Source organism: Streptomyces phaeolivaceus, assembly GCF_009184865.1.
Classification (GTDB): Bacteria; Actinomycetota; Actinomycetes; order Streptomycetales; family Streptomycetaceae; genus Streptomyces; species Streptomyces phaeolivaceus.
The window spans coordinates 228,688-341,209 of record NZ_CP045096.1 but is presented as its reverse complement, the minus strand read 5'-3'; the positions used below and the strand labels follow the sequence as shown (position 1 = coordinate 341,209).

The 112,522-nt window shown below is 72.3% G+C and carries 104 protein-coding genes and 3 pseudogenes (2 of these 107 running past the window's edge); 49 read left to right on the top strand and 58 right to left on the bottom strand.

The features are described from left to right. From F9278_RS01935 to F9278_RS01925, 3 genes are all read left to right on the top strand, one after another. A protein-coding gene (locus tag F9278_RS01935) for a MurR/RpiR family transcriptional regulator (protein ID WP_152166695.1) crosses the window boundary here: on the top strand, positions 1-784 show its 3' portion. The gene continues 140 nt to the left of window position 1, outside the view; only the last 784 of its 924 coding nucleotides appear in the window; the start codon falls outside the window, past its left edge; its stop codon occupies positions 782-784. A gap of 51 nt (positions 785-835) precedes the next feature. Beyond that, positions 836-1,429 (top strand): DinB family protein, encoded by a 594-nt coding sequence (locus F9278_RS01930; protein ID WP_226966592.1) that lies wholly within the window; start codon positions 836-838, stop codon positions 1,427-1,429. An 83-nt stretch (positions 1,430-1,512) separates the two neighbouring features. Then, positions 1,513-1,896: a helix-turn-helix domain-containing protein gene (locus F9278_RS01925; protein ID WP_152166693.1), complete on the top strand. Its 384-nt coding sequence runs from the start codon at positions 1,513-1,515 to the stop codon at positions 1,894-1,896. A gap of 13 nt (positions 1,897-1,909) precedes the next feature. Here F9278_RS01925 and F9278_RS01920 read toward each other — a convergent pair whose 3' ends face one another. Next, positions 1,910-2,512 carry a ClpP family protease gene (locus F9278_RS01920; RefSeq protein WP_152166692.1) on the bottom strand — a complete coding sequence of 201 codons (603 nt, stop codon included), beginning with the start codon at positions 2,510-2,512 and terminating at the stop codon, positions 1,910-1,912. Next, on the bottom strand, positions 2,512-3,168 hold the full coding sequence (locus F9278_RS01915; RefSeq protein WP_152166691.1) for an ATP-dependent Clp protease proteolytic subunit: 657 nt from the start codon (positions 3,166-3,168) through the stop codon (positions 2,512-2,514). The genes F9278_RS01920 and F9278_RS01915 overlap by 1 nt, the downstream gene beginning before the upstream one ends. Positions 3,169-3,407: 239 nt before the next feature. Between F9278_RS01915 and F9278_RS01910 the strand changes: the two genes are divergently transcribed. Together F9278_RS01910 and F9278_RS01905 are read left to right on the top strand one after the other, a co-directional pair. Next, a complete protein-coding gene (locus F9278_RS01910; RefSeq protein WP_152166690.1) occupies positions 3,408-3,887 on the top strand; it encodes a VOC family protein in 480 nt (159 codons plus the stop codon). A 161-nt stretch (positions 3,888-4,048) separates the two neighbouring features. After that, entirely contained in the window at positions 4,049-5,083 is a 1,035-nt protein-coding gene (locus F9278_RS01905) for a TerC family protein (protein WP_152166689.1), read from the top strand. Here F9278_RS01905 and F9278_RS01900 read toward each other — a convergent pair. The 3 genes from F9278_RS01900 to F9278_RS01890 all read right to left on the bottom strand — a co-directional run bounded on the left by F9278_RS01900 (position 5,080) and on the right by F9278_RS01890 (position 7,342). Then, positions 5,080-6,009, bottom strand: coding sequence for an SGNH/GDSL hydrolase family protein (locus F9278_RS01900; protein ID WP_152166688.1), 930 nt, complete (start codon positions 6,007-6,009; stop codon positions 5,080-5,082). The genes F9278_RS01905 and F9278_RS01900 overlap by 4 nt on opposite strands. Before the next feature lie 139 nt (positions 6,010-6,148). Further along, complete coding sequence (locus tag F9278_RS01895; RefSeq protein ID WP_152166687.1) at positions 6,149-6,826, bottom strand: DUF3105 domain-containing protein; 678 nt, start codon at positions 6,824-6,826, stop codon at positions 6,149-6,151. A 93-nt stretch (positions 6,827-6,919) separates the two neighbouring features. Further along, complete coding sequence (locus F9278_RS01890) at positions 6,920-7,342, bottom strand: DUF6153 family protein (protein ID WP_152166686.1); 423 nt, start codon at positions 7,340-7,342, stop codon at positions 6,920-6,922. A 224-nt stretch (positions 7,343-7,566) separates the two neighbouring features. Between F9278_RS01890 and F9278_RS01885 the strand changes: the two genes are divergently transcribed. Continuing rightward, complete coding sequence (locus F9278_RS01885; RefSeq protein WP_152166685.1) at positions 7,567-8,376, top strand: VOC family protein; 810 nt, start codon at positions 7,567-7,569, stop codon at positions 8,374-8,376. 45 nt (positions 8,377-8,421) lie between these two features. Then, entirely contained in the window at positions 8,422-9,165 is a 744-nt protein-coding gene (locus F9278_RS01880) for a ribonuclease H family protein (protein ID WP_152166684.1), read from the top strand. Between the two features lie 7 nt (positions 9,166-9,172). Here F9278_RS01880 and melC2 read toward each other — a convergent pair whose 3' ends face one another. Together melC2 and melC1 are read right to left on the bottom strand one after the other, a co-directional pair. Next, the gene (melC2, locus tag F9278_RS01875; RefSeq protein WP_152166683.1) at positions 9,173-9,997 is read right to left on the bottom strand and encodes a tyrosinase MelC2; all 825 of its coding nucleotides are present in this window, start codon (positions 9,995-9,997) and stop codon (positions 9,173-9,175) included. A gap of 62 nt (positions 9,998-10,059) precedes the next feature. Further along, positions 10,060-10,470 carry an apotyrosinase chaperone MelC1 gene (gene melC1 / locus F9278_RS01870; protein ID WP_152166682.1) on the bottom strand — a complete coding sequence of 137 codons (411 nt, stop codon included), beginning with the start codon at positions 10,468-10,470 and terminating at the stop codon, positions 10,060-10,062. 338 nt (positions 10,471-10,808) lie between these two features. Between melC1 and F9278_RS01865 the strand changes: the two genes are divergently transcribed. Next, entirely contained in the window at positions 10,809-12,020 is a 1,212-nt protein-coding gene (locus tag F9278_RS01865; RefSeq protein WP_193241338.1) for an FAD-dependent monooxygenase, read from the top strand. A 16-nt stretch (positions 12,021-12,036) separates the two neighbouring features. Here the strand turns inward: F9278_RS01865 and F9278_RS01860 are convergent, their stop codons facing one another. Both F9278_RS01860 and F9278_RS01855 read right to left on the bottom strand, forming a co-directional pair. Further along, positions 12,037-12,663, bottom strand: a complete 627-nt coding sequence (locus F9278_RS01860) for an alpha-ketoglutarate-dependent dioxygenase AlkB (RefSeq protein ID WP_152166680.1) — start codon at positions 12,661-12,663, stop codon at positions 12,037-12,039. A gap of 95 nt (positions 12,664-12,758) precedes the next feature. Then, positions 12,759-13,436, bottom strand: coding sequence for an AIM24 family protein (locus F9278_RS01855; protein WP_152166679.1), 678 nt, complete (start codon positions 13,434-13,436; stop codon positions 12,759-12,761). A gap of 103 nt (positions 13,437-13,539) precedes the next feature. Here F9278_RS01855 and F9278_RS01850 point away from each other — a divergent pair, with 103 nt between their 5' ends. Then, a complete protein-coding gene (locus tag F9278_RS01850; RefSeq protein WP_152166678.1) occupies positions 13,540-14,232 on the top strand; it encodes an NUDIX domain-containing protein in 693 nt (230 codons plus the stop codon). Positions 14,233-14,271: 39 nt separating this feature from the next. On the opposite strand, the gene F9278_RS01845 is transcribed toward F9278_RS01850, so the two are convergent. Continuing rightward, complete coding sequence (locus F9278_RS01845) at positions 14,272-15,186, bottom strand: LysR family transcriptional regulator ArgP (protein ID WP_152166677.1); 915 nt, start codon at positions 15,184-15,186, stop codon at positions 14,272-14,274. 78 nt (positions 15,187-15,264) lie between these two features. Between F9278_RS01845 and F9278_RS01840 the strand changes: the two genes are divergently transcribed. The 3 genes from F9278_RS01840 (at position 15,265) to F9278_RS01830 (ending at position 18,374) form a co-directional block, all read left to right on the top strand. Next, positions 15,265-15,870, top strand: coding sequence for a LysE/ArgO family amino acid transporter (locus F9278_RS01840; RefSeq protein WP_404818999.1), 606 nt, complete (start codon positions 15,265-15,267; stop codon positions 15,868-15,870). Positions 15,871-15,986: 116 nt separating this feature from the next. Beyond that, positions 15,987-17,315, top strand: a complete 1,329-nt coding sequence (locus F9278_RS01835; RefSeq protein WP_152166675.1) for an MFS transporter — start codon at positions 15,987-15,989, stop codon at positions 17,313-17,315. Between the two features lie 90 nt (positions 17,316-17,405). After that, a complete protein-coding gene (locus F9278_RS01830; protein ID WP_152166674.1) occupies positions 17,406-18,374 on the top strand; it encodes an aldo/keto reductase in 969 nt (322 codons plus the stop codon). A 29-nt stretch (positions 18,375-18,403) separates the two neighbouring features. Here F9278_RS01830 and F9278_RS01825 read toward each other — a convergent pair whose 3' ends face one another. Both F9278_RS01825 and F9278_RS01820 read right to left on the bottom strand, forming a co-directional pair. After that, the gene (locus F9278_RS01825) at positions 18,404-18,904 is read right to left on the bottom strand and encodes a hypothetical protein (protein ID WP_152166673.1); all 501 of its coding nucleotides are present in this window, start codon (positions 18,902-18,904) and stop codon (positions 18,404-18,406) included. Positions 18,905-19,009: 105 nt separating this feature from the next. After that, a complete protein-coding gene (locus F9278_RS01820; RefSeq protein ID WP_152166672.1) occupies positions 19,010-19,537 on the bottom strand; it encodes a MarR family winged helix-turn-helix transcriptional regulator in 528 nt (175 codons plus the stop codon). A 40-nt stretch (positions 19,538-19,577) separates the two neighbouring features. Here F9278_RS01820 and F9278_RS01815 point away from each other — a divergent pair, with 40 nt between their 5' ends. Further along, positions 19,578-20,624 carry a DMT family transporter gene (locus F9278_RS01815; RefSeq protein WP_152166671.1) on the top strand — a complete coding sequence of 349 codons (1,047 nt, stop codon included), beginning with the start codon at positions 19,578-19,580 and terminating at the stop codon, positions 20,622-20,624. 63 nt (positions 20,625-20,687) lie between these two features. Next, positions 20,688-21,755 (top strand): phospho-N-acetylmuramoyl-pentapeptide-transferase, encoded by a 1,068-nt coding sequence (mraY, locus tag F9278_RS01810; RefSeq protein ID WP_152166670.1) that lies wholly within the window; start codon positions 20,688-20,690, stop codon positions 21,753-21,755. Positions 21,756-21,827: 72 nt separating this feature from the next. Here mraY and F9278_RS01805 read toward each other — a convergent pair whose 3' ends face one another. From F9278_RS01805 to F9278_RS46045, 3 genes are read right to left on the bottom strand one after another with little or no spacing between them, the layout of a single operon-like run. Continuing rightward, positions 21,828-22,403 (bottom strand): DUF6624 domain-containing protein, encoded by a 576-nt coding sequence (locus F9278_RS01805; protein WP_404818846.1) that lies wholly within the window; start codon positions 22,401-22,403, stop codon positions 21,828-21,830. Between the two features lie 14 nt (positions 22,404-22,417). Then, positions 22,418-22,837, bottom strand: a complete 420-nt coding sequence (locus F9278_RS01800) for an ATP-binding protein (RefSeq protein ID WP_226966591.1) — start codon at positions 22,835-22,837, stop codon at positions 22,418-22,420. Continuing rightward, positions 22,834-22,989 carry a hypothetical protein gene (locus F9278_RS46045; protein WP_193241336.1) on the bottom strand — a complete coding sequence of 52 codons (156 nt, stop codon included), beginning with the start codon at positions 22,987-22,989 and terminating at the stop codon, positions 22,834-22,836. The genes F9278_RS01800 and F9278_RS46045 overlap by 4 nt, the downstream gene beginning before the upstream one ends. Before the next feature lie 128 nt (positions 22,990-23,117). Here F9278_RS46045 and F9278_RS01795 point away from each other — a divergent pair, with 128 nt between their 5' ends. Then, the gene (locus tag F9278_RS01795) at positions 23,118-23,924 is read left to right on the top strand and encodes an SDR family NAD(P)-dependent oxidoreductase (RefSeq protein ID WP_152166669.1); all 807 of its coding nucleotides are present in this window, start codon (positions 23,118-23,120) and stop codon (positions 23,922-23,924) included. 28 nt (positions 23,925-23,952) lie between these two features. Here the strand turns inward: F9278_RS01795 and F9278_RS01790 are convergent, their stop codons facing one another. Beyond that, on the bottom strand, positions 23,953-25,365 hold the full coding sequence (locus F9278_RS01790) for a tetratricopeptide repeat protein (RefSeq protein ID WP_152166668.1): 1,413 nt from the start codon (positions 25,363-25,365) through the stop codon (positions 23,953-23,955). Positions 25,366-25,668: 303 nt separating this feature from the next. On the opposite strand from F9278_RS01790, the gene F9278_RS01785 reads away from it, so the two are divergent. The 4 genes from F9278_RS01785 (at position 25,669) to F9278_RS01770 (ending at position 28,250) form a co-directional block, all read left to right on the top strand. After that, on the top strand, positions 25,669-26,490 hold the full coding sequence (locus F9278_RS01785; protein ID WP_152173637.1) for a helix-turn-helix domain-containing protein: 822 nt from the start codon (positions 25,669-25,671) through the stop codon (positions 26,488-26,490). Positions 26,491-26,493: 3 nt separating this feature from the next. Then, positions 26,494-26,745: a DUF397 domain-containing protein gene (locus tag F9278_RS01780; RefSeq protein ID WP_152166667.1), complete on the top strand. Its 252-nt coding sequence runs from the start codon at positions 26,494-26,496 to the stop codon at positions 26,743-26,745. A 160-nt stretch (positions 26,746-26,905) separates the two neighbouring features. Next, complete coding sequence (locus tag F9278_RS01775; protein WP_152166666.1) at positions 26,906-27,406, top strand: hypothetical protein; 501 nt, start codon at positions 26,906-26,908, stop codon at positions 27,404-27,406. A 34-nt stretch (positions 27,407-27,440) separates the two neighbouring features. Then, positions 27,441-28,250, top strand: coding sequence for an SAM-dependent methyltransferase (locus tag F9278_RS01770; RefSeq protein ID WP_152166665.1), 810 nt, complete (start codon positions 27,441-27,443; stop codon positions 28,248-28,250). 141 nt (positions 28,251-28,391) lie between these two features. Here F9278_RS01770 and F9278_RS01765 read toward each other — a convergent pair. Both F9278_RS01765 and F9278_RS01760 read right to left on the bottom strand, forming a co-directional pair. Then, positions 28,392-29,201 (bottom strand): annotated as a pseudogene (locus F9278_RS01765) (STAS domain-containing protein); the annotation flags it as partial. A 91-nt stretch (positions 29,202-29,292) separates the two neighbouring features. Continuing rightward, positions 29,293-30,465, bottom strand: a complete 1,173-nt coding sequence (locus F9278_RS01760) for a PP2C family protein-serine/threonine phosphatase (protein ID WP_226966590.1) — start codon at positions 30,463-30,465, stop codon at positions 29,293-29,295. 117 nt (positions 30,466-30,582) lie between these two features. Here F9278_RS01760 and F9278_RS01755 point away from each other — a divergent pair, with 117 nt between their 5' ends. Then, on the top strand, positions 30,583-31,014 hold the full coding sequence (locus F9278_RS01755; protein ID WP_152166663.1) for a MarR family winged helix-turn-helix transcriptional regulator: 432 nt from the start codon (positions 30,583-30,585) through the stop codon (positions 31,012-31,014). A gap of 179 nt (positions 31,015-31,193) precedes the next feature. Here the strand turns inward: F9278_RS01755 and F9278_RS01750 are convergent, their stop codons facing one another. After that, a complete protein-coding gene (locus F9278_RS01750; protein ID WP_152166662.1) occupies positions 31,194-31,598 on the bottom strand; it encodes an STAS domain-containing protein in 405 nt (134 codons plus the stop codon). A gap of 120 nt (positions 31,599-31,718) precedes the next feature. Then, complete coding sequence (locus F9278_RS01745) at positions 31,719-32,546, bottom strand: RNA polymerase sigma factor SigF (RefSeq protein ID WP_152173636.1); 828 nt, start codon at positions 32,544-32,546, stop codon at positions 31,719-31,721. Positions 32,547-32,926: 380 nt separating this feature from the next. On the opposite strand from F9278_RS01745, the gene F9278_RS01740 reads away from it, so the two are divergent. Beyond that, positions 32,927-33,826, top strand: coding sequence for an RNA polymerase sigma factor SigF (locus F9278_RS01740; RefSeq protein ID WP_226966589.1), 900 nt, complete (start codon positions 32,927-32,929; stop codon positions 33,824-33,826). A gap of 90 nt (positions 33,827-33,916) precedes the next feature. After that, the gene (locus F9278_RS01735) at positions 33,917-34,372 is read left to right on the top strand and encodes an ATP-binding protein (protein WP_226966588.1); all 456 of its coding nucleotides are present in this window, start codon (positions 33,917-33,919) and stop codon (positions 34,370-34,372) included. Positions 34,373-34,404: 32 nt separating this feature from the next. Here the strand turns inward: F9278_RS01735 and F9278_RS01730 are convergent, their stop codons facing one another. The 3 genes from F9278_RS01730 to F9278_RS01720 all read right to left on the bottom strand — a co-directional run bounded on the left by F9278_RS01730 (position 34,405) and on the right by F9278_RS01720 (position 38,099). Then, positions 34,405-34,839, bottom strand: coding sequence for an ATP-binding protein (locus F9278_RS01730; RefSeq protein WP_152166661.1), 435 nt, complete (start codon positions 34,837-34,839; stop codon positions 34,405-34,407). Between the two features lie 182 nt (positions 34,840-35,021). Beyond that, entirely contained in the window at positions 35,022-36,749 is a 1,728-nt protein-coding gene (locus F9278_RS01725; RefSeq protein ID WP_152166660.1) for a SpoIIE family protein phosphatase, read from the bottom strand. 261 nt (positions 36,750-37,010) lie between these two features. Continuing rightward, entirely contained in the window at positions 37,011-38,099 is a 1,089-nt protein-coding gene (locus F9278_RS01720) for a glutamate--cysteine ligase 2 (RefSeq protein WP_152166659.1), read from the bottom strand. A gap of 400 nt (positions 38,100-38,499) precedes the next feature. On the opposite strand from F9278_RS01720, the gene rox reads away from it, so the two are divergent. Continuing rightward, complete coding sequence (rox, locus tag F9278_RS01715; RefSeq protein WP_152173634.1) at positions 38,500-39,927, top strand: rifampin monooxygenase; 1,428 nt, start codon at positions 38,500-38,502, stop codon at positions 39,925-39,927. A 67-nt stretch (positions 39,928-39,994) separates the two neighbouring features. Beyond that, a pseudogene (locus F9278_RS46750) lies at positions 39,995-40,357 on the top strand (GNAT family N-acetyltransferase); the annotation flags it as partial. 154 nt (positions 40,358-40,511) lie between these two features. Here F9278_RS46750 and F9278_RS01705 read toward each other — a convergent pair. The 9 genes from F9278_RS01705 to F9278_RS01665 all read right to left on the bottom strand — a co-directional run bounded on the left by F9278_RS01705 (position 40,512) and on the right by F9278_RS01665 (position 50,075). After that, a complete protein-coding gene (locus F9278_RS01705; protein WP_152166658.1) occupies positions 40,512-41,267 on the bottom strand; it encodes a class I SAM-dependent methyltransferase in 756 nt (251 codons plus the stop codon). A gap of 45 nt (positions 41,268-41,312) precedes the next feature. Beyond that, positions 41,313-42,494 (bottom strand): aminotransferase class V-fold PLP-dependent enzyme, encoded by a 1,182-nt coding sequence (locus F9278_RS01700; protein WP_152166657.1) that lies wholly within the window; start codon positions 42,492-42,494, stop codon positions 41,313-41,315. 1 nt (position 42,495) lies between these two features. Continuing rightward, entirely contained in the window at positions 42,496-43,815 is a 1,320-nt protein-coding gene (locus F9278_RS01695; protein ID WP_152166656.1) for a pyridoxal-phosphate dependent enzyme, read from the bottom strand. Next, positions 43,812-45,350, bottom strand: coding sequence for a type III PLP-dependent enzyme domain-containing protein (locus tag F9278_RS01690; protein WP_152166655.1), 1,539 nt, complete (start codon positions 45,348-45,350; stop codon positions 43,812-43,814). The genes F9278_RS01695 and F9278_RS01690 overlap by 4 nt, the downstream gene beginning before the upstream one ends. A gap of 218 nt (positions 45,351-45,568) precedes the next feature. Continuing rightward, positions 45,569-46,129, bottom strand: coding sequence for a GNAT family N-acetyltransferase (locus F9278_RS01685; protein ID WP_152166654.1), 561 nt, complete (start codon positions 46,127-46,129; stop codon positions 45,569-45,571). A gap of 47 nt (positions 46,130-46,176) precedes the next feature. Next, positions 46,177-46,845, bottom strand: coding sequence for a response regulator (locus F9278_RS01680; RefSeq protein WP_152166653.1), 669 nt, complete (start codon positions 46,843-46,845; stop codon positions 46,177-46,179). Beyond that, entirely contained in the window at positions 46,842-48,245 is a 1,404-nt protein-coding gene (locus tag F9278_RS01675; RefSeq protein WP_152166652.1) for a sensor histidine kinase, read from the bottom strand. Before F9278_RS01675 ends, F9278_RS01680 begins: the two co-directional genes overlap by 4 nt. 70 nt (positions 48,246-48,315) lie before the next feature. After that, entirely contained in the window at positions 48,316-49,146 is an 831-nt protein-coding gene (locus tag F9278_RS01670; protein WP_152166651.1) for an ABC transporter permease, read from the bottom strand. Beyond that, positions 49,146-50,075 (bottom strand): ABC transporter ATP-binding protein, encoded by a 930-nt coding sequence (locus F9278_RS01665; RefSeq protein ID WP_152166650.1) that lies wholly within the window; start codon positions 50,073-50,075, stop codon positions 49,146-49,148. The genes F9278_RS01670 and F9278_RS01665 overlap by 1 nt, the downstream gene beginning before the upstream one ends. A gap of 239 nt (positions 50,076-50,314) precedes the next feature. Between F9278_RS01665 and F9278_RS01660 the strand changes: the two are divergent. Continuing rightward, positions 50,315-50,728, top strand: a pseudogene (locus F9278_RS01660) (fumarylacetoacetate hydrolase family protein); the annotation flags it as partial. Here F9278_RS01660 and F9278_RS48600 read toward each other — a convergent pair. The 4 genes from F9278_RS48600 to F9278_RS01640 all read right to left on the bottom strand — a co-directional run bounded on the left by F9278_RS48600 (position 50,638) and on the right by F9278_RS01640 (position 53,024). Continuing rightward, complete coding sequence (locus F9278_RS48600; RefSeq protein ID WP_404818845.1) at positions 50,638-50,910, bottom strand: hypothetical protein; 273 nt, start codon at positions 50,908-50,910, stop codon at positions 50,638-50,640. The pseudogene F9278_RS01660 and the gene F9278_RS48600 overlap by 91 nt on opposite strands. A gap of 85 nt (positions 50,911-50,995) precedes the next feature. Then, positions 50,996-51,259: a hypothetical protein gene (locus tag F9278_RS01650; RefSeq protein ID WP_152166648.1), complete on the bottom strand. Its 264-nt coding sequence runs from the start codon at positions 51,257-51,259 to the stop codon at positions 50,996-50,998. Between the two features lie 14 nt (positions 51,260-51,273). Continuing rightward, a complete protein-coding gene (locus F9278_RS01645; RefSeq protein ID WP_226966587.1) occupies positions 51,274-52,545 on the bottom strand; it encodes a cation:proton antiporter in 1,272 nt (423 codons plus the stop codon). Between the two features lie 8 nt (positions 52,546-52,553). Further along, on the bottom strand, positions 52,554-53,024 hold the full coding sequence (locus tag F9278_RS01640; RefSeq protein ID WP_152166647.1) for a cation:proton antiporter regulatory subunit: 471 nt from the start codon (positions 53,022-53,024) through the stop codon (positions 52,554-52,556). A gap of 254 nt (positions 53,025-53,278) precedes the next feature. On the opposite strand from F9278_RS01640, the gene F9278_RS01635 reads away from it, so the two are divergent. The 3 genes from F9278_RS01635 to F9278_RS01625 all read left to right on the top strand — a co-directional run bounded on the left by F9278_RS01635 (position 53,279) and on the right by F9278_RS01625 (position 56,308). Beyond that, entirely contained in the window at positions 53,279-54,421 is a 1,143-nt protein-coding gene (locus F9278_RS01635; protein WP_152166646.1) for a HAMP domain-containing sensor histidine kinase, read from the top strand. Continuing rightward, complete coding sequence (locus F9278_RS01630) at positions 54,418-55,137, top strand: response regulator transcription factor (RefSeq protein WP_152166645.1); 720 nt, start codon at positions 54,418-54,420, stop codon at positions 55,135-55,137. The genes F9278_RS01635 and F9278_RS01630 overlap by 4 nt, the downstream gene beginning before the upstream one ends. Positions 55,138-55,264: 127 nt before the next feature. Then, entirely contained in the window at positions 55,265-56,308 is a 1,044-nt protein-coding gene (locus F9278_RS01625; protein WP_152166644.1) for a 2-oxoglutarate and iron-dependent oxygenase domain-containing protein, read from the top strand. 59 nt (positions 56,309-56,367) lie between these two features. Here the strand turns inward: F9278_RS01625 and F9278_RS01620 are convergent, their stop codons facing one another. The 9 genes from F9278_RS01620 to F9278_RS01580 all read right to left on the bottom strand — a co-directional run bounded on the left by F9278_RS01620 (position 56,368) and on the right by F9278_RS01580 (position 77,560). Continuing rightward, positions 56,368-57,216: a methyltransferase domain-containing protein gene (locus F9278_RS01620; RefSeq protein WP_152166643.1), complete on the bottom strand. Its 849-nt coding sequence runs from the start codon at positions 57,214-57,216 to the stop codon at positions 56,368-56,370. Between the two features lie 35 nt (positions 57,217-57,251). Further along, entirely contained in the window at positions 57,252-58,115 is an 864-nt protein-coding gene (locus F9278_RS01615; RefSeq protein ID WP_193241334.1) for a helix-turn-helix transcriptional regulator, read from the bottom strand. Between the two features lie 190 nt (positions 58,116-58,305). After that, a complete protein-coding gene (locus tag F9278_RS01610; RefSeq protein WP_152166642.1) occupies positions 58,306-59,658 on the bottom strand; it encodes a phenylacetate--CoA ligase family protein in 1,353 nt (450 codons plus the stop codon). A gap of 36 nt (positions 59,659-59,694) precedes the next feature. Beyond that, positions 59,695-66,624, bottom strand: a complete 6,930-nt coding sequence (locus F9278_RS01605; RefSeq protein WP_152166641.1) for a beta-ketoacyl synthase N-terminal-like domain-containing protein — start codon at positions 66,622-66,624, stop codon at positions 59,695-59,697. Between the two features lie 8 nt (positions 66,625-66,632). Then, complete coding sequence (locus F9278_RS01600; protein ID WP_152166640.1) at positions 66,633-72,914, bottom strand: type I polyketide synthase; 6,282 nt, start codon at positions 72,912-72,914, stop codon at positions 66,633-66,635. Positions 72,915-73,119: 205 nt separating this feature from the next. Then, positions 73,120-74,700, bottom strand: coding sequence for a PfaD family polyunsaturated fatty acid/polyketide biosynthesis protein (locus F9278_RS01595; protein WP_152166639.1), 1,581 nt, complete (start codon positions 74,698-74,700; stop codon positions 73,120-73,122). Between the two features lie 11 nt (positions 74,701-74,711). Next, complete coding sequence (locus F9278_RS01590) at positions 74,712-75,347, bottom strand: nuclear transport factor 2 family protein (protein ID WP_226966586.1); 636 nt, start codon at positions 75,345-75,347, stop codon at positions 74,712-74,714. A 48-nt stretch (positions 75,348-75,395) separates the two neighbouring features. Beyond that, positions 75,396-76,271, bottom strand: a complete 876-nt coding sequence (locus tag F9278_RS01585; RefSeq protein WP_152166638.1) for an SCO6745 family protein — start codon at positions 76,269-76,271, stop codon at positions 75,396-75,398. Then, positions 76,268-77,560, bottom strand: a complete 1,293-nt coding sequence (locus tag F9278_RS01580; protein WP_152166637.1) for an acyl-CoA dehydrogenase family protein — start codon at positions 77,558-77,560, stop codon at positions 76,268-76,270. The genes F9278_RS01585 and F9278_RS01580 overlap by 4 nt, the downstream gene beginning before the upstream one ends. 443 nt (positions 77,561-78,003) lie before the next feature. Here F9278_RS01580 and F9278_RS01575 point away from each other — a divergent pair, with 443 nt between their 5' ends. Further along, positions 78,004-78,870, top strand: a complete 867-nt coding sequence (locus F9278_RS01575; protein WP_152166636.1) for a helix-turn-helix transcriptional regulator — start codon at positions 78,004-78,006, stop codon at positions 78,868-78,870. 136 nt (positions 78,871-79,006) lie between these two features. Then, positions 79,007-79,306, top strand: coding sequence for a hypothetical protein (locus tag F9278_RS01570; protein WP_152166635.1), 300 nt, complete (start codon positions 79,007-79,009; stop codon positions 79,304-79,306). A 661-nt stretch (positions 79,307-79,967) separates the two neighbouring features. Here the strand turns inward: F9278_RS01570 and F9278_RS01565 are convergent. The 4 genes from F9278_RS01565 to F9278_RS01550 all read right to left on the bottom strand — a co-directional run bounded on the left by F9278_RS01565 (position 79,968) and on the right by F9278_RS01550 (position 84,024). Continuing rightward, positions 79,968-80,999: a glycoside hydrolase family 5 protein gene (locus tag F9278_RS01565; RefSeq protein ID WP_152166634.1), complete on the bottom strand. Its 1,032-nt coding sequence runs from the start codon at positions 80,997-80,999 to the stop codon at positions 79,968-79,970. A 182-nt stretch (positions 81,000-81,181) separates the two neighbouring features. Beyond that, entirely contained in the window at positions 81,182-82,453 is a 1,272-nt protein-coding gene (locus F9278_RS01560; RefSeq protein ID WP_152166633.1) for an LmeA family phospholipid-binding protein, read from the bottom strand. A gap of 75 nt (positions 82,454-82,528) precedes the next feature. Further along, on the bottom strand, positions 82,529-83,251 hold the full coding sequence (locus F9278_RS01555) for a DinB family protein (RefSeq protein ID WP_152173630.1): 723 nt from the start codon (positions 83,249-83,251) through the stop codon (positions 82,529-82,531). Between the two features lie 89 nt (positions 83,252-83,340). After that, positions 83,341-84,024: an FMN-binding negative transcriptional regulator gene (locus F9278_RS01550; protein ID WP_152166632.1), complete on the bottom strand. Its 684-nt coding sequence runs from the start codon at positions 84,022-84,024 to the stop codon at positions 83,341-83,343. Between the two features lie 138 nt (positions 84,025-84,162). Here F9278_RS01550 and F9278_RS01545 point away from each other — a divergent pair, with 138 nt between their 5' ends. Next, positions 84,163-84,747, top strand: coding sequence for a helix-turn-helix domain-containing protein (locus tag F9278_RS01545; RefSeq protein WP_152166631.1), 585 nt, complete (start codon positions 84,163-84,165; stop codon positions 84,745-84,747). A gap of 108 nt (positions 84,748-84,855) precedes the next feature. On the opposite strand, the gene F9278_RS01540 is transcribed toward F9278_RS01545, so the two are convergent. Next, positions 84,856-86,016 carry an alcohol dehydrogenase catalytic domain-containing protein gene (locus F9278_RS01540; RefSeq protein WP_152166630.1) on the bottom strand — a complete coding sequence of 387 codons (1,161 nt, stop codon included), beginning with the start codon at positions 86,014-86,016 and terminating at the stop codon, positions 84,856-84,858. Positions 86,017-86,133: 117 nt separating this feature from the next. On the opposite strand from F9278_RS01540, the gene F9278_RS01535 reads away from it, so the two are divergent. The 17 genes from F9278_RS01535 to F9278_RS01455 all read left to right on the top strand — a co-directional run bounded on the left by F9278_RS01535 (position 86,134) and on the right by F9278_RS01455 (position 101,227). Then, entirely contained in the window at positions 86,134-86,937 is an 804-nt protein-coding gene (locus F9278_RS01535; RefSeq protein WP_152166629.1) for an SDR family NAD(P)-dependent oxidoreductase, read from the top strand. Positions 86,938-87,142: 205 nt separating this feature from the next. Next, positions 87,143-88,327 carry an acyl-CoA dehydrogenase family protein gene (locus tag F9278_RS01530; RefSeq protein WP_152166628.1) on the top strand — a complete coding sequence of 395 codons (1,185 nt, stop codon included), beginning with the start codon at positions 87,143-87,145 and terminating at the stop codon, positions 88,325-88,327. A gap of 68 nt (positions 88,328-88,395) precedes the next feature. After that, complete coding sequence (locus F9278_RS01525; RefSeq protein WP_152166627.1) at positions 88,396-89,184, top strand: enoyl-CoA hydratase/isomerase family protein; 789 nt, start codon at positions 88,396-88,398, stop codon at positions 89,182-89,184. Positions 89,185-89,189: 5 nt separating this feature from the next. Beyond that, positions 89,190-89,594 (top strand): Zn-ribbon domain-containing OB-fold protein, encoded by a 405-nt coding sequence (locus tag F9278_RS01520; protein WP_226966585.1) that lies wholly within the window; start codon positions 89,190-89,192, stop codon positions 89,592-89,594. Further along, on the top strand, positions 89,591-90,745 hold the full coding sequence (locus F9278_RS01515; protein WP_152166625.1) for a thiolase family protein: 1,155 nt from the start codon (positions 89,591-89,593) through the stop codon (positions 90,743-90,745). Before F9278_RS01520 ends, F9278_RS01515 begins: the two co-directional genes overlap by 4 nt. A gap of 76 nt (positions 90,746-90,821) precedes the next feature. Next, positions 90,822-92,093, top strand: coding sequence for an acyl-CoA dehydrogenase family protein (locus F9278_RS01510; RefSeq protein ID WP_226966584.1), 1,272 nt, complete (start codon positions 90,822-90,824; stop codon positions 92,091-92,093). After that, positions 92,090-93,055 carry a phosphotransferase family protein gene (locus F9278_RS01505; protein ID WP_152166623.1) on the top strand — a complete coding sequence of 322 codons (966 nt, stop codon included), beginning with the start codon at positions 92,090-92,092 and terminating at the stop codon, positions 93,053-93,055. Before F9278_RS01510 ends, F9278_RS01505 begins: the two co-directional genes overlap by 4 nt. Positions 93,056-93,094: 39 nt before the next feature. Next, entirely contained in the window at positions 93,095-94,309 is a 1,215-nt protein-coding gene (locus tag F9278_RS01500; RefSeq protein WP_152166622.1) for an acyl-CoA dehydrogenase family protein, read from the top strand. After that, a complete protein-coding gene (locus F9278_RS01495; RefSeq protein ID WP_152166621.1) occupies positions 94,306-95,100 on the top strand; it encodes an SDR family oxidoreductase in 795 nt (264 codons plus the stop codon). The genes F9278_RS01500 and F9278_RS01495 overlap by 4 nt, the downstream gene beginning before the upstream one ends. Beyond that, positions 95,097-95,858 (top strand): SDR family NAD(P)-dependent oxidoreductase, encoded by a 762-nt coding sequence (locus tag F9278_RS01490; RefSeq protein ID WP_152166620.1) that lies wholly within the window; start codon positions 95,097-95,099, stop codon positions 95,856-95,858. The genes F9278_RS01495 and F9278_RS01490 overlap by 4 nt, the downstream gene beginning before the upstream one ends. After that, on the top strand, positions 95,855-96,652 hold the full coding sequence (locus F9278_RS01485) for an enoyl-CoA hydratase/isomerase family protein (RefSeq protein WP_226966583.1): 798 nt from the start codon (positions 95,855-95,857) through the stop codon (positions 96,650-96,652). The genes F9278_RS01490 and F9278_RS01485 overlap by 4 nt, the downstream gene beginning before the upstream one ends. Positions 96,653-96,733: 81 nt before the next feature. Further along, positions 96,734-97,363 (top strand): TetR/AcrR family transcriptional regulator, encoded by a 630-nt coding sequence (locus F9278_RS01480; protein ID WP_152166618.1) that lies wholly within the window; start codon positions 96,734-96,736, stop codon positions 97,361-97,363. 103 nt (positions 97,364-97,466) lie between these two features. Continuing rightward, on the top strand, positions 97,467-97,817 hold the full coding sequence (locus F9278_RS01475) for a nuclear transport factor 2 family protein (RefSeq protein WP_152166617.1): 351 nt from the start codon (positions 97,467-97,469) through the stop codon (positions 97,815-97,817). Positions 97,818-97,833: 16 nt separating this feature from the next. After that, positions 97,834-98,223: a hypothetical protein gene (locus tag F9278_RS01470; RefSeq protein ID WP_152166616.1), complete on the top strand. Its 390-nt coding sequence runs from the start codon at positions 97,834-97,836 to the stop codon at positions 98,221-98,223. Between the two features lie 40 nt (positions 98,224-98,263). Continuing rightward, positions 98,264-98,584: an EthD family reductase gene (locus tag F9278_RS01465; protein ID WP_152166615.1), complete on the top strand. Its 321-nt coding sequence runs from the start codon at positions 98,264-98,266 to the stop codon at positions 98,582-98,584. A gap of 31 nt (positions 98,585-98,615) precedes the next feature. Further along, positions 98,616-100,148 carry a class I adenylate-forming enzyme family protein gene (locus tag F9278_RS01460; RefSeq protein ID WP_152166614.1) on the top strand — a complete coding sequence of 511 codons (1,533 nt, stop codon included), beginning with the start codon at positions 98,616-98,618 and terminating at the stop codon, positions 100,146-100,148. Further along, complete coding sequence (locus tag F9278_RS01455) at positions 100,145-101,227, top strand: MBL fold metallo-hydrolase (RefSeq protein ID WP_152166613.1); 1,083 nt, start codon at positions 100,145-100,147, stop codon at positions 101,225-101,227. Before F9278_RS01460 ends, F9278_RS01455 begins: the two co-directional genes overlap by 4 nt. Before the next feature lie 51 nt (positions 101,228-101,278). On the opposite strand, the gene F9278_RS01450 is transcribed toward F9278_RS01455, so the two are convergent. The 8 genes from F9278_RS01450 to F9278_RS01415 all read right to left on the bottom strand — a co-directional run bounded on the left by F9278_RS01450 (position 101,279) and on the right by F9278_RS01415 (position 110,758). Then, on the bottom strand, positions 101,279-102,025 hold the full coding sequence (locus F9278_RS01450) for an SDR family NAD(P)-dependent oxidoreductase (protein ID WP_404818844.1): 747 nt from the start codon (positions 102,023-102,025) through the stop codon (positions 101,279-101,281). After that, positions 102,025-103,110 (bottom strand): phosphotransferase family protein, encoded by a 1,086-nt coding sequence (locus F9278_RS01445; RefSeq protein WP_152166611.1) that lies wholly within the window; start codon positions 103,108-103,110, stop codon positions 102,025-102,027. The genes F9278_RS01450 and F9278_RS01445 overlap by 1 nt, the downstream gene beginning before the upstream one ends. Continuing rightward, positions 103,107-104,348, bottom strand: coding sequence for an acyl-CoA dehydrogenase family protein (locus F9278_RS01440; RefSeq protein ID WP_152166610.1), 1,242 nt, complete (start codon positions 104,346-104,348; stop codon positions 103,107-103,109). The genes F9278_RS01445 and F9278_RS01440 overlap by 4 nt, the downstream gene beginning before the upstream one ends. Positions 104,349-104,373: 25 nt before the next feature. Further along, positions 104,374-105,201 carry an SDR family NAD(P)-dependent oxidoreductase gene (locus tag F9278_RS01435; protein ID WP_226966582.1) on the bottom strand — a complete coding sequence of 276 codons (828 nt, stop codon included), beginning with the start codon at positions 105,199-105,201 and terminating at the stop codon, positions 104,374-104,376. Further along, on the bottom strand, positions 105,198-106,937 hold the full coding sequence (locus tag F9278_RS01430; protein WP_152166608.1) for an ABC transporter permease: 1,740 nt from the start codon (positions 106,935-106,937) through the stop codon (positions 105,198-105,200). The genes F9278_RS01435 and F9278_RS01430 overlap by 4 nt, the downstream gene beginning before the upstream one ends. 4 nt (positions 106,938-106,941) lie before the next feature. Further along, entirely contained in the window at positions 106,942-108,117 is a 1,176-nt protein-coding gene (locus F9278_RS01425) for an ABC transporter ATP-binding protein (protein WP_152166607.1), read from the bottom strand. Between the two features lie 101 nt (positions 108,118-108,218). After that, positions 108,219-109,283, bottom strand: coding sequence for an ABC transporter substrate-binding protein (locus F9278_RS01420; RefSeq protein WP_152166606.1), 1,065 nt, complete (start codon positions 109,281-109,283; stop codon positions 108,219-108,221). A 356-nt stretch (positions 109,284-109,639) separates the two neighbouring features. Continuing rightward, positions 109,640-110,758 carry an NADP-dependent oxidoreductase gene (locus tag F9278_RS01415; RefSeq protein WP_152166605.1) on the bottom strand — a complete coding sequence of 373 codons (1,119 nt, stop codon included), beginning with the start codon at positions 110,756-110,758 and terminating at the stop codon, positions 109,640-109,642. A 421-nt stretch (positions 110,759-111,179) separates the two neighbouring features. Here F9278_RS01415 and F9278_RS01410 point away from each other — a divergent pair, with 421 nt between their 5' ends. Then, on the top strand, positions 111,180-112,522 hold the start of the coding sequence (locus F9278_RS01410; RefSeq protein ID WP_152166604.1) for a cation-translocating P-type ATPase. 1,474 nt of this gene lie beyond the right edge of the window; 1,343 of the gene's 2,817 nt are visible here — the first part of the coding sequence; the start codon lies at positions 111,180-111,182; its stop codon lies beyond the right edge, outside the window.

The following is a 112,522-nucleotide window of genomic DNA, read 5'->3' as shown; positions in this document are numbered from 1 at the left end:
CCCCGTCGAGCAGCTGCTCTTCGCCGGCGCCCAGGAACTCGGCACGGCCAGCGGGACCAGCAACGCCACCGTGGTCCGCGCGCTCCAGCGCCTCGGCTACGCCGGCTTGCCCGCCCTCAAGCGCGAGCTGGCCTCCGGCTTCACCACCGCCGTGGCCCCCGAGGTACGGCTCAAGCGGCGCATCGCCCATGTCGGCCCGGACCTCGACGGCATCTGGACCGATGTGATCGACGAGGCACAGGAACGCATCGACCAGACCCGGCGGCTGACCGCGCCGGACGCCCTGCGGGCCGCCGTGACCGCGCTCGCCGACGCCGTCGAGATCCACTGCTTCGGCATCGCCGCCTCGGAACCGGCCGCCCGCCATCTCTCCCTGGCCCTCGGCCGCATCGACCGCCGCTCCCGCTTCTGCGGCGCCACCGGTTTCGCGCTCGCCGACCACCTCCTCGCGCTCCGCCAGGGCGACGCCGTGGTGATCTTTCAACCGGGGCGCGCCCTGCACGAGTTGACCGTCCTCGTCGAACGGGCGCGGGCGGTCGGGGCCCGGGTCGTCCTCGTCACCGACGAACTCGGCGAGGAGTTCGGCGACCGCGTCGACGCCGTCCTGACCGCCCCGCACACCCCCACGGGCATCACCTCGGAGGCCCTCACCGCGCTCGTCGTCGCCGATGTCCTGCTCCTCGCCCTGACGACCCTGGACGAGAACCGTGCCGTCGACACCTCACACCAACTGACCGTTCTCCGTGAGCAGTTGATGACCACCAGGGGCAGCCGGAGGGGCTGACCGGCGGAATGCGGTGGCGGACCGGGGCGGTGACGGCCGATGATCCTCCGCATGAGTGACAGCTTGGAGACACGGCCCGACGACCAGCCCCTGCCGGAGCGGAAACCCGGCTGGGGCGACCGGTTCGTCGGCCCCGAAGGGGACCCGCGCGGCGAAGGCGGCTTCGAGGGCGAGCGGGCCACCCTGGTCGGCTTTCTGCGCAACCAGCGCCTCACCCTGGAGCTGAAGTGCGCGGGCCTCGACGCGCGGGCCCTGGCCCGCCGCTCGGTGCCGCCGTCGAACATGTCGCTGCTCGGGCTCGTACGCCATCTGGCCGGCGTGGAGCAGTACTGGTTCCGCGAGGCGTTGGCGGGCGAACCGGCCGCGCCGCGCCACTACCGGGCCGGCGACGACCCCGACGGGGACTTCAACGACGCCGTGGCCGACCCCGAGGCCGTCGCCGACGCCTGGCGGACCTGGCGCGCCGAGGTCGCCTTCGCCGAACGTTTCGTGGCCGCCGCCCCCGACCTCGCCGTCACCGGACGCCACGACGACGAGCCCATCGCCCTGCGCGAGGTCCTCGTCCACATGATCGAGGAGTACGCCCGGCACAACGGGCACGCCGACCTCCTGCGTGAACGCGTCGACGGCCGCATCGGCCAGTGAACCGCGGCGCGCGGAACCGGGATTTCCCTGAGGGCGGAACGCCGAACCCTTCCCGTGGCGCGACGAGTTCCTAGGCTGAGGGGGTGAGCCCACACGCGTCGAACGAAGCCCGAGTCGTCCCCCTGCGCCCGGCGACGGCCCGGACCCGCCCGGCCACGGCGCCTCCGGCCGCCCCACCGGCCCCGCCCGCCAGGGAACCCCTGTGGCGCGACCTCGTCGGCGACGTGCTCCGCCGCGAACGCCTGGCCCAGGAACGCACCCTGAAGGACGTCGCCGACGCGGCCCGCATCTCCATGCCGTACCTCTCCGAGGTGGAACGGGGCCGCAAGGAGGCCTCCTCGGAGGTTCTGGCGGCAGCCGCCCAGGCCCTCGGCCTGAGCCTGGGAGACCTCCTCTCCCTGGCCCAGACCGAACTGACCCGCAGCACACCCAAGGCCTCCTACAACGGCCTGTGCCTCGTGGCCTGACGGGGCGCGGAACTCAGACCTCCACCAGCCGTCGGCTCAGCACCTCGTCCGCCAGCCCGTACGCCACCGCCTCCTCGGCCGCGAACACCTTGTCCCGGTCCATGTCGGCCCGCAGTTCTGCCACCTCACGCCCGGTGTGCCGGGCGAGCACCCCCTCCACCTGCGCCCGGATCCGCACCATCTCCTTGGCCTGGAGCGCGAGATCGGACACCGTCCCCTGACGGCCCCCGCTGGCCGGCTGCCCCAGCAGCACCCGCGCGTGCTCCAGCACGTACCGCCGCCCGGGATCCCCGCCCGCCAGCAGCACCGCCGCCGTGGACGCCGCCTGCCCCACACAGAGCGTCGAGATCGGCGCCCGTACGAACGTCATCGTGTCGTAGATCGCCATCAGCGAAGTGAACGATCCCCCGGGCGAGTTGATGTACACCGAGATCTCGCGGTCCGGCATCGCAGCCTCCAGATGGAGGAGTTGCGCGATGACGACGTTGGCCACCCCGTCGTCGATCTCCGTGCCGAGGAAGATGATCCGCTCGGACAGCAGCCGGCTGAACACGTCGTACGACCGCTCGCCCTGCGCGGTCCGCTCGACCACGTTCGGAATGGTGTAGGTCCCCATCACTGCAGTCCCATCCGTCGCCGTGAAGAGGCCGGCCGTACGTCGTCGAGCGACTCGACCACCCGGTCGACCATCCCGTACTCCCTGGCCTGTTCGGCCGTGAACCAGCGGTCGCGGTCGCCGTCCCGGGAGATCGTCTCCTCGGACTGGCCGGTGTGCTCCGCGGTGATCCGCTCGATGGCCCGCTTGGTGAACTCCAGGTTCTGCGCCTGGATCTCGATGTCGGCCGTCGTGCCGCCGATCCCGGCCGACGGCTGGTGCATCATGATCCGCGCGTTGGGCAGCGCGAACCGCTTGCCCCGCGTGCCGACGCTCAGCAGGAACTGGCCCATGCTCGCCGCGAAACCCATCGCCAGCGTGGCGACGTCGTTCGGGATCAGCCGCATCGTGTCGTAGATGGCGAGACCCGCCGTCACCGAACCACCCGGGCTGTTGATGTACAGACTGATGTCGGTGCGCGGGTCCTCCGCCGACAGCACCAGCAACTGGGCGCAGACCCGGTTCGCGGAGACCTCGTCGACCTGGGTGCCGAGGAGGACGATCCGCTGTGCGAGGAGCTGCGTGGCGAGATGGTCGTCGAAGCGGGACGGCGCGGTGTCGCCCTCCTCGGCGCGCGGGGCGGGCGCGGGGGCCCGGCCGGTGATCAATGGAGTCACGGTTCCTCCCTGGGGGTGAACGCGACCGCGACGGCCGCTGTCTCCACCCTCCCCGGGAACCGCCCCTCACCTGGCCTTTCTCTGCCCACGGCAGATTCGCCGATAGCAGAGCGCCGATCGCCGCCCCCGCCCGGCGCATCTCGTCCCCGTGCCACCGATGAGTTTGTGGACCGGGGCCGGTCGATACAGATGACGACACACCCCAGGGGAGACGACACACCCCGCCCGAGGAGGCACCCATGTCCAGCGACGGATTCACCACCTGCCTGTGGTTCGACGGCCGGGCCGAGGAGGCGGCGGCCCACTACGTCTCGGTCTTCAAGAACTCCCGGCTCGGCCGCGTCACCCACTACGGCGAGGGCGCGCCCCGGCCGGCCGGCTCCGTGCTCACCGTGGAGTTCGAGGCGAACGGCCAGCGGTTCGTCGCGCTGAACGGCGGCCCCGAGTTCAAGTTCACCGAGGCCGTCTCCTTCCAGATCCTCTGCGCCGACCAGGACGAGATCGACTACTACTGGAACAGCCTCACCGAGGGCGGCGAGCCGGGCCCCTGCGGCTGGCTCAAGGACCGGTTCGGAGTGTCCTGGCAGGTCGTGCCCGCCGAACTCATCGACATGATCAGCGACTCCGACCCGCAGAAGGTGGCCCGCGCGACCGCCGCGTTCATGTCGATGGGCAAATTCGACCTCGCCGCCCTGCGGAAGGCGTACGCGGGCGAGTAGCCGGTGCCGGCAACACCTCTCACCCTGGTGGGCGGTCTCCGCGACAGGGCCGCCACCAGGGTGTGTACGGGGATTTCGGTCATTCTTTACCTGAGCCGGGTAGCGGATGCAAAGGATGCCGGTGAGGCTTTCCTGTGCACCACCTGTTACCCGGAGGAACCTTGAACGTCACCCTGACCACCTGGCTGCTCACCGTCGTCGCTCTGTGCGTGTTGGTGGGCGTCGACTTCTTCATCGGCCGCAAACCCCATGACGTGTCGATCAAGGAGGCCGGGATCTGGTCGGCCGTCTGGATCGCTCTGGCCATCGCGTTCGGTCTGGTGATACTCGCGGTCGGCGGGGGCAGGCCGGCGGGGGAGTTCTTCGCGGGCTTCATCACCGAGAAGTCGCTGAGCGTCGACAACCTGTTCGTGTTCGTGCTGATCATGGCGAAGTTCGCGGTGCCCTCGCAGTATCAGCAGCGGGTGCTGATGGTCGGGGTGCTGATGGCCCTGGTGCTGCGGGCGGTCTTCATCGCGGCCGGTGCGGCGATCATCTCCACGTTCTCCTGGGTGTTCTACCTCTTCGGCGCGTTCCTGATCTACACGGCGTGGAAGCTGGTGGAGGACGCCCGCAAGGGGAGCCACGAGGAGGAGTACGAGGAGAACAGGCTTCTCAAGGCGGTGGAGAAGCGTTTCGGGGTGGCCGACCGGTATCACGGCACCAAGCTGTGGATCGAGGAGAACGGCAGGCGGGTGATGACGCCGATGCTGGTCGTGATGCTCGCGATCGGCTCCACGGACGTCCTGTTCGCCCTGGACTCCATTCCCGCGATCTACGGCCTGACCGAGGACCCGTACATCGTCTTCACCGCCAACGCCTTCGCCCTGATGGGCCTGCGCCAGCTGTACTTCCTCATCGGCGGCCTGCTGAAGAAGCTCGTCCACCTCTCCTACGGCCTGTCGATCATCCTCGGCTTCATCGGCGTGAAGCTCGTCCTCCACGCCCTGCACGAGTCCGGTGTCCATGTCCCGGAGATCTCCATCCCGTTCTCCCTCGGGTTCATCGTCCTGGTCCTCGCGGTCACGACCGTGACGAGCCTGTGGGCGTCGAAGAAGCAGCAGGAGAAGGAGGCGGCGGAAGCCGCGGAAGCGGCCGGTGCGGCGGACACGGGTGGCGCGGGGGACGACGAGCCCACCACCTCGCAGCGGGTCTAGGCACCGCTCGCGTCGGCGATGGCCCGGGTGATCTCCCGGGCCATCCGCGTGATCCCCGGGGACGGCACCGGGCACGGCCGCGGCTTGGACGTCGTCGGCGCCAGACAGAAGTGCAGGAAGTCCTCGTCGTGATGGAGGGCGGTGCGGGCCCGGCCGGGCTGGGTGCAGTAGCCGTCGTGCGCGCGCTCGTACGCCGTGCACGGCAGGTACTGGGCCCAGGTGTAGCGGTCGGCGGCCGGGCTCACGGCCTTGCCGGCGTCGGCGACCAGATCACCGGAGGCCTTGGCCTGCTTCTGGTACAGGGCGTTCACCCGGCGGATCCGGTCCGGGGTCATCGGGTCCGGGCCCTGCAACACCCATACGATCCTCGGCCGGTGCGTGCCGCCCGCGTCCGCGATCTGCTCGGTGAGCAGATCGGCGGCGGCCGTGTACCGCCGGAAGTACTCGGCACGGTCCTCGCCGAAGGTGACACCGTCCATGCAGGGCGTGTAGTCCCAGGAGTTGCCCCAGAACTGCAGCACCACATAGTCCGGGCCCAGCCGCCGCACCAGCGCGGCGGCCTTGTCCTGCGGCGGCACCAGCGACCGGTCGGCGGTGCCCTCCAGGTAGTCGCACAGGGTGGTGCCCGAGTACGGGGCGCTGGTGTAGCGGGCGGCCAGATCGTCCTTCAGGAAGGAGCCCAGGACGTTCTGGTTCTCCGTCGCGAGCGAGTCACCGAGGTAGAGCACCTTCGGCGCCGGCTTCACCGGGTCGCCCTCTTCGGCGGGGGACGCCGTGGCGGCCCTTCGGCGGGTGGTCGACGACGGGTCCGGAGCCGCGGCCGACACCGGGGCCTCGTCCGGCCCGGACGCCGGATCCCCGCACCCGCCGAGCAGCAGCGCGGTGAGCACCGCCCCCACCACTCCCACGATCCACGGCTTGCGCATACGGCGACTCCCGCCCCGGCCATCGAAAAGGCTCCCCAGGCAAGCACAGCCCGGGGCGGGGCGGAAGACCCGTGTCGGCCACGAGGGCGCCCGGAACGGAAACGACCGGACGCCCTCTCCGCTCAGGAGGTGCCGCCGCTCACGGGGTCATCCCGCCGGAGCACGCGGCACCCGGCTCCGGCGTCTGCTCGCCCTGCACGTACTTGTCGAGGAACTTCTGCACCCGCGGGTCGGACGCCTTGTCCACCTTCAACTGGTGCTCCCAGGCACTCAGCACGATGGGCGAGGACTGGTCCTCGTAGGGGCTCATGAAGGTGTACGTCGTCTTGTTCACGAGATCGGTGAGCGACTCGACATCCGCCTTGGCCGCCTTGTCGCTGTACGTGATCCAGACGGCGCCGTGCTCCAGCGCGTGCACCGCGTTCTCGTTCGGCACGACCTTGGTGTACACCTGCTTGTCGCAGTTGACCCACACCTGGTTGTGGTCGCCGCCGACGGGCGGGCTCATCTTGTACTCGACGGGCTCGGCGACATGGTTCTGGGAGAGCTTCGACCAGCTCTTCACCCCGTCGACCGGCGCGGCCTTCGCCTCCTCCTTCTCCTGGGCGGAGTCGATCAGGAACCAGCCGCCGCCCACCAGCCCGGCGAGGATCACACCGGTGACGCCGAGCGTGAGCAGCCGCATGCGCCGCTCCCGGGACTGCTCGGCCTTGCGTATCTCCTCGACGCGGGCACGCCGCGCCGCCTCCCTGGCCTTGGGGCTGGAGTTCTTGCCCGTCGGTCCGCCGTTCTTGGCCTTCGACTTGGATGAAGCCATGGGGATCGTCCTTCTGCTCCCTGCCGTGCCCGCGCGGGCACGGCGGTCCTGCGATGCGAGTCGTATGTGCGCGTCGTACGGGCCGGGTCCGGCCTAGACGCGGAGCAACTGCAGTTCGTGGAGATCGGGAGGACGGGCCCGCCCCGGCTCCCCGGAGCCGAAGGACGCGACCGGTGCCGGTGCCGACGCGGGCTGCCAGGACGCGGCGGTGTGATCGGCGCCGGGCAGCGGCGCCTGGCCCAGCACCGCCGCCGGGTCGGCGGCATGACAGTCGTGCCCGCCGGGGCTGTGCTCACAGGGGTCGCGCTCCACCGCGCCCGCCCGCGCGCTGTCCGGCCGCTCCGCCGGGAGATCCGCCGACACCGAGTGCGGGCGCGGCGCCGGAGCCTCACCGGGCGGCGCACCCGCGCAGAACAACACGAACGTGGTGAGGACCAGCGAGACCACGAGCATCAGACGCGCCGACCGGCCCCGGGCGCACGGCGGCGCCGTACGTCTGAACGGCCGGCCGGACATGGTGGCACCTCACGAGTCGAGGCGAACGGGAGTGCGAGCGTCGCTGAAATTATCAGACGACGCACAGCCGTGGTCCCGAACGTGCCCCCGTCCTCTGGATCCCCTGCCGGTTTCACGCGGTCCGTCCCGTTCGGCGCGCGTCCGGGAGCGGTCCTGGCTAGCGTGAGACCGGGGAGGCCACCTGTCCGGGGGAACCACCAGTCGAACCGAGGAGAGTGGCAGTCATGGCCGCACATCCCGAGGGAACGCCCTGTTGGGCCGACGCGATGTTCAGCGATGTCGAGGCGGCGAAGAGTTTCTACGGCGACGTACTGGGCTGGACGTTCGGCGAGTCGTCCACCGAGTACGGCAACTACACCCAGGCGTACGTGGACGGCAAGGCGGTGGCCGCGGTCGTCCCGCCGATGCCCGGCCAGGAGGGACAGTCCGCCTGGTGCCTGTACTTCGCCTCGCCCGATGTGAACGCCACCGCCGCCAAGGTCCGCGACAACGGCGGCGAGGTGCTGATGGAGCCGATGCGGGTCGGCGAGTTCGGCTCCATGCTGCTCGCCCGCTCCCCGGACGGTGTCGTCTTCGGCGTCTGGCAGGCCGGAGTTCACGAGGGCTTCGAGGCCATGGGCGTGCCCGGTGCGTACATCTGGGCCGAGGTCTTCACCCGCGAGCCCGAGAAGTCGGACACGTTCTTCCCGGCCGTCTTCCCGTTCCGGGCCAAGCGGATGGAGGATCCCGACAGCCCGCACATGGACTTCCGGGTCTTCCACCTGGGGGCGGACCCGCTCCTCGGCCGGATGCGGATGACGGCGGAGGACTTCCCGCCCGAGGTGCCCTCGTTCATCAACGTGTACTTCACCGTCGCCGACTGCGACGACGCGGTCGCCAAGGCCACCAAGCTCGGCGGCATCCTGCGCTACGGCCCGATGGACACCCCCTTCGGCCGCTTCGCCGCGCTCAGCGACCCGCAGGGCGCCTCGTTCTCCGTCATCGACGTCACCAACGCCCAGGGCGAGATGCCGCCGATGACGGACGTGGACTGAGCGGGGTGTGTGACCCGTGGACGGTCCCACACCCCCGCGCATGGCATGATCGAGCGCATGCCGGAACGTGTTGTGGCCGCCTGTGACGGAGCGTCCAAGGGAAACCCGGGACCAGCGGGCTGGGCCTGGGTGGTCGCCGAGAACGACGAGATCCCCTCGCGCTGGGAGGCCGGCCCGCTGGGCAGAGCCACCAACAACATCGCCGAACTCACGGCGCTGGAGCGGCTGTTGGCGGCCACAGACCCGGCCGTCCCGATCGAGATCCGGATGGACTCCCAGTACGCGATGAAGGCGGTCACCACCTGGCTGCCCGGCTGGAAGCGCAACGGCTGGCGCACGGCCGCCGGCAAGCCGGTCGCCAACCAGGAACTCGTGGTCCGTATCGACGAGTTGCTCGCCGACCGCGCCGTGGAGTTCCGCTACGTCCCCGCCCACCAGGTCGACGGCGACCCGCTCAACGACTTCGCCGACCGCGCGGCCAGCCAGGCGGCCGTCGTCCAGGAACCCGCCGGCACCGAACTGGGCTCCCCGGAACCCCCGGCCGCCCCCGACACGGTCCCGTCCCGTTGGAGCGCGGCGAAGAAGTCCGCGAAGTCCGGGAAGCCCGGCAGGTCCGGCACCCGGAACGGCTCGTCCTCGTCGTCCTCGGCCTCGTCCCGCACCATCAAGGCGAAGTTTCCCGGCCGCTGCCTGTGCGGCCGTCCCTACGCCGCGGGCGAGCAGATCGCCAAGAACGACCAGGGCTGGGGGCACCCGGAGTGCCGCACGGCGACCGCCGGAACGGCGTGAGCGCGGGTCAGGCCGCGTCGAACGTGTAGTGCGCGGTGTGGTCCAGCAGCGCCGCCGGGGTCGAGTCGTTCCACGGCTTCATCGTCTCGTCGAGGTCGACCACGTTCGGTGTCCCGGCGCCCGGCAGATACGCCGAGCCCGGGTGCAGGCGCCGCCAGTCGGCCCACAGCCGGTCGACGAACGCGTGGTGCAGCCAGAAGACCGGGTCGTTGGGGGAGACCCCGGTGCCCATCTGACCGCCCACCCAGACATGCACCCTGTTGTGCAGGTTCACACCCCGCCAGCCCTCCAGATGATTGCGGAAACCGTCCGAGGCACTGTTCCAGGGCGCCATGTCGTACGTGGACATCGCGAGCACCGAGTCCACCTCGGCCCGGGTCGGCAACTGCCGTACCGCGCCCCCGAGGGAGCGCCGCAGATAGGTGCGGCCGTCGATGCGTACGTTGATCGGCCAGTCACCGGTGGACGCGGCGAACGGGCCGTCCATCACCTGCCCGTCGCGGCCGCGCCCGGTGCCGCCGAGGAAGTCCGGCGCCCACAGTGACGAGCGGGCCGTGCGGTCGGCCGTCCAGTCCCAGTAGGGGAGCGCGACGGTCGGGTCCACGGACTGCAGGGCCCGTTCGAACTCCAGCAGGAATCTGCGGTGCCAGGGCAGGAAGGACGGCGAACGGTGGCCCGTGCGTTCACCGTTGTCGGTGTCGCCGAGGATGAACGCGTTGTGGGTCGTGACGAACTCGTCGTAGCGGCCCGAGCGCTTGAGCGCGATCAGCGCGTCGACGAAGCGCCGTTTCTCGTCGGCGGTCAGGGTGGCCTGGTTCTTGCGTACGGTCATGGTGCTGCGGCTCCTCGCGGTCGTTCGGGTGGATCCGGTGGTGCGGGTGGTGCGGGTGGGGATCAGCCGAAGGGGACGAGACGGGCGCCCTGGAGTTCGTCGACCGCGGCGCGGGCGGCGGCGCGCGGGGTCGACACCGGGGCGTAGTGGCTGACGACGCTGATCCAGCTGCCGTCGGCGTTCCGCATCACATGCAGTTCGGCGCCGTCGACGAACACGGCGTACCCGGCGCCGTGATGGTGACCGCCGCCCTCGGTCGCGTGCCCCTGTATCCGACGGCCCCGGTAGACCTCGTCGAAGGCCCGGGGGGCCTGTCGGCCGCCATGACCGGCGTCGCCGTCGTGGTCTGCGTGGTCTGCGTGGTCTGCGTGGTCTGCGTGGTCGTCCGCGACCGCGGCGGTGAGCGGGGTGCCGACGGTCACGGCGAGGGCTGCCGCGGCGCCGAGCGCGTGGCGGCGGGTGAGGTCGGGCATGCGAAGGCCTCCTGGGAAAGGGTGGGTTGATGACCCGTCATGCCTATCGATCCATGGAGGAGCGGGGGAAATCCCAGGGAGTCGGTTGGCTCCGATCCGGACAATTAAGTAAATGTCGTGCAAGGTTGAATAAGGATGATCTTGCTGCCACGGCCTCCGGGGCGAGGGTGGAGGGAGATATTCCGCCCGGTGGCGGCGGTGGCGCCGATGATCTTGCGGTGTCGGCGCGGATCGCGTGGCCGGGATCACGCGGGCAAAGTGACGTGAATCCGGAGTGCGCGCGCACTGCTACTCTTCGTGGTCAATTGATCGCTTTGCGCAGCGAAATGGGAGTTCGCGTGAAGATCGCGTGCGTCGGTGGCGGACCGGCGAGCCTGTACTTCTCGATCCTGATGAAGCGGCAGGACCCGTCCCACGACATCACCGTCCATGAACGGAACCCGGCCGGATCGACCTACGGCTGGGGTGTCACCTACTGGTCCGAACTGCTGGACAAGCTCCGCGAGAAGGACCCCGAGACGGCCCTCGCCATCAGCGAGAACTCCGTCAACTGGAACAGCGGCGTGGCGTACGTCCGCGACCGTACGACCGTCCAGCCCGGCGACGACGGTTTCGGCATCGGCCGGCGTCGCATGCTGGAGCTGCTCGCCGAGCGGGCGCGGGCCCTCGGGGTCCGCGTGGAGTACGAGGACGAGATCACCGCCGACGACCTGCCCGAGGCCGATCTCGTCGTCGCGGGCGACGGCGTCCACAGCGCGGTGCGCGAGCGGCACGCCGACCGCTTCGGCAGCGACATCACCCTCGGCCGCAACGTCTACGGCTGGCTGGGCACCACCAAGGTCTACGACGCCTTCACCTTCTCCTTCCAGGAGACCGACCACGGCTGGATCTGGGCCTACGCCTACCCGTTCAGCGACGAGCAGAGCACCTGCGTCGTCGAGTGCTCCCCGAGGACGCTGAGCGGCCTGGGCCTGGACCGCATGGGCGAGGCGGACGGCCTGGCCCTGCTGGAGAAGCTGTTCGCCGACATCCTGGACGGCCACCCGCTCCTGGGTCGTGCCCAGGACGACGACACCGCCCAGTGGCTCACCTTCCGCACCCTGACCAACCGCTCCTGGCGGCACGGCAATCTGGTCCTGCTCGGCGACGCCGCCCACACCACGCACTACTCCATCGGCGCGGGCACCACCCTCGCCCTGGAGGACGCGATCTGCCTGGCCGAGGCCCTCGGCGCCCATCCGGACACGGAGACCGCGCTCGCCGCGTACGAGCGCCGGCGCAAGTCCGAGCTGCTGCGGCTGCAGAGCGCGGCCCGCCACAGCGCCCAGTGGTACGAGAACATCCACCGGTACATCGACCTGCCGCCCGAGCAGATGTTCGCGCTCCTCGGCCAGCGCCACTCCCCGCTGCTGCCCTATGTGCCGCCGCAGGTCTACTACCGCCTCGACCGCGCGGTCGGCCGTCTGGAGGCGCTGCGCCGCCTCAAGCGCTGGCTGGGCCCGAAGCTGGCCCGCTCGTCCCAGTCGCGCGCCCTCGCCGGCCGGAAGTAGCGGACCCCGGGCGCCGCTACCGCACGCCCCGTGGCCGGAACTGGATGCTGATGCGCGGCCCCACCGCCCGCGCCGACTTGGGAACCGCGTGGTCCCAGGTGCGCTGGCAGGAGCCGCCCATCACGATCAGGTCGCCGTGCCCCTGAGGGAACCGCAGTGTCCGCCCGCCGCCGTGCGGGCGCAGGGCCAGATCGCGGGGGTCGCCCACGGACAGGATCGCCACCATCGTGTCCTCCCGGGCGCCCCGCCCGATCCGGTCGCCGTGCCAGGCCACGCTGTCCCGGCCGTCGCGGTAGTGGCAGAGCCCCGCCGTGGCGAACGGCTCGCCCAGCTCGGCGCCGTAGTGCGCGGAGAGCGCCTGCCGGGCCTCGTCCAGGACGGGATCCGGCAGGGCGTCCTCGGCGCCGTAGAAGGCGAGCAGACGCGGTACGGACACCGTCCGCTCGTACATCTGCCGGCGCTCCGCCTTCCAGGGCACCTCTTCGGCGAGCCGGGTGAACAGCGTGTCGGCCCCGCCGAGCCACCCGGGCAGGACGTCGACCCAGGCCCCGGCGCCCAGCTCACGCCGACGCAGGCCGTCGAGGGGGCCGAGGCGGAGGTCGTCGGACTGGTCGAAGAGGGAGCCCTGGAGGTGCGTGGCCATACCCGCAGCGTACTCCGCGATTCGAAAATCTGTTCGTTAGTGGGTGGAGTCGCTCACCGGCGGTCGCCCACCGGGCCCCCTCGTCGCCCGGCGGCTCAGTGCTGCTGGGCCTTCTGCGGGGTCACCTCGCTCGGCCGGACCACCACGAAGCCCTCGCCCTCCAGCTTCAGCTGCACGGCCTCGCCGGAGCCGCCCCGGATCATCGAGCCGAAGGACTGGGAGCGGTGCAGCGAGGTGCTGAGGTGGGCCGTCCAGCCGACGACCGCGTCCGTGTCCACGAACACCGGCAGCTGCGGCGAGACCGGGATGACCAGCGGAGTGCCGTCACAGACGAGACCGAGCCTGCCCTGCCCGGTGAACACACTGTTGAACAGGCCGCCGCCGGTCATCCCGGCGCCCTTCACGGTCTTGATCTCGTACGCCAGCGAGGCGTCGAAACAGAGCACGTTGCGGCCGTTGACGGTGAACACATCACCCGGCTCGATGTCGACGATGAAGCAGTTCTGCGCCTCGTGCGCGAACCAGGCCTCGCCCTGGCCGCGCACCGCCATCAGCGGCAGCCCCTCCCCGGTGACCGCGCGCTTGAGCATGCCGCCCACGCCCTGGCCCTTGCGTTCGAACTGGAGGTTCCCCCGGAAGGCGATCATCGCGCCCTGCCGGGCGAGCATCTCGCCGTTGACCGCGTACTTGATCGACTTGGCGTTCTGGACGCTCATCCCCGGCGCGTACGCCGGCTGGACCATGTTCTCGTTGGAGAAAAGATCGCTCTTCATACGGGCATGCTGTCCCGGAGTGCCCGCTTCCGCCAAGCGACGCGCGCGGTGCGCCATTTGAGGCGCCTGACAACGCCATGATCGGAATGGTAGAAGCGGACACATGACCAACAAGACCGTCGGCACCGTCGGTGTCGACCTCCCGGACCGCCGGGGCCGTACCGGACTCGACCGCACCGGCCGGGAACTCACCGGCAACCCGCGCGTGAAGGTACGGGACGTCCAACTGCTGTCCAGCAACTGGTACGTGGAGCGCACCACCACCTTCGACTTCCAGCACGCCGACGGCACCTGGAGCACCCAGGAACGCGAGACGCACGACCGGGGCAACGGCGCCACCGTCCTCCTCTACGACACCGACCGCGAAACCGTGCTGCTCACCCGGCAGTTCCGCTACCCGGTGTACGTCAACGGCCACCCGGACGGGATGCTGATCGAGACGCCGGGCGGCCTGCTCGACGAGGAGGACGAGCACCCCGAGGTCGCCGTGCGGCGCGAGGTCGTCGAGGAGACCGGCCACACCATCGGCGAGATCCAGCACGTCTTCGACATCTATATGAGCCCCGGCTCGGTCACCGAACGCGTCAGCTTCTACGCCGCCCCCTACGGCCCGTCGACCCGCACCCACGAGGGCGGCGGCCTCGACGAGGAGGGCGAGGACATCGAACTCGTCGAACTGCCCTTCCGCCGGGCCCTGGAGATGATCCGCGGCGGGGAGATCGCCGACGCCAAGACCATCATGCTGCTCCAATGGGCCGCGCTGGAGGGGCCGTTCGCCGCCGGGGGAGGCGCCTGACGCGGGCGGCGGGGGAGGCGGGAGGCGCGGGCCTCGGCCTCAGGGGTCCAGCGCCTCGGCGGCCTCCGCCGCGACCGCCTCCGCCACGGCCGTCAGCGCGGGGGAGTCGAGCTTCCACTGCTGCCAGAACAGCGGGGCGTCCACACCCCGCTCCGGCGCCAGATCGACGAGCCGCCCGGCGTCCAGCAGCCGCTCGGCCTGCGCGGCGGGCACCATGCCCCAGCCCATCCCGGCGGCCACGGCCTCCACGAAGCCCTCCGAGGTCGGCACATGATGCCGTCGCACACCGGCCGGGCGGCCCCGCGTCAGCCGGCGGACGAACGCGTTCTGGAGGTCGTCCCGCCGGTCGAAGAACACGACCGGCGCGTCCGCGATCACGTCCTCCAGTGGCACACCCGAACCGGCGCCGAGCCACCGCTCGGCGAACGCGGGCGTCGCACAGGGCAGGTACCGCAGCCGCCCGAGCGGCCGGACCGAGCAGCCGGCCACGGCGTCCGGCGCCGAGGTGACCGCGGCCATCACCAGCCCCTCGCGCAGCAGCCGGGCCGTGTGCTGCTCGTCCTCGCGGAGCAGCTCGTAGCAGGGGCGCAGGTCCTCGGGCACCCGGGTCAGGGCGGGCAGGAACCAGGTGGCCAGCGAGTCCGCGTTCACCGCGATCGACACCCGCGTGGTCGGGGTCTGCCCGGCGCCGGTCAGGCCGAGCGCGGTGTGCGCGTCGCGTTCGAGACGGGCCAGCTGCCGCGCGAACCGCACGATCACCTCGCCGGACTCGGTCGCCCGCACCGGCTTCTCCCGGATCAGCAGCACCCGGCCGACCCGCTGCTCCAGCGCCTTGACCCGCTGGCTGACCGCCGACGGCGTCACATGCAGGGCACCGGCCGCCGCGTCGAACGTGCCCTCGTCCACCACCGCGAGCAGCGTGCGCACCAGATCCAACGGCAGCTCGGACATCATGAGCGCTAATGATACGTAAGAATCTTTAGCTGTACGCATGACGCCGCTTTTCCTAGCGTCGGGGGTGTGTTCAGCGAAATGACCGCCCTCGCCGCCGGATTCGGCACCGGCCTGTCCCTGATCGTCGCCATCGGCGCCCAGAACGCCTTCGTCCTGCGCCAGGGGCTGCACCGCGACGCCGTCCTCCCGGTCGTCGCGATCTGCGCCCTCTCCGACGCGCTGCTGATCGCCCTCGGCGTGGCCGGGGTCGGCGCGGTGGTCGTCGCCCGGCCCGGCGCGCTGAGGGCGGTCGCCCTGGTCGGCGGCGGCTTCCTCCTGGTCTACGGCGCCCTGGCCGCCCGCCGTGTCCTGCGGCCCGGCGACGGCGCGCTGCGCACGGAGAACGGGGCGGCGGGCTCCCGGCGCCGGGCCGTGCTCACCGGTCTGGCGCTGACCTGGCTCAACCCGCACGTCTACCTGGACACCGTGTTCCTGGTGGGCTCCCTCGCCTCCGACCACGGCCCCCTGCGCTGGACCTTCGGCCTGGGCGCCGGCCTCGCCAGCCTCTGCTGGTTCGCCGCCCTCGGCTTCGGCGCCCGGCTGCTCAGCCGCCATCTGGCCCGCCCCTCGGCCTGGCGCGTCCTCGACGGACTGGTCGCGGTGACGATGCTCGCGCTCGGCGGGATGCTCATCGCCGGAGCGTGAGCCGACGTGACGCGCGCACGCCGACACCATGTGAGACGACGGGGAAACCGTCTGTCCCGGCGGTGGTGATCTCCGCGATAGTGGTGTCCGTATCGAAAGATGTATTGAGCATCAGGATGCCCGTGGACACCACCAAGAGCAGCGCCGGCGACGACACCGCACCGGAGGGCGACGACACCGCACCCGAGGACGGCTCCCCGACGCCGCCCGGCCGGGGCTGGCGCCGCTGGGCGATGGACACCCGCCCACTGCGCCGTCCCGCCTACCGGCGGCTGTGGTCCTCGACCATCGTCACGGCCGTCGGCAGCCAGCTGACCGCCGTCGCCGTGCCCCAGCAGATCTACGACATCACCGGCTCCTCCGCCTGGGTCGGCTACGCGAGCCTCGCCGGACTGCTGCCCCTGGTGGTGTTCGCGCTGTGGGGCGGCGCCGTCGCCGACAGCGTGGACCGCCGCACTCTGCTGCTCGTCACCAACACCGGTATCGCCGTCACCTCGGTGCTGTTCTGGGTGCAGGCCGTCACCGGCCTCGAATCCGTCTGGGCGCTGATGGCCCTGCTCGCCCTCCAGCAGGCGTTCTTCGGCCTCAACGCACCCGCCCGCAACGCCTCCGTGGCCCGCCTCGTCCCCGCGGGCCAACTCGCCGCCGCCGCGGCCCTCGGCTCGACCGTGATGCAACTCGGCCTGGTGGCCGGCCCGTTGCTCGCCGGCGCCCTCATCCCGGTGATCGGCCTGGCCGAGCTGTACCTGATCGACGCGCTCGCCCTCTGCGTCACCCTCTGGGCGGTCTACAAGCTGCCGCCCCTGCCACCCCTCGACACGGCGACGACCAAGCGGGCGGGCTGGCGGGAGGTCCTCGCGGGCTTCCGCTACATCGCCCTGCACAAGGTGCTCCTGCTGTCCTTCCTCGCCGACATCATCGCGATGGTCCTCGGCATGCCGCGCGCCCTCTTCCCCCAGCTGGCCGACACCACGTACGCGCCCTACGGCGAGGGCCTCGCCCTCGGTCTGCTGTTCGCCGCGATCCCCATCGGCGCGGTCGTCGGCGGACTGATGTCGGGCACCTTCTCCCGCTCGAACCGGCACGGCCTCATGGTCATCGGCGCCGTACTGGCCTGGGGCGCCGCCATCACGGGCTTCGGGCTGAGCACCAGTCTCTGGTTCGCCGTGCTGTTCCTCGCCGCCGCCGGGGTCGCCGACATGGTGTCCATGGTCTTCCGCGGGGCCATCCTGCTGTCCGCCGCCACCGACGAGATGCGCGGCCGGATGCAGGGCGTCTTCACCGTGGTCGTGGCCGGCGGCCCCCGACTCGCCGATGTCCTGCACGGCACCGCCGGAGCGGCCTTCGGCGCCCGCGCGGCGGTCGTCGGCGGCGGCCTCCTCGTCATCGCCGCCGTACTGCTCCTGGCGACGGTGACCCCGGCCCTGCGCCGGTACCGGATCTGACCGCCCGGCGGTACCGGATCCGACCGCCCGGCACCCCCGCTCCTCCGTACGCTGTGTCGGCCGCACACCCCACAGGCAGGAGTCGCAACGATGCAGTACGTGAAGCTCGGCTCGACGGGTCTGGACGTGTCCCGGATCTGTGTCGGATGCATGAGTTTCGGCCTCCCCGACCGAGGCACGCACGTCTGGACGCTGGACGAGGAGGCCTCCCGCCCACTGATCCGGCAGGCGCTGGACGCGGGCGTCAACTTCTTCGACACGGCGAACGTGTACTCCGACGGCACCAGCGAGGAGATCGTCGGCCGCGCCCTCGCGGAGTTCGCGCCGCGCGCGGAGATCGTCCTCGCGACCAAGGTGAACGGCGCCATGCACCAGGGCCCCAACGCCTCGGGGCTCTCCCGCAAGGCGATCATGACGGAGATCGACAACAGCCTGCGGCGCCTCGGCACCGACCACGTCGACCTCTACCAGATCCACCGCTTCGACCCGAACACCCCGGTCGAGGAGACGATGGAGGCCCTGCACGACGTGGTGAAGGCGGGCAAGGCCCGCTATCTCGGGGCGAGTTCGATGTACGCCTGGCAGTTCGCCAAGATGCAGCACGCGGCGCGGGCGAACGGCTGGACGCGGTTCGTGTCCATGCAGAACCACTACAACCTCCTCTACCGCGAGGAGGAGCGCGAGATGCTCCCGCTGTGCGCGGACCAGAGCGTCGCCACCCTGCCCTGGAGCCCGCTGGCCCGGGGCCGCCTCACCCGGGACTCGGACACCGTCACCGCACGCACCGAGACCGACAACTTCGGCAAGACCCTGTACCAGGAGGGCGACCGCGAGATCGTCGACGCCGTCACCCGGATCGCCGCGGAACACGGGGTGCCCCGCGCCCGGATCGCCCTCGCCTGGCTGTCCGGCCGCCCCACGGTGTCCGCCCCCATCGTCGGCGCCACCAAGCCCCACCACCTCACCGACGCCGTGGCCTCACTCGACATCACCCTGACCGAGAAGGAGATCGAGGAACTGGAGCGGCCGTACACACCTCGGGGGATCAGCGGCCACTGAGCGCGACCGCCGTACGGGCGCCGAAGGTCTCACAGGCGCGAGTACTCCAGCCGTACCGTCGTCGCGAGGCGGGCCAGGGCCTCTTCGGCGCCCTCGCGGTCGGTCTTGTCGAGGAGGGCGAGGGCGTCGGCGGCGGCGACGCGGACACGTTGGGGGACCTCGTCCAGGGCTGCCATGCGGTAGGCGATGGTGCGGCGGGCCGCGCGCTCCTCGGCGCTGACGCCGTTCGGCCCGGTGCGGGGGAAGACGGCGGCCTCGTAGGCGGTCACATGGATGAGCACGCCGTGCGCGATGCCCTCGGCGTAGCCCCGCTGCCCGGCCTGCCGCTGGGCCGTGGCGAAGTGCGCCATGGCCCGCCGCCGCACGATGAGCGAGCCCACCATGCCGACGAGCCCGGCGCACACGGCCGCTCCCAGGGCGACGACACCGCCGCCGATCAGCGCGCCGATCAGGGCGCCGCCCGCCATCAGCAGACAGGTCAGCCCGGTGGTCAGCATCATCAGTGCGCGCGCGGGAGTGAAAGAGGCCATGACGTGCAGTGTCTCAGCCCGAGCCGGGTGACCGGGCGGTGGGCCGGTGGGGGAGGGCACGACACGGTCCGTATCCGGCGGTCGGTCGGTGGCCGGGCCGCCGCGTCACCCGTCGTCGGAGGGCCCCGGGCGGTCCAGCCGGGACAGCCATGTCGTGAGCACCGTTTCGAGTGACCCGGCCTCGGCCTCCGTCAGCAGATCCAGCAGTCGGCGCTCGTTGCGCATGTGCTCGGTGAACGCCGCGTCGATCAGCTCCCGCCCCGGCCGGGTGAGGGCGACGATCCGGCCGCGCTGGTCGTCCTCGGCGCGGCGGCGGGTGACGAGCCCCGCCCGCTCCAGTCGGTCGATCCGCTTCGTCATCGCGCCGGTGGTGACCATGGTGTGCGCGGCCAGTTCGCCGGGCGCCCGCTCGAAGGGCGCACCCGCCCGGCGCAGGGTGGCGAGCACGTCGAACTCGCCCTCGCTGAGCCCGTAGCGGCCGTAGACCAGACACAGTTCCTCGGTGAGCCGGTCCGCGAGGCGGTGCAGCCGGCCGATCACCGCCTGCGGGCCCACGTCGAGGTCGGGCCGCTCACGGCGCCAGTCGGCCTGGATACGGGCCACGCGGTCGGGTGGTGACGGACGTTCCTCCATGCCCACCATGATAGCTTCCGGGGAAGTTATATTGTCTTCCATGGAAGCCAATATGCGAGCGGTGGCCCTGACCGCGATCGCGCCGGTGGCCTGGGGCGCCAACTACTTCGTCACGCACGAGTACCTCCCGGCGGACAGCCCGCTGTACGGGGCGGCCCTGCGGGCGCTCCCCGCCGGGCTCGTCCTGCTGGCCCTGTGCCGGAGGCTGCCGCGCGGTGTCTGGTGGGGGCGGGCCGCGCTGCTGGGGCTGCTCAACGTGAGCGTGTTCTTCGTCCTCGTCTACGCCGCCTCCCAGCTGCTGCCGACGAGCGTCGCCTCGACCGTCATGGCCGCCGCCCCGCTGACGATGATGCTGGTCGCCTGGCCACTGGTCGCCGAACGGCCCGCCCGCGCGCATCTGTGCGGCGCCGTGATCGGGCTCGTCGGGGTCTGTCTGATGCTGCTCACGGGCGCGGTGGCCACCAGCGTGCCCGGCATCCTCGGCTCGGTCGCCGCCCTGCTCGTCTCGTCCTTCGGTCACATCCTGGCCAAACGCTGGAACGCCGGCACCGACGTCCTCGCCTCCACCGCCTGGCAGCTCACCGCCGGGGGCCTGCTCCTGCTCCCGGTCGCCGTCGCCGTGGAGGGCCCGCCGCCCACGCTCTCCCCGGGGGCCCTCCTCGCCTTCGCCCATGTCTCCCTGATCGCCACCGCGCTCGCCTTCGTCGCCTGGTTCACCGGGCTGCGCCGGCTGCCCGCCGGCACCGTGGGTCTGATCGGCCTCCTCAACCCCGTCACGGGCGTCCTCCTCGGCACGGCCGTCGCCGGGGAGTCACTGACGGGCCGACAGCTGTGCGGACTGCTTCTGGTCCTGGTCGGTGTGTTCCTGGGGCGACCCGGCCGGGTGGGGCGCCCCGGTGGGGACGGCCCACGACCGGTGCCCGCTCCGGTGCCCGCTCCGGCGGCCGATTCACGCGAGCGTCCGCCGAGTTCACCTCAGTCCCTTCGTCAACTACCCACCGCGATACGAAGATCAGGTCACTGCATAGGGTGGGGCCGTGAGAACCAGCGACACCTGCGACACCAGAGACACCTGCGTTACTGGTGACACCTGCGTTACCGGTGAGGCCGTCGCGTATCAGAGCGCGACCGAGGGGGAGACCGCCGTCCGATGAACCAGATCCTCTACGCCGGGGCCATCGGCCTGTTCCTGACGCTGATCGGCACACCGCTGCTGATCAAGCTGCTGGCCCGGAAGGGTTATGGGCAGTACATCCGGGACGACGGCCCACGCGGCCACGCCGGCAAGCGCGGTACGCCCACCATGGGGGGCATCGCCTTCATCCTGGCCACCCTCGTCGCCTACGCCGCGACCAAGGTCATCACCGGTGAGAGCCCGACGTATCCGGGGTTCCTGGTGCTGTTCCTGATGGCGGGCATGGGCGTGGTCGGCTTCCTGGACGACTACATCAAGATCGTGAAGCGGCGTTCGCTGGGGCTGCGGGCCGGCGCGAAGATGGCCGGTCAGCTGATCGTCGGCATCGTGTTCGCGCTGCTCGCCATCCGGTTCGCGGACGACCGGGGGCAGACGCCGGCCTCGCTGAAGCTGTCGTTCGTCACGGACTTCGGCTGGACCATCGGGCCGGTGCTGTTCGTCGTCTGGGCCCTGTTCATGATCCTGGCCATGTCGAACGGGGTGAACCTGACGGACGGTCTGGACGGTCTCGCCACCGGCGCGTCGGTCATGGTGTTCGGCGGCTACACCTTCATCGGGCTGTGGCAGTTCCAGAACTCGTGCGCCAACGCCATGGAACTCACCGACCCCGCCTCCTGCATAGAGGTACGCGATCCGCTCGACCTGGCGGTGGTCGCCGCCGCGCTGATGGGCGCCTGCTTCGGGTTCCTGTGGTGGAACACCTCGCCCGCCAAGATCTTCATGGGCGACACCGGGTCCCTGGCGCTCGGCGGCGCCCTGGCCGGGCTCGCGATCTGCTCCCGCACCGAGCTGCTGCTGGCCGTTCTCGGCGGGCTGTTCGTCCTGATCACCATGTCGGTGGTCATCCAGGTCGGCTCGTTCAAGCTGACCGGCAAGCGTGTCTTCCGCATGGCCCCGCTCCAGCACCACTTCGAACTCAAGGGCTGGTCCGAGGTCCTCGTCGTGGTCCGCTTCTGGACCATCCAGGGCATCTGCGTGATCGCCGGCCTCGGCCTGTTCTACGCGGGGTGGGCGGCGGGCTGAGGATGAGGCGGGGGCCGGGCCGCACTCGCCACCGGCCCACGCCGACTGCCTCCCCGGAGCAGGCCGGTTGTTTCACAGTCCGCCGCTCGCGCCCAACCCGCGCCGCACCGCCCGGAGATGCTCGGTGAGCGGGCCGAGGCCCACGTCGCGGCGGCGTTCGTCGACCGTCTCGGGGTGGCGGATGGGGTACGGGAAGAGCGTGCCGGGGTTGATACGGGTGCCGTAGAACTGGGGCCGGCCGAGGGCCACCGCGCAGTGGTCGGCGATGTAGGCGTGGTGCACGGCGGGACAGCGGCCGTCGGCGGCGGCCTCGGCGATCAGATCGCGGCAGGTGAGCTGGAAGCCGAGGTCGGGGGAGTGCAGCAGGATCAGCAGGGCCGCCGTGGAGGCGGGTTCGCCGACCGACTCGGCGGTGGGCCAGCCGTGGCGGGCGACGATCGCGCGCAGGGCGTCCCCGTTGCCCGCGTGGCACGCGGCGATACGGTCGCGGGCCCGCGCGGTGGACGCGGACCGTGCCTCGTGGGCCAGCCGCCGTTCGTCCTCGGCCCGGCGGATCAACTCGGCGGCCGTCACCCGCTTCGGGGGCGGCACGGCGTCGGACCCGGACTCCGCCGGGAGGCGTGGGACGGGAGGGGACGTGGGTTCCATGGCCGGGGCGCCCTTCACATCGGCTCCCGGACGGCGAGCGAGAACCACACCCTCTTGCCCGCGTCACCCGGCTCCGGCGGATCGGTGCCCCAGTCGTCGGCCAGCGCGGCGACGAGCGACAGCCCGCGGCCCGACTCGGCCAACGGGGTCGCCGCCCGTGGCCGGGGCGGCGCGGGCGAGGGGTCGGCGAGTGTCACACGCAGTTCGCGCCCGGAGCATTCCAGGACCACGCCGACGGTGTCGGCGGGATCGGTGCTCGCGTGCCGGACCGCGTTGGCGAACAGTTCGTCCGTGGCGAGGACCGCGTCGTCGAGGATCGCGGAGAGTTCCCAGCGGGCGAGGTGCGCCGCCACCGTGCGCCGCACCCGGGCGGCGCACGAGGGGCGCGCGGGTACCGCCATCCGGACGAGGCGGGACCGCTCGATCGAGATCAAGGCAGCCTCACCGCGTCCGGCGACCGGTCCATGTCCATGTCCACGTCCACGTCCATTCCGGCGGACGGGGTGTCATGGACGCTCCACCCGGGGTCGTGCGCCGCCGCGGCTGGGGTCCGTCGGCGGGGCGGGCCGACACTGACGGCCGTCATCGGGGTCCTCCGAATCCTTGGGGGTGCTGTTGTCGAAGACAACAGCACCGGCCACACAAAACACCAGGTGGTGGAGGGGTTGTGCAGTTGCGGGCGGGTGGTGGCGCCCGCTGTGTAGGTTCCCGACCATGGTGAACGTGCGCGGCAGGGCAGTGGTGGTCACCGGCGGGAGCCGGGGGCTGGGCGAAAGTGTCGTACGGCTGCTGCTCGCCGAGGGCGGCCGGGTGGCGACCTGTGCGCGTCAGGAGGCGGGGCTGCGGGCACTGGGTGACTCGCTGACCGGCGAGGAGCGGGCCCGGCTCGTCACCGCCGCGCTCGACGTCACCGAGCCCGGACGGCTGGAGGACTTCGTCACGGCTGCGGCGAAACGCTTCGGCTCCGAGGGGGACCCGCCCTACCAGAGTGTTCTGGACGGTGTCGTCGCCTGCGTGGGCGGCTCCCGGGGCGGCACCTTCGAGCAGGCCGACAGCGCCGACTGGGCGGCCACCTGGGACCTGAACGTCGGGCACGCCGCACGGCTCGTCCGCGCCGCGCTGCCCGGTCTGCGCGCGGCCGGTGGCGGCTCGGTCGTGCTGATCGGCTCGATCTCGGGCTGGAAGCCGGGACCGCCCGCCCAGTACGGGGTGGCGAAGAGCGCCCTGATCCAACTGGCCGCCACCCTGGCCCGCGAACTCGGCCCGGACCGCGTCCGTGTCAACACCGTCTCGCCGGGCTCGATGCTGATCCCCGGCCGCCGCTGGGACCGTATGCGCCGGGAGGACCCCTCGGCGTACGAGGCCTTCGCCGGGGCGGAGCTGCCGACCGGCGCCCCCGTCACCCCGCACGAGGTGGCGCGCACGGTGGTGTTCCTGCTCTCCGACTGGGCGACCGGCGTCTCCGGCGCCCATCTGCCCGTGGACCGGGCCCAGAACGCGCCCTCGCCGTACGGCTATTGAGGCGCTTCCGACGGCGGGTCGGGCGCGGTCAGGCGGCCGTGCCCAGCACCACCCGCGAGCGGCGTTCGAAGTCCTGGACGAGGGGCTCGTGGTGGCGGGACGCCAGGCGGCCCCGGAAATCGCGCAGGGCCTGGATGGAGCGTTCGCTGTGCACACCGCCGAGCGCTTCGAGCGCGTCGTCGGCCGTGGCGATTGCCTCGTCCAGACGATTCTGCTGGAGGTGGGCCGTGGCGAGGACCGACCGGCTGATCGCCTGGCGCCGGCGGCGGTCGGCGTGGGCGCGCACCGACTCGCTCGCGGTGTGCTCGGCCTGTGCGGCGAGGCCCAGGTCACGGAAGCAGACGGCGGACTCGGCCTGGAGGTAGTGGTGGTCGAGGAACCGCACCCACGGCGACTCCTGGGCCGCGCCCCGGCTGGCGTCGAGCTGCTTCTCGGCGGCGCGCAGCGCCTCGGCGGTCTCCCGGGGCCTGCCCAGCGCCGCGTGTCCGCGCGCGGACATGGCGTGCAGCCGCATCAGCCCGAGCGGACTGCCCGCGTCCTTGGCGGTGGCGACCCCGGCCCGCGCCAGCGCCACGCCCTCGTCGGGGCGGCCCAGGCTGGTCGCCAGATGGGACAGCCCGGCCAGGATCTGACCGCCCAGCACATGGTCACGGCCCTCCGCGCAGAGCCGCAGCCCCTGTGTCATGTACCGCTGGGCCAGGCCGTACTCCCCGGCGTCGTACGAACTCCAGCCCGCCATCGCGGCAAGCCGGGCGGCGGCGGCGAACAGCTCGCGCCGGTGGTGCGGCGGCAGACCGCGCTGCTGGAGCAGCGGGATGACCTCGGTGGTCAGGTACTGCACGATGCTGGTGCGGATACCGCCGCCGCCGTACTGGTTGTCCATCTCGTCGAACATGCGGAGCATCGCGTGCACCTGCTCCACCGGGCCGCCGCCCGACACCGGGGCCAGCCGGGGCGCGTCCCGGCTCTCCACCAGCCAGAGCAGCCAAGCCCGCTGAGGGTTCGTCAGGGCGCCGGGCACGAACGGCACCGAACCCAGCAGACTGCGCCGGGAGATGTCCGTGGAGCCCAGCTCCGCCAGGGTGTGCAGGGTCTCCGACACGTTCTCGACAAACATCAACGCCCGTCCCGTCACCGGCCGTCCGCGATCCAGCGGAAAACCGAGGTCGGCCGGAGCGAGCGCGCGGCCCAGCCGTTCGCCGAGCACCGCGGCGATCAACTCCGGTGTGTTTCCCCGTGGTTGCTGGCCCTGGAGCCAGCGGGTGACGGAGGCCTTGTCGTAGTTGGTCTCCGCACCCTGACAGCGGCCCAGGTCGTTGACCCGCAGGGCGAGGGAGGCGTACGAGCAGCCGGCCTCCTTCAGCGCCGCCGCCAGCGGCTTGTTGGGCCCGCCGGCCCCTTTGACCGGGTTCCTCGGTAATCCGTTCGTCACGGCGGCCATCCAGGTGTCGCATCGTGTCGGCGCGTGTCTCGGCCCCTGCCCGCCGTGGCGCCAACTCCTGGGCGGGCCGGAGGAGTTCGAGGGACGCTGCCCGCAGTGTGGGGCAGGTCACCCGATCACTATGGTGGCCGAACAACTCAGCCCGCAACCTGCGTTCTGATAATTGCAGAATGAACCGCGAGGACCTGTCCTTGTCAACGGATCGCGTGGCACACTGCACGCTGTGAATCCCGCCCCGGGAGGTTGCACGTGAGTGAGACCCGCGTCGGAGGGAGCGCTCCCGCGGCGCCCACGGTCCTGCGCATGGTCCTCGGCAAGCGGCTCCGCCAGCTCCGGGAGCGGGCCGGAGTCTCCTTCGACGAAGCCGCCCGCGCCATCGAGGTCACGGCGCTGACGGTCCGCCGTATGGAGAAGGCCGAGGTCGGTCTCCGCATCCCCTACGTGAAGGAGCTGCTGCGCACCTACGGGGTCTCCGGCACCGAGATCGAGGGCTTCCTCGCCCTGGCCCGCGAGGCCAACCAGCCCGGCTGGTGGCACAAGTTCCGCGATGTGCTGCCCGAGTGGTTCAGCGCGTACGTGAGCCTGGAGAGCGAAGCCGCCGTCATCCGTCTCTACGAACCCCAGTACGTACCCGGCCTGTTGCAGACCCACGACTACGCCGCCGCCCTCATCCGGGTCGGCTTTCCCAACGCGAGCCGAGAGGAGGTCGAACGCCATGTCGCCCTGCGTCTGAGGCGGCAGGACCTGCTGGTCAAACCCGAGGCGCCGGCCGTGTGGGCCATCCTCGACGAGACCGTGCTGCGCCGGCCGGTGGGTGGCCCCGAGGTGATGCGCGCCCAGCTCGACCGGCTCGCCGAGGCGACGGAACGGCCCAAGATCAGAATCCAGATCATGCGGTTCGCGGCCGGACCCCACCCGGGGGCGTACGGCCCCTTCCACTACTTCCGCTTCGGCTTCTCCGAACTCCCCGACATCGTCTACACCGAGGGCCTCGCGGGCGCCCAGTACGTCGATCAGCCCGTGGACGTCGTGACCTATCTGGAGGTCCTGGACCGGATGTCCGTGCAGGCGGAACCGGTGTCCCGGACCAGGGACATCCTGGCGGCTCTACGCAAGGAGTTGTGACACATGGCAAGGACACCCGACGGCCCCGTCCGCAGCGGTGTGCCCGCACCCGAACTCGGCGCCGAGGGCTGGCGCAAGCCCTGGAGCGGCACCAACGGCGGCTCCTGCGTCGAGGCCAAACGCCTGCCCGACGGCAGCGTCGCCTTCCGCCAGTCCACCGACCCGGACGGCCCCGCCCTCGTCTACTCCCGGGAGGAGATGGTGGCGTTCCTGGCGGGCGCGAAGGCGGGCCAGGCCGACTTCCTGATCGCCTGACGCCGCCCGGGGCCCGACCCCGGCCGGATCACTACGCCCGCACAACCGGACAACCCGTGCGCGCACTCCCGTGGGCCCCCGGGCACGACCAGACTGGCGGCATGCGTACGCCGCCTCGTGCCCCCGGCCGGGACCTGCCGCCCGCTGCCGAGGGGCGGGGATGACCCCGCCACCTCTGCCCGCGCTCACCCGGTACCGCACGCTGATCGTCGAGGGACACGAAGGGGGCGGCCGGGACCGTCTGGTGGCCGGGCTGGCCCACCTCGGCTTCGAGGTCCGGCGGATGCCGTCCGCCCTCCACCATCTGGACCCGGCCCTGCCCTGCCGTGAACTCCTCGCCGGGCCCGGCCGACTGGCCGTCGACGGCAACCTCATCGCGGAACTCGTCCACGGACCGCTGCGCCGTGGCCGCTCCCGGGTCACCTGGCCGCAGGCACTGGACCTCGCCGACGCCGTGGCCGAACGCGACGGAGCCATGCTCCACCTCACCACGTCCGAGGCCACGGAGGCCGCCACCGCCTACGCCCGTGTCTTCCGCACCCTCGCCCAGCACGTACCCGTGGTGACCGTCGATGTCGGCGAACCGGGCGGCCCCATCCGTGCGCCGGCTTCCCGTGCGCCCCAACTCTGGCGAAACACACGGCAGTTGACGATAGGTTAGCGACGACCACGCGATGTGAGGCAGGAGAGTCCCCATGGCAGAAGGCCACCCCACTCCCGATCAGGAAGCCCTGTCGAAGATCGACACCACGGTGCCGCACTCGGCCCGCATCTGGAACTACTGGATGGGCGGCAAGGACAACTACGAGGTCGACCGTGAGGCGGGCGACGCCTACCGGGTGATCGCCCCCAACATCGAGACGATGGCCCGCGCCTCCCGCGTCTACCTCATCCGCACGGTCACCTTCGTGGCCCGCGAGCGCGGAATCCGCCAGTTCCTGGACATCGGCACCGGCCTTCCGACGTACGACAACACCCACCAGGTCGCCCAGAAGGCCGCCCCGGAGTCCCGCATCGTCTACGTCGACAACGACCCGCTGGTACTGCGGCACGCGCAGGCGCTGCTCACCAGCACCCCGGAAGGGGTCACCGACTACGTCGACGCCGATCTGCACGACCCGGACACCATCCTCGAAGCCGCCGGGAAGATCCTCGACCTCGACAAGCCGGTGGCGCTGATGCTGATGGGCATCCTCGGCCACATCCAGGACTACGAGGAGGCCAAGGAGATCGTCCGCCGCCTCCAGGCCGCCCTGCCGTCCGGCAGCTACTTCGTCCACTACGACAGCACGGACACCGACGCCGAACTCAAGCGCGCCCAGGAGGGCTACGACGACACCGGCGCCGTCCCGTACGTCCTGCGCAGCCCCCGCCAGCTGCACGCCTACTACGAGGGCCTGGAACTGCTGGAGCCCGGCATCGTCTCCTGCCCGCTGTGGCGGGCCGAACCGGGCACCGCCCCGGAACCGACCGACGTCTACGGGGGAGTGGCCTACAAGGCGTAGCGGCACCGGTCCGGCGGGCGCGGACCGAACCGGTGCGCGTGGTGACACGGGAGCGTGCGGTGACGGCCGTGTACTCCCGGGCACTTCGGGTAGGCCCCCCGCATGACCGGCCCCGCCGACTTCGACCGGCAGGTTCTCGAGGCGGTGGAGAACCGAGCTGAGGTCGATGCCCAGATGGACGATGGTCTGCGCGATCGGCGGCCGGATGCCGGAGACGACGCACTCGGCGCCCATCAGCCGCGCCGCCGCGACGGTCTTCATCAGATGCTGGGCCACCAGGGAGTCGACGGTCGGCACACCGGTGATGTCCAGGATCGCGAACCGGGCGTGCTGTTCCACGATCGAGTCGAGGAGCCGCTCCATCACCACCTGGCTGCGGGCGCTGTCCAGGGTGCCGATGAGGGGGACGGCGACGATGCCCTCCCACAGCTTGATCACCGGGGTGGCGACCTCCATCAGCTGCAGCCGCTGCCGGTGGATCAGCTCCTCGCCCTCGCTGAGCGCGGTCTCCAGCACCACCAGCCGCAGGGTGCCCATCAGGACCGTCAGGGTCGTGGCGCACTCCCGCAGATGCGTGGCCGGAGCGGCGGTGAACTCGGCGAGGAACAGCTCGGTGACGGACGGCCGCAGCGCGTCCACCTCGGCGGAGATCTGCGTGACCGTGGAACCGGCCCGCGACCGGGAGGCCGCCGTCCGGGCCAGCTGCTCGCGGACCACGTGGAAGCCGCCGGCCTCCGCGTCCTCGACGCCGTCGGCGGCGGCCACGGCGGCGAGCGCGTCCACGACGGCCCGGCCGGCCTCCACCGCCTCGTCCCGGGAGTGGGTGAAGACGGTACGGAACAGCGCGGCGTCGGCCCACCGCTGGGCGATCTGTTCCTGGCGGTCGCGCAGGAACCGCGCCACCTCCTGGGCCGGTGTCAACTGCCGGTCTGCCGTGTCCTGTTCCGGCACGGGTCTCTCCTCACATACTGGTGCGCCTCCCCGCTCGGGAAACGACTGGAAAGGGCTGGGAAAACGACGGGTGAGCGACTGACGGACGGGTTCATCGGTGGGGCGGGCAGGCCTCCTCCCGGCCGAACCAGTCGAGACAGACCACGAGCGCGTCGTCGTCCGCCTCGGGTGTCCCGCGGTGACCGGACAGCTCCCTGAGCACCGCGCCGGGCACGTCGGCGGCGGGCAGCAGCCGGGTGGCGTTGACCGCGCGGGCCAGCGCCCGTTCCCCGTACGTCTCCCCGGAGGGCGTGGCGACCGAGTACACCCCGTCGCTGACGAAGACCAGCCGGTCGCCCGGTTCGATCCGCACCTCCTGGGCGCTGTAGTCCGTCTCCTCGAACATCCCCAGCGGCAGCTGCGCGTCGAGCGCGACGACGCCGACGTTCCCGTCGCGCAGCAGCAGCGTCCGCGGGGAGCCCGCGTCGACGATCTCCAGGTGCCCGGTGGCCAGATTCAGATCCAGCAGAAGCACCGACAGATGCGAGGCCCCGCCGTACCGGGCGTGCACGGCCTGGTCGGCCAGGGCCGCCTGGTCGGCGACGGGCAGCCCCGCCCGGCGGGCGTTGCGCAGCGCGTTGATCCCCAGATGGGTCAGCAGGGACGCCTCGATGCCCTCGCCCATGCCGTTGGTGACGTACAGCATCAGCCGGTCGGCGTCGGCGGACCAGTCGAAGTTGTCGCCGAAGACGGCGTAGGCGGGCTCCAGTTGACCGCCGAGCGCGTACTCGGCCCGGCTGGAGGAGCGCCCCGGCAGCAACTGCCACTGCATCTCCGCCGCCAGCGTCAGCCTGCTGGAGCGACGCGCCCGGACGTACACATCGGTGTCCCGCTCCGCCACGACCAGCTCATGGCCCAGCACCCCGGCCAGCTCGGCCAGTTCACCCAGGCACGCGTCGGCGTGCGCGGCGGACGGCAGGGTCACACCCGGCACACCCAGCCGGTCACCGCGCACGGTGACCGGCAGATACGCCCGCACAGGGCCCTCGCCACGCCGCTCCACACACGGTTCCCGCGCCCCGAACGCCCGCCCGGCCGGACCGTCGTGGACCGGCAGCGGATCCGGGGAATCCGGGTGCGCGGACGTGGGCCGCAGCGTGGTGAGCGAGTAGTCGGCCAGGTAGAACTCGACGTCCCGCGCCGACCATTCGGCGCCCAGTACGTCGCGGAACGCGTCCACCAGGTGGTGCGGAGCAGCGGAGCGCAGGGCCCGTTCGGCTGCCACGAATCTGTTCACGATGTCGGATACGCCATTCTTTCCAGAGCTGACAGTGTTCGAGATGCCTGGAAGAGTGGGCCCGTGACTTCCTCCTCCCACCCGCGACCCGACGAGGTGGCGCGTGTGACCTCCGAGGCGGCCGAACTGCTGGAGGTCCTGTGGGGGCGCGCCTCGACGGCACCGGTGTCCGCGTCCCAGATCCGGGTGCTGTTCATCCTGGAGCACAACGACGGCATCAATCTGCGCATGCTCGCCGACGCCCTCGGCTCCACCCCGCCCTCCACCAGCCGCCTGTGCGACCGCCTGGAGGCGGTGGGCTTCGTCGAGCGCCACGCCAGCACGGCCAGCAGGCGCGAACTGTGTCTGCGGCTGAGCCGGCGCGGACAGGCCTTCCTGGTGGACCTGCGCGCCCGGCGGGAACGGGCCCTCGGGTCCGTGCTGGAGCAGATGCCCGCGGGGAAGCGGACCGCGCTGCTGGAGGGGCTGGAGGCGTTCTGCGCCGCCGCGGCGGCACAGATCCACGAGGGCGACGCCACCGACGCGCGGAGCGCCTGACCGCCGCCGACCCGATCCCGGTCCGACAGCCTCATCACAACCCTTCCCACGCGCTTCGCCCGGTTCACTCTGTTGCCTCCCGGCCATAGTTGTCAAACGACAACCATGGCCCGTGTGTATGCCCCACGCGCCGACGGGCGCACGCCGACCGGCGCCGCCCGACGACACGAGGACGGCCGCTACTCCTGCACCGGAGGCTCGTCCGGATGCCGGGCGACCTGCCCCGAGTCCACGGCGGCCAGTGCCTCGGCCACGCTGTCCACCGTGGCCACGGTGAGGCTCACACCGGTGAGATCGAGTATCCGGCGCACGGCCGGCGCCGGGGCGATGACATACACACCGCCGGGGATCCGCCGCACCTCCTGATACGTCCGCAGGATGATGTTCATGCCGGACGAGTCCATGAAGGGGACCGCCGACACGTCGAGCAGGAAGTGCCTTCGGCCGTGGCGTAGTTGATTGGCCAGATGATGTCGCAGCTCGGTCGCCGTGTCGATGTCCAGTTCCCCCTCGATCGTGAGCAGCACGGCGTCGTCCCGGGGCAGATCGACCGTGATCGACAGGGGATCGTGGGCAACGGACACGAGAGCCTCCCAAGGCGCTACCGATCGGGGCGGGTGCCCCGGTTCACGGATTCGACGCACCGTCCGGCGATGCGCCCGTGCGCATACCCGCGAATCGTCCGGACACACCGGGCCCGATGATCAGGCGACCCCGGGCTCCAGGAGCCCCGCCCGCAGCCGCTTGATGATGCGGCTGATCAGCCGGGAGACATGCATCTGGGACACCCCGAGCTGCTCGGCGATCTGCGACTGGGTCTGCTCCTCCACGAACCGCAGATGGATGATCCGCCGCTCACGGTCGTCGAGTTCGGTGATCAACGGCGCCAAGGAGTGGAAGTCCTCGACGAGTTGCAGCGACGGGTCCTCCTCGCCGATCAGGTCGCCCAGCGCGGTGTCGCCGTCCTCGCCGCCCTCGGAGGTCAGCGCCGCGTCGAGGGAGGAGGTGTTGTAGCCGTTGGACGCCTTGCGCGCCTCGATGACCTCCTCCTCGGACAGCGACATCAGCTCCGACAGCTCACGCGTCGTCGGCATCCGGCCCAGCCGGGACTGCAGCTCGTCCGTCGCGCGGGCCAGCTCCACCCGCGCCTCCTGCAGCCGTCGCGGCACATGCACCGCCCAGCTGGTGTCCCGGAAGAACCGCTTGATCTCGCCGACGATGTACGGCACGGCGAACGTGGTGAACTCCACCTCCCGGGCCAGCTCGAACCGGTCGATGGCCTTGATCAGCCCGATCGTCCCGACCTGGACGATGTCCTCCAGGGAGTCCTCCCGGCCGCGGAACCGCGAGGCCGCGTACCGCACGAGCGAGAGGTTCATCTCGATCAGCGTGTTGCGCACGTACTGATACGTGTGCGTGCCCTCTTCCAGCACGGCGAGCCGGTCGAAGAACTGACGCGACATCTCCCGCGCGTCCTTCGGCTTGACCTGCGACGGGTCCTCGATCAGGGGCAGGCCCACCCCGTCCGCCATGACCGTCCTGTGTGCCGTGGCTGTTGTGTGTGCCGTCACGGCTGCCATGCCGTCCACCCCTTCTCGCCCGAAGCCTCGTTGCCATCCCACGCCTGCCCCGCGACACGCGACTCAGTCCCCCTCGAATGCGATTGGGTCCGTGTCGCTCGCCACTCCGGCCGGAAGTCGCCGTCGGCCCGGGTGGGAGGGACCGGTTCCGGCGATCCGTCACCACGGATGCGCGCACCGTTGTTTGCCCATCGGGCCGTGGGGCAAGCGGAGTTCCACGCCTCCGGATCGGAGGCACGTCGGCGAAAGCGGTGTTCCGCGCTCGGGGCTTGGTCGCCCGCCCACCGTCTTCCCGCCGCCCATCCCTGAAAGCGTCGTTCAGGAGATTTCCCATGCTGGTCAACGTGTCCGCACAAGCTTCCGGTACATCCGTACGTCCCGGCACCCCCGCCAGGAGGGCGCACGACGACGCCCCCGACACCGCCACCGCCTTCGCCCGGCTCGCGGCGATGGACACCGGCCCCGAACGCGACCGGGTACGCGACGAACTCGTCCGGGACTGGCTGCCGATGGCGCACCGCATCGCCGGCCGCTTCCGCAACCGCGGCGAGTCGCTGGAGGATCTGCGCCAGGTCGCCGCGATGGGCCTGGTCAAGGCGGTGGACCGCTACGAGCCCGAACGGGGCGCGTTCGAGAGCTACGCCGTGCCCACCATCACCGGCGAGATCAAGAGGCACTTCCGCGACCGGATGTGGACCCTGCGCGTCCCCCGGCGGGTGCAGGACCTCCGCAACAAGGTGCGCGTGGCACGCCGCGAACTCAGCCAGACCTCCGGCGGCTCCGCCGAACCCTCGGTCGCCGACATCGCCGCCCTCGCGGGGCTCACCGAGGAGGAGGTCAACGCCGGGATGGAGGCGCTCGACAGCTTCAGCGCCCTGTCGCTGGACGCGGAGATGGCCTCCGGCGACGACGGCTACAGCCTCGCCGACACCCTCGGCGCGCCCGACGCGGCGTACGACGTGGTCGTGGACCGGGAGGCGGCCAAGCAAGGGCTCCGCCGGCTGCCCGAACGCGAACGCGCCATCCTCTACATGCGCTTCTTCGAGGACATGACGCAGAGCCGTATCGCCGACCACCTCGGCATCTCCCAGATGCACGTCTCCCGCCTCATCAGCCGCAGCTGCGCCCGCGTCCGCGACGAGGCCCTCGGCGGGAGCGGTGCGGGGCTCCCCTCGGATCCCGGCAGCCATGGTCCGTGCCCGAGCGGGTATGCGGCGTCTCATGAACAGTGACAGGAACAGGGACTCGGACAGTGATGAGCCGAGCTGTCCCGAGTCGTCGACCCCGTACGTGCCGTGACATCGAGGGAACGCCACCCGCTCATGAACCACGACCTCATGAACCCTGACACCGCTCCCGCCGAAGCACCGTCCGCACGGACCTCCCGGCCGCCCGTGGCGATCACCACCGCCGCGGCCGCCCGTCGCCATGTGCGGGAGTTCGTGGTCGAGCGGTGGCGTTCCCCGGCCGGACCGCCTAGCGAGCAGGCGATGATCGATCTCATCCTCGTCGTCTCCGAACTGGTCACCAACGCGGTCCGGCACGGCGGCGGCATCGCCGGATTCGACGTCGCCCTCACCTCCGAGGGCGTACGGCTGAGCGTGCGGGACTACAGCGCCGCCGTCCCCGTGGGCCTGCACGGACCCGGTGTACTGCCCCGGGTCCACGAGGGCAGCGGATACGGCTGGCCGCTGATCAACCGGCTGTCCAGCGAGGTCGACGTCGAGCGCCGCGCGTCCGGCGGCAAGACCATCAGCGTCCTGGTGCCGCTGGCCTGAGGCCGCACCCGCCTCACCGGGGCAGGAAGACCTCACCAGGGCAGGAAGACGTGCACGTCCTTGCCGTCGTCACGCACCACCACGCTCACCTCGTCGCACAGCGTGTGGATCAGATACCAGCCGATACCGCCGCCGCCCTTGCTGGGGCTGAAGGGGCGCGGCGCGGGCGACGTCCTGCTCGTGTCCCCGAGCGTCACATGCACCCCGTCCAGGGTGCGGCGCATCGTCAGCTCGAACCGCCCCGGCGCGTACTGCACCGCGTTGGCCGCCAGTTCGGTGACCACCAGCAGGATGTCGTCCCAGTGCTCGGCGGCGGCCGGCGGTTCGGTGCGCGAGAGCGTGCCCAGGAACCCCTCAGCGGCCGTACGGGCCCCCGTCACGTCGCCGAGTTCTCCGTCGAAGGCGGCGTGGCTGTCGTGAATCTCCTCGGCGGTCAGTTCGTCGTCCCTACGTGGCTCTGTCGCCATCTCGTCGTCCCCGGCTCGGCTGCTTGAGGCGGACGCGATACCGCGTTCCCCTCCGACGCTCGTGTTTCCCGTGCGGAGAGTGGCTACGCGTGCGAAAGCGTGGGGATATGTGGGGTCTTGGCGAAGACAGCGGCCCTCCCGGGCCCCTGGTCGGCGCGGGGCCCCCGGCCCGCGCGGGCGCTCTACCGGTCACCCGTCCCACCGCCCGCGGCAGGGGTGCGGAAGACCAGCAGCGCCACGTCGTCGTCGTTGTCGACGGGACGGGCGCGCTCCAGGAGCAGATCGCAGAACACGTGCAGCGGCCGGTGGACGAGCGCCGCCGCGTGCTGGCGCAGCCGGGACATGCCCCGGTCGAGGGCGTGCCGCGGAGACTCGATCAGACCGTCCGTGTACAGCACCAGCGTGGACAGCGGCGGGAGCGTGGTGTGCGTGTCGGTGCGCGCCCGTATCAGTCCCGTGCCGAGCAGATGGTCGTGCTCCTCGTCCAGGAACCTGGACCGGCCGTCATGGGTGATCAGCAGCGGCGGCGGATGCCCCGCGTTGGTCCAGCGCAGCGTCCACTCCTCGGCGCTCCGCTCCACCCGGCCGAAGATCAGGGTCGCCATGGACGCCTCGGCCACGTTCACCACGGCCTGGTCCAGCCGTTCCACGATCGCGCTCGGCGGTTCCGCCAGTGCCCAGGCGTACGCCCGGAGCATGTTGCGGACCTGCGCCATCCCGGCCGCCGCGTCGATGTTGTGGCCGACGACGTCCCCGATGGCCACCGCCGTGGACCCGTCGGCCAGCGGGAACACGTCGTACCAGTCGCCGCCGACCTGCGAGGACTCCGACGCCGAGTCGTAGCGTGCCGCCATCAGCAGCCCCGGCACCTCCGGCATCTGGGGCAGCAGATGACGCTGCATGGTCTCCGCTATGTGCCGCTGGCGCTGGTACAGCCGCGCGTTCTCCAGTGCCAGCCCGGCCCGGCGGGCGATGTCCTCCAGCAGCGACAGCTCGGCGTCGGTGAAGGTGCCCGGCCGTTCGCTGAGGCCGAGCGTGAGGGCGCCGAGCACCGCGCGCGGCCCGCGGATGGGGGCGATGGCCGCCGAGCGCAGCCCCGTCTCCTTGAACAGCTTCTGCTGCGCGACCGTGATCCCCGAGTCGGGCGGCCCCTGATACGTCTCGGGCCCCGCCAGCGCCGACGCCGCCCCGCGCAGCGCCCGCGACAGCGGCATCAACGACTCCTCGTGCACCGGCGGCAGCGGGCCCTCCAGCTCCTCGCGCCGCACCACGACACCGCCGCGATGGGTCGCCACCGTGGTCCGCCACACGTCGTCGCTCTCGGTGATCAGGTCCACGATCGCCCAGTCCGCCAGCCGTGGCACCACCAGCCGGACCAGGCGTGCCACCGCCTCGTCGGCGTCCAGCGTGGAGGTCAGCCGGGTCGTCGTCTCCGCCAGCAGCGCCAGCCGGTCCAGCTGCGACAGGGACGGCGGCCCGGCGGTCGGTGACGGGCCCTCTCCCGGGTCGCCGTCGTAGAAGAGGACCGCCGCCCCGGTCCCGCCCCCGTCGAGCCGGCACGGGGTGACCAGCCAGGACACCGGCAGCAGTGTGGCGTCGCCGCGCCGGAACCACTCGCGGTCCCCGCCGCCCGTACGGCCGCTGAGGAACGCGCGCATCATGGAGCACGCCGCCCGGGGCATCGTCTGCCCGAGGTGGTCGCGGTGCAGCAGCCCATGGGCGTCGCGGCCGACGAGTTCACCGGCCGTCCGGCCGAGCAGGGTCTCCGCCCGCGCGTTCACCGCGACGATCGAGCCGTTGTCGTCCACCACGTACATACCGGCGTGCAGCAGATCGGGCAGCCCGTCCGGTGAGCGCACGGCCGGGCCCGGCGGCTGCTCCTCGGTGTTCTCCGGACTCCACGCGCTCATGCTCGGGCTCCTCCGGCTCCGGTCGTGGACGGGACGGTCGTACGGGCCGGCGGACGGGTCCGCGTACGTGCTGCACGCACTACCCCGTCCCCGGCGACCTACGCGCGAGCGGCCCTCGACCGCAGGTGGGAGCCGGTCCTCACGCTCCACGGCCCGCCGCCCGCCGGGAACGCACAGCGACGCCCCGGACACCGTTCGCGCCCGGGGCCGGTCCCGTCGGACCCAGGCCCGAGCCCGGGTCCGGGGCCGGTCCCGCCCGGCTCAGGCCTGGGTGTGCCGTACACAGGCCGTGACGACCTCGCGCAGGCTGCCGGTCCGCTCCATCACCTCACGCTGCACCCGGGCCCCGTTCCCGCGCCCCATCAGCTCCGCCACGGCGGCATGGGCCAGGTCGGCGTCCCCGTGGTCGGCCAGTGCCTCCCCGACGTGGTCGAGCAGCGCGTGGATCACCTCGGCGGCGGGCCGGGGCCGCATCGTCGAGGGATCCACGAGGTTCTCCGACATCCCGGAGCGGGCGGCCCGCCAGGTGGCCAGCCGCAGCAGCCCCGCACTGTGCCCGAGCGGCTCGACACCGGCACGCCACTCACGTGCCGCGGTCTCCACGAGTCCCCGGGCGAGGGCCGCGACCAGGACGGCGGTGTCGGGGTGCAGACAGACGTCCGCGACCCGGATCTCGACGGTCGGATACCGCTGGGAGAGCCGCGCGTCGAAGTAGATCATGCCCTCGTCGCGTACGACGCCGGTGGCGATCAGGTTCTCCACGCACCGGTGGTAGCGCTCCGCCGAGCCGAAGACGTCCGTCGGCCCGGCCATCGGCCACATGTCCCACACCTGACTGCGATAGCTGGCGTACAGGCTGTCACGGCCCTGCCAGAAGGGCGAGTTGGCGCTCAGGGCCCGCAGGATCGACAGCCACGGCCGCATCCGGTCCAGGACGGCGACCCCTTCCTCGTCGGACTCCACCGACACATGGACATGGCAGCCGCAGACCAGCTGCACCTGCGTGGGCAGACCGAACTCCCGGGCCATCCACCGGTACCTGCTGTTCATGGTGATCGTCGGGCTCACCGGCAGCGGCGACGTGGCCAGTGCCACGACCGCGCCGCCGAGCCCCTCCGCGTGGCGGGCCGCGTCCCTGCGGCAGCGGACGATCTCCGCGCCGAGGTCGGTCATCGCCGACTGCGGATGGGTGGCGAACTCCATCTGCTCGTCGTGCAGCTCCTTCTCGAACACGTCCTGTCCCGCGCCCTCCCGCGCGGCCCGCGCGAGCACCGCCGCGGCCCGCGCCTGCGGCTCGCCGCTCTCGGGATCCACCAGCAGGAGTTCTTCTTCCACTCCGACGGTACGCACGTCATCCGGCCCTTCTGCGCTAGTTCGCTGGGTGGTGACTGCCGTGTGCCCTCGGACGACTCACAGCGTCATTGTGGGCACGGCCGTGACCGTCGCGCGAACCGGCCGGGGAGGGGGCGCCGGGACTCCGGAAAAGACAAAGGCAAGGAGGTCGTCGCTCCTTGCCACTCTCAACGTATAGCGCACCCGGGGGCTTGCGGCAAGACCCCGTCCCTGCCGCAGAATCACCGACCGAAGCGAGAAGCCGAGAAGCCGAGAAGCCGAGAAGCCGAGAAGCCGAGAAGCCGAGAAGCCGAGAAGCCGAGAAGCCGAGAAGCCGAGAAGCCGAGAAGCGGAGAAGCCGCGAAGGCGCGAGGCCGAGAAGGCCAGAAGGTGAGAATCCGCGTACATGGGGGTTGTGATGATCGACGTGATCGTCGTCGGCGGTGGACCGACCGGACTGATGCTGGCGAGCGAGCTGCGGCTGGCAGGGGTGGAGACGGTGGTCCTGGAGAAGCTCACCGCACCGACCGGGGAGTCCCGGGGACAGGGCCTGCACGCGCGCGGTGTCGAGGTGATGGACCAGCGAGGTCTGCTGGACCGGTTCCTCGCGGTCAGCAAGAAGTTCCAGGTCGGCGGGCTCTTCGGCGGGATCATGAAGCCATGGCCGGAGAGCCTGGACACGGCCCACGCGTACGGTGTGGCCACCCCGCAGCCGGTCACCGAGCGTCTGCTCCAGGAGCGGGCCCTCGAACTCGGCGCGGATCTGCGGCGCGGCCGGGAACTGACCGGTCTGAGCCAGGACGAGCACGGCGTGACGGCGGAGCTGGCGGACGGCACCCGGCTGGCCGCCCGCTATCTCGTCGGCTGCGACGGGGGCCGCAGCGTGGTGCGCAAACTGCTCGGCGTCGGCTTCCCGGGCGAGCCCGCCAGGGTCGAGACGCTGCTCGGCGACATGCGGGCGACCGAGGACCCGGCGACGATCGCGGCGGCCGTCGCGGAGGTCGCCAAGACTCAACTGCGGTTCGGGCTAGCCCCCTTGGACGACGGTCACTATCGCGTCATCGTTCCGGCCGAGGGCGTGTCCGAGGACCGTGCGACCCCGCCCACCCTCGACGAGTTCAAGCGGCGGCTGCGGGCCTTCGCGGGCACCGACTTCGGGGTGCACTCACCGCGCTGGCTGTCCCGGTTCGGCGACGCCACCCGGCAGGCCGAGCACTACCGGGTCGGCCGGGTGCTGCTGGCCGGCGACGCGGCGCACATCCACCCGCCGACCGGCGGACAGGGGCTCAACCTCGGTGTCCAGGACGCCTTCAACCTGGGCTGGAAGCTGGCCGCCGAGGTCAACGGCTGGGCGCCGGAAGGGCTGTTGGACACCTACCACACCGAGCGGCACCCGGTGGGCGCCCGGGTGCTGGACAACACCCGCGCGCAGATCACCCTGCTCGGCTCCGAGCCGGGCCCGACCGCGCTGCGGGAGCTGCTCTCGAAGCTGATGGACTTCGAGGAGGTGAACCGGTACGTGACGGGGATGATCACCGCGGTCGACGTCCGCTACGACTTCGGCGAGGGCCACGATCTGCTCGGCCGGCGGATGCGGGACGTCCGGCTGAAGCGGGGACGCCTGTACGAGCTGACGCACGAGGGCCGGGGCCTGCTGCTGGACCGCACCGGCGCCCTCTCGGTGGAGGGCTGGGCGGACCGCGTCGACCACGTCGTCGACACCGCCGAGGAACTGGACGTGCCCGCGGTGCTGCTGCGCCCCGACGGACATGTGGCCTGGGCCGGCGAGGACCAGCGGGACCTGCTCGACCACCTTCCGCGCTGGTTCGGCGCGGCCACGGGCTGAGCACGGCCGGTTGCGGGGCGCGTGCCGCGCCTTGTGGGGAGCGTCCCGCGCCGCGCAGGATGCTGTGATGACCTCGCCTCCCGCCGTACGCCCGTACCGCCCCGAGGACCACGACGCCGTCCACGAGATCTGTGTACGGACCGCCCACAACGGCGGTGACAGCCGCCCGGCCTACCGGGACCCGGACGTGTTCCCGGCGACCTTCGCCACCCCGTACACCCACCTGGAACCGGAGCTGGCCTTCGTCCTCGACGACGGCCACGGACAGGCCGTCGGCTATATCCTCGGCACCGCCGACACCCCCGCCTTCGTCGTGGACTTCCGGACGAAGTGGCTGCCCCTGGTCGAGGACCGCTTCCCGCCGCCGGCCGGTCCGCCCGCGACCCCTGACGAGGAGATCGTCCACCTCCTGCACCACCCCGAGCGCATGAACGCCGGCGGCGACACCGCCCTCGCCTTCGCCGCCATCGCCCTCCTCGCCCTGATGGGCGTCACCCTCTTCTACGTCCTGGTCGCCGCGGAACGCCTGCTGCTGCCCTGGGTCCGGGAGACCACCGCTGGCCGCCCGGCCGCCCCGGGGAAGGTCACCGGACGGCGGCCAGGACATGACTGGGCCCCACCTGCCAGACCGCTCCCACATGGTCGAAGCCCGCCTCGCGGAGCAGGGCGACATGGCCGGAGAGGGTCAGATCGTTGCCCTCGCAGAGGGGGCGCCCGCCGTCGTCGGCCCGGGAGAGGAGCGGGGCCAGCTCCGGGTCGGTGGCCGCGCTCGACCACCAGGACTCCCAGTCCTCGGTGAGCGACCCGGCGCTCCGCGCGGCCCGACGGCGACCGATGTCGATCGCGAGTTCGGACACCTTGGCCGAGTCCGGGCTGATGTGGTCACCGTTGATCAGGATGCCGCCGGGCCGCAGCAGCCCGGCGAGGTCCCGGTAGACCCGCCGCAGGGTGTCCGCGCCCAGATAGTGCAGGGCGGTCGTCGACACCACCGCGTCCACCGGGCGGGCCAGGGCGAGCGTGTCGAGCCAGCCCGGCTCGCCGATCAGCGTCCTGACGTACCGCAGGGCGCTGCCGTAGTGGGCGCTGCCGAGTTCCAGGAGGAGCGGGTCGGCGTCCACGGCGAGCACCTCGGCCGTCGGCAGCCGGTCGGCGAGGCGGGCCGCCAGACAGCCGGGGCCGCTGCCCAGATCGAGGACGAGGGGCGCGGGGCAGTCGCGCGTCACATGCTCGACCAGATCCGCGATGACCTCGAACCGCTCCTCGCGGTCGACCGCGTACCGCCGCTGCTGACGTTCCCAGCGCTCCACCCAACGCGCCGCCGTCGCCGTACTCAGATCCATGCCGGTCGCACTGCCTCCGTCTCGACTCGCTTCCGCTCATGGAAATCATTGCAGAGTAGCGAGGGTGGAGAGCAACTCATCGATCTCCCGAGGGGTGTTGTACACATGCAGACTCACCCGCACCGAGCCGTCCGCCGCGTCGCGGCCCGCCTGGCAGTGGCCGTCCGTGCGCACCATGAAACCGTGGCTGAACAGGATGAACCCGAGGTCGCGTGAGTCGATCCCGCGGTGCCGGAAGGTGACGAGGCTCCGACGCCGCTGCACCTCGGTGCCGGCCGTGAGACTGGACCGGCAGCCCAGCACCTCATAGGCCTCCAGCCGGGCCAGTCCGTCCGTGAGCCGGGACGTCAGGTCCACCGTCCAGCGCTCGATGCGGTCGGTCCCGGCCGTGTCCAGCCAGTCGAGCGCCGCCGTCAGCGAGACGACGCCGACCGTGTTGGGGGTGCCGCTCCACCCACCGGGCCGGAAGACCGGACCCCGCAGATTCCGCGACCAGACGGCACCGGTACCGGGCAGCGCCATCGCCTTGTGCCCGGAGAACACCACGAAGTCGACGTCGAGGGCCGCCGTCGAGACCGGCAGATGGCCGACGCTCTGCGCGGCGTCCAGACAGATCGGCACCTCCGGCCCGACCACCCGCCGAATCCGGTCGACGTTCATGTCGACGCCGTACACGTGATGGACGTGGGTGGCCGCCACGAAACGGGTGCGGGGGCCGACGACCTCGGCGAGCGCCCCGGGATCGTAGTCGCCCGAACTCTCCTGGTACGGCAGCTCCCGCACCCGGACCCGCACACCCCGCCGCGCGAGCAGGTCCCGCGCCTCCAGCCACGGCGACAGGTTCGCCTGGTGGTCGGCGAACGGCACCACGATCTCGTCCCCGTCCGCGAGCAGGTCCGCCAGCCAGTCCCGGGCGACGCTCCGCAGCCCCTCGGTGGTCCCGCCGGTGAAGTGCACCGACGACCGCCCCGGTTCGGGATCGCCCAGGAACTCCTTCACCCGCTCCCGGGCGCCCTCCACCAGCGCCGTCGTGGTGTTCGCCCATGGATACGAACCCCGCCCGGCGTTGGCGTTCGAGGTCGTCAGATACGTCTGTACGGCGTCCAGGACCGGCTGCGGCTTCTGGCTGGTGGCCGCGCTGTCGAGGTAGGCCAGGCCCGGATGCCCGGTGACGATCGGGAACTGGGCGCGCAGCGACCGCTGCCACCCGGCGACGGGGTCGGTCATGTCAGTCACGCACCAGCGGCGCGCCGGCGTCCCGCCAGGCGATGATGCCGCCGGCCAGGCTGCGCACGTCGGGGTGTCCCATCCGGGTCAGCAGGGCCGCGTACCGCGCCGACTTCTCGCCCACCGGACACGCGAGCAGCACGGGCTGCCGTTTCCCGAAGGGCAGCCCGCCCCGCAGGAGTTCCTCGAACAGCTCGTCGACGATGTTCACCGAGCCGTCGATGTGGAGCGCCGCGTACGCGAAGGGCCCGCGCAGATCGATCACCAGGGGGCGCTGCGCGGCGATCCACTTCTGGGCGTCCTCGACGTCGACGACCGCCGCCGAGCGGACCTCGGTGTCGGTGAGCGTGGCGACCGAGTTCTTCACGGGAGGGCGGCCCAGCAGATCCGGGCGGCGCTGCCGGACGTAGTCGAGATAGCTCTCCACCCGGTCGCAGACGATGAACACGGCGGTCCTGCGCTCCGTCAACTCGGCGTCCAGCGCCCGCAGATGACGCACCCCGCCGAAGTAGGCGGCCCCCGAGGTGGGTCCGGCGAGCAGACCGCAGCGGCGGAGCAGGGTGAGCATGCCGTCGATGGCCTCGTCGGCGCCCACCGCCTCCAGCGTGTCGTAGGTCGCCGGGTCGAAGATGCCGACCTCCTGCACCTCGTCGACGGTACGGATACCGGGGATGAAGTCCGCCTTCCGGCCCACCAGTCCGACGACCCGCACCGCCGGGTCGTGGGCGCGCAGCGCGCGGGCCACGCCGGTGGAGGAACCGGCGGTGCCCACACAGGCGATGAACCAGTCGGGGGCCCGGCCGTCCAGGTCGGCGATGATCTCCGGGCCCGTCCCGGTGGCGTGGGCCTCGGTGTTGAGGGCGTTGAAGTACTGGTCGGTGTGCAGATGGGCGCCGCCGGGGCGGCTCAGCCGCTGGTGGAAGAGGGTCAGCGGGTCGTCGGTGTCGGTCGGGTCGAGGCATTCGGACCGGCCGGGCAGCTCCTCGATCTCGGCGCCGAGCAGCAGGAGCAGATCCTTGATCTCGGGTATCCGCATCCGGTTGGTGACGCTCTTGAACGGCAGTCCGTGCAGACCGGCGATGAGGGCCAGGGCCTTGGCGGTGTTCCCGCTGGACAGCTCCACGATCGTCTCGCCGCGCTCCTTGGCGCCGGCCAGCTCCCGCCGGGTCATGCTCCACGCGGCCCGGTCCTTCAGCGAGCCGAACGGATTGAGCATCTCCAGCTTGGCGTAGAGGTCGATGTGGCGCAGACCGTGGACTTCCGGATCGATCCGGACCAGCGGTGTGTCGCCGATCGCGTCGGTGATGTTGTCGTACCTCATCCCTGCGGTTCCCCCGTACGGTCGAACGGCCAGTACTCCTCGTCCAGGCACCACCGCCACCGCCCCGCCTCCTCGTGGACGGCCACCTTCCGTGCCAGGGGCTGCTGTTGGGCGTGGGTGGCGCCGAAGTCCATGCAGTACCCGGCCGTGTTGGCGAAGGCGAGGAGATCGCCGGGGCGCGGCGGCCGGGGCAGGAACACCGTGCGGCGGGTGATGAGATCCGCCTCCAGACAGAGGTTGCCCATGAGGTGCACGGCCACCGGGCCCACCTGACCCACCGGGCCCACCTGACCCACCGGGCCCACCTGACCCACCGGGCCCACCTGACCCACCGGGCCCTGCGCACCGGGCGGGGCCGGGTCGCGGGGCAGGACCACGGGGTCCATCAGCACGCCGTGGTCCTCCAGCCCGACGTCACCCGCGTTCATCGCCAGGCGCACCGTCGACTCGCCCGAGTCCGTGGGCCGTACCTCCAGGACCCTGCCGAGAGTGAGCCCGCTCTGGTCGGCGAGCGCCCGGCCGGGCTCCACGTACAGGTCGTAGAGGCTCTCCAGCAGCAGGGTGCCCAGGGGGCGGCCCAGGCTCGGCGCCGGGAGGGAGAGCAGTTCGTCGAGATACGCGGCGCCGGCCGTGGGGCGATGGGCCGGGTAGAGGCTCAGGCCGCCCTTGAGCGTGCCGTTCTCGACCCGGAGGCCGTAGCCGTGCCCGCCCCGGGTCAGCGGTGGGCGGCTGCCCATGACGGCGGCGGTCAGCTCGGTGGTCCAGCGCTCCCACTGGGCCGCGTACGCCAGGTAGTTGACGCCGAAGCCGCCGCCGACGTCGATCACGCGCGGCCGGAAACCATGGACGCGCAACTCCTCCATGGCCCGCAGACAGCCTTCGAGTGCCGCCGCCTTCTCGTCGAGGCTCGTGGTGTCGAGGTGATAGCCGACCCCGATCGGCTCCAGCTCGTCCCGGTGCCGTGCGAGGACGTCGAGCAGGCGGTGCAGCGACTTCACCGGCGTGCCGAAGCGGCTCTCGCGCATCAGCCTCCTGGTGCCGGACGTCTCGAAGCCCGACAGCCGCAACAGGACCCGGACGCGCGGCAGTCCATGCGCGCGGACCAGGGCCGCCGCCCGCTCCAACTCGGCGGGACCGTCGGCGTTGAGGCACGCTCCGCCGCGTACGGCGAGCCAGAGGAACGCGGGGTCCTTCGGGCCGGTCGCCATGATCCGGGACCCCGTGAATCCGGAGCCGAGGGCGTGCCGCAGTTCGTCGAGCGAGGCGACGTCGATGTCCGCGTCCGTCGTGGTGAGCCGGCGCACCAGCGAGCTGGAGCGGTTCGCCTTGTGGGCGAAGAAGATCCGCCCGGCCAGCCGGTGGTGGTCGAGGACCGCACGGAAGCGCCGTACGTTGTCGGCTGTCCGGTCCGGCAGCAGCACGTTCAACGGGGAGCCGAGGGCGTCCACGAGGGTGTGCAGGAGCGGCGCCGAGTCCAGGAGGGCCGCTGTGCGCGGATCCAGCCGGGGTTCCAGGTACAACGGGTCGTCGCGCATCCCAGATGTTCCTCCCCAACGCGGAAGAAGACGTACCGGTGTCGGCGGACGGTCATAACGTCCCTAACCCTCCCCCCGCCGGGCCGTCCGAAATCGGGCGCGGTGGGGGGAGGGCCGTTTCCCGACGTCCGACGGCTGGAACGGGACGGTCGGAGAGGGCGAAGGCGTTGACGGATGAACGAATCGAGGGGCCGGGCGGGGCCGCCGGGTTCAGGGAATCAACCGGCGCGGAGGGCGAGGCTCATCAGGATCGCGTCCCGGTCGTCGCCGGGGGCGATCCGCAGCGCACCCGGCCACCGGCCGACCTCCGTCCAGCCCACCTTCCGGTAGAAGTCCTCCAGACCCACACCGCCCCGGGCGGAGAGCGACAGCCGCTCCAGGCCCATCTCGTCGCGGGCGACGGCGTGGACACGGTGCATCAGCGCGGCACCGATGCCCAGGCCGCGGAAGCGCGGATGGGTCTGGACGTGGTTGACCGTGCCGCAGTGCGCGCCCAGCCGGTGCGGCTCCCGGCGGACGACCAGCCAGCCCGCGAGCGCGCCCCCGACGGTGGCGACGAGCAGTCTGCCGCGCCCCGGATGCAGGTCGTGGACGAGTCCGTCCACGACGGGGACGACGTCGTACGCGCTCACCGGCAGCGGGGGGAACTCGGTGGCGAGGACCGCGCCACCGGCGTTCGCCACGACCTCCCAGCAGTCGGCGATCTCCCGTCTGAGCCCCGGGGTGACCTCCCCGGGGCTCGTCAACTGCAGGAACTCCGAGACCTGATGCACCGTCATGCCCATCAGCCTCGCACACCGCCGCAGGGCGCACGCGGGCCCGGCGGCTACGGCTTCGCCCTGACCAATCCCGCGTCGTACGCCATGATCACGGCCTGGACGCGGTCACGGGCGCCGATCTTGGCGAGGACCCGGCCGACGTGCTTCTTGACGGTGGACTCGGTCAGGACCAGCCGCTCGGCGATCTCCGCGTTGGTCCAGCCCTGGCCGATGGCGACCAGCACCTCGTGCTCGCGGTCGCTGAGCGTCCCCAGCCGGGGATCGGCCGGGAGCGGGGTGCCGGTCGGGGCGAGCACCTGGTGGGCGTAGGCGTCGAGGAGCCGCCGGGTGAGGCTGGGGGCGACTACTGCGTCACCGGTGGCGACGGCGTGGATGCCGGCGACGAGTTCCTCGGGGCGGGCGTCCTTCAGGAGGAAGCCGCTGGCGCCGGCCCGCAGCCCTTCGTACGCGTATTCGTCGAGGTCGAAGGTGGTCACGATGAGGACGCGGGTGCGCCCGCCGGCGGCCACGATCCGGCGGGTCGCCTCCAGGCCGTCCATCCCGGGCATACGGATGTCCATCAGGACCACGTCGGGGCGCAGCTGCGAGGAGAGGCGGACGGCCTCGCCGCCGTGCTCGGCCTCGCCGACCGGGGTGAGCCCGGGGGTGCCCTGGAGGAGCATGCGGAAGCCGAGACGCTGGAGGGGCTGGTCGTCGGCGATCAGCACGGTGGTCATGGCAGATGATCTCCTGAGGCCGGGCGGGCGGGCGGGGCGGGGGGTGCCGGGGACGCGAGGGGCACGGAGGGCGCGGGAGGCGCGTCGAGAAGGACGTCCACGAGCCAGCCGTGGCCGGTGTCACGGGGGCCCATGGCGACGGTGCCGCCGTACATCGCGGCCCGCTGCCGGATGCCGACCAGCCCGTGCCCCGGATCGTCGGCCCCGGGCGCCGGCTCCGGCCGGCCGGATGTCCCCGCCGGCACGCCGGTGTCGGCGACCCGGACCCGTACGGTGCCCGCCTCGGCGGTCACCGCGACCTCGGCGGCGGCGCCCGCACCGGCGTGCTTGAGGGTGTTGGTCAGGGCCTCCTGGACGATGCGGTACACGGTGAGCTGCACACCGCTGCCGAGCGCGTCCAGATCGCCGACGGTCCGGAAGGTGACGGGCAGCCCCGCCGCGCGGACCCGCGCCAGCAGGGGGTCCAGATCGCGGATGCCCGGCTGCGGGCCGAGCAGCCGCTCGTCGTCCTGGCCCTCGCGCAGCACGCCCAGCACCCGGCGGAGTTCGCCCATCGCCTGCCGGCCGGTGTCGCCGAGGATGCGCAGCGCGTCGGCCGACTCCTCGCCCCGGTTGGCGGCGAGCACCGCGGCGCCGTCGGCGACGCTGACCATGACGGAGAGGTTGTGGCCGACGATGTCGTGCATCTCGCGGGCCACCCGGGAGCGTTCGGCGGCGGCGGTGAGCCGGACGCGCTGGTCGCGTTCGACCTCCAGCCGGGTGGCGCGGTCCTCCAGGGTCGCCAGATACATCCGGCGGATCCGCAGGGTCAGACCGAGGGTGACCGACGCCGTGGCCGTGCCCAGCAGGAAGAACAGGCCGAGCAGCGGACGTTCGACCTCCCCCAGGAGCCAGACCGCGGCGGCCAGTTCAACGGCGGTCAGCGCCACGGCCCAGCCCAGCAACCGCAGCGAGCCGTGCAGGGCCAGGCTGTACAGGGCGACGAGCATGCTGATCCCGGCCTGCTGCCAGATGTCCAGCGACCACTGGACGAGGGAGACCGCCGCGATCACGAAGTAGGTCACGGCGGGCGTCCGGCGCCGCCACCACAGCGGGGCGATCAGCGCGGCGGCGAAGAGGAACGGGACGGCGGCGGGCAGGTCGGTGCGGTACTCCGTCTCCCCGAAGGGGCCGCCGTCCCCGCCGTGCATGAGCAGGTCGGGCAGGCTGAGCAGCGCCACGGCCAGCACCACCGCCGTGTCGAGCAGCCAGGGGTGGCGCCGGTCCAGCTGCCGCCGCCGGTGCTGTCCGTGCAGCATCCGGCCCAGGACCGGGTGCCAGGCGGCGTCCGGCCCCGGGGACGGCGGGAGGGCCGTCCCCGGGGCGGGCTGCGCGGCGGGGGTCGCGCGGTGCGGACTCATGGTCCTCATTGTCCTCGGTCTCGCGGGTGGGGTGTCCGGGGTCCCACGGACGGGGCCCCGGTGTCGCAGGTCAGGCGTCCGTGCGGCGAAGCCGGTACGCGGCCCCCGCGAGGCTCAGGGCCACCCAGCCGGCGAAGACCGCGAGGCCCTGTCCGGGCGAGAGGGAGTTCGCCGACTCGGTGAGGGAGTAGACCGCCGACCCGGCGTTGCTCGGGAAGTAGGGCGTGATCGTGTCGTACCAGGAGTCCGGCAGCAGGGTGGCCAGCCCGGGGAGGATGAGCAGGATGCCGACCAGGGCCGCGATGGCTCCGGCGGAGGAGCGCAGCAGCACCCCGAGGGCCACCCCGAACACGGCGACCAGCCCGAGGTAGACCCCGGCACCGGCGAGACTGCGCAGGACCCCGTCGTCGCCCAGCGAGAGGGAGATCTTCTCCCCGTCCAGACCGGGCACGCCCAGCTGGAACGCGGCCAGCGCGCCGACCGTGGTGAGCACCAGCGCGATCACCCCGATCACGGCGCTCTTCGACCACAGCACCGGCAGTCGGCGCGGCACCGCGGCGAGCGTGGACCGGATCATGCCGGTGCTGTACTCGCCGGCCGACAGCAGCACCCCGAGGACGCCGACGGCCAGCGACGCGAAGGTCACACCGGTCAGCGCCAGACTGACCGCGTCGCTCGTGCCGGACCCCTGTCCGGGCGGCCCGTCGGCGACGACATCGGGGCTGTACGTGTAGCTGGCGACGGCCCCGAACAGGATCAGCAGCACCAGGGCCACCCCGAGGGTGATCCAACTGGAGCGCAGCGACCAGAACTTGGCCCACTCCGAGCGCAGCACCCGGAGGCCGGTCACCTTGCGCACTCTGGTGCGGGCGGGGACCAGGGAGAGATCGGTGGCGGTCATCAGGCGGCCTTTCGCACGGGCTCGGCGGGAGCGCTCTGGTATTCCACGGCGTCATGGGTGAGTTGCATGAAGGCCTCCTCCAGGGAGACGGCCTGCGGGGTGAGTTCGTACAACGGCACCCCGTGCTCGGCGGCGATCGCGCCGATCTCCCGGGCGTCCCGGCCGGCGACGACCAGTTCCTCGGTGGCGGATGAGCTGATCGAGACGTCCGGACCGGCCAGCAGCGAGCGCAGCTTCAACGGCTCGGTGGTGGCGACCTTCACCCCGCCGCCGCCCGCGTCCCGGACGAAGTCGTCCACGGTCGTGTCGGCCAGCAGCCGCCCCCGCCCGATGATCACCAGATGGTCGGCGATCAGCGCGGTCTCGCTCATCAGATGCGAGGAGAGCATCACGGCCCGGCCCTCGTCGGCCAGCCGGCGCAGCAGGTTGCGGACCCAGAGCACACCTTCGGGGTCGAGGCCGTTGACCGGCTCGTCGAGCATCACCACCGCCGGGTCGCCGAGCAGCGCGGCGGCGATGCCGAGCCGCTGGCCCATCCCGAGCGAGAAGGCGCCCACCCGCTTGCCGGCCACACTGGTCAGCCCGGCCAGCTCGATCACCTCGTCCACCCGGCCGCGCCCGATGCCGTGGGTGTGCGCCAGCGCCATCAGATGGTTGAACGCGGTCCGCCCCGGGTGGACCGACTTGGCCTCCAGCAGGGAGCCGATCTCGTGCAGCGGCGCCGAGTGCCGGGCGTAGTTCCGCCCGTTGACGGTGACCGCGCCCCCGGTGGGGGAGTCCAGCCCGATGATCATGCGCATGGTGGTGGACTTGCCCGCGCCGTTGGGTCCCAGGAAGCCGGTCACCTCACCGGCCTTCACGGTGAAGCTCAAGTGGTCGACAACCGTCTTGTCGCCGTACCGCTTCGTCAGCTCACGCGCTTCGATCATGGCAGTGGGCCTTCCTCGCCTCGTACCGGGCCGCGATTCCCCCGCGACCTCCGCTTTCGAAACTACGAGCCGGGCCGCCCGCGCTACTGGGACCCCGGGGGACACTTCGGCGCCCCGCTGGTACCGCGGTACCAGAGGGGCGTCATCCTTCTGTCGCACCCTCGGTATGCGCGCTACGGATGATCGGCATCCAGAGGATCGATTTCCGAGATCACGGGGTGGGGCGCCACATAGGGTCCATGCGTTTCGCCTCCCACGAACACCGGCACCGGCGCCGGGTCGCGGTCCTCGCACCGGACGGCACCCTCCACCCGGTGCCCGGCACGGACTCGCTGACCGAGCTGATCCGCGCCCACCCCGGCCTCGACGCCCTTCTCGCGGTCGGAGCCACCGCCCTCGACGGACCCGCCGGCCCCCGGGTGTCCGACGTACGGCTGCTCGCGCCGCTGGAGCCGCCCACCCTCCGGGACTTCGTCACCTTCGAGGAACACGTCGAGGGCGTGCGGCGGTCCGTGGACGGCGTGGGCGGGGTGCCGGAGGCCTGGTACGACGCGCCGACGTTCTACTTCACCAACCCGTACGCGGTCATCGGCCCCCACGACGACGTCCCCGTGCCCCCGGGTTCCCAGCTCCTCGACTTCGAGCTGGAGGTCCGCAGGACCGCGTCCAGCAGCGCCCCGGCGGGGCCTTCCCCGAGGACGGGCATCTCGCGGGCCGCCCGAAGGGAGACACGGGCCGCCTCGATCTGATCCTCCACCAACTCCCGCACCCCCGGCGTCTCCCGGCCCGCCACGAGGTCCTCCACGGAGACCGAGAAGAGGGCCAGCGTCTCCACCGGGATGCCCAGGTGTCCTTCCGGCAGGTCCCACCTACACCCCCGACCGGCAGGTCATCCTCGACACCTACCGGGGCGACGGAGGCTACCGGGGCGACCACGACCTCGCCGGGTTCGTCGTCGAGACGCCCGATCCGGCGGGGGCCGCCGCCTGGCTGAGCCGGCTCACCGGCATCCCGACCGCCTCGCGGGAGACGGCCGGACCGGACGGGACGGCCGCGTCGGGAGAGACGGTCGTGCCGCTGCCCGGTGGGCATGTGCACTTCACGCCCGGCCCGGCGGACCGGATCACCGCGCTGCTGCTGACCGGGGGCACCCCGCCCACGACGGCCATCGGCGGCCTGGGCATACGTCCGCGACAGCTCACTCGGCGGTCGCGGCGGCCTCCGGACGGGCGGCTCGGCGGCGGATGAACCAGGTCGCGACCGGCTCGGTGTAGCGGGCGGTGAGTGGGCCGACGATGACGAGGATGAGGACGTAGGCGGTGGCGAGGGGGCCGAGGGAGGGTTCGATGCCGGCGGTGACGGCGAGTCCGGCGATGACGATGGAGAACTCGCCGCGTGCGACGAGGGTGCCGCCCGCCCGCCAGCGCCCCTTCGCCGCCACGCCCGCCCGTTTCGCCGCCCAGTAGCCGGTGGCGATCTTCGTGGCCGCCGTGACGACGGCCAGGGCGAGCGCGGGCACCAGCACGGGCGGAATGCTGGCGGGGTCGGTGTGCAGCCCGAAGAAGACGAAGAACACGGCGGCGAACAGATCCCGCAGCGGCGCCAGCAGTCCGTGCGCGCCCTCGGCGACCTCACCCGACAGCGCGATGCCGACGAGGAACGCGCCGACGGCCGCCGACACCTGGAGCTGCTGGGCGACCCCGGCGACCAGCAGGGTCAGCCCGAGGACGACGAGCAGCAGTTTCTCGGGGTCGTCGCTGGAGACGAAGCGGGAGATGTGCCGCCCGTAGCGGACGGCGACGAGAAGGACGAGGCCCGCGACCGACAGCGCGATCGCCAGGGTGACACTGCCCGCGGCCAGGCTCGTACCGGCGACCAGTGCGGTGAGGATCGGCAGATAGACGGCCATGGAGAGGTCTTCGAGGACGAGGATGCTCAGGATGACCGGGGTCTCGCGGTTGCCGAGCCGTCCGAGGTCGCCGAGGACCTTGGCGATGACGCCTGACGACGAGATCCAGGTGACTCCGGCGAGGACGACGGCGGCGACGGGTCCCCAGCCGAGGAGCAGGGCCATGGCGGCGCCGGGGAGGGCGTTGAGGGCGGCGTCGACGAGTCCGGCCGGGTACTGGGTCCTGAGGTTGGAGACGAGATCGCTGGCCGTGTATTCGAGGCCGAGCATGAGCAGCAGCAGGATCACGCCGATCTCGGCGCCGATCGCCACGAACTCCTCACTGGTCCCCAGTGGCAGCAGCCCGCCCTCCCCGAACGCCAGCCCGGCCAGCAGATAGAGCGGGATGGGCGAGAACTGCAGGCGCCCGGCGAGCCGCCCCAGCAGCCCCAGCCCGAGGATGATCGCGCCGAACTCGATCAGGAAGACGGCGGAGGAGTGCGCGGACGACTGCGACTCGGCGGAGAGCAGCACGGCCGGGTGCGCGGTGACCTGGGTGGTGACATGTGCGGTGAGGTGCATGGGTGGGCTCACGTCCGCCCGAGTATCGCGGCGGCCGTCTCCACACCCTCCCGGGTGCCGATCACGATGAGCGTGTCACCGCCCGCGAGACGGAAGTCCGGGGTGGGGGAGGGGATCGCCTGTGCCCGCCGCAGTACGGCCACGATCGAGACGCCGGTCTCTGTCCGCATCCGGGTGTCGCCGAGGACCCGGCCGTTCCAGTACGACGTCGACGCCAGCTCGATCCGCTCCGCGACCAGCCCGAGGTCGGTCGTGGACAGCAGGTTCGGACTGTGGTGACCGGGCGAGAGCGCGTCGATCAGCAGGGCGGTCTCCGGCTCCGTCAGATGCAGCGCCTGGGCGCACGCGTCCGGGTCGTCGGCCCGGTAGACGTTCACCGTCCTGGTGCCGTCGCGGTGCGCGATCACCGACAGATGACGGTGCTCCCGGGTGGTCAGGTCGTACTGGACACCGATCCCCGGCAAGGGTGTGGTGCTCATCCGGCCGGCAGGCACAACCCCTCCCCCTCTTCGTAGAACTCCGGCTCTTCGTAGAACTCCGGACTTGAACTCTTTGCGACAGCGGTGCCGCGCACGCCCGCGTCGAACGGGGTGACCGGGCGTGACGAGGGGCCATGTTGCCATCCGCGAAGAGGCCCGGCATATGGGTGTCAGCACGGATGGACAGGGCCGTCGCCCGGCGGGAAGGGTGGGGCGGGGCAGTGGATCCGTCGCCGTGGAGGGAGCATGGAAGCATGTCGCTGTACTGGCGGATCCTCCTGTCCAACGCGGCCGTGCTCCTGGTCGCGGTCCTGCTGCTCCTGGGCCCGGTCACCGTGTCCACGCCCGTTCTCTTCGGCGAGGCCCTCGTGCTGCTCGCGGGGCTGGTGGTGATGCTGATCGCGAACGCCGTCCTGCTGCGGGTCGGACTGGCCCCCCTCGGGCGGCTGACCCGGGCCATGACCACCGCCGACCTCCTCAGGCCCGGCAGCCGCACCACCGTCACCGGGCCGGTCGAGATCGCCGAACTCACCAAGACCTTCAACGCGATGCTGGCCCGCCTCGAAGCCGAGCGCGCCATGAGCTCGGGCCGTGCCCTCTCCGCGCAGGAGGCCGAGCGCCGGCGTCTGGCCCGCGAACTCCACGACGAGGTCGGGCAGACCCTGACCGCCGTGCTGCTCCAGCTCAGACACGCCGCCGACCTCGCCCCCCGGGCCGTCCGCACCGACCTGCGCCAGGCGCAGGAGACCACCCGCGCGGGCCTGGAGGAGATACGCCGCATCGCCCGCCGGCTCCGCCCCGGCGTACTGGAAGAACTCGGCCTGCACAGCGCCCTGCGCGCCCTGACCGCCGAGTTCACCACCGCACGGCTGCGGGTCACCGCCCACATCACCCCGGGCCTGCCGCGCCTGGACCAGGACACCGAACTCGTCCTCTACCGCATCGCCCAGGAGAGCCTCACCAACACCGCCCGCCACGCCGAGGCCACCCGCGCCGAGGTCCACCTCCGCCTCCTGCCCGACGACCGAATAGCCCTCCTGGTGCGGGACGACGGCCGAGGCATCGCCTCCGCACCGGAGGGCGCCGGCATCAACGGCATGCGCGAGCGCTCCCTCCTCATCGGCGCCGACCTCCACATCGGCCCCGGCCCGGAGGGCGGCACGGAGGTCCGCCTCCATGTCACGGCCGGTGCGATGACGTACGGCGGGACCGTGTGGGGTGAGACCGCGTCGGGTGGGACCTCGGCCGGTGGGACCTCGGCCGGTGGGATCACCGCAGGTGGGGCGCGCCCAGGTGCGGCAACCCCGGTCGGGGCACCCCGGACCGAGACGCCCCGGGGCGGGACGCCGGGTGACAAGCTCTCCGCAGCCGACCGCATCAGGGAGACCAGCCCATGACCCGACCGGCCCCGGCCTCAGGCAGGACACCGGCCAAGGCTCCGGCTCCGGCTTCGGCCGGGCCCGCGACCCCGGCCCGTATCCTCCTCGCCGACGACCACGCCCTCGTACGCCAGGGGGTGCGTCTCATCCTGGACGCCCAGCCCGATCTGACGGTCGTGGCCGAGGCGGCGGACGGTGTCGAGGCGGTCGCGCGGGCCCGGGAGGGCGGGATCGACCTCGCCGTGCTCGACATCGCGATGCCCCACCGCACCGGACTGCAGGCCGCCCGTGAACTGGCCCGGCTGCGGCCCGAGCCGCGCACGCTGATGCTGACGATGTACGACAACGAGCAGTACTTCTTCGAAGCCCTGAAGGCCGGCGCCTCCGGCTACGTCCCCAAGTCGGTCGCCGACCGCGACCTCGTCGAGGCCTGCCGCGCCGCCCTGCGCGACGAACCCTTCATCTACCCCGGCGCCGAGACCACCCTCATCCGCACCTATCTCGACCGCGCCCGCACCGGCGACCGGCTCCCCGAACGCCCCATCACCGAACGGGAGGAGGAGATCCTCAAGCTGGTCGCCGAGGGCCACACCTCCAAGGAGATCGCCCGCCTCCTCGTCATCAGCGCCAAGACCGTGGAACGCCACCGCGCCAACCTTCTCCACAAACTGGGCCTGCGGGACCGCCTGGAACTCACTCGCTACGCCATCCGCACGGGCCTGACCGAGCCCTGACCGCACCCCGACGTTCCTTCGTCCGCAGCCCGAACTCCCAGGTCAGGCAGCAGACTTGAGGGATCGTCAGTCATGGTCCCTCAGACGGGGGTAGTGGATTAAGTGGGTCCGGTTCAGTGTGAAGGGCATGACAGAACTGCAGACCTTCGTACTGCCCTCGACGGTTGACGGCAGTGACACGGACAAAGCATTGGGTCAGGCGCTGATCGCCGCCTGGCAGGCCGACGGCATCTTCCAGATCCAGGCCACGCCGGAACAGGAAGCCGCCACCGAGCGGGCCCTCGACGCCTCCAGGGGCTTCTTCGGCCGCCCGTTCAAGGAGAAAGCCGGACACGTGTCCGACCTCACCTACAGCGGGTACGTCGCGTCCGGTGAGGAGGAGACGGCCGGGGAGAAGGACGGCTCCGAGATCTTCACCGTCTGCCCCGACATCCACGAGGACGACGCCCGGGTCGCCGGGAAATGGCCGTGCCACGGCCCCGCGCCCTGGCCGTCCCGGCAGTACGCCGACGCCATGAAGGACTACATGGGCACCGTCGGCGACATCGGCGAGCGACTGCTCCGGCTGGTCGCCCTCGGCCTCGGCCTGGACGACATGGACCACTTCACCAAGCTCACCGAGGACGGCTGGCACCACATGCGCGTCCTGCGCTTCCCGCGCGCGGACGCCACCTCCGAGCGGGGCATCGGCTCCCACACCGACTACGGTCTGCTCGTCATCGCGGTCCAGGACGACGTCGGCGGCCTCTACATCCGTCCCCCGGTGGAGGGCGAGAACCGCGGCCGCAACTGGCTGCCCGGCGAGTCCATGGCAGGCCGGTACGAGAACGAGGAGCCCTGGACCTTCGTCACCCCGGTCCCCTCGGTGTTCACCGTCTTCCCCGGCGACATCATGCAGTTCATCACCGGCGACACCCTCCTCTCCACCCCGCACAAGGTGCGCCTGGCCGACCGCGAGCGGTACACCATCGCGTACTTCCACGAGCCGTCCTTCCAGGCCGTCGCGCGACCGCTGGAAGGGGGCGGGGAGGACGAGTTCATCCACTACGGCACGCACTTCACCAACATGTTCATGCGCTGCTACCCCGAGCGCACCGCCACCGCGCGGATAGAGAACGAGGACCGGCTCACCGTCCTCGAACGCCTCCGCAAGGAAGCCCTCACCTCCTGAACCACGGCCGAAGCCGCCCGGCGAGTGCCGGGCGGCTTCCGCGCTTGCGCACAGGGGGATCAGGGGCCGCGGCGGGCCGTGGTCACGAAGAAGGTGGACGCCGCCGTGAAGGCGGACCGGTGGGAGAGGGCCTTGAGATCCTCCGTCCACCCGGCCGCCGCGTCCTCGTCGACCAGCCCCCGCGCCAGGGCCGCCGTGAGCGCCGGCTCCACCATGAGGGCGAACGCGGACGCGTGGTCGCGCATGACCACCACGACCGGCGTCACCTCGACAGCGGTGAAACCGGCCGCCGTGAGGTCACCGGCCGTACGGGTGCCCGCGTGCGGGTTCGGGACCGCCGCGCAGAACGCGTCCTTGACCGCCCGCGTGGTGCGCGGGAACCGGGAGCTGAGCACCAGGGAGTCGAGATCGGCGTCGGCGACGACGATCCTCCCGCCCGGTTCCAGGACCCTGGCCGCCTCGGCGACGGCCTTCGCCGGGTCGTGGAGGTGCACGAACGTCCGCTCGGACCGGTACCACGCCAACTCACCGTCCCCGAAGGGGAGATCGACGGCGTCGCCCTTGACGACCCGGCAGTGCGGGAACCTGGTCAGGGCCGCGTCGACCATGGCCCGGCTGCCGTCCACGCCGACCACTTCCCTGCCCAGCGCGGCGAGATCCGCGACGGCCCGTCCGGTTCCGCAGCCGATGTCCGCGCCCTTTCCCGTGGCGTCGCCGAGCGCACGGTAGGTGGCCTCCCGTACGAGCCGTCCGCTCTCGCTCTCCTCCGCCTTCCGGAGGTAGGCGATGAAGTCCCCGGGCGCGCCGGACGAGTCCACGTCGTCGAAGTCTTCGGCGAGGCGCGCCGCCCTCGCTTCTCCGTCTTCCTTCTCGTCCATGGTTTCTTCGGCCATGGGTTCTTCGTCCATGGGTGTCCTCCCTGCCGTGTCGCGTGTGCCGGTGGTCAGGGCAGCAGGCCCAGGCCGCGGGCCGTTACGACCGTCTCCATCCGGGTGTGGCAGCCCAGCCGGCGCATGGCGCTGCGCAGATAGCTCTTCACCGTCTCGGCACGCAGACCGAGTTCGTCCGCCACATCGGCGTTGGTCCGCCCCAGCGCGACGCAGGACAGTACGTCGAGTTCCCGTGACGAGAGGCCGCTGAAGGGGCGGGAGGCGGGGGCCCCGGCGTCGGCGAGCTTGTCGCAGACCCCGACGACCCGGTCGCGCAACTCGTCGTCCGTGAGCTGCTGGGCCAGGATCCGCAGCTCCGCGTACGCCTCGCGGATCGTCTCCCACCGGGGGGACGTGGGGCCCACGGACCGGGCGGTGGTGTCCGTCGGCTCGCTCAGGGCGGCGAGGCGGCTTACCACCTCGTCCCGTACCGCCAGGCTCTGTTCCAGACCCCGGGCGGCCCGCATGACCGAGTCGACCGTGCGGTCGCCCAGGGCCACCGACTGGCGGACCGCCCCGTACATGACCGCCCGTACGGTCCGGTTGACCACGACGGGCGCCGCCACGACGGCGTGGATGCCCTCGGCGGCGACCATGAGGTCGTAATGGTGGCTGATCTGCTTGGAGTTCGCGTAGTCGTTGACAGCGATGGGGCGTTGCAGGGCCACCACCTTGCCGCCGAGCCCCATGCCGAAGCCGAGGGTCAGACCGAACAGGGCGTTGGTGGCGTTGCCGGTGAACTCGGTGAGCTGTGCGTGTCGGCCCCTGACCACGACACCGCCGAAGGCCAGGTCCACGTCTGCGGAGTCCCGTAAGGCGGTGATGCCACGTTTCACCTGGCGGTCGTCGTCCGGAACGGCGGGTGATTTCACTGTCATGCGGCTACCTCGTTCTGCCCGGGGGCAGGATCGCGCCCCCTGCCCGACAGGTGCGCGGGCTTCGTGCGGGAGTGGTGATGGTGGTGCGACTGCTGTGCGTCGCGTACATGAATGTGTTGGGTGAAAGGGGGTTGCGTGAGTGAGTACGTAAAACCTGGGTTTGCGACTCTCCGGATGGCTATGGCTATGGCTATGGCTGTCGCTCGTCGATCAGGCGGAGCAGCTTTCCCGTCCGGGGATTGACGGCGAGCCGGTCGGCCGGAACGCATTCCACGCTCAGCGGGTTGATCAGTCCGGCCGTGACGTGCTCGGCGAACATCGGGCGGATCTCGTCGAGCCGCGCGGCGATGGCCTTCCCGGCGGTGACGGGGTCGCCGAGATCACCGGCGACGCGGAGCACCAGCTCGTCCTTGGCGGCCCTGCGGCGCTGCACCACCTGCACGCCGACCAGCGACCGGCCGTCGGCCACATGCCGCACCACGGCCCGCAGATCCTCCAGATACAGGGTGATCGGGCCCACCCGGGCGCCCTCGTCGGAGCGGCCCAGCAGCCGGAACAGCCCGTCCGCCCGGTCCACCCACTCGCCACGGTCACCGGTGGGGTACCGGAGCACCGGCATCAGTCGCCGGGCCAGATCGGTGACGACCAGGCGGCCGGGCCTGCCGGGTTCCGTGATGGGCTCGCCCGTGTCGTCGTCGACGACCTCCATCACGGTCTGCGGCCGGTGGACGCGGTGGACCCGGGGGTCGGGGTCGTCTGCCACGGGCGCGCCCAGCATCCCGCCGTCCACACTGCCGTACCCCAGGGAACGGATCGCGGCGTTCGGGAACGCCGCCGCGAGGAGGGGGCGTTGGTCCTCGTAGAACGACTCGCCGCCGAACATCACCAGGCGCACGTCGGGTGCCGGGCACCCGGAGTCGTCGAGACGGGCGGCCAGTTGGCAGATGCTGGTCGGGGGGCCCATCAGCACGGTGGCGGAGAACTCGTGGATCACCCGGGCCGTGTACTCCAGGGGCGCGGAGGCCACGGGCAGGTGCACATTGGGCACCGACGACTCCTGGAGGCACAACACGTTGAAGAGGAAGCTGGCGTACAGCTCACCGGCGTAGAAGAGGTTGGCGACGCGGTCGCCGGGGCGCAGGCCGGCCTGGGCGAAGCCGTTGCCCTGGAGCCGGGCCATGCCCAGCAGTTCCCGCCGGGTGTAGACGGAGAGTTTGGGCTCGGTGGTGGTGCCGCCGGACTTGAAGACGATGCCGTCGGTGAGCGGGCCGGTGAGGACCTGGCTGTCGTGGGCGGTGTTGGCCGCCCAGAAGTCCGCGTGGTCGAGGACGGGCAGCTCCTCCAGACGGACCGGGCCGGGCGGGAGCGCGGCGTACCGGTCGCGGTAGTAGGGGGAGTGCTCACGGACGAAGCCGACCAGGTCGGAGAGACCGGTGGGCTCGGCCGGGCCGGGCCGGTCGATGGGTCCGGTGTCCGCGGGGCTGGTGAGGCCGGTGACCGCGGGGCCGGTGACCGTCAGGTCGGTCGTGGTGGGGTCGATCATGGTGGGGAACCTCCAGGTGCGTCGGGCGTGGCCGGGCTAGTCGTTCTCGGTGAGGCGCAGGCCCAGGTCCGTCACGTGGTAGATGCGGGTGCCGTCCGCCCACAGCCAGCCCTCGGCCACGGCGTAGGGGCCCTGCTCGGTCTCACCGGTCTCGGTGATCTCCAGCTCGACAGTGATCTTCTTGTTGCGCGGGGTCACCTGGCCCCGGTACCTCCAGGTCACCGGCCGGTCCGGGAGCACCGGCTCGAAGCGCGGTCGCCGCAGTCCGGCGCCGAGACCGCTCTCGACGGCGTGGAACTGGAGCAGCTGGTACATCGCCTGCACCCCGAGCGAGCCGGGCTGTACCGGGTCCTGGAAGAAGTGGGCCTTGAAGAACCACTCGCCGGGGTCCACGTCCTTCTCCGCCCGCAGCCGGCCGAGCCCGGCCCGGCCGCCGTCCGGCCACCGGCCGGTCACCCGGTCCAGCATCAGCAGCATGGGCCCCGGCAGGGCGAGCGGGCCGTCGAAGTACTTCGCGGGCCGCGCGGTGAGGTCGACGAAGAACGCGCACGGCGCCGTCAGCGCGCGCTGCTCGTCCTCCGACGGCGGCAGACCGACCTGGTCCTCGAACGCCTCCGGTGGAAAGAATCCGAACACCGTCGTGAGGGTGAACACCGGCTCGCCGTCGGCGAAGCACTCCACCCCGAACGTCTCGATGATCATGTCCCCGCTGTGCGCGATGTCGACCAGCCGGGTCCTGGTCCGCAGCACCCGCGTCCCCGGGCGGACCTCGCCCAGGACCGTGCCCGTGCCGTCGAGATTGCGGAACAGCAGGTCCGCGTCGTGATCGAGGGCACTGCCGACGTACGAGGCCAGCCAGCCGCCGGCCTGGAGGACGACCTCCATGAGCACCGCGAGCGGCATCGCCGGGAAGCCGTTCTGCTCGAAGTACCAGACCTCGTCGGGCACGTCGTACTCGACCTCCACGGCGCTCCCGGCCCGGGGCACCCAGGGCGGGCCCTCCACCGCGACGACCCGGCTCATGAAGTGGAACGGCGGTCCGGGCAGCCGGGCGAGCCGACGGGCGCTGTCGAAGGGGGTGTAGGCCGCGCCGAACGCCTCGCTCGGCCTGCCCCAGGCGCAGGCCAGCATCGCCGGGTGGTCGTAGCGGAAGCCGTCGACCTCGGCGACTGCCGTGGGCTCGCGGTGGCCGGCCAGACCGGCGAGCGCCCGCGCCGGCACCGGCTCGCCGGAGGACTGGACGGCCGGGGGCCCGAGGTGCCGCCAGTGCGTCAGCGGCCAGTCCGGGACGAGCCGCAGCCGTACCCCACGGGCGTGGAAGGCATTCACCCCGTCCACCGTGCAGAGCACGTCCGCCACGAGCTCCGGTTCGGGGCCGGCGGACAACCCCGACACGAAGACCTCGTACGTCAACCGCTCGCTGTCCGGGGTCACTTGGCCCCGGCACACCATCGGCACGGGGCTGTCCCGCCCCGGTTCGAAGCGCCAGCCGTCGCGGTCGATCGTGAAGCCGGCGGCGGCGAGATGAAAGGCCATGGCCTGGAGACAGCCGTCGAACATCAGGGTGCCTGGCATGCACGGGTCGGCGGGGAAATGGCCCTCGAAGAACCAGTCGTCCGGTGACACGGGCGTCTCGGCCCGCAGATAGCCGCGTCCCCAGGGGCCGCCGAAGGGGTCGAAGACCGGTATCTCGTGCAGCAGCCGCATCCGGCTGCCGTCCGTGGCGGTGTCCGTGGCGGTGTCCGTGGCGGTGTCCGTCGGGGTGCCCGGGTCGGTGCCGCCGGTCCGGGGTGTGCGGATATGGGTGCGGGTGAGTTCCCAGCCGGGGCCGAAGCAGTCGGCCGGGCGTCCCTCGGTGAACGCCCGTACGGCATCGGGGCCGAAGGACCGGGCGGAAGGGGAGGGGGAGGGGGAGGGGGAGGGAATGGGGAGAGGAAACGGGTCGAACGGCAGCGTGGGGTCCGGGGTCTCGTCCTCCGGGGACCACAACACCCCACCCGTGCGGGCGAGTTCGGCGTCCGTGAAGAAGCCGGCCTGTCCGTCGCGCATGGTCAGCCGGAGTTCGTCGCCGACGTAGCAGTCGTAGTGGAAGAAGAAGAGCCGTACGCCGCCGTGCTCGCCGTGGCCGTCGACGCGGATCTCGTAGCGGAGGGTCTCTCCGGGGAGGGGAGGGCTGCCGTGGTACGTCAACTCGCAGCCGAGGAGGCGGTACACGCGCTCGCCGCGGTTGAGCAGGTCGACGCCCAGCCAGCTGATCAGCAGCAGGTCGGCCTGGCCCGCCTCGATCATGAGGCCGGCCGGCATCCGGCCGCAGGCGTCGAGGTACCAGCTGTCGAGGCGGACATCGGTCTCCGTCCAGATGGTGCCCGTGCCCATGGACCCCGGCTCGGCGTCGATCCCCGTCACACGGTCCGCCAGCAGCATGGGCGGCGCGGGCATCCGGGTCTGCCGTACGTACTGGTCCTGCGGGGCGAACAGCGGCCCGAACAGGGCGGAGACGGGGCCGGTGGCCAGCCGTTCGAGGTCGGCCCGGGTGAAGGAGGGGCCATGGGGGGCCAGGGGCGTTTGGGGTGCTTGGGGGGCCTGGGGTGCGGTGGGCAAGGGTGTGGTGGCGCCCCGGTGTGCCGTCAGGGCCGCCGCCGCGCGGTGGCGGGAGGCGAGGAACTCCTCGTGGACCCGGGCGTGGACGGCGAGGAAGTGCCGGTGGACCGAGGCGACATGGCGATGTGTCTCCACCAGCGCGTCCCTGAAGGCGGTGGGGTGTCCGGGGGCCGTGGCCCCGGTGACAGCCGCCGGGACGACGGGCACCGGGTCGAGTCCGTGCCCGTGCCCGTGCCCGAGTCCGTGCCCGTGCCCGTGCCCGAGTCCGTGCCCGTGCCCGAGTCCGTGCTCGGTTCCGGCCGTCCTGGTCGGCGCGGCGGGCTGTGGAGGTGACGTGACCCGCTCCGGGGGGTGATTCGGGTGGCTCTCCGGGTGGTGCTCCGGGCGCGTGGGAGCGTACGGTTCGGTCGCCGGTCCCGGCAGGTGCGGCGCCCGCGCCATGACCTCGGGGGACGACGGCGTGGAGCCGGGGAGGGGCAGCCGTACCGGGGCGGGGTGGGCGGGGAGCGTGATCCGTCGGCCGACCGGTGTCCGCTCGGGCCGGGCGGCGGCCAGCCGGTCGCAGAGCGCGTCGGTGTCCGCCGACACCCCGGCCGCCACCAACTCGACGACCGCGCCCAACAGTTGGGTGATGCCCCGGCCGGCGGGCGCGTCCAGCGACACCGCGAGGTGCTCGCGGTCGCCCAGGACGCGGCGGATCCATCCGGCACAGAGATTGCGCGGACCGTGCTCCACGAAGACCCGGACCCCGTCCGCCCAGGCCTGCTCGACGGTCCGGGCGAAGTCGATCGGCCCCAGGGCCTGTTCGGTCAGCGCGTCGGCGGCGGCGTCGGCGCTCGCCCGGTACCAGCGGGAGCCCGCGCAGGTGTAGAAGCGCACCCCCACGTCCTCGGTCGGCAGATGGTGCATCCGCCGCCAGGTGGACGTGATCTCCGCCAACTCCGGCACATGCGCGGCCACTTGATAGGGGATGTGGAGTACATGATCGCTGCCGAGGCGTTCCAGGACCCGTCGGCAGCCGGTCGCCTCACCGCCGAACACACAGGAGTCGGGGGCGTTGACCACCATGAGGTGGACGCCCGGCTCGTCACCGATGGCGGCCCGTACGCGCTCCACCGGCTCCTCGACCTGATAGCTCGCCCACTCGGTCCCTCGCACCCCCTGCTTCCGCCAGGCGCGGCGCGGCACCCGCAGCTCGCCCACCACATCGTCGGCGAACAGCGACGACCGCCGGGCCTCCGCCGACAGACCGGTGACGTCCTGCCAGGCGCCCAGCGCGGCCAGGGCGCTGGACTCGCCGGAGGAGTAGCCGAGGGAGGCCTGCGGAGCGATCCCGAGGACCGTACGTGTGATCCGGGCGTGCAACTGCCCGACCACGGAGGCGCCCCAGATCTGGTCCAGCGCGCCCCGGGGCCGTGGCGTCGCGCCCTCATGGGCCCAGCCCACCAGCCCGTGCGGCGGGCCGCTGCGCTCCGCCACGGCCGCCAGCAGGTCCGGGAAGGCCAGCATGACGTCGGCCCCCATCCCCGGGTACGCCATCGAACCCCCGGCGAAGACGAAGGCCACCTCGCCCGCCAAGGGCTGTTCGTGGAACGCCATGAGATCGGGCCGCGGGCCCTCGCCACCGAGCCAGGTCCGGGCGGCCTCGGCGCGGGCGGCGAGATCGTCGGGGCCGGTGGCGGCGAGGGCGAGCCGGGCCGGACCGCGCCGTGACTCCCTGCCGTCCGCCAGCGCCCTCAGCACCTCGGCCCGGTTCTCCCCGGAGAACACATGGATCCGCCGGGGGAGTTCGGCGAGATACGGGGCCGGGTCGCCCTCGCGCAGCCGGACCCGGCGGTCGGCCCCGCCCAACGGGGTGACGCCGGCCGACGCCGTCCGGGCGCGCAGCGCGGGCCGGGCCGGGGCGCCCGCCCGGGGAACGGCCCGATGGTGCAGGCCCAACGCCGCCGCCACCACGGCGAGCAGCCCGCCGGCGGCGTGCGCACGGCCGAACAGCTCACTCGGATCGAGATGGTCCGGCGCGCTCGCCCCGCCGTCCGGGACGTCCCCCACGGTCCAGGGTCCCGCCGGGTCCGTACTGCCGCTCGCCGGGCCTTCCGGACCCGCAGAGTCCTCACCGCCCCCGTCTCCTCCCTCGTCCGTCGCCTGCAGATCGACGAGGGCGATGACCGTGTCACCGTCGGCGCGGGCGTCGGCGAGCCGTTTGAGGACGACGACGAGTGCCGCGTCGCCGGGCGGGGTGTCGCGGCCCAGACCGGCCAGCGCCGCCCGGTGGACGGGCTCGTGGGAGAGGTCGACCGCGCCGATCAGTACGGCGTCGATGTCGGGGCCGCGCAGGGCCTGGACACCGAGTTCGAGCGCCACCAGACCGGACGCCTCCTCGGCGCTCACCGTGAAACCCGGTCCGGTGAGGTCGAGTTGGGCGCTGACGCGGTTCGCGACGACATTGGGCATGGTTCCCACGACGGCGGACGCGGACTGGGGTGCCCGCACCGCGTCCCGCAACTCCCGTACGAGGTCGGGGCCGGGGCCGGGGCCGGGGGGCGTGCCGCCGTCGGCGAGCAGTTCGGGGATCCGCCAGCGCGTGAGGTACCGGGCCACCTCCGGATCGCAGCCCATGCCGACCAGCACCATGGTCCGTTCCTTGGGCAGAGTGGTTCTGGAGGCCGCCTCCCGTGCCGCTTCGAGTATCAGGAGCTGCTGGGCGAGGGTGTGTTCGAGGTCCACCGGCGGGAACCGCAGCCCGTCCAGGGCGACTTCGACGGTGGCGCGCGGTGCGCCCCGGCGGTCGCCGCCGAGGAGGGCCTGCCGCAGATCGTCCGCGTCCATGCCGTCGCCGACCCGGGCGCCGATCGCGACGAGGGCGACGGGCTCGGGTGCGGGCTCGGGTGTTAAATCGGGTGCGGGCTCGGCGCCGGACGCCGTGGCCGTCGGCCGGGGCTCCGGCCGTGGAGGGAGGGGGTGGGGGAGGGCAGGCGTCCCCGAGTCGTCGCCCGTCCAGGCGTCGACGATCAGGTGGGCGTTGTTTCCGCCGAACCCGAAGGCGCTGAGGGCCGCGCGACGCGGCCCGGCCCACTCCTCGGGCTCGTGCAGCGGCCGGAGCGGTGTCCCCGACATCGCCTCGACGGGTTCCTCCGCACCCAGTGTGGGAGGACGGATCCCGGCACGGAGCGCGCCGAGCGCTTTCAGCAGCCCGGCCGCGCCCGCGGCGGTGATCAGATGGCCCACATTGGACTTGACCGACCCGGTCGGCAGATCACGCGACTCCGCGAAGACATGGGCCGCGCTCTCCACCTCCACCGTGTCCCCGACGGGCGTGCCGGTGGCATGGCATTCGAGCAGTCCGACGCTCTCCGGCGCCACGCCCGCCGCCTCGTACGCCTGCCGCATGGCCCGCCGCTGGCCGTCCCCGGAGGGCACGAGCAGGCCGCCGCCCCGGCCGTCGTTGGACAGGCCCACACCCCGGATCACCCCGAACACCCGGGCGTCGGCGGCGAGCGCGTCGTCGAGGCGCATCAGGGCGACGAAACCGGCCCCCTCGGCGGGCACCAGCCCGTCCGCGTCCCGGTGGAACGGTCGGCTCCGCCCGCTGCGGCTCATCGCCGACAGGCCGCAGAAGCTGATGTGGAGGAAGAGGTCGTCGGCGGCGTTCACCCCGCCGGCCACCATCAGATCGGCCTCGCGTGCGTGCAGCTTGCGACAGGCGAGTCCCACCGCGTAGAGGGAGGACGCGCAGGCCGCGTCCAGGGCGAAACCGCCGAGGCCCAGGCCGAGTTCGGCGGCGGCGAGGTGGGCGGGCAGGCCGGACATGAACCGGTTACGGGGGTCCGCGTTCCCGGCGATGTCCCGCCCGCGCTGCCGGTCCTGCCCGCCCCGCCAGACCTGCTCGGCGTAGGCCGCCATACCGGTCGTGGGGAACGACAGATTGCCGAGCACCAGCCCGGCGCGGTGCAGCAGCCGCTCCTGACCGGCCTCGCGCAGGGCGGCGGAGACCCCGCGCGACGTCCAGTGGAACACCCGGTCCAGCGCGGGGTCCCGTACCGCCGCACCGAACGGGTCGGCGTCCGTGCCGGTGCCGGTGCCGGTGTGGGTGTGGGTGGGGGCGGCGCTGTGGGTGTGGGTGGCGGTGGCGGGCTCGTGGACGTAGCCGCCCATGCGGGTCCACGTCCGGTCGGCGTGGTCGGGGCGGTCGGTGTGGGTGGCCGGATCGCCGATCGCCCAGGCGTCGGACAGCCGCCAACGGCCCTGCGGTGCCTCGGTGAGGCTCATCCGGCCGGCCAGGATGTTGTCCCAGAAGGTGTCGGGGTCGGGAGCGTCCGGGAGCACGCAGCCCCGTCCCACGACGGCGATCGGTTCGAAGCGCATGGCGGGGTTCACCTCGTGTCCCCCTTGCGCGCGGCGGTGTCGGGGCGGCGCACGAGCGTGACGTCCAGGAGTTCCGAGTGCACGGTTCCGTCCTCCTCCAGGAGGGCGATGTCGCAGGTGACGTCGAGTTCGCCGGAGCCTTCGCCGACGGCCACGACACAGGTCGCGCCCGCGCCGATCGGGCCGTGTCCGGGCGTACGGATCTCACGGGCTCCCATGGGGAGGAAGGCGGCGCCGTACGCGTGCTCGGCCCATTTCAGGGCCAGTTGCAGACCGGCGTCGAGCGCGGCCGGGTCGGAGTGCCAGTGGGCGCCCGGCCAGTCCAGGTCGCGGACACCGCGTACTCGTGCCTCGGCGCCCGTCGCGGAGATCCCCTCCACCGAGGTGATCGCGTGGAAGGCGGGCCCGTGGAACAACACCCCGCCGTCGTAGACCTCGTGGCCCTCCTCGGCCGGTGGGGGATCGAGGTGTCCCGGCGTTCGGCGGGTACGGCCGGGGAGCGGGCGGTCCGTCAGGACGTCGACCGTCGCGCGGTAGGCGGGACGGGGCGAGCCGTCGGAGAGTTCGAGGACGAGGCCGCGCGGACCGGAGCCGTTGCCGGGGCCGCCCGGACGGGATTCGTCGCGGGAGCCGCCGGGACCGGAGGTGCTGGGACCGGAGGTGCTGGGGGCGGTGGCGCCGGGACCGGAGGTGCTGGGGGCGGTGGCGCCGGGACCGGAGGTGCTGGGGGCGGCACCGTCGTCGGAGGACGTGTCCGGCACCGCCCGGATGCTCAGCCCGTGTGCCCGGCCCCCGCCTGCCCCGGACGCGAAGTCGATGAGGTCGATACGGCTGAGCACTTGGAGGTCGCGCAGCACGAACCCGGACGCGTCGGGACGCCATGCGCGGGCGGCGCCGAGAAACCACTCCGCGACCAGCGCCATCGGCACCACGGGTGTGGCGGTGACGGAGTGGTCCAGCAGATACGGGTGGGTACGGGCGCTGAGCAGAAGGTCGCCCGCCGTGGCGGGCGCGACGGGCGCCCCGAGCGAGGTGGAAGGGTCACCGGCGGTGAGGGTGACCCTGACCCGGCCGGGCTCGTCGCGCAGTTCCCGGAGGAAGGCCTGGGCGCCCGCGTCCGGCGGGATGAGGGCCACGCCCTGCTCACGGAAGTGCTCGCGCAGCTCCGGTCCCACCATGCCGCCGTCCCAGGGCCCCCAGGCCAGCGACTTCACCAGGCAGTCCGGACGGGTCGCGGCCACGGTGGAGGCGACCTGGGCCAGGACCTCGTTCGCCATGGCGTAGTCGCCCTGGCCGGTGTTGCCGAACCGCCCCGCCACGGACGAGAACACACAGACCAGGTCCAGCGGATCGTCCGCCGTGGCGGCGAGCAGCGCCCGCAGGCCCTCCACCTTGGTGTCGAAGACGTCGTCGAACTGGGCGTCGGACTTCTCGGCCAGCAGACCGTCCGCGAGGACGCCGGCGCCGTGCACGATGCCGCTGATGGGGCCGTACTCCCGGCGTGCGGTGTCGAGCGCCCCGGCCAGGGCCTGCGGGTCGCGGGTGTCCACGGTCAGATAGCGCACCCGGGTGGCGGTCGCCTCGATCGCGTCGATGGTCGCCTGGATCTCACGGACGGCCAGCACCCGGGCGGCGAGAGCGGTGATCTCGGCGGGACCGGGCACCCTCTCCCCCCGCTCGCGGGCCTGGGCGACGAGCAGCTTCTTGAGCGCGGTCGCGTCCGAGGCACCGGTCAATCCCGGCGGCTCGTCGACCAGTTCGGTACGCCCGAGGAGCACGAGGGACGGCAGGTGGGCCTCGGCCAGGGCACGCAGGGCCAGCGCGGTCACCCCTCGGCCACCGCCGGTCGCGACGATCACGGAGTCCGGGCCCAGCCGCCCGGAGGACTCCGGTCGCGTCTCGGCCGGGGCGAGCGGGGTGAGCGGAGTGAGCGGGACGACCGTGTCCACCAGCGATCGGCGCGTACCGTCGGCGCGCAGGCCGATGTCGCTCGACGAGCCGCCCCGGAGCAACTCGGTGGCGAGGACCTCGGCCAGGGCGGCGGCATCGCGGTCGCCCCGCTCGCAGTCGACGGCCTTGACCCAGGCGCCGGGCCACTCCTTCGCGGCGGTCCTGGCCAGCCCGGCCGGACCGCCGAGCCAGGCGCGCGGCCCGTGGGCCCCGTCGAGACCGAAGTCGCCGCCGGTGTCCTGGACGGTGACGAACACCCCCTCGCGCCCGGCGATCCACCGCGCCGCCGAACGGGCGGCGGCGAACGCCTCCCGGTTGACCGAGGTCGCGGCCTCGTCGGTGGGCGCCGGGCGCAGACCGGTGAGCAGCACCAGACCGCGCACGTCTTCGCCGCCGGGGCGGGGTGCGGAGCCAGCGGGGTCCGTCGAATCCGCTGGGGCCGCCGAGCCCGCCAAGCCGACCAGTTCCGCCAGGCCGGCCTCGGTCGTGACGGCGGCCGTGACCCCGTGTTCGCCCAGCGCGGTCACGAGGTGCTGGGCCACCCCGGTCCCCTCGTCGGTGACGAGAACCAGGCCGTTCCGCAGCCCCGGCAGTTCCAGTCCCGGCAGCGGGGCGGGCACGGTCCCGGTGACGGCCCGGGTGAGTGCGACGGGCGTACAGCCCTCCTCCCGCACCTCCTCGGCGCGCCCGGTGGGAGGCGGCGGGGCCAGGCGTTCCACGGGCTCGGCGGGTTCGGTGTTCTCGGTGTGTTCGGTGGGCATGACGGCGGAACCGCCTGGGCCGCTTCCGCCGTGGAGTTTGTCGGCGATCTGCCGCAGGGTGCGGAGGGGAGCGAGTTCGTGGGGGTCGACCGTGGCGAGTGCGGGGACCTTCTCGCGCAGTGCGGAGAGGATCTGGACGCGCTTGATGGAGTCGATGCCGAGATCGGTTTCGAGTTCCATGTGGAATTCGAGGATGTCGGCCGGGAAGCCGGTCTTCTCGGCGACCACGTCGAGGAGCAGCGCGTCCACGTCCGGACCGGCGGGGGCGGCAGGGGCGGTGGGAACGGCGGCTTCGGCGGGCACAACCCCGCCCAGGGCGACCGGAGTTGATGCGGGGTCGGGTACCTCTACCGGCGTGGGCGTGGGCATCGGCAGAGGTGGTGCGAGCGGCACGCGCTCCAGGGCGGGGACGCCCCCGACGCCGTACTCCGGGGCGGGGACGCCGGCCGCGCCGAGCGAGGACGCCTCGAAGGTCCGCAGGAAGTGCAGATGGCTCTCGGCCATGGTCCGCTGGAACTCCGCGTGGGCCTGCGCCGCCTGACGCTGCGTCTCCTGGAACACCAGTAGCCAGGGGTCGCCCGTCGTGTCGGCCACGGCCCCGGCCGTCGGTGCCGCCACGGGCATCGGCATCGGCATCGGCATCGGTGTCGGCATCGACGTCGTCTCGGCGGGGACGGGGCGCGGCAGGGCAGCCGCTCCGCCGGGCGGTGGGTACAGGGCTCCGTGGTTGGCGCCGGAGAGCGGAACGGCCATGCGCGGGCGGGGCCGTGGGGCATGGTCGGCCGCGTCCGGAGCGGACCCGCAGGCATTCCACAGGGCCTCCAGGTCCACGGCGACACCGGACACGGCCAGTGTGCCGAGGGCCTGCTGCAGAGCGGTGAGGCCGTTCACGCCCCGGCGGTCCAGACTGACGGCGAGATGGTCCCGGTCCCCGAGGATCTCGCCGGCCAGCCCGGTCAGGGTGGCCCCCGCGCCGACCTCGACGAAGGTGCGGACGCCCGCTTTGTACATCGCCTCGATCCCGTCGACGAAGCGCACCGGCGCCAGCAGATGCTCGGCGAGACGGTCCCGCACCCGCGCGGGGGACTCCGGATAGGGCTCCGCGTCGGCGTTGCCGTACACGTCGAGACGGGGCGGGCGGAACTCCAGTCCGTCCAGGTACTCGGCTAACGGCTCGGCGGCCTCGGCCATCAGGGGGCTGTGGAAGGCCCCCGACGCCCGTAGCCGCCGTACCGTGACGCCCTCTGCGGCCAGTTGGCCTTCCAGCCGGGTGACGGCCTCCGCCTTCCCGGACAGGACGACCTGGTCGGGGGCGTTGTCGTTGGCGAGCCAGAGGGTGCCGTCGAAGCCGTCGAGCAGGGCGTCGACGTCCTCGCGGGGGACGCCGACGACGGCGAGCATGGCGCCCGGCTCGGCGCAGGCGTCGCGCATCGCCTCGCCGCGCGTGCGGGCCAGACGTATCAGCGCGGCCTCGTCGAGGGCGCCCGCGGCATGCAGGGCGACCAGTTCCCCGAAGCTGTGGCCGGCGACGCAGTCGGGTGCGACGCCCGTCGCGCGCAGTACGGTCAGCAGCGCCGCGCTCTGCACGGCCAGGGCGGGCTGGGCCCACTCGGTCCGGGTGAGCAGGTCCCGCTGGGCCGTCCGCTCCTCCTCGGTGAAGACGGGGACCGGGAACACCACCCGGTGCAGGGGGAGTTCGTCGTCGATGCCGAGTGCGGTGGCCCGGTCCCAGACCTCCCGGGCGGCGGGGACATGCAGGGCGAGGTCGGCTCCCATCCCGGGGTACTGGCTGCCCTGGCCGGAGAAGAGCAGCGCCAACTGTCCGGGGGCGGTGGCCCCGGTGCGGTAGACGGTGCCGTCCGGGGTGGTCAGCGGGAGGTCGGGGGCGCTGCGGATCTGCGCGGTCACCCGCCGGACCCGGTTCGCCAGGTCCTCGGGGCTCGACGCGGTCAGCGCCAGCCGACAGGGATCGGACGGGCGGAAGGCACGCAGAGCCTCCCGGGCGGCATCGGCCAACGCCCGTGCGCCGCCTTCACCGGTCCCATCAACCTCAACCTCCGCCCCCGCGCGGGCAAGCAGTTCCTCCGGTGAGGCGGCGCCGAAGACGAACAGTTCGGTGGGCGCGGTCCGCACCCGTGCCGCCGGCCGGGCGGACGAGACCGGCGTGGGCACGTACTCCTCCAGCGTCATATGGAAGTTGGTCCCGCCGAATCCGAAGCTCGACACCGAGGCCCGCCGGGGCTCCCCGGGGGCCTTCACCCAGGGGCGGGCGTCGGTGTTCAGATACAGCGGGCTGGTCTCCAACTCCAGTGCGGGGTTGGGGCGTTCCACCTTGATCGTCGGTGGCAGGACCTGGTGGCGGAGGGCCAGGACGGCCTTCAGCAGACCGGCGGCGCCCGCCGCTGACTTGGTGTGTCCGATCTGGGACTTCACCGAGCCGAGCGCGCACCACGGGCCGCCCCGACGGCCGGACTCCTCGAACACCGTGCGCAGCGCCGTGAACTCGGCCGCGTCGCCCGCCGTCGTCCCGGTGCCGTGCGCCTCGACCAGCTCGACGGAGTCGGGCCCGTACCCGGCGGAGGCGTACGCCCGGCGCAGGGCGCGGGCCTGTCCCGCCGGAACGGGGGAGTAGATGGCGCTGCCCCGGCCGTCGGAGGACGTACCGACGCCCCGCAGGACGGCGTGGATCCGGTCGCCGTCGCGCTCCGCGTCGGTCAGGCGCTTCAGCGCGAACATCACCAGCGCCTCACCGAGCATCGTGCCGTCGGCGGCCTCGGCGAACGGGCGGCAGTCACCCGTGCGCGACAGCGCCGGGGTCTTGCTGAAGCACATGTACATCAGGATGTCGTTGAGGGTGTCGACACCCCCGGTGATCATCAAGTCGGCCGTACCGACCGCGAGTTCGTTGGCGGCGGCGGTGACGGCGGCCAGCGAGCTGCCGCAGGCCGCGTCGGTGGTGTAGTTCGTGCCGTGCAGGTCGAACCGGCCGGCGATACGCCCGGCGACGACGTTGCCGAGCACCCCGGGAAACGATTCTTCCTGCCAGGGCACGTAGTGGGCGGCGATCCGGTCGCAGATCTCCTGGGCGCGGTCCTCGGGCACCCCGCTCTCCCGCAGCGACTTCAGCCACACCGGCCGCTGCATCCGGTTGCTCATGGTGTGCAGCAGCTCCAGGGCGGCGGTGCCCAGGATGACGCCGGTCCGTTCCCCGTCGAACGCGTCCGGACCGTCCAGACCGGCGTCCGCCAGCACCCGTTCGGCGACCGTGAGGGCGAGGAGCTGGGTGGTGTCGATGGAGGGCAGGGCGTTGGGCGGGATGCCGTACGCGGACGGGTCGAAGTCGGTCGCGGGGAGGAACGCGCCGCGCCGGGCGTAGGTCCGGTCGGGGGCGGCCGGGTCGGGGTCGTAGTAGTCCTCGACGAGCCAGTGGTCCTCGGGCACATCGGTGATCAGGTCCCGGCCGGTGAGGACGTTCCGCCAGAAGCCGTCGGTGGCGGACGCGCCCGGCGTGAGCGCGGCGGTCCCGATGACGGCGATGGGAACGTGCGAGGGGCGGGCCGGTTCGGTGGATGCGGTCATGGCGGTTCTCCGTCTTGAGCACGTGGGGATGCCGGGCGGTGGCGGCGGGGGAGGGGGGTGCGCGTACAGGGAAGCGTGCGGACAGGGAAGGGAGGGGAGTGGACAGGGAGGTGTGCGGCCACGGCGGGCGGCGGCCGGGACGGGGGGTGGGCGGGAGGTTCCGGTCGGCCAGCCGGCCGACCGACCGGGGGCCGGCGGGGGCGGCTCAGGCCAGCGGTCGTGGCCGGTAGGCGAACGCGGCGGCGGGCAGCGGGACCCCGTGGCTGCGCAGCTGCTGCGCGCGGGTGACGACGGCCGCCCCTTCGAGGAGGTTCAGGGCGATCTGGACGACGGTGCGGTTCTCGGGGCGGCCCAGGAAGCCGTCCCTCGTCCAGCGGTTGAACGCGCCCATCGCGGGGCCGCACCAGATCTGGTAGTCGGTGCGCCGGTCCCGCTCACCGGAGATGGCCCAGCGGCTCGACCTGCCCAGATAGGAGCGGAAGAGCAGCGCCATACGGTGTTTGGGATCCCGCTCCGCCCGGTCGAGCTGCGCGGGATCACGGTCCTGCCAGTACCGGCGGGTGCCGGTCCACACCTCGTCGACCGTGCCGCCGAGCACGCTCCGCTCCAGCCGGGCGCGCACCTCCCGAGGGATCGCCTCCAGGGAGTCGTACGCGCGGTACACGTCGTAGAGCTGCTGGGCGCGGGCGGCGAACATGGTGCCCCGGCGCAGGACCTGGAGTTTGACGCCGAGTTCGAACATGTCGGAGGCGGGCGCCATCGTCACGTCCGCCACATCGGCCGCGCCGAGCAGGCGTTTGCCCTCGTCGGAGAGCCCCGCCTCGACGGACACCTGATTGACCGAGCCGGTGACCACATAGGCCGCGCCCATGGCGAACGCGGCGGCCACCGCCTGCGGGGCGCCCAGACCACCGGCGGCGCCCACGCGCGGCGGCTTGCGGAACCCGTGGCGGGCGGTGAGTTCGGCGCGCAGGGCCAGCACCACGGGCAGCAGGACACCGAGCGGCCGGTTGTCGGTGTGGCCGCCGCTGTCGGCCTCCACGGTGATGTCCTCGGCCACCGGGACGCGCGCGGCGAGGTCCGCCTCCCGCGCGGTGAGGTCGCCGCGCCCGACCAGGGCACGCAGGATCTCCGGCGGGGCGGGGGACATGAACTGTTCGGCCACCTCGGGCCGTGACACCTTCGCGAAGATCCGGGTACGGCGCAGGACGCGGCCCGAACGGTCGGTGGTGAGGCCCGCGACGGCGCACCGGACCACCGCCGGGGTGAGTTCCAGGTACGCGGACGCGGAGACCGCGGGCACCCGCCGCTCGATCAGCAGGGCGGCCACCCGCTCCTCCCACTCGGGCTCCTGCGGGGAGTGGATGAGGTTGACGCCCCAGTTCCGCCGTTCACCGAGCCGCGCCGCCAGATCCACGACGGCCCGCTCCACGTCCCGGTGGTGCAGTCCGCCGGCGCCGAAGAACCCGAGCAGATCGGCCTCCGCCAGCGCGGTGACCATCCGGGTGGTCGCGATGCCGTTGGCCATCTCGCCCCCGACGTACGGGAAGCGCACTCCGTGGTCGGCGCGGAAACCGCGGTCGCCGAGCCACTCGGGGTACAGCGGCGGCAGCGTCCCGAGCACCCGGTACCGGCCGTCGGCGCCAGGCCCGGCCGGTACGGCCTCGCCGCCCGGGGCCAGCCCCACGCGCCCGGTGGCCTGTTCCTGGACGAGGTGCACGGGTTCCCTGACCCGGTGCGCGTGACGCACGAGCGCGTCGTCGGAGAACACGCTCTCCGCAACCATGTTCCGTCCCCTCATCCGGCACTGGGGGACACGAGGACACGGTCCTCGGTCCAGTCGACGGTCAATGTCCGGCGGGCGAAACGCCAACTGCCCGCCGTACGCCGGTAGGAGTCGTGGTAGCGGATGGACCGGACCCGCATGCGCATGCGCGTGGGCATGGGCATGCGCGTGGGCGTCCGTGCCCGCCGTCCGTCGTCGACATCGTGCGTGGCGTCCTCGGCGGGCCTGATCTCGTGGGCCAGGCAGTACGCCTCCCCCGTGGCGCCGTCCCCGTTCAGCGTCACCGTGTGGTTGCCGACGAAGTGCGTGGTCACGACGCACGACTCCAGCACGGACAGGGCGCCCGCCCAGCCGTCCCGCCCGTCGAACACGAGGGGCGGCCGGCCGCTGCCGGAGGGCCGGTTCAGGACCAGTTCGCCCCCTTCGTCGAACAGCGACGCGAACAGCTCGGTGTGCCGCCGGTCCAGGGCGGAGGCGTACGTGTCCACGAGCCGCCGCAGATCGAGCCGGTCCCGCACGTCCTGCCAGCCGTCCACGGAGCCGGGCGAGGTGGCGAGGGCGTGTGGTGCGCCCGGCTGGTTCCGATGGTGCTGATCGTTCGAGTCGTTCGAGTCGTTCGGGTTGCTCGGGTCGTTCAGATGGTTCACGTGTTCCGCCAGGCGGTGTGAGGGGAGTGGTCTTCCGCGGCGCGGGTGTCAGCCGCCCAGGGTCTTCGCGGCCACCGGCAGGGGGATGCCGAGGCCGTGGACGATCCGTTCGGCGATCGGCTGGAGGAGGGTGTACAGCCGGTGGGTGCGCTGCGCGCCGAGGGCGTTCCAGGGTGCCGAGGCGAAGCGGTCGGTGAGCGCCTCCACGGCGTCCCGGGCCGCGCGGCCCCCGGGGGTGAGATCTCCGGCGGAGTCCAGCAGCCCGCGGTCGCGCAGCCGCCGCTCGCCCTCGGCCCACTCCTCGTCGGTCCAGCCCCGGCGCGCCTGGATGCTCGACCGGACCTCGCCGCCCGCCGCCGTGATCGTCACCAGGGCCTCGACGCCGTCCCACTCGGCGTGCGTCAGCGCGGCGACATGCCCGTCTCCCCGGTACTCGCGCAGGGTCGTGACCGCCTGCCACAGCCGGAGGTGGGGCGCCTCGGGGAGCGCGAGGGCTGCGTTCGCGGCGCCGAGCGGACGGCCCGGCGCACCGCACGCGGCGCCGGCCGCGACGGCGAGGGACGCGGCCTCGGCGATGTCCGGACCGTCGACCGTGTCGCCCAGCAGCGCGCGCAGCGCCGCGTCCACGCCGGTCAGCCGGGCGGTCAGGATGTCGTCGGGAAGCGCGGCCTCCCACACGGACGGGACCGCCCGTGCGACCAGACTCGGCTTGAAGTGATGGAAGAGCGCGGTGACCACGGCCGCCGGGGCCGGGCCCAGCGGGGCGGCGCGTCCGCCGAAGTAGCCGCGCCACATGCCCTTCAGCCCGATGTCCGCGAACGCCTCCTGGACCTGGGGCGCGTAGTACAGCACCGCGTGGTAGGGCTCGATGACGTCGTGCAGGGCTCGGGCGGTGCTCCGGGGTGCCACGGTCGGCGCGCTCATCGGACGGCCCCTTCCACGAGCGGGCCCCGCGTCCCGGGTGCCTGCCCGTTGCCCGGCCCCTCGTTCTCCGCGCCAGGCCGCTCGTTCTCCTCGCCCGGCCCCGCGTTCGTCTCCGCCGGTGCCGTGGAGAAGCGCAGCAGGCCCGACAGTCCGCGTTTGTCGATCTCGTTGGCGATCATGAGCCGTTGGACCTCGGAGGTGCCCATCCAGATCCGGTCGACGCGGGTGTCGCGGTAGAGCCGCTCCACGGGGTTGTCCCGCATGTAGCCGCGTCCGCCGAAGATCTGCACCGCGCGGTCGACGACCCGCCCGGCGGCCTCGGTCGCCGACACCTTGGCCATGGCGACCATGGCGTTGAGGGTCTTGGGGTCGCCGCCCCGGTCGATCTCCCACGCCACCCGGTACACCAGCATGCGGTTGACGGCGATGTCGGTCGCGGAGTCCGCCAGCATGGCCTGAATCAACTGGTGCCTGATGATGGGCTGTCCGCCCTGCACCCGCTCGCGCGCCCAGTCCGAGGCCAGCCGCAGCGCCCGCTCGGCGGCGCCCACGGCGTGCGCCGCGACGAGGACCCGTTCCTCGAAGAAGGTGGCCTGTACGAGGTCGAGTCCGGCGCCCACCTCCCCGAGGACGGCGTCATGGCCCACGTGGACGTCGTCGAAGGCGAAGTGCGGGTGTTCGTAGGCGAAGTTGTGGGTGTAGCGCGGAGTGGCGGCCAGCCGTACGCCCGGGGTGTCCTTGTCTACGAGGAACAGCGTGGGAGCGCCGTCCGGCCGGACGATCGCCAGCACGAGCAGATGGTCCGCCAGATCCCCGAGGGTGACGAACCACTTCTCACCGGTGATGCGGTAGCCGTCGAGCGTGCGCTCCGCGACCGTCGCGATGCGCCGGGGGTCGGAGCCGGCCTCCGGCTCGGTGATCGCCCTGGCCCCGAAGCGCTCGCCCCGGTTCTCCGGCAGGAGATACCGCTCGCGCTGCTCCGGGGTGGAGGCGAGTAGGGCGGCGGCGGTCGGCCGCCACACGGCCGCCCACAGCCCGTTGGTGAGCGCGCCCAACTCCTCCTCCACGGTGACCTGTTCGACCCAGGTCAGCCCCGCGCCGCCCCAGGCGACCGGCGCGTTCATCGCCTGCAGACCGCTGGCCAGCACGATCTGCCGGAGGGCGGCTCTGCTCTCCGGGCCCAGACCGTTGCCGGCCTCGCACTCGTCCTCGTAGACCATGATCTTCCGGGCGAGGTCGACAGCGCATTCTTTGAGGTCGGCGAGACGTGGAGAGTACGAGAAATCCATGGGGGCGCCTCTCTGTGCGCGCAGGCTCGGGGCTGCTGGGGGCACACAACGGCTCTGCGTCCAGCGGGCCTTGAGTCGGTGGAGGGAGAGAGCGCGGGGCTCGCACCCGGCCCGGCCGGAGCCGGGAGCGGCCTGTCGCTCGCACCACGATGAGGTAAAGCGGGCCGTCCAGCTACCCCCGTCTGAGGGTGGAGGCGCGGGGACCGACTACTGAACGCCCGATCAGAAATCCGCCTCGGACGGCCAGGTGCGGCACGTGATCCGAGGCCCGCGCGGTGTGTGCACGTGTCACCTGCTCTAAAGATTGACGAAACGTCAATTATGTTTCGGCTGTGCGCTCTTGACGCGGTTGCGGCGTTTGAAGAACTGTTCTCCTGACGACGGGGGAGTCGCCCACAGCAATGTGTCCCCCACTGTCGGTCAGGTGAGGAGTCGGCCCTGTCGTGTTACCGGCGGAAGACAGCGAAGAGGCCGCGGCGGCCCGCGCCGCGGTCCTGACTCTGCGCAGGGAGAGCGGGATGCCCGTGGCCGGGGCGGCCTGGGTGGTCGCCCCGCGGCAACTGCGGATCAGCGAGACGAGCGGAGTACGGTCGCGCGACCGCAGGGGACTGTCCGTGCCGGCCGGCGCCGGACTGATCGGCAAGGTCCTGACGACCGGCCGGCCGGCGGCGCTGAGCGACTACCGCACGGCCCAGGGGATCAGCCACGAGTACGACTCCTTCGTCGCGGCCGAGGGCGTACGGGCGATGGCCGCGGCGCCCGTGATCGTGGGCACCACCGTCCGCGCCGTGCTCTTCGTGGGATCACGCGACGCGGTACGGCTCGGCGACCGGGTGCTGACCGCGATAACCCGGGCGGCGCGCGACCTGGAGCAGTTCCTCGCCTCCCACGAACAGGTCAACCGGCTGCTGTCGGAGGCCCGCGCCGGGCGCGACAGCTCCGCGCCCCGTGACGCCGCCGCCCTGGGACGCGTCCACGAGGCGCACGCCGAACTGCTGCACCTCACCGCGACCTTGGACGACGGACACCTCAGGGACCGCTTCCACGAGGTCTGCGTCCTGCTCGAACAGGGTTGCTGCGCCGAGGAACCCGAAGGGCCGCCCCTCGCCAAGTCGGCCCGGCTGTCGCCCCGCGAACTCGACGTCCTCACCGCGGTCGCCGCGGGCTGCACCAACCTCGACATCTCCGACCGGCTCCACATCGGCCTGGAGACCGTCAAGGGCCATCTGCGCTCGGTCATGCGCAAACTCGGCACCACCACCCGCTTCGAGGCGGTCACCGCGGCCCGGCGCGCCGGACTGCTGCGCTGACCCTCCTCGCCGGGGCGGGACCGGCCGTCGACTGACCGACCGCCAACTCCGGTGCAGAACGGTCACCTTGACGGCCAGCGCGCCCCGGTTGTCCTCGGAGCAGGCTCCGGCGGTGTCGTTCATGCCCAGCTGAAGGGTGCCGTCCCCGGCCGCCTCGAAGGTCAGCTTCCTCCCGACGGTGTGGACGGGGAGCTTCCTGTCGCCGGTGCGGACCGCGAGCAGCGAGGCGAACGGTGCCGCGTCCTTCACCTTGCAGTCCCACGCGCCCGCCGGCAACGCGTCGGTGGCCGCGTCGTACCCGGCCGACCCCGCCATCGGCATGTTCCGGTGGTCGGCCGTCCACCCGCCCGACACGAAACGCACGGTGACCCGGTCGCCCTGCCGCACGGTCACCCCGGCCACCGGCTGCCGGCCGGTCACCGACTGCGCGACATGACTCACGGTCGTCGACTCCTTGTCGAACGGCAGCACCCCGCCCAGGAACAGACCGCCCACGGCACCCGCGACCAGCACCGCCGTCCCCGCCGGCCCCCACCACAGCGCCTTCCGCCCGCCCGGACGCGACGGCTGCCGGCGCGCGGACGCGGGCGACCGGGTGTGCCCCGCCGTCGGCACGGTCTCCCCGACCCGTACGGGCCGCTGGCGACCGCTGGTCACGGTGTCGACGTCGGTCGGTGGGGCCGACGGACGGGGCACGCGCACGGTCGCCGAGGGCAGCGGCCCCGGGTACGGCTCGCCCGCCGCGACGAGCCGCAACGCCGGACGGGCGCCCGCCAGCGAGGGGCGCGTGTCGGGGGACTCGCGCAGCAGCGCCTCCACGACCGGCCGCAGCGGGCCGAGCCGCTCCGGCAGCACGGGCTCCTCGTACGCCACGTCGCTTGTTCGGTCGGTCGACATGCGTTCGAACGGAGCCGGGCGTAGCGGACGGTGCGGCGCGGCCACGCCGTCAACTACGGTGCGCCGGAAGGCGTTTGACCGAGCGGAACGGGACCCCGTCAGGGCGTCTGTGGACCTGCGCCTCCCTCACGGCGGAGCCCGGGTGAAACGGCTCCCGGGCCCGGCGGCCTCAAGGCGCCGGACCCGGGAGGCTGGTCGCCCTACTTCTTCTTCCAGGCCCAGTGCAGCCGGTCGAGGCCGCTCTGGTTGTTGACCTTCAGGCTCAGGCGGGTGCCGGTGCCCTGGAGGGTGGTGAGGGAGTAGGTGTCACCGTTGCGCAGACCGGGCCAGTAGACCGAGCCGAGGCGCAGCTCGCGGATGATGTCGGTCGCGGCCTGGATGTAGGCGACCTCGTTGGAGCCGTTGACCGGGCCGTTGTAGTCCAGGCCGGTGGTCATCGAGGCGCCGAACTCGTCCAGGATCGTGCGCGAGGCGCAGGTGCCGATGCGCTCCTTGAAGTCCGCCTTCCACTGGTCGACGCTGGTCCAGTCGGTGTGCCAGAAGCCGTAGTTGTGCAGGGCGATCCGGGTGCCGTTCAGCCTGCTGTCGGCGCAGATCGGCTTGACGTCCTCGCTGTACTTGTAGCCGCCGATGAGGACCCGGTCGCGCGGGACGGAGCGATGGGTGGCCAGCCAGCGCGCGGCCACGTCGCGCCACTCCTCGGAGGTGTAGCCGAACGGCTCGTTCATCGGCTCGAAGTACACGTGGGAGTCGCGTCCGTAGGCGGAGGTGATCCGCGCCCACATCCGGTCCCAGGCGGCCTGGTCGTCGATCTTGCCGTCCTTGGCGTTGTCGGCCTCCCAGTAGCCCAGGATGACCTTGAACCCCTTGTCGGAGGCGGCGTCGATCGCGGCCCGGTACGACTTCCAGAAGGGGCCGTTCACGGACGTGGGGTTGACCGGGAGACGGACCGTGTTGGCGCCCAGCTTGGCGAACCCGCCGATGATCGCCCGGGACTTGGCGTAGGTCGTGGCGTAACCGTCCGAGGTGGACAGCCCCGAGGGCACGACCGCGTCGTCGGCGTAGTTGTCGCGCGGGTCCGCCCAGTTGACGCCCCGGAAGTCGCTGACGGGCGGCGGCGAGGAGTGACGGGACGCGGCGGCTGCCGGGGTGGCGAGAAGCCCACCGAACGCCGTGACACCGGCCAGCGTCGCCGCGAGGCAGGCCGTTCCGCGATGGTTCTTGAGTGGCACCGGATCCCTTTCTGGGCGGTTGCGTCCGCGAAACCCCGAGGTGCGGGCCGGCGGCTCTGTGGCTCCCGCAAACTAGAAGAGATCTCGAACAGAGGTCAACACATCTGCACACCAAATTTCATCAAGAACGCAGAGCGAGCCGCAGAACGAGCACGCGGGACAAGAAGGTGGAGGCAGCGGAACTACGAGCCGCCGAAGGCCAGTTCCGACCCGGTGAGCCGCACCCGGATGCCGTCCTCCTCCACCCGGACGTCCCGCAGCCGTACGTCCCCCCGCTCCGGCTCCGGCAGTTCGAAGGAGAGCGACAGCCGTTCGGCGAGGGCGGGCCGGGTGAGCCGGGACAGGGCGTCGAGCAGATCGGGGTCGAGGCCCAGACCGCGCGGCACCTCGGGGTTGTCCAGGGCCAGGTCGATGAGGTTGAGGCCCTCGGCCCGGCGGGCGAAGCGCGAGGAACCGGTCAGTTCGGCGAGTTCGCCGTCGTCGCCCAGGGCCTCGCGCGCGGTCGCGTCGGACATCCCCAGCCGCTTCACGATCGCCGGCACCGACAGCAGCGCCTTCGCCTTGCGGGTCTCCCGGGCCAGGTCGGCGGAGGCCTTCGGCGTCAGACGCAGACCGTCCGAGGGCCGGGTACCGGGGCGGTAGGTGGCCAGGTCCCCGATGTCCAGCCGCATCCCGCCGATCTCCGTCGCGATGCCGCGCTCGCCCTGCCGCTGGATCGTCGCCTCGGCGCGCAGCCGCAGATCACGCCCGGCCACCGGCAGGGTGCCGCGCGCCCGCACCCGGTCCCGGCCGTCACCGGTGAAAGTCACCTGGGACGCGCCGAGTTCGCGGTTGAGATCGGCGAAGGACAGCAGGACGTCGCCGTCCAGCCGGGGCACATGGGCGCCGCGCACCGAGGTGAGACCGTCGGCGTCCAGCCGGATGTCGTGGGCCGTCGCCGACACCTTCGCCAGCGACACCCGGTCGGCCGCCACGTCCGGCACGGTCAGCCGTACCGACTCCAGCCGCTTGCCCGCGAGTTGGGTGAGGAAGGGGAAGCCGCCGATCTCCACCTCGGGCGCCGCCGCCAGGTTCAGCCGGTCCTCCAGGGCGTCCGCGGCCCGGTGCTCCGCGTACAGCACGGCCCAGCGGTCGCCGAGGGCCGCGAACGAGGCGAGGACCACCAGGCCCACCACCGCCTTCACCGCGAGCGGCAGCCCGGCGAAACGGCCACGCCGCCGCCGGCCGCCCCGGCGATGCACGGGCGGGGTCCACTCCGGCTCCTGCTCCGCCTCGTTCCCCGGCCGGGCGGTGTCCTTGTCGAAGAACTCCTCCAGCGAGGTCGCTTCGAGCGGGCCGTCGTCGAGGGAGCCGAGTTCGTCGTACGGGTTGTGAGGCAGGTCGGAGGCGGCATCGGGCAGGTCGGAGCGGTCGTGGGCGTGCTGATGCGGATCTGTGCGGTGGGGGGAGCGCATCGCCTCATCCGAACATGTGCACCACCCCCGGCCGCAACCCGAACCCCGGGGATGCGATGTAGTTCACGATCGCGATCAGCTGCCGAAGCCGGTCCGGTACAGGTCGCGGAGCAACGCGATCTCGGCCATGTGGTGGATGAATTCGAGGTTGGACCCCGACAGGACGCCGAAGAACGGATCGTCCGGGGCGGAGCCGTACGGATACTGCGAGAAGCCGACCGTGTCGAGTTGCTCCTCGGTGACGCCGGCCACGCTGTCCCGCCAGCGGTCGACCACGGGCCAGAACGAGGCGAGGGCCGAGGCGGCGGACGGGTTGAAGTCGACGGCCAGTTTGGGATCCTGCCGCCGCGCGCCGAAGGTCCACTCCCAGCCGCCCGCGAACTGGACGTGCAGATGTGCCAGTCGCCACGCGATGGTCGTGACCGGCGTCCGGTCGGGCTCCGGTGCCCCGGTGTGGGTGAGAACCTCCTCGACCCTTGCGACGCTCACACTCCAGTCCTCGGCGATCTTCGCCACGGTCATACCGTCGGCGGCCTGCCGGGCGACCTCGGCGTACTCGCTCGCCGGGATGTCCGGGGCACCCAGGTCGAGCACCCACTCACCCGGCCCGAACGCCCGGGGCGTGGTCGCCTCCTCCCGGCGCCGGATCGACCAGCAACCGGGCACCGGCTCCCACAGATACTCCTCGTCGCCCAGCCCCGTCAGCCGCACCCCGGCCATCTCCCTGGCCTGGTCGAACTGCTCCAGCAACAGCCCCAGACGGCCCACCCGTACACCCCCGGTCCCCGCCGCCTCCATCCCCGTGCCCGTCCCCGTGCCCGTCCCCGTGCCCGTGCCCGTCCGCATCCCCGGTCCCCCTCCTCGGTCGTGCGCCCGGCTCGGGGGCGTCACGGTTCCCAGGGGCCGACGCGGTCCATGCGGCGGCGCTGCTGCCGCGCCGTGGGCACGTCGAGCCCCTGGCCGCGCGCGGTCAGCCGGTCGGCGACGGCACCGCGGTGCTCGACCGGCTTGTGGTCGTCGTACTTGAACTTGGCCTGTACGTCGGTGACTTCGAGACGCAGCCCGCGGATACCGGACAGCATCCGGCCGTAGGGCGGCCGGTCCACGGCGACCGGGGCGTGATCGCCGCCGGGCTGGAAGTGGGCGAGCTGACGGCGCAGCAGCTCGGCCTTGGCCTCGGGGTCGTCGACGAGGTGGGCCCGGCAGGTGAACTGGACGGCCGTGAAGTAGCTGGTGGGTACGCCGTCGGCGGGCGGGGTACCGGCGCCCGCGCGCCAGGGGCCCGGGACGAAGGCGTAGTCGCCGAAGACGGTGAACAGGACGTTCGGGTCGTCCTCGATCGCCTTCCAGACCGGGTTGGGCCGGGCGAGATGGATCAGCAGGTGGTTCCCGCCGTCGGTGGAGACTTCGGTGGGGTCGACGGTGGGGTCGACGGTGAAATGGGTGGGCACGGCGACGGGTGGACGGCCGGGCGGGCCGTTGACGGTGAGCTGCCCGAAGTCGTGGCCGTCGGCGATCCACGTCCGCCATTCCGCCGCGTCGAGGCTCGCGTCCCAGGGCTGGACGAACATGCTGGTCTCCCCACGCTCATATCATCGGAACGACCGAACCGTACAACGGAACGACCGATCCGTGTCAACCGAACGACCGCACGGTGCAGCAGGATGGTCCATGCTGGGGCGGAGTTTCAGGACGAGGACGGAGATCTGATGGTCGAGACGGCGGCGGCCCTGCGGACGGTCGCGCACAATGTGCGGGTGGCCCGCACCCGCGCGGGCCTGTCCCTGGAGGAGCTCAGCCGGCGCTCCCAGGTGAGCAAAGGCGCCCTGGTGGCGCTGGAGAAGGCCCAGGGCAACCCCAATCTGGCCACCCTGGTCCGGCTGGCCGACACCCTCGGCATCTCGGTGTCCGCCCTGATGCAGGGACCGCCCGAGGGCCATGTCCGTGTCGTGGCCGCCGACGCCGTGGCCCCGCTGTGGACCGGCGACCGGGGCGGCGAGGCCCGGCTGATGCTGACGACCTCCGGCCCGGCGCCGGTCGAGGTCTGGCGCTGGCGCCTGGAACCGGACGAGGAGTACCCGAGCCACCCCCACCAGGCTGGGGTCGTGGAGACGATCAGTGTCACCGCCGGCCGGATGACCCTGATCGTCGACGGCACCGCGCACGCCCTGGAGGCCGGGCAGACCGCCACGTTCGACGGCGACACCGCCCACACCTATCGCGGCGCCGGCACGGAGACCTGCACCCTGATCATGACGGTCCAGCTGCCACCCGGCCCGGCCTCCGCGGGCTGATCCACGGGGCTGCGCCCCCGCGGACGCCAAGACGGTGACGGGATCAGTAACCTGAGTTCAGTTCTGGTCAGGGCTCCACCCGGGTCGATCGGGGGGACCAGCCGGGGATCAGCCGGGGATCAGTACGGCACGCCCTCGCACCCGGCCGGAACGCAGCGCGTCGATCGCCTCCGGGGCGCGCGACAGCGGGAACCGCTCGGTCGCGACCCGCACGGCACCGGAGCGGGCCAGCGCCACGACCTGCTCCAGATCGGGCCGGGTGCCCCAGAACGGCAGGGAGATCCGCAAGCCCGGAGGGAGCGCCCCGGGCTTGCGGACCGTCAGTTCCCCGCCGCCGCTGCCGACGAGCGAGAGGGCGCCGCCCGCCCGCAGCACGCTCAGCCCCAACCCGAGCGTGGCGGACGTGCCGACGAAGTCCAGAACGGCGTCGACGCCCGCGTCACCGGTCCGCTTGCGCAGCGCGTCCGCCGTGTCCGCCCGGACGACCGTCCCGAAGTGCGCGCCGCACTCGTCGGCGAGGGCGATCGCCTCCTCCCGTACGTCCACCGCGAGCACCCGGGCGGAGGTGATGGCCCGGAGGATCTGCACCGCCAGATGCCCCAGCCCACCGACGCCGATCACGACCACGTTCGCGCCGTCGACGTCGCCACCGGTGCTGCCGGGACCGCCGGTACCGCCGGTACCGCCGGTACCGCCCCCGTTCTCGCCGCCGTTCCGGCCGCCGTTCCGGCCGCCGCTCCGGTCGCCGCCGGGTGTCGGCCGAAGTCCCGCCACCGCGTGGTACGAGGTCAGCCCCGCGTCGGACAGCGGGGCGGCCTGGGCGGGGTCGAGGTCGCCGACCGGCAGCAGGAGGCGCCCGGACGGGACGAGCAGGAAGTCGGCGAGACCGCCGTCGCGCCCGAGTCCGGCACCGGTCCCGGCGCGGGCCGCGTCCAGGGCGGCGCGCCGGTCGCAGTAGTTCTCCGCGCCGACGGCGCAGCGCCCGCACCGCCCGCAGCCCCAGGGGCCGTACACGACCACCCGCTCCCCGATCCGGGGCCCGACGGCGTCCGGGCCCCGCTCCACCACCCGGCCGGCCACCTCGTGCCCGAGCGTGAACGGCGGCGCGTACGGCAGGGTGCCGGGCCGTGCGCCGAGGACGTGCAGGTCGGAGCCGCACAGCCCGGCCGCCTCGACCCGTATCAGCACCTCCTCGCCGCTCGGTGAGGGGCGCTCCACATCGGTGAGCACCGCTGGGGCGCCCCAGTGGGTCAGCCGGACCGCTCGCATTCGGCCCTCCCGCCTCCCGCTCGCCCGCCTCCCGGCGCGACCTGTTGACATGCGCGCCACCTTAGCAAAAATGAAGTCAGTTCAGTAGATGGTGACAGTGTGAAGGCGGGTGGCCCGATGGGCGGCAGGGACGCGAAGCACGGCCGATTCACGGGGCGGGTCGCGCTGGTCACCGGCGCGGGCTCCGGGATCGGCAGGGCGGTCGCCCGGGGGCTGGCCGCCCAGGGCGCCGAAGCCGTCGTCGTCGCGGACATCGACGGCCCGGCGGCCGAGGTGGTCGCCGAGGAGCTGGCCGCGGGGCGGGCGGTCGCCCTGGACGTGGCGGACGCCGACCAGGTCGACCGGGTGCTCGACGAGACCGTGGGGCTGCACGGCCGACTGGACGTGATGGTGCACGCGGCGGGGGTCGACGATCCCACCGTGAAGCAGTGGCTGGCCGAAGCCGTGCTGGCCGGCCGGCCGCCCGAGGTGACCACACGCCTCGGCGTCGAGGCGTGGCGACGGGTCCTCGGGATCAACCTCGACGGCACCTTCCACGTCCTGCGCGCCGCCCTGCGGGCCATGCGCCCGAACCGGTCGGGAGCCGTCGTCACCTTCGGCTCCTCCGCGGCCTTCGACACACTCACCGGCTATCCGCACTACGCGGCCTCCAAGGCCGGCGTGCACGCGCTCAGCCAGTCCGTGGCCAAGGAGGCCATCGCGTTCGGCGTACGCGTCAACACCGTGGCCCCCGGTCCCACCGAGACCGGGATGGCCGCCCACACCCCGGCGGTGCTGCGCGAGGGCTTCGCCGACCCCCGGGTGCGGCCGTACGCCACGCCGGAGGAGATCGCCGACGTCGCGCTGTTCCTGGCGAGCGACGAGGCCGCCAACCTCGTCGGCGCGGTACTCCTGGCCAACGGCGGCCGGTTCACGGCATAGCCGACGGCACCGGCGCCGAGACCGGCACCGGCACCGGCACCGGCACCGGCACCGAGACGAAGGCCTCGGCCCGCCGGGCGACCACACCCGACCGCGACCACACCCGACCGCGACCGCGACCGCGATACACGACCGCGACACCTGACCGCGACACACGAACTGCGACACACGAACTGCGACACACGAACTGCGTGCGGGAGGCCCGATGTTCCGGCTCGATGTGGATCCGGCGTTGCTGGGGGAGACGGGGGAACGGCGGCAGTTGCGCGCCGTGCTCCGGGAGTTCCTCGCACAGACGTGCGGGCCCGAGGAGGTGCGCGGGCAGACGGCCGGTCCGCACGGGTTCGACCCGGTGCTCTGGGAGCGGCTCGCCGGGGAGATCGGGGTGCACGGACTCGCGCTGCCCGAGGAGTACGGGGGAGCCGGGGGCTCGTTCGCCGATCTCGCCGTGGCGCTGGAGGAGACCGGCCGCGTCCTGTGTCCCGCGCCGCTGCTCCCGACCGTCGTGCTCGCCGCGCACACCCTGCTGCTCTGCGGCGACCGGGCGGCGTGCGAGCGCCTGCTGCCGGGGATCGCCTCGGGCGCGCTCACCGCAACCGTCGCGGGGTTCGCGCACCCGGAGCGGATCACCGCCGAGCGTGGCCCGGACGGCTGGCTGTTGCGCGGCGAGGCGGACTTCGTGCCCGACGGTGAGGGCGCCGACGTGGTGCTGGTCACTGCCCGGACGTCGGACGGGCCACGGCTGTTCGCCTGCGAGCCGGACGCCGGCGGCTGCGACCGGGTGGCCCGGCGGGTGCTGGACCCCACCCGCCGTCAGGCCCTGCTCCGCTTCCGGGGGGCGCCCGCCGCACCGGTCGGGGAGGCGGGACAGGCGCCCGGCGTCGTCGACGCGGTCCTGGACGCCGGGCGGACGGCGCTGGCCGCCGAACAGGTCGGCGGCTGCGCCCACGCGCTCGACGCGGTCGTGGAGTATGTGTCGCACCGAACTCAGTTCGGTCGCGTGATCGGGTCGTTCCAAGCGGTCAAGCACCGCCTGGCCGATCTGCTGGTCGAGGTCGAGGCGGCGAGGTCGGCGTCCGGATGGGCGACCGCCTGTCTCGCGGCCCCGGAGGCGGGGGAGGTGCGCGTGGCGGCGAGCGCCGCCGCAGTGGTGTGCGCCACCGCCTACCGGCGGGCCGCGGCCGAATACGTGCAGCTCCACGGAGGGATCGGCTTCACCTGGGAGCACCCGGCCCACCTCTATGTACGCAGGGCGCGGGCCGACGAGGCGCTGTTCGGCACGGCGGACGACCACCGGGTCCGGCTGGCCGGGATCCTCGGCCTCGCCGGGCCGCCGGGCTGGTTCCGCTCCGGCGCCCCATCGGCCGGGCCGTGCCGCAGGGCCTGTTGACAGGGCGCCCGACGACCCCGAGAATCAAATGAATTCAGTTCAGTTTCAGGGAGTGAAGGAGAGAGCGGATGGCAGTCGAGGACGAGATCCAGTTCGAGCGGGACGGCCATGTGGCCCGGGTCTGGCTCAACCGGCCGCACAAGAAGAACTGCGTGACCGTGCCGATCCTGAACCGGCTGGACGAGATCATCACCGAGGTCGACGCCGACCCCGAGCTGCGTGTGCTGATCCTGCGCGGGCGCGGCAACACCTTCTGCTCCGGGTTCGACCTGGACAGCCTCAAGGCCGACTTCATCGGCAGCTCCACCGCCATCGACGTCGCCGTGTTGTCGGCGAAGGTGTGCGACCGGCTCTACTCGATGCGGACCCCGTCGATCGCGGTGCTCGAAGGACACGTGACGGCAGGCGGATTCGAGCTGATGATCTCCTGCGACTTCGCCATCGCCGCGGACGACGCCCTCATCGGCGACTTCCACATCCGCCGCGCGCTCTTCGGCGGTGCCGGCCCGATCTACCGCGTGCCCCGCATGATCGGCGTCCGCAAGACCAAGGAGCTGATGCTCACCGGCAAGCTGCTCACCGGAGTGGAGGCCGCCGAGTTCGGTCTGATCAACGACTCCGCGCCCGCCGACAAACTCGACGCCACGGTCGAGGAGTTCGCCGGACAGCTCACGGACAAGAGCCCGTTCACCATGTGGATCACCAAGATGACCATCGACCGGAGCCTCGACGCCGACATCCAGTCCCTGATGGTCATGGAGCACCTCGCGGTCGGCGTCATGCTCAACTCCGAGGACGCGGCCGAGGGTGTCTCCGCTTTCCTGGAGAAGCGCGAGGCGAAGTGGAAGGGGCGCTGACAGCCGTGCCCGTCACCGGGCCCGCGTTGCGCGGGTCCCGCTGCGCGGCCTGCGCGGTGACCGTCCACCCGGCGGACCCCGGCTGCCCGAGCTGCGGGGGCCCCGCCGAGCCGGTCGCCCTTTCCACCACGGGCACCGTGTGGACATGGACCGTGCAGCGGTACGCGCCCAAGTCGCCGCCGTACGTGGTGCCCGAGGGCGGCGGCTTCCGGCCGTTCGTGGTCGGCTACGTCGAACTCCCCGAGGGCGTACGGATCCTGGCGGTCCTGGACGGCGTACGGCCCGACGAGATGAGGATCGACATGCCGGTCGTGATCACGGCGGGCGACGGCGTGCCGCGTGCCCGCCCGGCGGACCCGGACAGCCTGCCGCGCGCCCGCCCGGCCCGCCAGGAAGGAGGCGTTTCGTGAGCGCCGACGACGTCCTGGTCTGCGGTGTCGGCATCACCCCGTTCGGCCGGTCGGAGGCCACGGGAAGGCAGCTGGCGGTGGAGGCCGTGCACACGGCGCTGGCCGACGCCGGGCTGCCGTGGTCCCGGGTGCGGGCCGCGTTCGGCGGCAGCGACGCGGCCGGCAACGCCGACACCCTGGTCACCCGACTCGGCCTCACCGGAGTGCCGTTCGTCAACGTCCGCAACGGCTGCGCCACGGGCGGCAGCGCCCTGGTGTCCGCCGTCAACGCGCTCCGCGCCGGCGCCGCCGACGTGGCCCTCGCCGTCGGCTTCGACAAGCACCCGCGCGGCGCGTTCGACCCGCGCCCCGCCGACTGGGGCCTGGACGAGGCGTACGGCGCCGAGGGCCTCATGGTGACCACCCAGTTCTTCGCCATGAAGATCCAGCGGTACATGCACGACCACGGCATCACCCCGCACACCCTCGCCCTGGTCGCCGAGAAGGCGTACGCCAACGGGGTCCGCAACCCCCATGCCTGGCGCCGCGAGCCGCTGACCGCCGACGAGATCCTGGCCTCGGGCATGGTCAACGACCCGCTGACCCGCTACATGTTCTGCTCACCCGGGCAGGGCGCGGTCGCGCTGGTGCTGTGCAACCGCGCGGTCGCCCGGGAACTGGGCGGTGCCGCCGCCCCGGTCGCCCTGCGCGCGGCCGTCGTCCGCACCCGGCGGTTCGGCTCCTTCGAGGTGTTCAGCCCCTGGGCACCCGGTGGCACACCGACCTCCGTCAGTACGGACGCCGCCCGCGCCGCCTTCGAGGAGGCCGGGACCGGCCCGGACGACATCGACGTGTGCCAGCTCCAGGACACCGAGAGCGGCGCCGAGGTGATGCACATGGCCGAGTGCGGATTCTGCGAGCACGGCGAACAGAGGTGGCTGCTCGCCTCCGGCGCGACCGCGATCGGCGGCGCGCTGCCGGTCAACACCGACGGCGGCTGCATCGCCAACGGCGAGCCCATCGGGGCCTCCGGGCTGCGCCAGGTCCACGAGATCGTCCAGCAGTTGCGCGGCCGGGCGGGCGAACGCCAGGTACCGGGCGAGCCACGCACCGGCTTCACCCATGTCTACGGAGCACCCGGTGTCAGCGCCTGCACCGTACTGACCCGCTGAACGGAACAGACAACGGAACAGACAACGGAACAGACACAGAGCAGACACAGAACAGATGGGAAGGGAGGGGAGGGAGGTGACGCGTACACCCACGGGCCCGGCACCCGTACCGGAGCCCGAGGAGTTCCGTGCCGAGGCCCGCCGCTGGCTGTCGAAGGTGGCGGACCACCGGGGGCCCCAGGGCCGCGAGTGGGGTCACGGCGACGACTCCGTGGCCGTGTTCGAGAACTGGACCGAGGACGAGGAACACGCGCACACCGCACGCATCCGTGCCTGGGAACGCGTCCGCCACGACCAGGGCTGGGGCGCCCTCGGCTGGCCCGAGGAGTACGGCGGCCGTGAACTGCCCGCGTACTACGAGCAGTTGTACCGCGCCGAGGAGGCCGCCTTCGACGTGCCCCGGCGCACCGAGATCTTCCCTGTCACCCAGCAGCTGGTGGCCCCGGCGATCCGGATCTGGGGCACCGACGAGCAGAAGCGGCGCTGGCTGCGGCCCATGCTCCGCACCGACGAACTCGCCTGCCAGCTCTTCTCCGAGACCGAGGCCGGCTCCGATCTGGCCGCCGTCCGCACGAAGGCGGTCCGCGACGCGGACGGTGACGGCTGGGTGCTGCGCGGCCACAAGGTCTGGACGTCCGGCGCCCGCGTCGCCACCTGGGGAGTCGCCGTCTGCCGCACCGACCCCGACGCGCCCAAGCACGCCGGCATCACGGTCTTCCTGGTCCGGATGGACGCCCCCGGCGTCACCGTACGCCCGATCCGGCAGATGACCGGCGGCTCCAGCTTCAACGAGGTCTACCTCGACGACGTCCGGGTCCCCGACACCGACCGGCTCGGTCCCGTCGGCGCGGGCTGGCGGGTGACGCTCACCGTCCTCGCCGCCGAACGCCTGGACTCCGGCACCCTCGGCCTGGACAACGCCGACCGCGCGCTCGACCTCGCCCGGAACCTGCCCCGCCCGCTCACCGGCGGTGAACAGCAGCAGGCCGCCGACCTGTTCGTCCGCACCCTCGTCCAGCGGCTCATCGGCCTGCGGGTCACGGCGGCCCTGGTCGCCGGCCGTGAGCCCGGCGCCGAGGCCTCCGTCGGCAAGCTCTACGCCACCGCGACCATGCGCGCCACCACCGACCTCGTCCAACAACTGCTCGGCCCGCGCCTCGCCGCCGACACCGGCGAGTGGGGCACCTTCGCCTGGACCGAGCATCTGCTCGGCGCCCCCGGCTACAGCATCGCGGGCGGCAGCGACGAGATCCAGCGCGACATCCTGGCGGAACGGGTCCTGGGCCTGCCCAGAGAGCCCAGACCCGCCGAGCCGCACGCCAGGACGCCGAAGGAGGTGGCGAGTTGAGCACGCTCGCCGAGACGGCCGAACTCGCCGGACGCGTACGCGAATGGCTCGCCGCGCTCCACCCCGGCCAACCGCTCGGCGCCCTGGAGACCCTGCCCGGCGGCCACTCCGGCCTCACCTACTCCGTCACCGCCGGCCCCACCGCGTACGTCGTCAAGGCCGTCCCTCCCGGGCAGCGGCCGGTCGGCCGGAACGACGTCCTGCGCCAGGCCCGCGCCCTGCGCGCCCTCGCCGGCGCTGTTCCCGTGCCGGACGTCCTCGCCCTGGACGAACGCGAACCGGCCTGGTTCGCCATGGAGTTCGTGTCCGGCGAGGCGATCGAACCCGTCCTCGACGACCACCTCCTCGACCCCGGCCTGTGCCGGACGAGGATGCTGGCGCTCGCGGGCGTCCTGAGCCGACTGCACCGGACCGGGGCACCGGACCTGGAGGGAGCGGCCCCGCTCGACCCGGCCGCCGAACTCGACCGGTGGAGCCGCACCATGCGGGCCGTACCGGACGAACTACGGCCGGGGGGCGCGGAGTTGCTCGACCGACTGGCCGCGCACATCCCCGCCGGGCTGCCGCCGGTCCTCACCCACGGCGACTTCCGGCTCGGCAACGCGCTCTGTGTCGGTGAGACCCCCGTGGCCGTCATCGACTGGGAGATATGGGAGTTCGGCGACCCACGCACCGACCTCGGCTGGTCCCTGCTCTTCACCGACCACCACAACTTCCCCCGACTGGGCCGCGAGATCCCCGGTCTGCCCACCGAGGACGAACTGCTGGCCGCCTACCTCGACGGCCGCCCCGCCCCGCCCGCCCTCGACTGGTTCCGTGCCCTGGCCCGCACCAAGATGGCCGCGATCATGGGCCACAATCTGCGCCGCCACCGCGAGGGCAAGCACCACGACCCGGACCAGGAACGACTGCCCCCGACCATCGCGGCGATGATCCGCACCGCCCGGGACATCCTCGGCTGAGGCGACATCCTCGGATCGAGGAGAAGGAGCGACACGCGCATGGACTTCGAGCTGTCCCCGAGGACACGGGAACTGCGCACGCGTATGGCCGCGTTCATGGAGGAGTACGTCCTCCCCGCCGAGGCCGTCCACGACCGCCAACTCGCCGAGGCGGACAACCCCCACCGACAGCCCGCCATCATGCGGGAGTTGCAGGAGAAGGCCCGTGCCGAGGGCCTGTGGAACCTGTTCCTCGCGCACGGCGACCGGGGCGCGGGCCTCACCAACCTCGAATACGCCCCGCTCGCCGAGCTGGCCGGACGGTCCGTCATGGGCCCCGAGGTGTTCAACTGCTCCGCCCCCGACACCGGCAACATGGAACTGCTCGCCCTCTACGGCACCCCCGAGCAGCAGGACCGCTGGCTGCGGCCCCTGCTGACCGCCGAGATCCGGTCCTGCTTCGCCATGACCGAGCCCGAGGTCGCCAGCTCCGACGCGCGCAACATCCGTACCCGTATCACCCGCGACGGCGACTCCTACGTCGTCGACGGCCACAAGTGGTACACCTCCGGGATCCTCGACCCCGACTGCGCGCTGATCATCCTCATGGGGGTGACCGACCCGGACGCGGACACCTACCGGCAGCAGAGCATGCTGCTCATCCCGCGCGACACCCCCGGCATCACCGTCCTGCGGGATCTGCCGATGTTCGGCTACACCGACCGCTGCGGCCACGGCGACGTGCTCTTCGAGGACGTACGCGTCCCCGTCGGGAACCTCCTCGTCGGGGAGGGGGAGGGCTTCGCGCTCGCGCAGGGGCGGCTCGGCCCCGGCCGGATGCACTACGCCATGCGCGCCGTCGGCTTCGCCGAACGGGCCCTGGACCTGATGTGCCGCCGCACCCTCACCCGGACCGCGTTCGGCGGGCCCCTGGCCGAGCAGGGCGTCGTCCGCGAATGGATCGCCCGCAGCCGTATCGAGATCGAGCAGCTCCGGCTGCTGGTCCTCAAGTCGGCCTGGCTGATGGACACCCGGGGCAACGCCGCCGCCCGCACCGAGGTCGCCGCGATCAAGGTGGCCGCCCTGGAGGTGGCCCACCGGGTGGTGGACCGGGCCGTGCAGGCCCATGGCGCGGCCGGTGTCAGCGACGACACCGTGCTGGCCCGGCTGTACGCGATCACCCGGGCGCTGCGCATCGCGGACGGCCCGGACGAGGTCCATCTGCGCACGGTGGCCCGCCGGGAACTCGCCAAGTACGAGAAGGAGCAGGCGTGAACGGACATGTACCGCGGGCCGCCCAGGCCCTGCACGGCCGGGTCGCCGTGATCACCGGCGGCTCGCGCGGCATCGGCCTCGGCATCGCCACGGCCTACCGGCAGGCGGGCGCCCATGTCGTGATCGCCGCCCGCAAACCGGACGGGCTGGCCGCCGCGCGCGAGGAACTCCTGCGGACCAAGGGCGACGGCGACATCCACGAGGTCGTCGCCAACGCCGGGGAGCCCGAACAGGCCGAGCGCTGCGTCGAGGAGACCATGGCCCGCTTCGGCCGCCTCGACATCCTGGTCAACAACGCCGCCACCAACCCGTACATGGGCGACCTGCTCGACCTGGACGCACCGCGCGCGGAGAAGACCGTACGCGTCAACCAGTACGGGATGATCGCCTGGACGCGGTACGCGTGGCGGGCCTGGATGGCCGAGCACGGGGGAGCGGTCGTCAACATCGCCTCCGTGGGCGGTCTGATCGTCGACCCGCACATCGGCTGGTACAACGCCACCAAGGCGGCCATGCTGCATCTCACCCGGCAGCTCGCCTATGAACTCGGGCCCAGGGCACGGGTGAACGCGATCGCGCCAGGTCTGATCAAGACCGAACTGGCCCGGGCCGTCTGGGAACCGAGGGAGCCCATCCTCACCGCCAAGCTCCCATTGCGTCGACTGGGCACGGTCGAGGACGTGGCGAACGCGGCGCTCTTCCTGGCGTCCGACGCGTCCTCCTGGATGACCGGCCAGACGCTGGTCCTGGACGGCGGCGCCACGGTGCTGCCGATCGGGGTGGACACGTGACGGCCGGCCTCTTCTCCCTGCACGGCCGCACCGCCGTCGTCACGGGCGCCTCCTCTGGCCTCGGCGCCCGGTTCGCCACCGTCCTCGCCCAGGCGGGCGCCACCGTGTTCGCCGCGGCCCGGCGGCTGGACCGGCTGAAGGAACTGGCCGGCTCCGACCCCCGGATCCACCCCGTCGCCTGCGACGTCGCCCGCGACGAGGACCGCGTACGGCTCGCCGAGACCGTGCTCGCCGCCACCGGACGCATCGACGTGCTGGTCAACAACGCGGGCGCGCCCGGTGCCGTACGGGCCGAGGACGAGGGCGCCGACGACTTCGCCGCGGTGCTCGCGGTCAACCTCGTGGCGCCGTTCCACCTGGCGAGGCTGATGGCCGAGGCCGACGGCCCCGCCGGTCGCACCGGCTCGGTGGTGAACGTCTCGTCCGTGCTGGGGCTCGTCTCCGGCGCCCCGCTGGGCGGCGCCTCCTACGCCGCCTCGAAGGCGGGCCTGATCGGGCTCACCCGGGAACTCGCCGGACAGTGGGGCCCGGCCGGGATACGGGTGAACGCCCTCGCCCCCGGCTGGTTCCGCTCGGAGATGACCGACGACCTGTTCGCGGACGACCGTTCCCGCCGCTGGGTCGAACGGGGCACCATGCTCGGCCGGGGCGGCACCCCGGGCGAACTCGACGGCGCCCTGCTGTTCCTCGCCTCGGACGCCTCCTCGTACTGCACCGGCCAGGTCCTCACCGTCGACGGCGGATGGACGGCCCGATGAGCGCCGTCACCGTCCACGTCGACGAAACGGGCGTGGCGCACGTCGAGATGTGCCGTGAGCGGGCGGGCAACGCGATCGATCTGGCCCTGGCGACGGGACTGCTGACGGCCGCGCGGACCTGCGCCGGGACCGACGGCGTACGGGCGGTGCTGCTCACCGGGCGGGGGCGCTCCTTCTGTGTCGGGGGCGATCTGCGGGAGTTCTCCGGACTCTCCGGCGACCGGCTGGCCGCCCACCTGGGCCGGGTCACGGACGCGCTGCACGGCGCGCTGCGGGTGTTCGCCGCGCTGGACGCGCCGCTGGTGGCGGCCGTGCAGGGCGCCGCCGCGGGTGCCGGGCTCGGGCTCGCGGCAGCGGCGGATCTGACCCTGGCCGCCTCCGACGCCACGTTCGTCGCCGCCTACACCGGCATCGGATACTCCCCGGACGCCGGGGTCAGCTGGTCGCTGCCACGGCTCGTCGGCCCCAAACGGGCCCTGGACCTGCTGCTCACCAACCGGCGGATCACGGCGGCCGAGGCGGCGGACATGGGGCTCGTCAGCAGGGTCGTGGACGCGAGCCGGCTGACCGAGGAGGCGGAGAAGGCCGCCGAGGCGCTCGCCCGGGGGGCCACCGGGGCGTTCGGTGCCACCCGCAGGCTTGTCGCGGCGGGACTCTCCGAGGGCCTGGACGCCCACCTGGACGCGGAGGCCCGGCAGCTGGCCGAGGCCGCCGTCTCGGCCGAGGGCCGGGCGGGTGTGGCGGCCTTCCTGGCCCGGCGAAGGCCCGACCACGGCGTTTCCCGTGTCACCTGACTTCGTAACCGAGTTCAAGTAGGTCTACCCTCAGACATCCGATCGGCGACCGGCGCCGGTCATGGAGCGCAGGGAGAGCCGATGGCGAGGGCGCGGATCGTGGATCCGGACCAGGGACCCAGGTCCAAGCGGGCGGCCATTCTGGAGGCCGCGGTCGAGTACTTCGGCGAGACCGGCTACGAGACCACGAAATGGTCGGACGTGGCCGACCGGGTCGGCATCGGTCAGACCGCGCTCTACCACTACTTCGAGTCCAAGGCCCACTGCCTGCTCACGATCATGCGGCTGGAACTGCAGCGTTCCCACGACATGTTCACCGAGGCGACGGCCGACGAGGAGGACCCCGTCGAGGCGATCAAGGCCGGGACCCGCGCCGCCTTCGCGGTGTCCGAGCAGGAGATCCGGCAGATGCGCGTCCTCCAGGCCAACATGTCGCTGCTCGCCACGCCCCGGAAGTCCAAGCGCGAGGAGACCGAGCGGATCGCCGCCCGGCAGCTGGTGCAGATGGTCGAGCGGGACTGGACGAACCTGCTGGTGCGCGGCATGGCCAAGGGCGCCTTCCCGGTGCGCGACGCCCATATGCTCGGGCTGGCCGTGCTCGGGATGATCGTCAGCGTGTGGCGGTGGTACCGGCCCACCGGGGCCATCCCGCTGTCGGAGATCAGCGATCTGATCGAGGGATGCGTGGTGCGGATGGTCGGGGAACAGTGAAGTGACAGGGCAGTGCCCCGCCTCTTGTGTGGGCGGGGCACCCGTCCTATCCTCAAACTGAACTGAACTCAGGTTGAAGTCTGGCAGGGGAGAGGCGTAGACCATGGTGCTTCGCGAGTACATGGCCCGCATGGACGGCCAGGACCCCGACAAGGCCCTGGAACTCCTGGAGCCCGGGTTCCGCTTCCTCATCGCCCTGCCGACCGGCGAACGGACCGGTGAGTCGAAGGCCGACTTCGCCGCCTACATCGCCGGCCGGAACGCCGTGGACCGGGTGCACGAGATCGTCCGCGCCTCCGTGGACGGGGACCTCGAAACCGTGTACGGCTTCGTGGTGGACGGAGGTACGACGACCGGGGCGTTCCTGTCGGCCGCCGTCATCTCACCCTCCGGTCTGATGGCGCGCTACCAGTCCTTCTTCACCCCCGCCTTCCACCTCGTCGACCGGCCCTGAGCAGGAGGCACAGCGGATGCCCGCGACCCAGACCCCACCGTCCGCGACCGCACCGTTCCTGAGCGCGTGGTTCGCGCTCCTCGACGGTCCGGACGCGTCCCGGATCCTCGATCTCGTCAGCGACGACTTCTCGTTCTCCATCCTCTTCTCCACCGGCGGCGACGGCGCCACCGACTTCCACGGCGGCCGGACCGAGATGGAGGGCTATCTCGCACAGCGCGAGCGGGGCACCCGCACCCATCACCTGCTGACCGGCAGCGCCCAGGGCCACGACGAACTCTTCCTCGGCGAGGTCCGCCGCTCCGGCGAGCCCGAGGCGACCTTCGTGGCCTCCGCCCGGCTCGACCCCACCGGCAAGGTGCGCCGACTGCTCATCGGGCGGTCGCCCGCGGTGCTCTTCGCGTGACGCTTCTCGCCGACCCACCCGCTCTCACCCGGGAGATGGCATGTACAACCTCGTCCTGCTGGCCGCACGGCCGCCCGACTGGACCCATGAGCGGTTCATCGCCTGGTGGCGCGGCGAACACGCCGAACTGACCCGGCGGCTGCCCGGACTACGGTCCTGGCGGCACACCGAGATCGACGCGGCCCTGGAGCCCCGCTCCGAGGGCTGGGACGGCCTCTCGGTCCTCGGGTTCGACACCCCCGAGGACCTGCGCAAGGCACTGGACAGCCCCGAATGGGCGGCGGCCGTCGCCCAGGTCGGCGACATGCGGGGCCGCCGGATCGCCGTCATGGGCGACGAGCGGGAGTTGTACGCGGGCTGACCGCCCCGACGAACGAAAGGGCAGGGGCCGGATGCGACGGACCGTGCGGGAGTTCCAACAACTAGCCGAAGAGCGCGACTTCACCGCCGTCATCGACGACCACGGCCACCACACCGCGCGGGACCTCCTCGACTCCGCCGTCACCCTCGCGGAGGCCATGACCCCGGACGGCACGGCCGTCGGCACGGTCCTGGTGCAGGCCGACAACTCCTGGCGCACCGTCGTCGCCACCCTGGCCGTGGGGATGACCGGCGGGGTGCTCGCCGTGGTCAACCGGCACACCACGGCCACCGAGTTCGCGTCGGCCCTCGCCGACATCCGGCCGGACGTCGTCGTCGCCGAGCCGTCCGCGCTGCGGGAGTGGCACGGACCGGGCATGCCGACGGGCGGCAAGGCGGAGGCCCTCGGCGGCTGGACGGTGCTGTCCCACCGGATACCGAGGGACGCCACCCGCTGGCGGGGCGGCGCCGTCATCGGCCTCACCTCCGGCTCCACCGGACGCCCGAAGGGAGTCGTCCAGTCCGAGGCCGCCCTGCGCTACGCCTGCGCCCGCACCCGCGACATCAACGGCCTCGGCCCCGGCGACGCGGTGGCCGCCATCGTCCCGCTCTCCTCCACCGCCGCGTACTGCTTCGGGGTCTGCATGTCCCTCATGCTCGCCGGACCGCTGGTGCTGACCGGCCGATGGGACCCCGGTGTCGCGGTCGAGCGGATGGCCGAGCACCACGCCCGGTGGACCATGTGCGTCCCCACCATGGCCCTCCAGATGGGCACGGCGGCCTCCGGCTCCCGGGCTCTCCAAGGGGTCCACTCGATCACGGTCGGCGGCGGCCCCATGGACCGGGGCGCGCTCGCCCGCGCCGAACGCTCCCTCGGCACCCGGATCCTGCGGGTCTTCGGCATGTCCGAATGCCTCGGCCACACCTCGCCGCACCCGGACGACCCCGAGGAGATCAGACTCGGCCGTGACGGCCGACCCTTCCCCGGGACCGAACTGAGATGCGTCGGCGCCGACGGAACCGTCCTCGGCCCCGGCGAGACCGGACACGCCCAGGTGCGCGGCCCCTCCCTCTTCCTCGGCTACGCCCGCGACGGCGCCGTCGAACCACCCGCCCTCACCGCCGACGGCTTCCTGCCCACCGGGGACCTCCTGATGACCGCCGCCGACGGCACGGTCACCGTCATGGGCCGGGCGAAGGACGTCATCATCCGGGGTGGCCGCAACCTCGACATCACCGAGATCGAACGCGCCGTCGCCAGCCACCCCAGGGTGGCCCGCGTCTGCGTCGCCCCGGTCCCGGACCCCCTCCTCGGCGAACGCCCCGCCGTGCTCGTCGTCCCCGAGGACGCCACCGACGACCTCCCCCTCGACGAGATCACCACCCATCTGGAACGCGCCGGCCTGTCCAGGGCGAAGTGGCCCGAGTTCGCGTTCACCGTGCCCGAACTGCCCCAGACCAGGGTCGGCAAGCTCGACCGAGGGGGCGCCCGGGACCTCGTACGCGACCTGTACGAGCGGCTCTCCGGGGCGCAGCCCGCACAGCGACGACTGGGAGACGTATGACCACCCGTTTCGACCGAGGACAGTGGGCGCGGAGCGGAGCCCAGACCGTACGGCCCGGGGTGCACCGCGTACCGCTGCCGCTGCCCGACGACGGGCTGCGGGCCGTCAACGTCTACGTCCTGGAGGAGGACGACGGGCTGGTGCTGATCGACGGCGGATGGTCGATCCCCGAGTCCCGCAAGGCGTTGGAGGACGCCCTCGCCGGCCTCGGCCACGACCTCGCCGAGATCACCCATGTCCTGGTCACCCACATCCACCGCGACCACTACACCCAGGCCGTGGAACTGCGCCGGCTGCTCGGCTCCCGCGTCTACCTGGGCTCCGGCGAGCGGCGCGGCCTGGAACTGCTCGGCGAGCTGCGCACCGACCAGCCGGTCGGATCGCTGCGGACCCTGCGCCGGGCCGGCGCCCTGGAACTGGCCGACCGGATCGAGGCGATGGACCACGGCGGCTTCGACCCCTCCGTGTGGGAGGCGCCCGACCGCTGGCTGGACGCGGAGGAGCTGCGGTTCGGTGACCGCACCCTGCGGGTCGTACCGACCCCCGGGCACACCCGGGGCCATGTCGTCTACCTCGACGAGGCACGGGGGCTGCTGTTCTCCGGGGACCATGTGCTGCCGCACATCACCCCCTCCATCGGCTTCGAACTCGGCGACGGCCCCGGACTGCCGCTGGGCGACTACCTCGCCTCGCTGCGGCTCATGACCACCCTCGCCGACGCCCAACTGCTGCCCGCGCACGGGCCGGTGGGCGACAGCGTCCACGGCAGGGTCGGGGAGCTGCTGGCCCACCACGACGACCGGCTCGGGGAGACGCTCACGGTCCTCGGCACCCGGTCCCTCGACGCCCACGCCGTGGCGCGGGAGCTGGGCTGGACCCGGCGCCAGGTCCCGTTCGGGGACCTGAACCCCTTCAACCAGATGCTGGCCGTCAACGAGACGGCGGCCCACCTGGACGTCCTGGTGGCGCGCGGCCGGGTCGGTCTCACCTCGGTGGACGGCGTGCACCGGTACACGCGCTGCGACTCCGGCACCGGTGAGGACGACCACGCGACGGTTCCGGCACCGGCGTCCACGTAACGGCTCCCGGCACCGGGAGCCGGGAGCCGCGCGATCCGGGCGGGCGGTGCCTCAGCGGGCCGTCCAGCCCCCGTCGACGTACAGCTCCGAGCCGGTCATGAAGCCCGCGTCGTCCGAGGCGAGGAACGCCACGGCGGCGGCCACCTCCTCGGTCCGGCCCAGCCGGCCGAGCGGGGTGCCCTCGATCATCGCGGTCAGCCGGGGCGTGCCCTTCCACAGCTCCCGGGACAGGGGCGTCTCGATGAAGCCGGGGTGCAGCGAGTTGACACGCACCCCGCGAGTGCCCCAGTGCAGCGCGGCGTTCTTGGTCATCAGCCGTACGGCGCCCTTGGCCGCGTGGTACGAGAACTGGGCGCCGAAGCCGCCGACCGTGCCGAAGATCGAGGCGACGTTGACGACGGAGCCGCCGCCGGAACGTTCGATGGCCGGACCGCCGTGCTTCATCCCGAGCCACACCCCGGTCTGCGTCACCCCGATGACCCGGTCCCAGCCCTCCTGGGTCTCGGACTCCACCGTGGCCATCGTCGCGATCCCCGCGTTGTTGACCAGCACTGACAGACCGCCCAGCCGGTCGGTCACCTCGGCGACGACCGACTCCCAGGCCGTCTCGTCGGTCACGTCGAGAGCCAACCCCAGGGCGCCGCCGGGCAGTTCCCCGGCGAGCTTGCCGCAGCGGTCGCCGTCGAGGTCGGTGACCACCACGGTCGCGCCCTCGTCCGCCAGCCGTCGCACGATCGCCTCGCCGATCCCTCCGGTGGCACCGGTCACCAGCGCCACCTTCTCCGAAAGCCGCATCATCACTGCCCACGTCCCTTCTCGTCCCGGATGGTTCGGACCCGCGGCAGGTCCACGGACAGGCCGGAGCGCAGCAGCGCGGGCACCGCCGACCCGACCCGGTCGAAGCCCGGTCCGACGGTGCGCCCGGCCCGATGGCGGGCGTGGATGCCCTCCGCGATGACCGCCAACTTGAAGTAGCCGAGGGCCCGGTGGAACGGCAGCGCGGAGACGTCCCGGCCGGACCGCTCCGCGTACCGCTCGGTCAGCTCCCGCGCGGACAGGAAACCCGGGTTGGCGGCCGGGACATGACCGTCCCCGAGGACCGGCTCGCACACCGGGTCCCAGTAGACGAGCAGCAGACCGAGGTCGGCGAGCGGATCGCCCAGCGCGGCCATCTCCCAGTCGACGATCGCGGCGATCCGCCCCGGGTCATCGGCGTCGAGGAGGACGTTGTCGAGCCGGAAGTCCCCGTGCAGGACCGCCGGTTCACCGCCGTCGTCCCGGGTCAGGGCCAGCCCGCGTGCCAACTTCGCGTACAGCGCGTCCAGTTCGGGCAGCGCCCGGGTGGCGACCCGGTCCCACTGGCCGCGCCACCGCCGCACCTGCCGTGCCACGTACCCGGCCGGGCGCCCGAACCCGCCCAGCCCGACCTCGTACGGATCGAGCGCGTGCAGGGCGGCCAGTTGGTCGACCAGCGCCCGGGAGCACCGCCGGGCGTCCTCCGCGGGCAGCCGGGCCGCCTGTCCGGAGTCCCGCAGCACGCTGCCCTCGACGTACGAGACGAGGGTGAACGGGGCGCCGATCACCGACGCGTCGGCGCAGGACAGCACGGTCCGCGGCACGGGTACGTCGGTGTCGGCGAGGGCGGCCATGACGCGGTACTCGCGGTCCATGTCGTGCGCGGTCGGCGTGAGCGTGCCGAGCGGCGGCCGGCGCAGCACCCAGCGGTGCGTGCCGTCGCTCACGAGATACGTGAGGTTGGAACGTCCGCCGAACAGCGGGCGGACGTCCAGCGGGCCGCCGCAGCCGGGGACTTCTCGCTCGACGAAGCGCCGGAGCGCGGGCAGGTCCACCCCGGCCACGGTGGCGTCGCCGGGGGCCGTCATGCCCCGCCCCCGCGCGTCGGTGCCGCCTCCCGCGCCGGTTCCCCGGGCCCTCGCTCGCGTGCCGCCCGGACCGCGCGCTTGGCGATCGCCCAACGATGGGTCTCCGACGGCCCGTCGTAGATACGGAACGGCCGCACCTCGCGGTAGAGGGAGGCCAGCGGGATGTCCTCCGAGATGCCGAGCGCCCCGCAGACCTGGACGGCGCGGTCCACGACCCGGCCGACGGCCTCGGACACGAAGGTCTTCGCGATCGAGGTCAGCTGGGCACCCGGCCTGCCCTGGTCGAGTTCCCAGCAGGCCCGCCAGAGCACCGCCCGGCTCGTCTCGATGTCGATCTCCGAGTCCGCCAACTGCTGCTGCACCATGCCGAGTTCCGCCAGCCGGCCCCCGAAGGCCCGGCGCCCGGCGGCCCGGTCCAGGGCGATGTCCTGCGCCCGCCGGGCCACCCCGAGCCAGCGCATGCAGTGGGTCAGCCGCGCGGGGCCGAGCCGCACCTGCGCGTACTCGAAGCCCCGGTGGACCTCCCCGAGAACCGCGTCGTCGGCCACCTCGCAGGCGTCCAGGGCGAGTTCGCTGTGACCGCCGAACAGGGCCCGGTCGAGGGTGCCGATGTTCCTGACCACCTTCATCCCCGGGTTGCCGGCGTCGATCAGGAACATGGTCGCGCCGCCCGGGTCACCGGGTTCACCGCCGGTGCGCGCCATACAGATGGTGAACGCGGCCCCGTCCGCCCCGCTGATGAACCACTTGCGGCCGTCGATCCGCCAGCCGCCCGGGATCCGTTCCGCCCGCGTGGCCAGCGCCCGCGGGTCGGAGCCGGCACCGGGGGAGGGCTCGGTCATCGCGAAGCACGACCGTGTCTCCCCGGCCGCCAGGGGCGCCAGGAACCGTGCCCTCTGCTCCTCCGTCGCCACGGCGTCGAGGAGGTGCGTGTTGCCCTCGTCCGGCGCGGCGCAGTTGAGTGCGAGCGGGCCCAGCAGGGAGTATCCGGCGGCCTCGAAGACGACCGCCTGGCCGCGCAGATCCAGCCCGAGCCCGCCCCACCGCACCGGCACGTGCGGGGCGAACACCCCGGCCGCGCGCGCCGCCTCCTGCAACCCACGCCTCAGCGGCTCCGGGCCCGCGTGCACATCACCGCGGCACTCCTCCTCGGCGGGCAGCACATGCTCCCGGACGAACGCGGTGGTCCGCCGCGCGATGTCGGCGACGTGCGGATCGATGTCGAACTCGATGGCCATACGGCCCCTCTCCGATCAAAGGTGTTCAGTCCCTGACCCCGTGCCAGGCCAGTGCGCCGCCGTCGATGACGTACGAGGCTCCGGTGATGAACGCCGCGTCGTCGGAGGCCAGGAAGCAGGCGAGCCGCGCCACCTCCTCGGGTTGCCCGAGCCGCCGGACGAGCTGAGGGGCGGTCAACTCCCGTTCCATCGCGTCGCCTTTGCCGGAGGCCTCGAAGAAGTCCCGCGCCAGTGGCGTTTCGATGACCCCGGGGCAGAAGCAGTTGCAGCGCACGGGCGCCAGATCGACGGCGGTGACCTTGGTGAGATGGATGACGGCCGCCTTCGTGGTGCCGTAGACCGGAGCCAGGGGGCGACCGGTGAGCCCGGCCACCGAGGCCGTGTTGACGATCGCGGGTCCCCGGACGGAGCGCCGCAGATGGGGCGCGGCGAACTTCGTCGTCAGCCAGACCGCCTTGAGGTTGACCTCGTACACGGCGTCCCAGACGTCCTCGGGAAGGGTGTCCACCGCCCGGTCCTCGGGCCGGTCCACCAGCGCGGATTCGATCACCCCGGCGTTGTTGACGAGGACGTCGAGCCCGCCGAACCGGTCCGCCGCGCGGGCCACCATGCCCTCGATCCGGTCGCGGTCGCGCAGATCGCAGACGAGCGGTTCCGCCTCCGCCCCGGCGGCGCGGACGAGTGCGGCGGTCTCGGCCGCCGTCGCCTCGTTCCGGTCGGCGACCGCGACCGCCGCCGCGCCCCTGCGGGCCGTCTCCACGGCGATCGCCCGCCCGATGCCCTGACCGGCGCCCGTCACGAGCACCACCCTGCCGTCCAGCGAACCCGAACCCATCGTCCTGCCTCCGGTCACAGCTTCTCGAAGATGTCGGAACCCGCGACCGACATGGCCACGAAGACACCCGCCGACGTCACCAGCGTCATGACGAGCGCGATGGCGGCGACCAGCGGATAGGAACCGTTGGACCAGTAGTCGAACAGGATGGTGCCCATGACCTGGGTTGTCGGCGCCCGGACCAGCAGCGACGCGGTGAACTCATGGGTGAGCAGCACGAACATCAGTGCTCCCGCACCCGCGAGCGTGGGCCGCAGCAACGGCAGCATGATCTCGGTGGTGGTCCGCAGCGCGCCCGCCCCGCTGGTCCGGGACGCCTCGACGTAGGTGTCGCCGAGCGCCACCATTCCGGACAGCTGCATCCGGGTCGCGAAGGGCAGCATCAGCGTGACGTAGACGAGGACGATCACCGTCCGGGTGCCGTACAGGATGAACGGCTCCCGGCTGTACGTCAGCAGGAACCCGGCGCCGAAGACGACCGCCGGGATGCCCAGCGGCATGGCCACGATGAAGTCGACGGCGGCCCGGACGACCCGGAACCGGCGCCCCTTGAGCAGCAGGGAGGCGGCGACGAAACCGAGGGGGAGCGCGATGGCGACGGAGATGACCGAGGTGGTGAGGCTGTTGACGATCGCGTCGGTGATCCCCGACTCCTGGAACACCCGGCGGAAGTTGTCGAGCGTGAACCCGCTCGGCTCGATCTTCCCGCTCCAGAAGGAGGAGAGCGACACCACCAGGAGGGCGCCCAGCGGCAGCGCCAGCGCCACCAGGGCGTAGAGGAGGATGCCGGTGACCGCGACCCAGGAGGGGCGGCCCCCGGACCGGAACGCCTTGCCGCCGTGGGTGACGAAGCGGCTGTGGTCGCCGAGGATCACCTTCTGGAAGAAGACGACGGCGATGCCGAAGAGCAGCAGCGGCGAGCCGATCGCGGCGGCCCTGCCGTAGTCGACGGGGCTCTGCGACACGGCGGCGTACATGTCGGTGGTGAGGACGTCGATGCCGTTGTTCCTGCCCAGCAGCAGCGGCCCCGTGAACTGCCCGAGCCCGAGGAGCAGGGCCACGAAACCCCCGTACACCAGCACCGGGCGCAGCAGCGGCAGCGTCACCCGGAAGAACACCCCGGCGGCCGTCGATCCGCTGACCTGGGCCGCCTCGATCAGCTCCGCGTTGATGTTGCCGAAGCCGGCGCTGACGAACAGGTAGACGAACGCGGTCAGGCCGAAGCCGGTGATGATCACGATCCACGGCAGGGTGTAGATGTCGACGGGGCCCTCGTCGAGATGGTTCCACCAGGGCAGATTGCGCAGGGCCGCGTTGAGGTAGCCGGGGCGGGGCGAGAACAGGAACGCCCAGCCGGTGACCGCCGCCACGGCCGGGACCACGATGGGCAGGATGGGGAGCACGCGCAGCACCCGCAGCCGGGGCGGCAGCCGGGTGGCGGCCCAGGCCAGGAACGTGCCGAGGACGAGCGCGATGGCCAGCGAACCCAGCGCCAGACCGGCCGTCCTGCGCAGGGTCTCCCCGATGTCCGGGGCGTCGAGGGCGGCCCGGTAGCCCCGGGCGTCGTCCTCGAAGGCCAGCCGTTGAAGGCCCACCAGCGGGGCGATCACCAGATAGCCGATGGCGGCCAGGAAGACGAGCGCGCCGAGCCGGGGCAGATGGCGTCGCACCCGGGTCAGCGCCGTCGGCCGCGACGGCTCCGGACGCGGCGGTGTCGTCGTCGGGGCGGGAGCGGATACGGCGGGTGCGGCCATGACGTCACGCCCCCACCGGGGCCGCGGGGGCGTGCGCGGCCGTGCGCACCCCGTCGGCGTCGTAGTAGATCGCCGTGTCCTTGGGGAACCAGGCGGTAACCCGCTGTCCGCGCGACAGTCCGCGGGCCCAGGGCGTGCCGGTCAGCGGCGCCCGTGCGTGCAACCGGCCGCCCGCGATCGTGACGACCACGTCCATGTGGCGTCCGCCGAACTGCGCGTCGACGACCTCCGCCGCCAGGCCGACGCCATGACCCGGTGGCTTCTCCTCGACCGGACAGAGCAGCAGGTCGTCGGGGCGCAGCCGGGCGGAGACCTCGCCGTGCGAGCGGGGCACCGGCAGCTCGCCCGCCACCGCCGGGCCCGGAACGCCTGCCGGGCCGTCGGCGCCCGGTTCGCCGACGACGGTCCAGCCCTCGCCCGCCCGCCGCAGCGACAGCCGGTTCGACATGCCGATGAACCCGGCGACGTACTCGGTGGCCGGTTCCTCGAAGACCCGCTCCGGTGTGTCGAGCTGCTCGATCCGGCCCGCCCTCATGATCGCCAGCCGGTCGCCGAGGGCCAGCGCCTCGCTCTGGTCGTGGGTTACGAACACGGCGGTGAAGCCCAGCCGCGCGTGCAGTTCGTGCAGTTGGGCGCGGACCTGGTCGCGCAGCCGGGCGTCGAGGTTGCTCAGCGGCTCGTCGAAGAGCACCAGATCGGGCCGGGCGGCCAGCCCGCGGGCCAGCGCCACCCGCTGCTGCTGACCGCCGCTGAGCTGCGCCGGATAGCGGTCGAGCAGGGCCGCGCAGTCGACGAGTCCGGCGGCCTCCTCGATCCGCTCGCGCGCCTGCTCACGGGCCACCCGCCGGGTCCTGAGCGGATAGCCGATGTTGCGGCGGACCGTCATGTGCGGCCACAGCGCGTACGACTGGAACACCATCCCGATCCGTCGTTTGTTCGGAGGGAGGTTCACCTTCCCGCGTACGTCCAGCACCGTCTGGTCGCCCAGCGAGATGCGGCCCTCGTCGGGTGTCTCCAGACCGGCCAGACACCGCAGGGTCGTGGTCTTCCCGCAGCCGCTCGGGCCGAGGAGAACGATGAACTCGCCCGGTTCGATCTCCAGCGACAGGTCGTCGACGGCGACCGTCGGCGGCTTGCCGGCGAACCTCTTCGTCAGACCCTCGATGCGCACATGGGACACGGGGGACTCCTCACATCCAAAAGATCAGGTGAGTGGGGCACCCGTCGGCACGGGTGCCCACACTGCTGTGCATGGGTCCTGGCAGATGTGGTCCACCGCTCCTACTGGAACAGGGACTTCCACTTCTTCTGGTACGCGGCCACGGCGTCCGGCGTGAGTTTCGCCGGGTCCTGGATCCGCACCTTGTCGTTGGTGATCACCGTGCCGGGGACGTCGGGCAGTACCGAGCCGGCCGACGGGGTGATCAGCTCCTGTCCCTTGGCGGTGACCATGAAGTTGGCGAAGAGCTGTCCCGCGTTGGGATGCGGGGCGGTGCTCAGCACCATGCCGTAGTACCGGGCGCCCCACGCGCCCTTCGGCGGCATGCGGTAGTCGACCGGGGCGCCCTTCTCCTTGGCGGGGTCGAGCGCGATCGGTGCCACGAAGCTGCCGGCGGCGATCTCACCGGACTGCAGCGCCTCCCCCATCGGCAGGGCGCTGGGGTAGATACGGGGTTTCTGGGCGGCCAGCTTCTTCACGAAGTCGGCGCCGTACGTCTCCTCCAGCCACATGTAGAAGTCGACGAGCGAGGGCGCGGTCGGCTCGACCACACCGATCTTGCCGCCCGCGAGCGACGGGTCCAGCAGGCCCGTGTAGTCGGTGAGCCCCTTGGGATGGAGCTCGGTGTTCCAGCCGAAGGTGAGGACGGCGGAGTTGGTCTCGAAGTAGTTGCCCTTGTGGACGTACTGCTTGGCGTCGTAGGCGCCCTTGCCGGTCAGCTCGGGCCCGACCGGGGTGAGGAAGCGGCCGGCCTCGGCCTGCGGCTTCACCCAGGACAGGCTGGCGCTGACGTACATGTCCGCGATGCCCTTGCCGGAGTTGAACTCCGTCTCGACCTTCACGCCGAGGTCGCCGTCGACGCCCCGTACGGTCTTGACGTCGATCCCCGGATATTTGGCCTCGAAGGCCTTGGCGAGATTGTTGAGCGAGGTCAGGTCCTGCGCCGAGTAGACGGTGATCTGGCCTTCCTTCTTCGCCGCGGCGACCAGTTCGTCCATGCTCGCCGACGCGGGCACGACCTTGGACTCGGCGTTGGTGTCGCTGCCGCCGCCGCACGCGGTGGCCAGCAGAGCGGTGATCGATAGCAGGATGAGCAAAGCGCCGCGCCGTCGCGGATCTGGTCTCATTCTCGGCTCCCTTGCCTGAAACCGGCTCCCGGCCGGACCGGCATCCGTCCGGGCGGAGTTCGCACCGGACGGTCGCTGGGCGGCCAAGATTTCAGGGAAATTACCAAACTGAACTAGGTTAGGCAATAGTTCGCGCAGGTGGGGGAGTGGGCGGGGTTCGGTGGGGTGGGCTCGATCCTAGGGGGCGCGGGCGGGTCGTGTGCGTGGCTGCGGGGCGATAAAAGGCCAGATGGGCGGCGGTTTACCGGGATGGGGGGCGGTGGTGAGGGCGGGGCGCGGGTGCTGGCCGGGCAGTGACCGGCGCCGGAGATTGAACTCATTTCAGTTCAATGACGGTTCAGTTGCGACGGGTGTGGTCAGCCGCCGAGGTTCTCACGATGCGCGACGCCGTCGATCCGCACAAGCGTCTTGCCGGTGTTGTCGCCCCGGAACAGTGCCGCCAGCGCCGCCGGGGCTTGCTCCAGCCCGTCGACGACCGTCTCCCGGTAGGGGAGTCGGCCCTCGCGGACCCAGGCGCCCAGCCGCCGTCTCACCTCGGGCAGCAGATGGGTGTGCGCGCTGCCGCGGAAGCCGCGGATGGTCAGGTTCTTCGTCACCGCGAGCATCAGGTTGCCGGGACCGCGCGACGGGCCCCGCGCCGCGTACTCCGAGATCATGCCGCAGATCGCGACGCGCCCCGATGTCCGCAGCGCGCCGAGGGCGGCTTCCAGATGGTCGCCGCCGACGTTGTCGAAGTACACGTCGATGCCGTCCGGTGCCGCCTCGCGCAGCAGGTCGGGGAGCGGGCCGTCCTTGTAGTTGAACGCGGCGTCCAGGCCGAGTTCCTCCCGGAGGTGACGCACCTTCTCGGCGGAGCCCGCGCTGCCGATGACCCGATGCCCGTGGAGCTTCGCCAGCTGGGCGACGAGGCCGCCCACGGCACCGGCCGCGGCGGAGACCCACACCACGTCACCGTCCCGCAGCTCCGCGACATGGAAGAGCCCGGCGTAGGCGGTGAGCCCGGTGGCGCCCAGGACACCGAGATGGGCCTGCGGCGGTGTGTCGCGCACATCGAGCCTCGTGAGCGCGCCGACGCCGCCGAGCGCCTGGCTTCCCGCCCCGACCACCGCGTAGTCGCGCCAGCCGGAGGCGTGCGACACCGTGTCGCCCGGGGCGAATCCGTCGGCACGGGACTCGACGACCTCGCCGACGGTCATGATCCCGTCCATCGGCTGGTCGAGGGGGAAGGCCGGGAAGTACCCCTCCGGCGCCCGCTCCCTGAGCCGCAGCCGGAGCGCGGCGTCCACGGACGTCCAGGTGTTCCGGACCAGCACCTCGCCCGGCCCCGGCCGGGGGACCGCCACCTCGACGACGCGGAAGTCCGCCGCCCGCACCTCGTCGCGCGGATAGGCGACCGGCCGGACCTCACGCCCGACCGCCACCACGCCCGCCCGGGACGGGTGACCCGCCCCGGCCCCGGTGCGTATCTCGTCCATGAACTGAACTTGTATCATGATGAACCTCACGCGTCCATGCCGGCGGTAACTGGTATGAGGGGGAATCGACGGTTGGAACCTGAAGTCAGTTCATCATGAAAGGAACGGGCTCCCGGGTGCACCGGGAGCAGCACGGCGGCGAGCGGAACGGATCGTGCCGGTCTCATGGGGGACTCCTGGCTAACTGGTAGGAAACTTTCCTAATAGAAAGGGAATTGGCAGTTGGTACGGACCTTTACGAGAGATCTGACAAGACCATGACAACATCGCCACCGCGCGCAGCCCGCTTCCCCGCCTCTCGCATCCGTCTGTCCCACCCGCCTGTCCACCGGCGTGTCACATCCGCGCCGCATGACCGGTCTTACGGAGGGAGACAGAGGGCCGCCCGGCATGACGGTCCGCTCCGGGAGGGAATGAGGCGATGGCGACGCTGGACGGGAAAACCGCGAGCGAGAGCGCGCACGCGGACCCCGCCACCGAGGACCCCGCCACCGAGGAGCCCGCCCGGGTGGCGGACCGGCTCGGCGTCCTCCCGGGGGTGGGCCTGAGCACGGGGCAGGTCGCCGAGCGCACGGACGTCTGGGGCGCCAACCGGCTGTCCGCACCGGCCCGTCGGCCGGAGTGGCTGAAGTTCCTGGACCAGTTCCGCAACTGGCTCATCGTCATCCTGCTGATCGCCGCCGTGGTGGCCGGAGCCATCGGCGACATCCGGGACGCGGTGGTGATCACCGTCGTTCTGCAGATCAACGCCGTCCTCGGCTACTGGCAGGAGCGACGGGCCGAACGCAGCCTGGAGGCGCTGCGCCGGATGCTGGTACCCATGGCGAAGGTGCGCCGCGACGGCACCGAACAGATGGTGCGGGCCCAGGCCCTCGTCCCCGGCGACGTCGTCCTGCTGGAGGCGGGCGACCGCGTACCGGCGGACGGCAGACTCACCGTCGCGGAGACGGTCGAGGTGGACGAGGCCGCCCTGACCGGGGAGTCCCAGCCGGTCGCCAAGAGCGTCACGGCCGTCGACCGCGCCTCGACCGCCGCGGTGCCGCTCGCCGAGCGCACCAGCATGCTGTTCATGAACACCGCGCTGACCCGGGGCCGTGCCGAGATGCTCGTCACCGCCACCGGGATGCGCACCGAAGTCGGCGCCATAGCCGAGGCGTTGCGCACCGGGACGGAACCGCCGAGCCCGCTCCAGGTCCAACTGGACAGCCTGGGACGGCGACTGGCGGTGCTGAGCGGAGTCGCGGTCGTCGCCTACGCGCTGAGCGCATGGATACGCGGCGAGCCGCTCTCGGACATCGCGTTGCAGGCCGTGGCGCTCGCCGTCGCCGCGATCCCCGAGGGACTGCCCGCCGTACTGGCCCTCACACTGGCCCTCGGCGTGCGCCGCATGGCCCGGCGCGGCGCCATCGTCAAGCGCCTCGCCTCGGTGGAGTCCCTCGGCGCGGCCACGGTCGTGTGCAGCGACAAGACCGGCACCCTCACCCTCAACGAGATGACCGCACGCACACTGTGGACCGGGGGCAGGCTCTACGACGTCACGGGGGAGGGGTACGGCACGACCGGCACCCTCCGCCTCCACGGCGGGGACGGCACCTCTCCCGCCGGAGACACCTCGCTCACCGGCGACATCGTCCTCCCCGACGCCACGCACCCCGCCCACGACCTCCGCGACACGGTGCTCCCCTTCGCCCTGTGCAACGACGCCCGCCTGACCGGCGGTTACTTCATCGGTGATCCGACGGAGGCCGCGCTGGTCGTGCTGGC

Bases quoted from the DNA above. Each gene is read 5' to 3' on its own strand.
- F9278_RS01930 (WP_226966592.1), top strand. From the start codon at position 836: ATGAGTGACAGCTTGGAGACACGGCCCGACGACCAGCCCCTGCCGGAG.
- F9278_RS01920 (WP_152166692.1), bottom strand. From the start codon at position 2,512: ATGGGGACCTACACCATTCCGAACGTGGTCGAGCGGACCGCGCAGGGC.
- F9278_RS01910 (WP_152166690.1), top strand. From the start codon at position 3,408: ATGTCCAGCGACGGATTCACCACCTGCCTGTGGTTCGACGGCCGGGCC.
- F9278_RS01900 (WP_152166688.1), bottom strand. From the start codon at position 6,009: ATGCGCAAGCCGTGGATCGTGGGAGTGGTGGGGGCGGTGCTCACCGCG.
- F9278_RS01895 (WP_152166687.1), bottom strand. From the start codon at position 6,826: ATGGCTTCATCCAAGTCGAAGGCCAAGAACGGCGGACCGACGGGCAAG.
- F9278_RS01890 (WP_152166686.1), bottom strand. From the start codon at position 7,342: ATGTCCGGCCGGCCGTTCAGACGTACGGCGCCGCCGTGCGCCCGGGGC.
- F9278_RS01885 (WP_152166685.1), top strand. From the start codon at position 7,567: ATGGCCGCACATCCCGAGGGAACGCCCTGTTGGGCCGACGCGATGTTC.
- F9278_RS01880 (WP_152166684.1), top strand. From the start codon at position 8,422: ATGATCGAGCGCATGCCGGAACGTGTTGTGGCCGCCTGTGACGGAGCG.
- melC2 (WP_152166683.1), bottom strand. From the start codon at position 9,997: ATGACCGTACGCAAGAACCAGGCCACCCTGACCGCCGACGAGAAACGG.
- melC1 (WP_152166682.1), bottom strand. From the start codon at position 10,470: ATGCCCGACCTCACCCGCCGCCACGCGCTCGGCGCCGCGGCAGCCCTC.
- F9278_RS01860 (WP_152166680.1), bottom strand. From the start codon at position 12,663: ATGGCCACGCACCTCCAGGGCTCCCTCTTCGACCAGTCCGACGACCTC.
- F9278_RS01855 (WP_152166679.1), bottom strand. From the start codon at position 13,436: ATGAAGAGCGATCTTTTCTCCAACGAGAACATGGTCCAGCCGGCGTAC.
- F9278_RS01850 (WP_152166678.1), top strand. From the start codon at position 13,540: ATGACCAACAAGACCGTCGGCACCGTCGGTGTCGACCTCCCGGACCGC.
- F9278_RS01845 (WP_152166677.1), bottom strand. From the start codon at position 15,186: ATGATGTCCGAGCTGCCGTTGGATCTGGTGCGCACGCTGCTCGCGGTG.
- F9278_RS01840 (WP_404818999.1), top strand. From the start codon at position 15,265: ATGACCGCCCTCGCCGCCGGATTCGGCACCGGCCTGTCCCTGATCGTC.
- F9278_RS01835 (WP_152166675.1), top strand. From the start codon at position 15,987: ATGCCCGTGGACACCACCAAGAGCAGCGCCGGCGACGACACCGCACCG.
- F9278_RS01830 (WP_152166674.1), top strand. From the start codon at position 17,406: ATGCAGTACGTGAAGCTCGGCTCGACGGGTCTGGACGTGTCCCGGATC.
- F9278_RS01825 (WP_152166673.1), bottom strand. From the start codon at position 18,904: ATGGCCTCTTTCACTCCCGCGCGCGCACTGATGATGCTGACCACCGGG.
- F9278_RS01820 (WP_152166672.1), bottom strand. From the start codon at position 19,537: ATGGAGGAACGTCCGTCACCACCCGACCGCGTGGCCCGTATCCAGGCC.
- F9278_RS01815 (WP_152166671.1), top strand. From the start codon at position 19,578: ATGGAAGCCAATATGCGAGCGGTGGCCCTGACCGCGATCGCGCCGGTG.
- mraY (WP_152166670.1), top strand. From the start codon at position 20,688: ATGAACCAGATCCTCTACGCCGGGGCCATCGGCCTGTTCCTGACGCTG.
- F9278_RS01805 (WP_404818846.1), bottom strand. From the start codon at position 22,403: ATGGAACCCACGTCCCCTCCCGTCCCACGCCTCCCGGCGGAGTCCGGG.
- F9278_RS46045 (WP_193241336.1), bottom strand. From the start codon at position 22,989: ATGACGGCCGTCAGTGTCGGCCCGCCCCGCCGACGGACCCCAGCCGCG.
- F9278_RS01795 (WP_152166669.1), top strand. From the start codon at position 23,118: ATGGTGAACGTGCGCGGCAGGGCAGTGGTGGTCACCGGCGGGAGCCGG.
- F9278_RS01790 (WP_152166668.1), bottom strand. From the start codon at position 25,365: ATGGCCGCCGTGACGAACGGATTACCGAGGAACCCGGTCAAAGGGGCC.
- F9278_RS01785 (WP_152173637.1), top strand. From the start codon at position 25,669: ATGGTCCTCGGCAAGCGGCTCCGCCAGCTCCGGGAGCGGGCCGGAGTC.
- F9278_RS01780 (WP_152166667.1), top strand. From the start codon at position 26,494: ATGGCAAGGACACCCGACGGCCCCGTCCGCAGCGGTGTGCCCGCACCC.
- F9278_RS01775 (WP_152166666.1), top strand. From the start codon at position 26,906: ATGACCCCGCCACCTCTGCCCGCGCTCACCCGGTACCGCACGCTGATC.
- F9278_RS01770 (WP_152166665.1), top strand. From the start codon at position 27,441: ATGGCAGAAGGCCACCCCACTCCCGATCAGGAAGCCCTGTCGAAGATC.
- F9278_RS01745 (WP_152173636.1), bottom strand. From the start codon at position 32,546: ATGGCGGACGGGGTGGGCCTGCCCCTGATCGAGGACCCGTCGCAGGTC.
- F9278_RS01740 (WP_226966589.1), top strand. From the start codon at position 32,927: ATGCTGGTCAACGTGTCCGCACAAGCTTCCGGTACATCCGTACGTCCC.
- F9278_RS01735 (WP_226966588.1), top strand. From the start codon at position 33,917: ATGAACCACGACCTCATGAACCCTGACACCGCTCCCGCCGAAGCACCG.
- F9278_RS01730 (WP_152166661.1), bottom strand. From the start codon at position 34,839: ATGGCGACAGAGCCACGTAGGGACGACGAACTGACCGCCGAGGAGATT.
- F9278_RS01725 (WP_152166660.1), bottom strand. From the start codon at position 36,749: ATGAGCGCGTGGAGTCCGGAGAACACCGAGGAGCAGCCGCCGGGCCCG.
- rox (WP_152173634.1), top strand. From the start codon at position 38,500: ATGATCGACGTGATCGTCGTCGGCGGTGGACCGACCGGACTGATGCTG.
- F9278_RS01705 (WP_152166658.1), bottom strand. From the start codon at position 41,267: ATGGATCTGAGTACGGCGACGGCGGCGCGTTGGGTGGAGCGCTGGGAA.
- F9278_RS01700 (WP_152166657.1), bottom strand. From the start codon at position 42,494: ATGACCGACCCCGTCGCCGGGTGGCAGCGGTCGCTGCGCGCCCAGTTC.
- F9278_RS01695 (WP_152166656.1), bottom strand. From the start codon at position 43,815: ATGAGGTACGACAACATCACCGACGCGATCGGCGACACACCGCTGGTC.
- F9278_RS01690 (WP_152166655.1), bottom strand. From the start codon at position 45,350: ATGCGCGACGACCCGTTGTACCTGGAACCCCGGCTGGATCCGCGCACA.
- F9278_RS01685 (WP_152166654.1), bottom strand. From the start codon at position 46,129: ATGACGGTGCATCAGGTCTCGGAGTTCCTGCAGTTGACGAGCCCCGGG.
- F9278_RS01680 (WP_152166653.1), bottom strand. From the start codon at position 46,845: ATGACCACCGTGCTGATCGCCGACGACCAGCCCCTCCAGCGTCTCGGC.
- F9278_RS01675 (WP_152166652.1), bottom strand. From the start codon at position 48,245: ATGAGTCCGCACCGCGCGACCCCCGCCGCGCAGCCCGCCCCGGGGACG.
- F9278_RS01670 (WP_152166651.1), bottom strand. From the start codon at position 49,146: ATGACCGCCACCGATCTCTCCCTGGTCCCCGCCCGCACCAGAGTGCGC.
- F9278_RS01665 (WP_152166650.1), bottom strand. From the start codon at position 50,075: ATGATCGAAGCGCGTGAGCTGACGAAGCGGTACGGCGACAAGACGGTT.
- F9278_RS01650 (WP_152166648.1), bottom strand. From the start codon at position 51,259: ATGCCCAGGCCGCCGATGGCCGTCGTGGGCGGGGTGCCCCCGGTCAGC.
- F9278_RS01645 (WP_226966587.1), bottom strand. From the start codon at position 52,545: ATGCACCTCACCGCACATGTCACCACCCAGGTCACCGCGCACCCGGCC.
- F9278_RS01640 (WP_152166647.1), bottom strand. From the start codon at position 53,024: ATGAGCACCACACCCTTGCCGGGGATCGGTGTCCAGTACGACCTGACC.
- F9278_RS01635 (WP_152166646.1), top strand. From the start codon at position 53,279: ATGTCGCTGTACTGGCGGATCCTCCTGTCCAACGCGGCCGTGCTCCTG.
- F9278_RS01630 (WP_152166645.1), top strand. From the start codon at position 54,418: ATGACCCGACCGGCCCCGGCCTCAGGCAGGACACCGGCCAAGGCTCCG.
- F9278_RS01625 (WP_152166644.1), top strand. From the start codon at position 55,265: ATGACAGAACTGCAGACCTTCGTACTGCCCTCGACGGTTGACGGCAGT.
- F9278_RS01620 (WP_152166643.1), bottom strand. From the start codon at position 57,216: ATGGACGAAGAACCCATGGCCGAAGAAACCATGGACGAGAAGGAAGAC.
- F9278_RS01615 (WP_193241334.1), bottom strand. From the start codon at position 58,115: ATGACAGTGAAATCACCCGCCGTTCCGGACGACGACCGCCAGGTGAAA.
- F9278_RS01610 (WP_152166642.1), bottom strand. From the start codon at position 59,658: ATGATCGACCCCACCACGACCGACCTGACGGTCACCGGCCCCGCGGTC.
- F9278_RS01605 (WP_152166641.1), bottom strand. From the start codon at position 66,624: ATGCGCTTCGAACCGATCGCCGTCGTGGGACGGGGCTGCGTGCTCCCG.
- F9278_RS01600 (WP_152166640.1), bottom strand. From the start codon at position 72,914: ATGACCGCATCCACCGAACCGGCCCGCCCCTCGCACGTTCCCATCGCC.
- F9278_RS01595 (WP_152166639.1), bottom strand. From the start codon at position 74,700: ATGGTTGCGGAGAGCGTGTTCTCCGACGACGCGCTCGTGCGTCACGCG.
- F9278_RS01585 (WP_152166638.1), bottom strand. From the start codon at position 76,271: ATGAGCGCGCCGACCGTGGCACCCCGGAGCACCGCCCGAGCCCTGCAC.
- F9278_RS01580 (WP_152166637.1), bottom strand. From the start codon at position 77,560: ATGGATTTCTCGTACTCTCCACGTCTCGCCGACCTCAAAGAATGCGCT.
- F9278_RS01560 (WP_152166633.1), bottom strand. From the start codon at position 82,453: ATGCGCTCCCCCCACCGCACAGATCCGCATCAGCACGCCCACGACCGC.
- F9278_RS01555 (WP_152173630.1), bottom strand. From the start codon at position 83,251: ATGGAGGCGGCGGGGACCGGGGGTGTACGGGTGGGCCGTCTGGGGCTG.
- F9278_RS01550 (WP_152166632.1), bottom strand. From the start codon at position 84,024: ATGTTCGTCCAGCCCTGGGACGCGAGCCTCGACGCGGCGGAATGGCGG.
- F9278_RS01545 (WP_152166631.1), top strand. From the start codon at position 84,163: ATGGTCGAGACGGCGGCGGCCCTGCGGACGGTCGCGCACAATGTGCGG.
- F9278_RS01540 (WP_152166630.1), bottom strand. From the start codon at position 86,016: ATGCGAGCGGTCCGGCTGACCCACTGGGGCGCCCCAGCGGTGCTCACC.
- F9278_RS01535 (WP_152166629.1), top strand. From the start codon at position 86,134: ATGGGCGGCAGGGACGCGAAGCACGGCCGATTCACGGGGCGGGTCGCG.
- F9278_RS01530 (WP_152166628.1), top strand. From the start codon at position 87,143: ATGTTCCGGCTCGATGTGGATCCGGCGTTGCTGGGGGAGACGGGGGAA.
- F9278_RS01525 (WP_152166627.1), top strand. From the start codon at position 88,396: ATGGCAGTCGAGGACGAGATCCAGTTCGAGCGGGACGGCCATGTGGCC.
- F9278_RS01500 (WP_152166622.1), top strand. From the start codon at position 93,095: ATGGACTTCGAGCTGTCCCCGAGGACACGGGAACTGCGCACGCGTATG.
- F9278_RS01485 (WP_226966583.1), top strand. From the start codon at position 95,855: ATGAGCGCCGTCACCGTCCACGTCGACGAAACGGGCGTGGCGCACGTC.
- F9278_RS01480 (WP_152166618.1), top strand. From the start codon at position 96,734: ATGGCGAGGGCGCGGATCGTGGATCCGGACCAGGGACCCAGGTCCAAG.
- F9278_RS01475 (WP_152166617.1), top strand. From the start codon at position 97,467: ATGGTGCTTCGCGAGTACATGGCCCGCATGGACGGCCAGGACCCCGAC.
- F9278_RS01470 (WP_152166616.1), top strand. From the start codon at position 97,834: ATGCCCGCGACCCAGACCCCACCGTCCGCGACCGCACCGTTCCTGAGC.
- F9278_RS01465 (WP_152166615.1), top strand. From the start codon at position 98,264: ATGTACAACCTCGTCCTGCTGGCCGCACGGCCGCCCGACTGGACCCAT.
- F9278_RS01460 (WP_152166614.1), top strand. From the start codon at position 98,616: ATGCGACGGACCGTGCGGGAGTTCCAACAACTAGCCGAAGAGCGCGAC.
- F9278_RS01455 (WP_152166613.1), top strand. From the start codon at position 100,145: ATGACCACCCGTTTCGACCGAGGACAGTGGGCGCGGAGCGGAGCCCAG.
- F9278_RS01450 (WP_404818844.1), bottom strand. From the start codon at position 102,025: ATGATGCGGCTTTCGGAGAAGGTGGCGCTGGTGACCGGTGCCACCGGA.
- F9278_RS01445 (WP_152166611.1), bottom strand. From the start codon at position 103,110: ATGACGGCCCCCGGCGACGCCACCGTGGCCGGGGTGGACCTGCCCGCG.
- F9278_RS01440 (WP_152166610.1), bottom strand. From the start codon at position 104,348: ATGGCCATCGAGTTCGACATCGATCCGCACGTCGCCGACATCGCGCGG.
- F9278_RS01430 (WP_152166608.1), bottom strand. From the start codon at position 106,937: ATGGCCGCACCCGCCGTATCCGCTCCCGCCCCGACGACGACACCGCCG.
- F9278_RS01420 (WP_152166606.1), bottom strand. From the start codon at position 109,283: ATGAGACCAGATCCGCGACGGCGCGGCGCTTTGCTCATCCTGCTATCG.
- F9278_RS01415 (WP_152166605.1), bottom strand. From the start codon at position 110,758: ATGGACGAGATACGCACCGGGGCCGGGGCGGGTCACCCGTCCCGGGCG.